Genomic DNA, 88,617 nt, shown 5'->3' with positions numbered 1-88,617 from the left:
ACACCACCCACCCCAACCCGGGGCAACACGGCGACTCCGCGTCGTGGGCACGTATCCCACGTGGATGGAATTGCCAAAGAATTCAACAATGAGCATTTTCGGGCGGCTGTAAATTGCAAATCCACTTCAGAGTTATAAATAGGCGGCGCGCAACAACACACGTCAAGGTGATTTTCCACTCCGACCCGTAACGGAAATCCCCTCTCGGCAGGTTTGACTTTCATGAAGCGAATGATTTCCGCATCTCTGATCGTGCTTGGTGCGCTTACCGCCGTGTCCGCTCCTGCCAGTGCCGTACCGAGTTCGGCTACGACGGTCGTCACCGAGTGGAACTCGTGCGGGTACTACCCCTCCACGAACCTCAAGCTGAGGACCGGTCCGAGCACACGGCAACCGGCGGTCGGTCTGTTGACGCCCAAGGACAGCGTCCACGTCCTCAGGGAACAGGGCGGCCTCTACCAGGTGTCGTTGGACCTGGATTCCGAGACGGGGATCAAGGCCGGGACGACGGGTTGGGTGACCAAGCACCTCACGGCCCACGTCTGCATGCGGCTGAGCTGACTCCCCGGCGCCCGCTCAGGGGTACGCGACCTTGGGGGCACCCGAGGTCGCGGCCCTTGAGTAGCCGTTCGGCTCGCCTACCGGGGGTGTAGCTCATCGGTGGCCTTTTCGGGTCGGGCCCGTGTCGCCATCTGCGGTACCGGGATTGACCCGGGTATGAACACCATCAGGAACGCGGGAGTGACGGCCCTGGCCGTGGTGGCGGCGACGGTGGCGGCACCAGCCACGCCGACCGCTACGGCTGCGCCGGCCTACAAGTGCGCGAGCAGCACACTGGACATTGACGACAGCAGCTATGACGGGCCGTGGCCGGACAACTGGAAGATCACGGTGAAGACGTGCGCGGCCCGGTCCGGGAACACGGTCTACGCCTACGCAGAAGCGCATTGGGACGGCCCCCGCTTCCGAGTGGCGGACGATCCGACGATCTTCGACGGGGCCAAGCTGCGGTTGCAGATCAAGCAGTCCAGGGCGGGCACGGACCCCGTGGTGATCGAGCGCGATTTCACCGCGATCGAGGGCCGGCTGGAGGACAGCACGTCAAGCTCCGATTACAACGGCCGCTACCGGACCGGCACCATCAGCCACCGGGCCAGCCCCGGCGCCCTGGCCGATTCGGTCCTGTTCCTGGACTGGCACGGCGATGGCCGAGGCTACGGACGCCACGACTACAGCGGATCACCCGCCGTTTGACCCGCACGCAGTGCAGGCCTCCGCCGTTTCCCGGTGGCGGCCCGCGCTGCTGGGCTCACTGCTCGCCGGGGGCTCCAGACCGCCGGGCCTTCGCCGCGCCACTCGATCGACAGCCGGGACGTGCACCGGCTGTCAGGCCTCGACCCTCCAGGTGCTGGGCACGAGGCCGGGCAGCCGGTGCGCCACCTGATGCTCGCCCTTCGTGCAGCCCTGGAAAGGGCCCGTAGAGGCGCGGAGTTCGCGGATGCAGGGGTCGTAGTGGTCGCGGTGCCAGGTGCTGGGGCCGGCGTATCCGCAGGTGTCGGGGTCGGTGAGTTCTTGCCAGGCAAGCCAGAGGGCGTGGAGGCGGGCGACGGCGACGGGGTGCTCGGTCCATCGGTGGCACCATCGGGCGTCGGCGGAGGCTTCGTCGAGGTAGCCGGGCACCAGGACGCCTTCGACCCATTCGACCAGGGCCCGGAGCTCTGCCCCGTACTCGGCAGGGTCGAGGAGCAGGATGAACGGCGGGAACTGCCACCCCTCCTCTTCCTCCGCCTCGTCCCGGGGCGCATCCGGGCTCTCGGTTTGCTCGCCGTCGGCGGCCGGCGGCTGGCTGAGCTTGTTGACCTGGTTGGTCAGGGCCCGCAGCTGGGCCTTGAGGTCTTCGACGTCCTCCGACAGGCCGACCGGCGCGTGGGTGGGGCTATCGGGCACGGCGTGCCGCCTTCAAGGTCTCGTGGGCGGCGACCGCGCGCTGGGTGATCGCGGCCTCCTCGGCCTTCTTCTGCGGGCCGATGTGCGCGAGGCTCTCCTCCTCGTACCAGGGGCGAAGCTGGATCTGGGCGATCCTCATGCCGGTGGACAGGAGGAGGCCGGTCCCCTTGGGCATGGCGCGGATGTCAGAGGCTTCCAGGATCTGCTCGCGCTGTTCGCTCCAGGATTGCGAGCCGCCGTCTCGGCTCTTGCTGTAGGAGCCGCGATGGACGGTGTGCTGGCCGATGAGGGTGGCGATGTCGGCGACGAAGCGAGGGTCGTCGACGCCGGCGCCGATGAGCTTCTTCGTGGCGGCGCCCCACATCGAGTCCATGCCGACCTCGCCCCACGCTTTCACGCCCTGCCGGTAGCTCTGCAGGATCACGTACGGGGTGATGCCGCGGGATCCGAGGTGCGAGTAGAGGTCGGGGAGGTCGCCGATCTTGCAGATGTTGGCGGCTTCGTCGAGGACGGCTCGCATGGGCTCGGGGAGTCGGCCGCCGTGGCGTTCACCGGTTTCGGAGGCTGCGGTGAACGTGGCGTCGGCCAGGGCCGCGACGACCGCCGATGCCGGGCCGCCCTTCTTGGAGAGTAGGTAGAGGGTGTCGCGGGTGAGGGAGAACTCCTCCGGGTCGAAGCGCTCGGTGTTCTTGTCGGGCATCACCCAGGCCAGGACCTTCTCGTCGCGCAGCCCGGAGAGCGCGGTGCGGGCGTTCTGGTAGATGCCGGACTGGGTCTCCTCCGCGATGGCGATGCTGCCCTCGACCTGCTCGGCGAGCACGGGCTCGTACCGGTGGAGGATCCGCAGCGGGGCCTTCTCCTGCGGGTCGGCGACCCACTTCATGACGTCCTTGACGCTGGCCCCGTCGTGCCAGGCGGCCCGGAAGAAGCCGACCAACAAGTCGTTGGCGGACTGCGACCAGAACGGATCGGCGGACTCGCTGCTGATCTGGTTGGTGAAGTGGGACGCGAGGCGCTCGGCGCGCTCCAGGGTCTCGCCTTCGGCGAGCATGTCCCACCACATCGACCGCACGGTCTGCGCGACGGCCTGGGTGTCGAACACCCAGCCCTCCCCAACGCGCTGGCGGGCCGTGTAGGTGGCCGCGTAGACGTCGGACTTGTTCGAGGTGAGCAGCAGACTGCCGGGGGCTTCCATCGCGATGGGGATGGCCAGCGCGCTGCTCTTGCCTGCGCGCGGCGCCATGATCGCGATGTAGGTGTCTTCGTCGCTGCCGCGCAGTTCGACGCCGGTGGTCATGTGGTCGCCGAGGAGCACGCCTCGGTCCTTCGCCGGGATCGTCTTGGGCTCGGTGTCCTTGAGGGAGCGGCGGAGCCGGGTCGCGGTGACGGCGGCCCGGTTCGGTGTGAGGTCGCGCATCTGCCAGAGGGTCGCCAGGTGCAGGGAGTTGTAGAACCAGCGCAGCGCGAGGCGGATGCCCCAGATGAGTGCGGCGATCATCGCGAGGTCGAAGAGGAAGGCGCCGATGCCGGAGGCGATCGGCGAGGCGCCCCAGACCGAGGACCAGCTGCGGGCCATGCGCAGCACGGTCAGGGCTGACAGGGGTGCGGTGACGTCTTCGCCGGTGACGAGCGTGCCGAGCGCGGCGCCGGTCCAGGTGGAGGCGGAGAGGACGACGGCGCCGCCCACGGCGATGGAGCCGGCGAGCCAGTTGCGGTCGGAGTCGGTCATCATCGCTGCTCGTCCGCCTTGTGGTCGGTGTGGTAGAGCTGGGCTTCGGTGGCGGTCAGTTCGGAGGCGGCCGCGACACCGGGCCTGCTGCCGATCTTGATCATGAACTTGCCGCGCCCGGGGTGGACGGCGTCGCCGCCGTCGAGTCCGGTCGAGGTCGCCGAGGACCACGAGGCGATCATGATGCGTTCCTGTTCGGTGAGCTGGCGTTTGCCGGTGACCCGTCGCAGCTCTTCCTCGGTCGAGGCGCCGATGATCCAGGTGTCGCACCTGTCCATCAACCCCCTGGCCTTTGCCCTGTCCTCCTCGGTCGGCAGGGCTTCGGTGTCCAGGAGGGAGTGGGTGACGAGGATGGAGATGTCGCCGTCGCCGCGGGAGAGGCGGGTGATGGAGTCCATGGAGTCCACCAGGCCGGGGCCGGACCTGAGGGCCCGCCACATTTCGTCCATGGGCAGGACCAGGCGTCGCTTCATCAGGCCGGTGGAGCGGGCGGCGTCGATGCTGGAGTAGGTGTAGGCCCAGGTCGCGATCATGCCTGCGGACAGGACGTCCTGGCCGCGGGCGCGCAGGGCGGAGATGTCGACGGAGACGGCGGGGGCCGAGATGTCGAGGGGGTGTGTGGTGGGGCCGTCGAAGAGGCCCTTGAGGGGTCCGGACACGAGGTTGTCGAGGCCTGCGATGACGGATCGGGTCAGGTCCGCGTAGGTGCCCGCGTCGGCGGCGGCGAGCCGGTTGCGCAGGGCTTCGGGGGCTTGGCGCAGGACGGTGATCACGTCGGGGACGATCGGGTCCTCGCCGGGGCGGGCGTCGGCGGCGAGCTGGACGGCGCAGGTGAGGGCGGAGCGCTGGATTTCGTCGGGGGTGCGGCCGAGTCCGTGCTTGGTGGCGAGGAGTGCGCCGAGGGTTTCCAGGCGGCGGGAGTTGAGGATGTCGAGGAGGACTTCGCGCTCGCCGACCGGCAGTGCCCACACGCGCTTCTTGAGGGGGCCGCTGTCGAGGGGGTTGAGGCAGCCGGAGCCGTCGCCGATCCGGATGACGCTGCCGCCCAGGCCCTTGATCAGGCCGGTGTACTCGCCCTTGACGTCGCCGGGGACCACGGGCATGAACCCGAACGCGCAGTAGAAGAGGAGCATGCGCTTGACGAGCGCGCTCTTGCCCGCGCCGGGCTGGGACATCACCCATACGCCGCTGTTGGTGGTCAGCTTCCCGACCCAGCCGGCCGGGTCGACGCACACGAGCTCGCCGGTCAGGACGTCGCGGCCGACTACGACGCCGCGGGCTGGGAGGCCCGCGCCGAGGAGGAAGGGGTAGATGCCTCCGGCCTGGCTGGAGGGGCCGGTGTAGACGGTGCCGGTGTCCTCGACGGCGACGCGGCCGCCGAAGCGTCCGCCCCAGCCGGAGCGCGGCGCGTACATGCGGCGCCGGCGCTGGCGCTCCGCCTTCTCCGCCTGGGCTTGTCCTTCTGGGCGTGGGGGTGTGGTGGTGCGGCGGGGGCTCTGGAGCTGGGGTGGTTTGGCCATCAGGTCACCGGACCAGGGGGTTGTAGCCGATGGGCAGTCCGGCCGCGAAGATGGCGGCCTGTGCACCGAAGGCGTCGCGCATCAGCAGGGAACGGGTCGTCTTGACGGCGCGTGCGAGTTCCTGGCGTGCGGCGGGCAAGTCGGCGGCGGTGCGGGCGGTGACGGTGACCATGAGGGTCCAGTCCACGACCTGCTCGCCGCTGGCGGCTTGGGCGGCGGCCTTCTCCGCGCGGGCGTAGTCCGCCTTCTGTGACCATCTGGCGCGTCCCTTGACCTGGGCGGTGGCGTCCGCACGGTTGGCGGCGGCGCTGATCTCCCGCTCCAGGACGGCTTCGCCCTCGGTCGGGTCGAGGACCCGGTAGGCGAGGGTGATGCGGCGGGGGAAGCGTCCCGGGCTCAGGAACGGGAGCAGGACGGAGTACGGGATGGGCCGCTTGGGCATCTCGCGCAGGACCGCCGAGACGGAGATCGCGTCGTCGTGGGCGTACTCCTTCCAGAGGTCGTCTGCTGCCACGGGTCCGCAGTCACCCCAGGACAGTTCGGCGAACTGCTCGTCGCGGGCGTCGAAGACGCTGGGGTCGTAGGCGGAGCGGACGATCCTGCGCAGGTCCACATCCGTGGCGCGGCGCACGATGTCGGTTCCGGTGCCGGAGAGGTCCAGGCCGTCGACCACCCGCAGGGTCTCCGCCACCTGCCCGGCCAGGTCGGCCGGCGGATCCGAGGTCGCCGAGGGGTCCACGATGACGCTCATCCAGGAGACGACCGAGGCCGTGGCCTTGGGGGCGCTGTGAACGAGTTCGTCGACGACCGCCAGGGCGAGCGCGGGTGCGCCCGGGTCGCGGCGGGCTTTGATGTCGTCGCCGAGAGCCTCGCCCGCGCCCGGGGTGATCTGGATCGTGACGGAGGCGCCTTGGATCTGCTCGTCCGTACTCATGGCGTCCAGGAGCGAGGACCAGCTGCGCAGGTTGCCGCGCACCGTATTGGTGGGGGCCATCAGACTGCCGCCGGGGGCCAGGAGGGTGGAGACGGTCATGTAGCCGGTGGCCCGGTCGTGGACGACGCCGACGGGACGGCCGGAGGTCGGATCGTGGGCGGCGATCAGCGTGGTGCGAGCGGCGACCCCGGGCGGGTCCAAGGCGTAGGGGTGGGGCAGCAGGACGCGCCGGTAGTTCGTGGACTCCGCCCGGGTGGCCAACTTCCACGCGACGCGGGCCCGGTAGTAGGAGAGGGCGGGCATGCCGTGGCGGCTGGCGGCCGCAAGGCCGAGTACGGACAGGGTCACCGGCACGGTGACCAGGAGGCTGCCCGGGTGCGTGGTGGCGAGCAGTGCGTCGAAGGCGAGGAAGCCCGCCCCGATCATCGTCGCCGACTTCGACAGGTTCCCGAATCCGAAGGAGCGTCGCTGGCGGAAGCCCTCGACCCTCAGGCCGTCGGGTACCCCGTGTGTGGTCACTTGCTTCCCCCATCTCCCATGGCCCCGGCGGCGCCCTGGATGCCGTCGTTGATGCCGTCGAGGACCTTGAGCCCGAGGGCCGCGCCCCCGGTCGCGACGGCGGCGGTGCCGGTGGCGGCGGCGCCCGTCGCGGTGGTGCCGGTCTCGGCGGCGGTGCCCAGCCCGCTCGCGGCGTCGGGGCCGGCGCCCTGCGCGGGCACGCTCGCCCCGGCCGGGTCTGCGCCGCCCTGGCCCTGCGGGCCCATGGACTGCTCGACGTACTGGGCGTGGCGGACCGGGTCGGAGCCGCCGCCGTCGGGGTCCGGGTCGTCGGGGTCGTCGGGGTCGTCCCCGCCACCACCTCCGCCGCCGCCCCCTCCCCCGCCGCTGCCACTGCCGCCGCCGGACTTGCCGCCCATGGCGGAGCCGGCGAAGTTACCGACCGCGCCCAGCGCTCCGCCGCTGGACATGGCCCCGCCGAACTCTGCGCCGAAGCCGGAGAAGATCTTGGTCAGGGGGCCGGGGGCGAGGATGGCAAGGATCAGGGTGGCCAGGCCCCGCAGCCACTCCACCAGGCTGTGGGCTTTGCCGAATTCCGTGAAGCCGACGCAGATGATGATCGCGACGATGGGCTTGTAGGCGATGACGGTGAGGATCGAGGTGATCAGTTTCGGGGCCCAGCCGCGGGTGGCGTTGCCTCCCATCAGGCCGGCTCCGGCGATCGGCAGGAGCAGGCACTGGATGGGGATCGCGGACTGCCGCAGGAAGATCAGGACGAGCTGGGTGAAGCCGACGACCATGAGGCTGAAGCAGACGCCCGCGACCAGGACCGGGTTGAGGATGGCGGCCGGGATCATCACGGACAGAATCCGGTCATAGGCTCCGGGAGCGCCGAAGGTGCCGTTGACGAGGCCGTTCGTCAGAAGGTCGCCCAGGCGCAGCAGGGCGGCCACGATGGTCAGGCCGACACCCGAGAGCACCGCGTTCTGGGCGTAGCCGGACAGGAGCTGGCCCCAGTATTTGGACTGGCCGGTGACGGCCGCTTTGCCGATCTGCCACATGGCGCCGAAGGCCGCGATGACCCAGCCCAGCCAGATCAGCATGCCCGACAGGCTCGCGTTCCTGTCGAAGAGGCCGGTGTTGGCGAGGTTCAGCGAGGGACCCCTGAGGGCCAGGGTGAGGACCGTGCGCAGCAGCCACTTCACCACGTCGACGCCGGACTTGAGGATGTCGCCGATGGTGGAGTCCCAGACCGCCTGCCAGTACTCCTCGACCTCTTCCTGGACCTTGTCGCCGACGACGTCGCAGCCGTCCCGGCCGGTCGCCAGAGCGGCCCCGGCGCGGGCGAGGGTGGCGAGCATGCTGCCGGTCGTAGCGACCTGGCAGGTCACATCCACGGCCTGGCCGACGGGGCCGTCCTCGTCGGCGGCGGCGGGAGGGGCGAGGCCGATGCCGATGAGGCTGACGAGGATCAGCAGCAGGCCGGCGAGCCGCCTCACGAGGCTTCCCGGATCGCCGTCCACGCGGACTGGTTGAAGGCCGGATCGCCGGGAGCGACGATCTCGGGACGCTTCGCGTCCAGGGCCAGGGCCCTGGTGTAGGCGGCGGTAGAGGACTTCCAGTCGCCCTCCCACCGCACGGCGACCAGGGAGCGCATGTAGGAGCCGGTCTCGGCCTGGGTCTCGCCCGCCTTCATCGTGACGCGGGAGAGCAGCCAGGCACTGGCCTCGTCCGGTGACTGGCTGACGATCTTGAAGCCGATCACGGTGGTGCGCACGTACGCGCCCGGCGGCAGGTCGCTGCCCGCGGGAAGGCCCATGGTCTTGCGCAGTTGCTTGTCCGCGTCCAGGGCGGCGAGTTCGGCGATCTCCCGGTTCGGCGCCGTACGGTCGGCCGCGACCAGGTAGCTGTCGAACAGCTTCAGCTGGGCCTGAACGTTGCCGTGGGCGCCTTCGAGGAAGGTGGAGTTGGACTCCGCCATCATGGCCACCGCGCCATCCGGGGTGTGCGGGAAGCCGGTCTCCATGCCCCGTTCGTCGGTGCGCGCGCCCCGGGGCAGGTTCGCCCAGCGGGCCGGCTCGGTCCAGTCCGGCGGTGGTGCGTAGGACGCCGAGGGCGAGGCTAAAGCGCTCGCGGAGGTGCCGGCCTTGCCGGAGTCGGGGGTGGACTCGTCACCGCTGAGCATGGCATAGCCGGTCAGCACGAGGACGGCGACCGCCGCGACCACGGTCGCGGGCATCACGTAGCGGGTGAGCCGTTCGGTACGGGCCACGGCGTCAGGCGGCGATGCCGTTGATGATCGAGATCAGTGTTCCGGCGAGCATGATCGCGAGGATGCCGCCACCCATCCATTTGAAGGGCTCGCTGCCGCCCCCGTTCCTGCTCTTGTCGGCCGTGGCCAGCTTGTAGACCCCGAACCCGGTCGAGGATCCTCCGGCGAGGACGAGGATGTAGAGCGCGTAGCCGAAGAGTTCGGTGACGATCGGGTCCAGTCCGGGGATCGCCTTCGGCTTCGCCCCGGGCAGCAGGCCGCCATCGGCGAGCGCGGCGGCCAACGTCATCATGTCCATCGTCAGATCCCTTCGATGTGGCGGCGCAGCTTGCGGCCCGCGGCCTGCACGTCCTTGTGCTCCATGGCCTGGGCAGAGGTCTCGACCGTGCGCAGCACGGGCAGGTAGGGGACCGTGGCGGTTCCCGCGATCCGGGCACCGAGCGCCCGGACGCGGTAGGTGACGGCGGCCGGCGGCGGGGCGGGTACGTCGGAGACCAGCACCACCCAGGGCCGCGGCAGGTGCACCGACCAGCCGGTCCGCAGAATGTGCTCGACGCAGAAGGAGCCGTAGACCGTGGTGTCGGCCACGAGCACCGGCGCAACCCCCATGGGCAGCGGCTCCCCGGACTTCAGGAAGCGGGCCCGCTCCTCGTCCCCGTCCGCGAGCATCTGCTGCACGACGCCCATCCCGATCGTCCAGCCGGCGGCGAGCGTCAGCCCGTAGTGCAGGCCGGACTCCTGGGGGCGGTATGTGGCCGGAGGCACGATCTCGGTGGTCATCGCGCAACTTCCCCCCTCTTCCGCACGTTTCAGATATCGCCCTGCGTACTCAACGAGCTACGGACAGTAGCGTTTCTGGATCAGGGGTCGACGCCAGGTCAACGGGCGGAGCCCAGGCCAGGCACGGGGTCCAGGAGTGCGCACCCCTGTGCGATCACTCATCCAGGTGACCAACGGGTCCCCGGAGAAGGGGGAGAGCGATGAAGGTCGTGAGCGGCGTGCTGCTGGCGGCGGTGGCCTTTCCCGTGGCCCTCCTGCTCGTCCTCGCGGGCCTGCTGTCCAGCGCGGGCGCCTCCCCGGGAGTCAGCGGGGGTGCGATGCGCGGTGTACCGCCGGAGTTCGAGCCGTGGATCCGCCGCGCTGTCGCCGAATGCGACCATCCAGAGCTGTCACCTGCGCTGATGGCCTCTCAGCTCTTCCAGGAGTCCGGTTTCAGCACCTCGCGCTCCACCGTGAGTTCGGCCGCCGCTCAGGGCCCGGCCCAGTTCGTGCCCGACACCTGGCGCACCTACGGCCGCGACGTCGACGGGAAGAACGGCGCCGACCCCTTCGACGTCGCGGACGCCGTCATGGCGCAGGGCCGCTACATGTGCTCCCTGCTCGGCGACGCCAAGAAGTCCGGGTACCGCGACGACGTCCGGCGCCTGGCGCTCGCCGGCTACAACGCCGGGTGGGGAACGGTCATCCGCTACCGCGGCGTTCCCCCGATCGGGTTCGCGAACGGCGAGACCTTCAACTACGTGCGGGACATCATGGGCAGGCTCTCCGACTTCGCGGGCCCCGTGGGCCTGAACGTCAAGGGCAGCGGCGCCGGCGCGGACGCACTGCGGCGGGCCGCCGCCCGGATCGGCACCCCGTACTCCTACGGCGGCGGCGGACCCGGCGGCCCCGGCCGCGGCTTCTGCGACGACGGCAACGGATTCCTGCGCGGACGGTGCGCGGCCTTCACCACCACCGGGTTCGACTGCTCCTCGCTCGTGCAGTACGCGTACTGGCCGCACACCCAGCTCCCCCGCACCGCCGCCGAGCAGTACCGGGCCACCTCCCACCGGCCCATCACACGCGGTCAGCTCCGCCCCGGGGACCTGCTGTTCTGGGCACGCCGGAACGGGTTCATCTATCACGTCGGGCTCTACGCGGGCGACGGCCAGGTTCTACACGCGCCGCGCACGGGCCGCAACGTCGAGGTCGCCGCCCTCGATTCCGCGATGCCCGCAGGCGACTACCGCGGCGCGACCCGGGCCTGACCGGCCGAGAAATCTGAACAATTTCCGGGCGACCTGAAATCACCCGGAACAGCCCGATATTCACCGGATTGCTTCATGATCACCCTCTAGGGTTTCTTGGTAGACATGCGACCGCTTAGCTGCGGAATTCCCGCATCCTCTTAGGAGGGGCCGAAATGCCGACTGCCGAGGGAGTAATGTCTTCATCGGGTGGTGCGCACGAAACTCCCCGTCCACCGGATTTGACCGGACCCTTCCAGCTGGAGGTTCCGGAAAACCGGAGCCTCTGGACGAGGAGGTGGTTGTGAACATGCCCGACGAGACGGCGACACCATGCTCGGCATGCTCGGTGGAACGGCGGTGGGTTCGCCGGGTCCGCAAGTGGCTGGGCCCGGTGTCGACTGCCAGCTACTACGCGGTCCGCACGGTCAGGGAGCTTGTCCTTACCTTGTGAGCCGGACCTGCTCCTTGGTACTGAGCAGGTCCGGAACCGCGCGAAGCGCGGCGGGGGCCTTCGGCGTGCTAGCGCCGGGGGCCCCGTCTCACATCGGGGCGGCAAGAATGCCGCGTTGCCAGCATCCCACAGAATCACGTTTGGTGAATCCATAGTCCGGTCTCCCCCCGTTGCCGGTATCCCCGCGCATTTACGGTGGGATCTCGGTGGCGCAGCGGTTTACCAGTTCCCCATGCGCTCTATTTCCGGGATACCGCCACGCAGGCAGAGGGATCGGGGCGCTTTCCTGCCCGTGATGCAGGGTTCACTGGTTCCACGGCCACCGAGCCACGGTGACAGGACCCCGCTCGGCATCACGCCAGATCTGCTGGCCCCCGCGCCTCCATCGGCCCGCGCCGTTGGGCACGACCGCACGAGGGGCGGGCATGATGCCCCGCATGAAGGCAGACGAGATCCTCAAGAAGGCCGAAGAGATCCAGGCCGCCAAGCAGGCCGCCAAGCAGAAGGCGATGGAGCCGCTCGCGCAGCTCCTCGCCGAGCGGATCAGGCTGACGACCGAGCATGCGGCCACCGACGTGCCGTACGGCAAGGCCTTTGCGGCAGCGGAGGCCGCCGGCTGGTCTGCGTCCGAGCTGGCTGAGATCGGCGCCGAAGAGCCCACGCACCGGCCCCGGACCCGTCGGACCCGACTGGCCGCGAAGGCCGCCGCCGCTCCGGCGACGGACCCGGGCGCGGAGATCCCCTCGCAGGCCCCCGTCAACGCCTGAGCCCTGCCATTCACCCGGGTAGGTCATTCGCTCAGTAGGGGTGGTGCCCAGGCCGCCCCACCCTGCACCTACCTGATGTGGCCGCGGTTTCGGTGGGCGGGGTCGGTTCGCTGTCGCCGGTTTCCAGCGCGCGCAGCACTCCGTTCACCGCCCAGACCTCCCAACCCATGTCCTCGGTGTCTTGCAGCTGGTCCGCATGATGGTCGCGGAGGGTCTGCGCGATCTCGCCCAGCTCCTGGACCTGCCGGGGAGAGATCCGTACGACCGAGTCGGAGCCGGGCGCCCGGTCGGGCGTCCAGCCGGAGGTGCGGCTGATGATGGTCTCCAGCACGGCCGACGTGTAGCCGTCCGGGAGCCCTACTTCGATGCCTTCCTCGTCGATCAGCCGCTGGGCGGCCGCCACCGTGATGTAGACGGGTGACAGACGCTTGGCGAACTGCGGGGTGGTGGAGTACCAGGACGCCCCATCGGCACTCCGCCAGAGCCTTCCGGTGCCAGCCACGGCTATTCCCCCGCCTGGAGGGCCGGAGCGGTGACACTCCGGTACAGGACGCGTTCCGCGCGGTCTGCCGCTTCCTCGCACACCGCCATCAGGGCCAGGTGCCGCAGGTGAGCGTGTGCCTCACGGACCGCATCAGCGGCTTCGTTCGCCTTCGCGGGGGATTTCGGCCCCCATGCCTTGTAGGTGCCCAGCGTCGACAGGAGTGTGCGCAGAGCGTCTTCCAGGTCCGCCAGGGAGCGGCCCACGAAGCCGCTGTAGACGATGAAGGTGGAGCGCAGCTCGCGCAGGCTCGTCTGGTAGTCGTCGACGGAGTCGGTGAAGGCGTGGCGGTCACGGCGAAGGCGAACGCCGAGGGCCGCCTCCAAGTCCTCCGGGTTCAGGGCCTTCATCACGCTCGGCAGGTCGGCGCGGCGAACGCGCACGAGTTCGGCGTTGTCTGTCGGGAATTCGCGGTCGCGGGGATCCGCGGGCAGGGCGGCGAAGGCCTGCCCGAGTGCGGCCAGGGTGGCGTCGCCGGGGTTCTCGCGGAGCGCGGCTGCGGCGGCGGCCAGAGCGTCGAGTTCGGTCGTCATGTGTGCTGATCCTTCCGGAGGCGGGGCCATGGTGGTGGCCGATCAGAATTCTTCGACGGGGAACATCGCGGACGGCAGAAACTAGGATCCCGGGGCTGGCCGTGCGCGGCAGGGGTCAGCTCACTTCGCGGCAGCTTCGGGGCGGGGGTGTTCAGCCAGCCGCGATCCGGGCCAGCGTGGTCCGCGCGAGGCCGGTCGCGTCCGAAATCGCAGTCTCCGTGAGGCCGTTCGCGCGGGCTGCTCTCACGAGTGCGTCCCGCTGGTCCGCGCAGGCCCGCCAGCCGCTGAGGATCTCCACAGTGATCCACCTGTCCAGCTGCTCGTCGAGGTAGTCCGCGCGCACCCAAGAGCGGCCGAGGTCGGGACGGGGAGCAGGGGCGGCGGCCAGGGCCACCATCCGGCACTGGGCGGCCTCCCGCTCGTGGCGCTCGGCGATGCTGCGGGCCAGCACCTCGAATCGGGTCCACGTTGCGGACGACAGGGTGCGGACAGGTTCGTCGCTGGCGTGGGCGGCGGCGAGTTCGCCGTCGGTGGCGGCGCGCCTGAGCCAGTCCTGCGCTTCCTCGTCGTACTCGTACTCCGCCACCCGCGCGCCGTAGGTGCGGGCCTGGCCGGCGTGGAACTCGTGGTCGGGGACCGCAGAGAGGATGTTCAGCACGCGGGCCCACGGCGCCACCCGGTCCAGGGCCTGGCGCACCTCACGCTGCCAGCCGGCGCGGTCGGCCGCGATGACCTCGCAGACGGCGAGGGCAGTCTGGCCGCTCTGCAGGGTGACCCGGCCGCCGCGGTGCTCTTCCCGCCCGCCCGGCGCATGTTGGCTGGGCCAGGAGATCCAGCCCCAGGACCCCTCCGCGTGAATGGCCGGACGGCTGCCGCTGCTGTCGCGCTCGAACAGGGGGATGTCGTCGCTCGTCGTCATGCCCACAGCGTAGCGTTCGATCCGGCGACTATGCAGCGAACGCTACAAATTGCCAGGTCGACACGGGCCGCTCCAGATGGGCAACAAAATCGAACACGTGATGGAATGAGGTATCGCCCACATCGAGGAGCAGCGCCATGACCTCACCCGCCCCCGCAGCCAGACCTCAGGTCGCGACCTGGTCTCCCTCCCAGACTGGCCCCTGCACCAAATGTCACCAGCCGTGCGCGCGGTACGGCTCTCCGGGGGCAAGTCCCCTGTGCGTCCCCTGCCGTGCCGCGCGTGCCGAGGCGTTCCGCGTCTGAGCGGTCCGGTTCCTGGCGGCGGCGGACAGTTGCGAATCGACTTGCCTGAAGGACTGCGGTCACCCTGAGGGTGCTGCCCGGGGCGTTATCCGTGAACGCGCACGACGGTGACCACGGCGTGTCTCGTGGTTCCCGCCAGGACTTCGACCACCAGGCCCTCGCTCGCCTTCTGGTAGGGCTCGCCGTCCGGGGTGTGGGCCACGGCGCCCTGGCCGGCGGCCCGCAGGAAGAGGGCCACTTACGCGACGAGGGGTGCCCCGCGGGGCAGCACTGTCACCGGGCGAGCAAGTGCAACGGAAAGCGGGAAGTCCACTCGGTCAGCCTGGTCCTGGCTGCCTTGGTCGGCACCCAGGACTAGGCCGGACGGCTTTTGCCCGAGGAGTCCTCAGCCACAGAAAGCCAGCCCCGACGCTCCCGTATGCGGTACCCGGACAGCAATGTGGGCATCAGCCACCCCCCGGACATCAGCCACGCTAATCGTCTTGCTCGCGCTCCTCAGCCCCCACGACGTTTCACGACAATGAGCGCCTGGGTGTCACCTGGGAGCGCGCTCGCGGGCCGCGGAGCGGCTTGTGAGCGCGCGAGCAGCAAACGCCCGCCGGGGGGCGTGGCCCCGGCCGGCGTGCGGGGCCGGGACCCCGCGAACCTCAGGACCCATGGCGCAGCAGATTGCCGTGTTGCTCAGCCTGACCCCGTAGTTGCAGGCTCGGGGTGGTTCTGGCCGAGGCCATGGGTATTCCCTTCCCCTGGCTTGCCTCGGTGCCTGACGGTCCTGCCCGCAGGACCGATGGTTGGGAAGGGTCCGCTCCTCTTACAGAAGAGAACCAGGCGCGTCGTGGCGCTGACCTGCTGGTTTCTGAGCTGGAGCATTCCACCTGGCGGAATACTCGCCGCGTGGAGCAAGCCTTGAATATTCCGCTAGCGGCATAGGTGCAGCCCGTCAACATCCGCGCCGCCGTGAACGCAAATCTTGCCTGGTTCGCTAAGATTGGAGTACGGAACAAGGTAGAGGAGCAGTACGTGGCCAACCCCGCGCGGCGCCGAAATACTGCGGTGCCGCCTCTCAAACGGTCCCCCCAGGCGATGCCGACGGTCGCACCCGCGCCCGCCGCCCCGCTGACGGTTCCTGACCGGGCGAAGGCCATGGTCGAGACGCTCGATCGGCTCTCACAAGCCGGTGGTGTCGTCAGCTTCGACAGGCCCAAGCGCTCCTATGGCTTCCCTTCCGGCCAGCACATCAACCTGGACCTGGATCTGTGGATGGCCCGCCACCGCTTCAAGCTCTCCCCGGTGGCTGACAGGCTGTTTACGTTTCTCGTCGGCACGCACAACGAGGACGGCCAAGTTGAGGGGACCCAGACACAGCTTGCCGTTGAGCTGGAGTGCTCGCAGGGGTCGGTAAGCAAGGCGATCAAGCAGCTCGACAGCAAGAATCTGGCATGGCGCGTGCCAGCCACGAAGAAGAAGCTCCAGCTCAACCCTCTTGCCAGCTACCGTTTTCGCAGCGACAAGCATCACGGCCTGCTGCACCGCATGAGTGACGAGCTCAAGGACCGGAAGATCGAGATCCCGAAACCGGGAAGGCGGACTTCATGACCAACTACGACACCGAGCACGACCAGCCGGTGCGTGAAAGCGGTTACCGGCACCCTGACTTCTTCGAGCACATGGCGGACGCCGGCCTGACCAAGACCGGCTGGCGAGTGTGGAACATACTGCAGAGCCGCCAGGAATACGGCGGCCAGGTGCGCATCCGGCAACGGGACATTGCCGAGCGGCTCAGGGCCACCGAATCCGCCGTTTCCCGCGCACTGGATGAGCTCAAGGACCGCGGCCTGGTCCACCCCCAGGGGACGAAGCGGGGCGTCATCGTCCTGCACCCGCTGTTCGCGATGTACGAGTCCGCTGCACATATGGCGAACGCCTTCGCCGACCCACAGCTGTACGTCTGGCCCATCCACTTCCCGGACCAGACGATCCGCCGCCGCGCCTCCGACCCGAGGACGGGTACGGACTTCGATCCCGACCCCGGCGGCGGGGAGGAAGCTCCGATGCCGGTAGCAGCACCGAAGCTGAGACTCGCTGGCTGACTGTCCGCGAAAGGCGGGCCCCAGAGTACGGGGCCCGCCTTTCGTTTGCCGAGGCGCTTCTCTCTTACACGCTGGAGTGCGGGCCCCAGCTGGGGCCCGCACTCCAGCACGCGGCCTACTGGGCGCGGCGGTCGCGCTGGTTGGGGACCCCCTTCCGGGTGGTCGGCTCGGAGGCCTTGCGCTGGCCCGGGACGGTGGGGATGGCGCGGTCGTTGTCGCGGGCGTTGTCGTGCGCGTTGCGGTCCATTGAGGGGCCCTTCCGTTGGTTCGACTGACGGGTGCGGAGGCGGGTACCGACCGCCTTCCGACAAGAAAAACATTACGGCAAAAACGGACATTCAGGGAGGATTTCGCACGGCGCGTCGCAATGGGACGACCGGCTCGCCCGGGGCAGGGGAGGACGGACCCAATCGCCGTTGTCGCCCAGCGAGGAGCGGGGCGGCAACGGCGGCAGGCTCAGGCCGAGTCGGCTCCGTAATCGCGGGCGGCCGCGAGTAGGCGCTGAGCGGTGCGCTCTCCGACGCCGTACTGCTCTGCGATCTCGGCGGCCGTGGCCGGCTGAGCGTCTCGCCCGGCAGCGAGGGCGAGTCCGGCGGCGATCTCGGCGACGCGGGGGTCCGGTTGGCGCCGGGGAGCCTTGTCCTTCGAGCCCAGCGGGCGGCCGGCCCCGGTGAGGTGCGGTTGGTGGCGCTGATCGCCCGCGCTAAGCCGGGCTTCAAGGTCCGCCCGGCGGTACCAGGTGCGGCCGTGCCGCTGGACGACGGTCAGGTATCCGCCCGTGCCGTAGTCCCGGACGGTGGAGGCCCTCGTCTCCAGCACGGCCGCGGCCTCCTGGTCGGTGAGGAGGTCGTCCGGGTGCTCCTCCCCCGGCGGCACCGCCGGGGGCCACGAACCTCCGCCGTCCGCACCGGCGGTCACGCCCTGATCCTGCTGCGCGGGGGGCCACGCGGCGCCAGCGAGGTAGGCGCGGACCTGTTCCTCGTCGTAGAGGCGAAGGCGCCCGCCTTCGTTGACCAGCGGCACTTGGGCGCGCAGGGACTCGCCCTCGTTGCGCTGCCAGGTCTTGAGGTTGACCTCCTTCTCGGCGGCGATGTCGGCTTCGGTCAGGGCGGGTCGGCCGCGCGGGATCACGTGGTGCTCCTGTAGTTCGTGCGAGGCCGCGTACGGCCTGTGGAAAGGGGCGCTGTGGATAGACTGCCGGACATGTCGCGCTCCCTTCGTGGAGATGCTGACGGGTGGGGGCCAGTGGGTACCGCCGTCTCCTCACGGAGTCGGACCGCTGGCCCCCGAACGCTTTCCGGACGGACGCCGCGGCGGCCCGGACCCCGCACGAACACGCAGCGGCGCCCCGGGCCTTCTCCCGGGGCGCCGCTGCGTGTCTGTGGCCTGCTCACGCCGCCTTGGCCGCGACGTCCTCCGCCGTGGTGCGCGATGCCCGGATGGCAGCGAAGCGCGCCCCTTCGACCTGGCTGCGGAAGCGGTCCTCCGCCATGTCGGCGATTTGCCAGTCAGTCAGGCGGAATCGGGCGGCAGCCGCCGCGTAGTGGGCCGCGACCGCTCCGGCGACGGTGTCGAGGGCGCGCAGGTCCACGTCCTCCACCAGCGTCGGCTCCGGCACTCCGAAGCTCACGTCCCGCTGTCGCTCCGCCAGGAGCAGCAGCGCCCGCTCCAGGACGTCGGAGGCGTGGTGCCATCCGTCGGCGTAGTGGAGGAGGGCAACGACCGCCTCCACCACGTGGCCTACGAGGAGCAGCGGGCCGCCGACGGCGAGGGGGTTCCCGCCTCGCTCCCACTGAGCGGACGGGTCCGTCTGGCAGGTGAGGCACTCGACCAGGGATCCGGCGTAGTCCGCCGGATCCGCGTCCTCGTCGGGAACGCGGACCTCCCTGCCGTCGCCGTCGCCGACCGCGAGGTCGTGGCCGTCGTGCTCAGCGAGGACGTCCTCAATCCGGCGGCCGTGGCGGACGGCAGCCAGGTGGCCAAGGAGGATCTTCTCGCCGCGCGCGGCGTCGCGGGCCCCCGCGTCAGGGTTCTCGACCACCGCGTGCGCCTCGAAGTCGTGCTCGACGTCCCACTCAGCCCGGTCGCCCAGCGGATTGAGGGCCAGCCTCCACCAGCCCCCCGACTCGCGGGCGAGGGCCGGGTGTCGCGTCTCCTGCCCGACGAGGTTCTCCAGCTCTGCGCCCAGTTCGTCCCAGGGCAGCCAGGGGGTGTTCACCCAGTCCTCCAGGTCAAAGTCGGGCCCGTGCTCCGCGAGGACGTACCCACGTCCGACGCGGCGGACCATGCGGAGATGGCAGGCCTCTCCTGCCTCGTCGATCCGGAAGAGGAGGTGCGTACCCTCAGTCGGGCAATCGCTCCAGATGCTCGCGGCGTGTTCGGCGATGAGGCCGATTGAGGCAGTGACGGGGGTGTCTTCGCCGGTGAAGGCCATGGCGTCTCCTTGATGCTGACGGGTTGTCCTCTGCCGGAGGGGTGGGTACCGACCACCCTCCCGACATGGAAAATATTACGGCAAGGAGAGACAGCAGGGCTATGTCCGACCGTTCAAGTCACCCGGACGGACTACTGGTGCAGACGTCGGCTCGACCAGGCCGCCGGAAGGCCGTCCCCGCCCCGCCACACCAAGTACACGAAGGGGCGCGCTGTCCGCGCGGACACCTCGCCCGCCGTCCCGGCCTGCCCGCACCACACGGCCAGCGTCTCGGCGGTCCGGCCCGTGTCGCCGTCGTCCCCCGCTTCCAGGTGCAGGCACCCGGGCACCCGGGTCGCCTTCGTGAGGGTGCCGCGTACCTCCCAGCCGCCGGCCGCCTGCGGGCCGACCACGAGATCGGCCGCTCCGGCATCCTCCGCGTTCCCGGCCACCAGGCGCAGTTCGTACGGCGCGCCAGTCGGGGCGGCCCCTGCCGGGGAGGCAAGTCCGCACACCGCGAAGAAGGTGACAAGGCCGGCCGCAGCGCGGGCGACGGTGGGGTTCATCAAGGTCTCCTGTCCGGCCGCTCTCAGTCGACGGCCCAGATCTTGATCAACCTGGCCCGCCGACCGGCGGGCACGGCCCCGGCAGGGTGACCGCGTACACCGTCGCGTGACGGCAAAGGGCCCGGCGCGAAGGCCGGGCCCCAAGGGGTGTTCAGAACACCAGGACGTGCGTGATGACGATCTGCGGCGGGTCATCGTCGCGGCTGATGACGTACTCGGCGATCCCGAGTTCGCCCTCAGCTCCGAGTGCGAGGCGGCGCTGTTGCGGGCGCCGCGGTGATGCGGTGCTCCCCGGCACGATGCCGCCCATCTCGCCGATGGTGACCATCGCGGCCACGATCGCGCCGAAGACATCGGGCGGCAGCGACGGGTCCATCATCAGCTGGGAGACGTTCTCGGACAGCACGCAGGGCAGACCTTCGTCGTACGGGTCAGTCAACGGTCAGTCCTGCCGCCCGGCGCCGCGCAAGTAGGTCGTCCAGCGAGACGGTGGGCACCGTGCCGGCCAGCACCGCGTCGGCCCGCGCGTCGGCTTCCGGATCGGTGTCGAGCATCGCCTCGCCCCACCAGCGCAGAAGCACACCCTTGGCCTGCTCCGGGGCGGCCGCCAGGAGTTCGCGGTAGAACTCCATCCGCTGCGCCCCGGACAGGGCGGCCGCGATCCCCTCCGCATTGCGCGGCACACGCTCGGGCTCGTGTTGGTGTATCGGTTGCGCGGTCATCGCCCGCCCCTTTCCGTCTGCCCCGAGTCTGCCTTGTCGGCATGGCTGCGGTCGACCGTCTGCCCGGGAATGCCTGTCTGACGCTCGGTCGCAAAGTACGTGCTGGCGGCGGCGTCGGTGTGCGCGTTGATATCCGCGAGCACTCCGGCGAGCCGGTAGATGGCTCCCTTATCCGGGTCACCCGAGTAGGTCACCTTCAAGACTTCATCGACGGAACGGAGTGCGTGATAGACGCTGAAGTGCCCGGGGCTGCGGGTGCAGCCCTTGAAGGTGCCGCGGTCGAGCTGTCCGAGCGCGCGGCGGACCAGTTCGAGTTTCGCCACGTCCACGGTCGGGCGCTCGGTGGCGCGCTGGGCCTTGATGACGGTGTCCAGGATGCGGCGCATCGCGGGGTAGACAGGGTTCCAGTGGTCGGAGACGCGCTGGGCCAGGTCCTCGCCGATGAACCGCGTACGCACGCTGTCGGTGGTGATCACGGTGATCTCCTTCTTCACAGATGTGGGATCCGCTGGATGGCCCCGGCCGTGGCCACAGCCACGGCCGGGACCGAATTCATCAGCTGGCGTCGGCAGCCCAGCTGTCAATGCGCATGTAGTGCTTCCTCACCGACATGGGCAGAACCCGACCGGACGTCCCCTGCCTGTTTTTGGCGATGATGAGGTCGACCTCGCCCGGCTTCACCGGCTGGTCGTTCTCGTCACGCTCTTCGTGGAGCAGGAGCACGACGTTGGAGTCCTGCTCGATCGCGCTGCTCTCCTTGAAGTCCGAGAGCAGCGGGCGCCGGCCGACGGCGCCGCGGTTGAACTGGGACAGGGCCACGACCGGTGTATCGAACTCCATCGCGATCACCTTCAGGCCCCGGGAAAGCGCGGCGACTTCCTGCGCGCGAACGGAGCTGGGGGTGTCCGGGGTGAGGAGCTGGAGGTAGTCCACGAGGATGAGGGCCGGTCCGTTGCCCTGTGCCCACATGGTGCGGATGCGGGCCCGCAGTCGGGAAAGGGTCAGGCCCGCCGTGTCGTCCAGGACGAAGTTCTTCGCGTTCTCCATGCGGCTTGAGACCTTGGCCAGCTTCTTCCAGTCGCCTTCTTCGAGCTGGCGCTTGTTCAGCCGGTCCATCGGGATCAAGGCCTCGGAGGAGGTGAGCCGGGCCAGGATCTCGTTGCCGCCCATCTCCATGCTCGCCACCAGGACGGGCTTCGCGAGGCGCAGGGCCACGTGAGCACCCCAGTTGAGCATCAGGAGCGTCTTGCCACCGCCGGTGGTGGCGCCGACGGTAATGAGCATCGGGCCGGAGACCGTGACCAGTTCGTCCAGGTCGGGCCACGGGGTCGAGAGCGCCTTCGGGTCGGCTCCGGCTTCGAGCTGGTCGATGAAGCTCTCCCAGCGGTCCGAGACGGAGAGCTTCGCCGCTTCGGGCGCGCCGCTGACCAGGCTCTGGAGCGAGGCCGTGGTCGCTGCGACGGCCTCTCCCGTGGTCACGGTCTCGGAGTAACCCATCTGCATGAGGCGCATGCCCTCGGAGACCAGACGCCTGCTCTCGAACTTCTCCTTGACGATCTCGGCGTAGTGCCACCCGTTGGCGGCCGTGGGCACCGACTGCACGAGGATGTGGAGGTACGGAGCCCCGCCGATCTTGGTGATCTCTCCCCGGCTGGCGAGCTCTCGGCCGAGGACGATCGGGTCGATCGTGATGCCCTTGCCGTAGAGGTCGTAAATGGCTCGGAAGACGGTTTCGTGGGAAGGGCGGAAGAACTCGTGGCCCTTGAGGATCGCGATGACCTCGACGATGGCGGCCTTCGAGACGATCATGGCGCCCAGCACGCACTGCTCGGCCTCCACATCGTGCGGGAGTTCCCGTTCGAGCGGGCTGGCGCTCCGGAAGGTGTCGGGTACGGACGCCTTGTCGTCAGCGGCGACGGCGGGTGAGATCATGGGCGTGCTCTCTTCCTATCTGGGTTGAGCAGCGACGCGGCGGCCGGGTTCTTAGCGGGAATCGGCCGCCGCTCGCGTTTTCGGTGGTCAGCTGGCGACAGAGACCTTGATGCAGGGGCAGCGCTCGCCCACCGTGTCGGTCCAGCCAGACCCGTAGCAGGTCTTGCAGTCCAGGGCGGGAAGGCCAGCGGTGCCCTCGTGCCTCTGACCCGGTACTGCACGCACACGCTTCTTCGTCCGGTGCCGAGGCAGATCCTTGATCCGCGTAGACAGCACCGACGGGTAGCTGCGGATCGGCGGACCGCTCTCGTCCGTCAGCAGCTCGATGAGCTCCTCATCAAGAGCCCACCCCTGAGTCTCGATCGCCTCAGCAAGCAGGGGCGCGAGCTTACGAGCAGTAGGACGACCCGCACTCCACGGCCGAGGTAGGTCCTGCAAGAACTCGTACGCCTCCGCGATCGCCTCACCCGACGGCTTCCCGTCGACGGAGTCGACACCCGCCTCCCCCTCCTGCGCCGCAGGTGCCTGCTGGGGTACCTGGGACACGAGGGGGTAGGGGGAGGGGGTTACCACCCCCTCCGGGGGGTGTGGGGGGTGGCCTGCCCACCCGTTGGAAACCGCAGTGTCGGCCTGACCTGCACTTCCGTTGGAATCCGACCCGGCGGAATCCAACGGAAGCCTGTTCGACCCGTTGGATTCCGCCGGGTCGATCTGACCTGCACATCCGTTGGAAATCGACAGGGGTGTAATCGAACGAACCGATGCATCCGTTGAAAACCCACGAGTCGACCTGACCTGCGGCGATACACCACCGATGGTGCGTGCGTGATCAGGGTTGTTGGCGGGGTTCCGGTAGACCATGAACGCCCAGCGCGGGCGCTTGGTCTTGGGGTCATAGCCCACTTGGTCGTGGCGAACGTGGCCGGCCTTCTTGAGTCGTCCCATGACGCCGCGCAGGCGACTGTCGCCCATCTTCCAACCGGTCGCCTGGAACTCCTTCGACAGCGCGTCCATGCTCGATGGTTGGTTCGGGTCACGGAGCAGCAGGCGGATCAGGACGCCATAGTCTTCCGGCTGCAGACCGGGAGCGTGCGCGAGGCGGTGGGAGACGACGACTTCCTCGGGCGGCTCCCAAGCTGTCTGGACGGTCGTCGCGGCGAACTCGCCGGAGGTCATCCCCTTCATCGCGCCCCTGCCGAGGCAGCGGCGCGGTGGTTCATGCGGTGCAACGTAGGTTCCTTGTCCGCTGTGTGGTGATGACCACCCGCGCGGACTGTCGATTGCTCTACTGCACCCTTGACGGATCTTTGTAGAGTAGACAGCGGCGCGTGGGGCTGCTCGGCTGGAACCGGGCGGCGTGCCTCACAGCTCTTTGTAGGGCCCCACTCGGTGTCTGGCGAGACCGTGGCGAGTGGGAGACGGTGGCCCGGGGCGTTCACGTCCCGGGCTGCTGGCTTTTCAGGCGACGAGAACGCCGTTCCTGACGGGAAGCCCCTTGGCGGAGCGGATCATCTCTACGCGCTCGCGATTCAGCTTCGCCAGGGCCTCAGTCGGGCCCGTGAGCAGGCTGGATGGGGCGATTCGCCAGTGGTCGGCGAGGCGCCCGAGGTCAGCGAGAGTCCAGGCGCTCGTGCCCTTCTGTCGCCTGCTGACCGTGTCCGTTGTTAGCCCTACTGCGGCTCCCAGCTCGGTCCACGTCTCCCCGGTGACGTTGAGGATTGCGGCGACGCTTCCACGGACCAGCCCCTCGACCTGGTGTGCGGAGTTCTTTCGCACTGCCCCTCCTTCCATTCGATCTGCGGTCTGACACGACGTTTCGTCGTGTTGAACTGGAATCTAGCGGATCAAGGAGTATATGGCGCAACACCCTGGTCGGCGTGTCGCGTTCCGACCAGGGCCGATGCTGGTCAGCTTCACCCGTTCGGCTGCTCCAACTCGCTGAGGGCGCCTCGTTGACGGGAGGGAGGCCGTGATCTCAGGGTGATGGGGCGGCCGTTGGGCAGATCGCCGGCAAGCGCCTTCGGGCCCCCGCCGCTTGCCGCGGCGGGGGCCCGTGTCTGCTAGCTCAGTGGTACGTCGTAGCGCAGCGTCCAGCCTGGGGCGAGGGTATGCACGCTGACCTCGACCACGCGCCCGTCCTCGGTGCGGCCGGTGTGAATGATGGTCAGCAGGTCCTGGCCCTCCTCGACCCCGAACGCCTCGGCCTGCGCGGTCGTGGCCGGGCGTAGCGTGACGTCTTCGACGACCTTGGCCTGGGCGAGCCCGGCGTCGGCCATGCGGTTGATGATCCCGCCCTGGCCGGTGTCCTGCTCTGCGACCGCCGGGGCGGCTTCGACCACGAACGCCGGGATGTACGTGTCGCAGAACTGGACCAGGCGGTCGTCGGAGAACATCCGGCGAGCGCGGACGACGACGTCGCCGCCGCCCAGCTCGGCGACGTCGTCCGGGGCCTGGACGCGGCTGACGGTGACCTCGGCGCGAGGGGTCTTGCCGCTGGCGCGGGTCTCGACCTCGAACGCGCCGTGCGCCCCGTCCTGGGCGCGGTTGCGGTAACGGGACCGGGCGTCGCGCAGGATCGTCCCGTCCTCGCTGATGGTGTTGCTGGCCATGCGGTCGCTCTCCTCGGTTGGGTGGGAAGGTCAGCGGTGGGTCCGCCGGCCTATGGTCAGTTGATGTCGGCGTCCAGCGCCCACTTGTAAGTCAGAGACCACAGGTGCGCGGGCTGCACGTGGATGGTGACCTCGACGGCGCGTCCCTCGGCGGTCCGGCCGACGTGGGTCAGCTCGATGACTCGCTGGTCCTCCGTCATGCCGAGGATCTCGGCCTCGTCCGGCTCAGGGACACGCACGATCATGGTCTCGGTGATCTCGGTCTGCTTGAAGCCCATCTCGCCCAGCCGGGAGATCGATCCACCGAGGCCGGTGTCGGATCCTTCGATCGCGGATCCTTCCACGATCTCCAGCGGCAGGTATGACGTCGCGATCTGCACGGGGGCTCGGTCGGCGTACATCTTGCGGGCGCGCATCAGGACCGACACCTCGTCCGCGCTGACACTCAGGATCTCGGCGACGCGCGGAGGCGCGGGAACGTGGTCCGTGGTGGCGTGAGTCTCAGGCTCCATACCCAGGGCGCGGATCTCGGCGTCGAACGCTCCGCGGTTCTGTCCTGACTCGCGACGGGCGCGGGCATAGCGACCGGTCCGATCGGACTGGATGCGGGCCGTTATGCGGCTGACGTAGGTCGCCTTCTTGTGCTTGTAGACCAAGCCTTCGGACTCCAGCAGACGGATTGCCTGGCCGATGGTCGCGCGGTTGAAGCCGAGGACCTCTGCGAGGTCGACATCGGCCGGGAGGCGGCTGCCGGCCGCGTAGTCGCTGCTGCTGATGGAGTCCCTAATCCGGTCGGCAGCTTGCCGGAACGCGGGACGTGTAGATCGGGCCATGCCCGCACTTTAGCCCGACTGCATTGCATCCGCCTAGGCGTGACGGTGCATTCATCGAAGTTGTGTTGCAGTCCTTGACATTGCAATGCAATCTCGGCTGTACTCGGGTGTGCCAACGACGATCTCTCGTAGGGGAGTTGGTCGAACGGCATTCGAATGCCCCTTGCCTGGTTAGTGGCATCGGCCAGCTGACCAGGTCAGATTCAGCCGCTCAACATCAGCACCACCGCAAGACCGCAGCAGTCACCGTTCCTCGGAGCGGCCGGGGTCGATAGCTCGATCAAATCCCCCGGTCAGTGACTCCTGCGGCGCACGACGCAGCGCCGACGCGCTGTCTGTCCGACAGGAATCCGGAGCCTTCCGGCCTGCCGGGCAGAGAGAGCCCGCGACGCTCCTTTCCCCTCCGCACAACGCGAGGAGTCACCGTGTCTGCACCCACTCAGCCGGCTGTTGCCAAAAAGCGCCCCACCCGAACCCGCACCACCCGAGTCAGCGCTCGACCCGCTGTCGCGATCTCCACCCTCAAGCCGCACCACGTCGACCTCAGGCCCGACTTCATCTCCTTGGTCTGCCCCGACTGCGAGCGTTGGTCCGCCGTCACTGGTGCCCAGGGCGCCGCACCGAAGTTGGTCCCCCACCACGCCGCTCGTGCGGGTGCTCCGGGCCAGCACCGCTGCCCGGGGAGCAATCGACTCGTTCTCCTGGACCTCACGATCGCCCAGTGGACGGAGCGCACGACCGACGCGAACACTGACGCCGGGGCGCGCCGCACCACGAAGGTCTTGCGCAAGCCCAAGACGCCGCCTGCGCCGCCGGTAAGCCGCATGGTCCCCGCCCAGCTGAACGCCGAGTCGGCGCGGCAGGCCTATACCGCTCACCGAAGCCGATGCTCGGCCTGCACCGGCCGCGCGCACTGCACGGATGGTGAACGATTGGGCGCCATCTTCGTGCGGTTGACCCGACAGGAGCCGCTCCGCCGTCAGGCCGAGGAGCTGCTCGAAATCCGTGCGGCCGAGGCTGAGAGCCGTCGGATTCGTCAGCTCCCCCGGAAGCGCGCCGCTGAATGGGCGGCGGTCGTTCCGCAGGTTAGGCGGGCTGACGCCCAGCGAGAGCAGCGTCCCGCCGGAGACTCACCGACCGATGGTCCCAGCGTGCAGGTACAGAGGGTTTGCCCGCCGCGCTGACTCGTACCACGCCAACGAACACTCACGGCCGCCGCCGCCCCGGAAACGGAGCGGCGGCGGCCGTGGCTGCTCGAACGCAGCTCGCTCCCTGGCAGGGGAGCGAAGAGGCAGCTCCAAGGAGTAGGGATCCCCGGGGCTGCCACAGCAGGTCACCTTCCTGAGAGGACGACCCACATGCAGATCATGGCACGCGCAACGAACCCGCCCGCGCCCCAGGCCGGGATCTACGACGACATGGAACGCGACGACAACAAGCGCGGCTTCGAGCGGGACGAGACCGACGCCAACAAGGCGCTCGGCCAGCTCCTGCGCCGCATCGCCAACGAGCACGACCACCGGATTCAGCCGGGGCGCCGGGCACGCCGGACCTTGGCCGAGATGGCCCCGGACTACAAGCGCCAGCCGATCCTGCGTCTCCACCCGGTCTCCGGCACGGAGGTGGCCCGATGACCGCCCTCGAACAGGCCAAGGCCGCCGCCAAGGCAGCAGCTGACGCGGCCAACCACGCCGCCGCGGCACGCCGTACAGCCGAAGCCCAGCTCCGCCGGCATGGAGAGGCCAAGGCGGTCGGCTCGCGTGGCTGACGAGCTGTACACGCGGTACATGGCGGCCGCCGCCGAGCAGCGCCATCACGCGAGCACCTGCAAGTCCTGCTCGATGTACGACCGGTGCGCGGACGGGCAGCGCCTCTACGCCGACTTCGCGAAGCACCAGGACGACTACAGCACGCACCTCGCCGCGAAGCGGCGCTGACCGGACCGCTACCAGTCCAGCACCCCCGAGCCCGGTGGGCTCCGGGGTGCTGTGGCTGTGGCCGCCCGGCCCAGGCAGCCGGCACACCGCGCCGGGTGCCTGCTCAACTGATTCGACCAGGAGACCGCGATGACCACGACGAACTACCTCAGCTCCGCCGGGACTGCGACCCGCACCGCTGCCCGGCTCATTGCCCTCGGCGCCTCCGAGGACGTTCACTATCGGGCGTCCCGTCTGGCGGGTCTGCGCCGCCAGGTCGCCGAACTGGCGCCGCGACCGGACAGCACGCCGGAGATCCACGCTGACTTGGCTGCGGCGCACAGCCTGCTCGACGAGGCCGCCGACCTGCTGGACGGGGGAGCGTCCGGCGAGGAGCTCGCCGTGATCGCCCGCCTGCTGGACGCCGCCACCGAGTTGGTGGCCTGCGCCCGGATGCTCTGCAGCGCGGCCTTGAACGAACGCCTCGACCGGCAGGCGGCCGACCGGGGAACGCCCGTCGCTCGCCCGGTCCGCACCCCGGACGAGCTTGCCTCCGAGGAGGCCGAGGAGGTCCGCCAGCTGGTACGCGTCGGTGTCGCCGAGCTGCTCCGGCTGCTGCCGGGGCTGCGCCGCTTCAAGCGCGACCGCGCCAACAGCTGACGGCTTCCCGGCAGCGGGTCGTGGCTCCTTCCCCCCTGCGAGTCAGCCTCCGGGCCCCCGGCATTCGACCTGCCGGGGGCCCGGAGGCCTTGTCACGACCCTACCGACCGACGCCTGATCCGCGGCGCCTCCTTCCTTACGGAGCGCCGGAAAACAGAGAGGACCCCCCCCGTGGCCACCAAGACCTCCACCCGGCGCAAGCGCCCAGCGGCACAGTCCCGCGCCACCGGGCGCGGCAAGGCGTCGGCGCCGGCTCCCATCACTCCGCAGGCCGCCGCCCCGGACGAGACCACCGCCGGGAAGCCGCCGATCGTGCACCCGGAGTTCAACGCGCTGCTGGCCGACGCCGCCGACCGCGCCGCCGACCTCCGGGACCTGGCAGCCGACGATGTCGCGCGGACCCTCGCCGACGGCGAGGCACGTGCAACCGCGCTGCTGGACGGCGCCCGCACCGAGGCGGCCTCGATCGCCGAGGCTGCCACTGCGGAGCAGTCCCGCCTGCTGGCCGTCGCCGCGACGGACGCCGACCAGGTCCGTACGGAGGCCGCCACCGCTGCGGCCGCCGACGCCGACCAGTGCCGGGCCGCCGCCGAAGAGACGACGATGCAACTGCTCGCCGACGCGCGCTGCGAGGCCGACACCGTCACGAAGACGGCGGCAGACGAGGCCGACCAGGTCCTGGCAGACGCCAAGACGGCCGCCGAGCAGCTGCTCGCCGATGCCCGCCGGCAGGCGGATGAGATCGCCGTCACGGCGGCCGGGGCGGCGGAGCAGGTCCGCACCGAGGCAGCGCAGGCCGCCGCGAAGCTCCTCGCCGACGCGGAGAGCGCACGCACCGAGCTGGTGGCCAGCGCGGAGCGAATGGCGCTGGAAACCTGCACCCGTGCCTCCGCCGACGCCGAAGTGCTCCTGGAGCGGGTGCGGGGCGAGGCCGCCCGGCTGCGTGAGAGCGCGGACGCCCAGGCCGCGCAGGTGAAGGCCGGGGCGGAGAAGGCGGCTTCCGAGCTTCGTGAGGACGCCGCCCGCGAGCGGGAGGCGTCCCGTGTGGACGCGGCGCGTACGCGGACGCTGGCCAAGGAGGACATCGGCCGGCTGCGGGCGACGGCGGCCGAGGACGCCGAGCGGCTGACCCGCACCGCCCGCGAGGAGGCCGACCGCATCCTCGCGGGCGCCCGCACCAAGCAGGACGCAGACCTCGCGGAAGCCGAGCAGGCGCTGGCGCAGGCCCGGCTGCGGGAAGCGGACGCGCAGGTCACGCTGAAGGCCGCCGACGACATGGTGGCCGAGGCCGCTGCCCGGATGAAGCGTGCCACCAACCGCACCGAGCAGGCACTGGAGCGCAAGCGGCTCAAGCGCCAGGCCCGTGAGGAGCGCCGGGACGCGGAGGAGGTCCGCAAGGCGAAGGCCCGGGAGCTGCGGGCGGCGGACCGCGCCGGGAAGCCGGCCGTGACCGACCGCGTGAAGCAGTTCGTGAAGGTGAACGCGGAGCGCCTGATGGTGATTGGTCCGATCACCGCTCCGATGGCCGTCGCGTGGACGGGGCAGGCCGGGTTCGCCGAGGACATCCTCGGCTGGGTCGTCCCCTTCACGATCCTGTTCGCCGCCGCGTGGGAGTTGTCGACGGCGTTCGTGGGCTGGATGTACCACCAGGCCCGCCAGGGCGGCGACGCCGGAACCCTTTACCGGGTCTCCACGTGGATCTTCGCTCTGGGCGCTGCGGCCATGAACTTCTGGCACGCCTCTGGTGAGCCGGTGGCCGGCAGCCGGTCCTGGGACGCGGAGGCCCAGAAGTGGACGGAGCAGATGACCTACTGGAACTTCACCCCGAAGGCCGTCGCTTTCGCCGCCATGAGCATCGTGGGGATGGTGCTGTGGGAGCTGTACGCCTCCCTGATCCACCGCCGCAAGCTCCGTGAGGACGGCAGGGTCGCCAAGGCGCGGCCCTCGATCGGAGCGGTCCGATGGGTCCGCTACCCGGTCCACTCCTTCACCGCCTGGTCCCTCGCGATCACCGACCCGCGCCTGACCACGCTGGACCGGGCCTGGACCGCGGCGCGCGCGGACCTCGCGGACCGCAAGGCGGTCCGGACCGGTCTGGCCCTGCACCGGGTCGTCGTCCCCCGCGTCGCGGCTGACGATCACGGACCGGCCGCCATCCCCACCATCCTCACCCTGGCCCGCACGGACCGGCACGGACCGCTTGAAGTCCCCGTTTCGGTCCGCCCGGTCCAGCACGGCGAGTACGCGGTCCGGTCCGGTCCGGCTGAACGGAACGCGGTCCACGGCCCGGTCCGGACCGCAGGAGCCACGGACCGGACCGGCGGACCGGCGCTTGCACTGGAGGACGGTTCCGCCGGTCCGGCCGGTCCGGCCGGACCACAGGGTGCTGACCGGCTGACCGGGTCCGGTCCGGACCGGAGCTCGCGGACCGTGCTCGCTTCCCAGGGCCCGGCGATCGGGCGCGGGGTGACGGTCTGGACCGCCGACGCCGCCCCCGGACCGCAGGATTCGGACCGCACCGGACCGGCCAACCAGGAGGCACTGAACGAGGTCGACGGTCCGGACCTGCGCGAGGGCGTCGGTCCGGACTACACCGTCATCACGCTCACAGCCCTGGAGCGGACCGCGCTGGACCGGCTCCGGACCGGTAACGAGCCGCTGAACCGGAACAACATCGCCAGGGCGGTCCGGACCGAGGGCGGCACCATCGCCACGGACCGCGCCGGACAGATCGCCGTCGCCCTTAAGCAGTACGCGGACCGCTGACCGGTCCGCACACGCGTCGCCCTGCCGCTCATGGTCGCCCCCGGTCCGCGCTCACGCCCTTGAGCGTGAGCGCGGACCGGTGACGGCCACGGCCGACAGGCCGCTCGCCCGCGCCCGCCCCGAGCGGACCGCGGCCGATCACCCTGTGCCGAGCACAACCCCGGCCCCGCGGACATGCCTCGGGGCACGGCCGCATGAACCCCCTCCCCATCGCCCGATGTACGCAAGGAAGGAGCGCAGCATGGCACCCACGGCGCCAACGTCTGAGGGCTTCACCCGCACGACTTCGCCGGCGCCCCCGCTGGCACCCCCCGCGAATATCCCGCCCGCCCTGAAGATCTGGGCGCCCGACCCCCCGACCTGGGGACAGCGCCTGATCCCCCGTGGGATCCGGTCCGCGATGGCTGACCTGGCGCTTTGGCAGGAGCCGCGCCCGTTGCGGCCGTCGTACCACCTCATCCAGGTCATCGAAGTTCTCACCCGCTACGGCTGGTGCCAGAGCTTCGATTTCTCCCCCACCGGCCGCATGTGCGTCAGGGGTGCCCAGACCTTTCTGGAATCCACCGGGCATGTGACCAAAATCGACCGGGAAAAGGCCGTCAATTACCTACAGGACCAGCTGGCGCGCCAGGGAATGAATATTCGGTTCTGGGAATGGAACGACCTTCCCCACAACACCTTCCGGGGTGTGGAGGCCATGATTTCGGCGGCCTCTGACCTGGCGCGCAAGAACGGAGATTGAAATGACACCGGAAGAACAGAAGCTGTTCGAAGGAATTCAGGCCGGAATGGCGGCAGGAATGGCCTTCGGGAGTAGCGAGTCGGATTCCTCTCCGTACGCCGACGAGGGGCCGTACGGAACCCCGGTCGCACAGTACAAGAAGGCCGGTCTGACCCGCCGTGGAAAGGTCGCCATCGCAGTGGTCGGGGTGGCACTCATCGGGGGTGGAACCATTTGGTTCCAGGCCCATTCGGCGGCCGTCGCGAAGGACGAGAAGGAGGCCGCCGCCCTCCAGATCCAGATGAAGAAGCTGGAGCTGGAGGAAATGAGGATCCGGAACGAGCAGGCCAGCACCGACAAGAAGGCCGCCACCGCCTCCGCCGAAAAGATCCAGGCGGCCGTCGACAAGTGCGTGAAGGACTCCTCCGCCCTGACCGGCCAGGGGTACGCAGCGCCCCCGAGGAGCGCCGTCGTGGCGGACTGCAAGCAGCAGTACGAGACCACCGACGGGTTCGGCATGCAGGCCGCGGGCAGCGCCCAGGACGCCGGGAACGCGGGGGGCGGTGGGATCAACTCCCCCGCCCTGCTGGGTCTCGTCGCCGGTGGCGGCCTGGTCATCGCGGTGTTCGCGCGCAAGGGCAAGAAGGCCGACGCATAGTCACGCACGGTGATTAATTACTCCCTCCCTCCTGGCGGAGAGCACCGCAATCAGCCTCCCGAGGTCCGGCTGATCGGCTGCTCTCCGCTGGGAGGTAAGGAGTAAGGAACCACCGACGACACGGAGAGTGAGGAAATCATGGCGACCGATACGGCGCCCCCGGTCCCTGCAGGACCCCTCGATCCGCCCGCTGCGCCGACCGCCAGCACCGCGCCGGCACCTGCCGCGGACACCGGCATCATGGCCGCCCTGATGGCCGCAGTGGAGCCCGCCCGACCGGTCACCGCGACCGGCGCCGGGGCCAGGCCGAACGGTGACGATCCGGCCGCGAAGGCGGACCCCGACGGAGTGGTGGACCGCTCCTCCCCGGGCGTCACCAGCGAGTCGTTCAAGGCCCCGGATGACCTGACCGGGGCCGGATCCGACGCGGCCGGTACCCGGTACAAGGAGGGCGTATTCAAAACGCTGATCCGGGCGGGCGCGACCCGCTGGGCAAAGGGCGGCGGGACAGCGAACAAGCGCCTCGACCTGGAGAAAGCCAGGGCCAGTTCGCACCAGGTGAAAGAGGCCCGGACCACCACGGTCATGAATTCGCCCGGACTTCCCACCCGAAACGGCTCCGGAGGGGCCGGTGGAGGGAGCCGTAATTCCGGTGGAAGTAGTGGTGGAAATTCGGGCCGGAATTCCACTGGGAGCGGCTCCACGGGTACCGGACGCGGCGGAAGAGGCGGCGTCACCGGAGGTGGCGGGGGCGGGTCGTCCGGCGCAAATGGGAGCGGTGGAACCGGCAGTGGGCGCGGCACCAGCGGAAACGGTGGCGGCGGTTCACTGAAGGACACCAGCCCCAAGGGAGCGAAGGACTCCGGGAGTAAGGGGAAGGACGGCTCCTCGGGGAACGTGGGATCCGGCGGAAAGGCTGGCAAGGACGGAAAGGCCGGTGCCTCCGGAAGTGGCGGCGGATCGACGTCGGGCGGCTCGTCCGGCGGTAATTCCGGAACCTCGAAGGACAAGGCCGACACGGGCAGGGGCTCGAAGGTCGACCTGAAGAAGGACGGCGGCGGCCAGGGCTCGGGCGGCTCCTCCGGGAGCGGCGGCGGGTCCGGCTCGCGCGGTGGCTCCGGGAGCAGCGGCGGGTCCGGCGCGCGCGGCTCCTCCGGGAGCGGCGGCGGACCCGGTTCGAGCGGTGGCTCCGGCAAGAACGGCGCGGCCGGCGACAGCTCGAAGGGGCCCGATAACCGGACCCCGCTCCAGCGTTCGCGGGAGGTCGGTCACGGCGACGGCTCCGCGGTCAGCAACGCGGTCGACCACGTGAAGGCGTACGCGCAGGGCACCAAGGACGGCTACCAGGACAAGAAGGAGCAGAACGGCAAGGAGCACGCCCGGCTGGACAAGGCGCGCACCGACCACAAGGCGAAGCAGCAGGACCCGAAGCGGGACGACCCGAAGCAGGGGACGACGGTGACCGGGCCCGAAGGCCGGACGATCGTCATCGCCCCGCCGGACGAAGGAGACGACGGAGTGAGCACGGACGTAAAGCCCCTGCTGGTCAAGCAGATCGACGCGAACACGCTGAGCTTGGGCACGGACGGTGCCCGCTCGATCAGCCGGAAGGAGCTCAGGAACTTCAAGCAGTACGAACGCAAGCTGTCGGCCAAGGAAACCCACCTGATCAAGGTGGCCGACGCTTGCAAGTCGCTTGAGGCCGCGGCGGAGGACGAGGCGAAGGACTGCCAGGAACTGGCCGACCAGGCGAAGGCCGTCAAAGGCGGGGAGAAGCTGGCCGCGAAGCTGAGCAAGCTGGCCGACGCGGCGAAGGCCCAGGCCACGGAGGCCGCCGAGCTCCACAAGCGTGCGAAGCGAGCGGCGGAGATGTGCCGGGTCGTCCTGACCAACATCGGGACCCGGTACGCGCCGCTCTACAAGGCGGTCGTGGACAGCGACGAGACGAAGCCGGCCGAGCTGCGGTTCTACAACGACAAGGGCTCCTACGCGCCCGCCGCGTAGCACCAGGGGAGGCAGAAGATCATGGCGGAACTGACGTACAAGGTCCTGGTCAAGAAGACCGAGGCTAAGGAGAAGGCCCTGGCCCGCAACGCGGAGGGCGTGAAGAGGGCCGCGGACAACATCAAGGAACTGGCCGACGACACCGCCTCCGACGCTGACGCGCTGGGCGCCAAGAGCGTGGACCGCGACTCCCTGGCGGAGTGCCAGGAGCTGGCGAAGGTCATCCGCGGTGTGTCGGATGCCGCGATCGACTACGCGTCGAAGACGTCCGACACCGCGAAGGCCGCGAAGGCGGCAGGCGACCAGGCCCGCACGACCCACGCCGGGTTCCAGGAAGCCTTCGACCGCTCCGACGTGACGGACCTGGACAAGGTCTCGCGCGACTGGTTCGAGCAGGAATAGCAGCACCCAGCACCACCCACCGCCGGCGCGGCCGGCCCCGGGGATCACACCCAGCGGGCCGGCCGCGCCTTTGCGGATCCCCCAGAACCCAGACAGGAGCAGCCCACGATGTCCACCCTCACCACGACCGTGCCGAACGCGAAGCCCGCGGAGCGCGCCGCCGCGGCGCTCCAGATCGCCCTCCCCGTCGGCGTGGGCATCCTGGCGCCCTTCCTGGACCCGAACGCTGCGACCTACGTCGGGATCGGCTTCGTAGCCGGCGCGACGTTCGCCGGCGCCAACTACATGAACCGCCTGGGCCGCTGGGCGAACCAGCTCCCCGGGATCGACATCGCGCGGGCGCACCGCGACACCATGGGGATCTCCACGATCACCACCGGGATGGGCCTGGCCCTGGGCCAGTTGGGCGGAGCCGAGGCGTCCGAAGCGCTGATGGCCGGTGTCTTCGAGCCGACCACCGTTCCCGGGATCCTGTCGCTGGGCTGGTGGGCCGCAGTCGGGTTCACCGGCTGGCGCCTGCGCCGCGTCTTCGGCAGGCAGAAGATCAAGGTGGAGCAGGCGCAGCCGACAGCGCAGGCCGTCCCCGCTAACACCGGCGCCCCCGGCCCGGTGTCCCTGGCCGACAAGATGATCGCGGCCTGGGGGCGCGTGATCAGCGACCCGAAGAGCGGACGCCACCGCAACCAGGTCCTCTCTGACGTCGTGATTTACGCGGACCGCTGGGAGGGACGGATCACCGCGGCTCTGGGCGACTCCGTGAACGTGGCGAAGGAGACCGTCTCCAGCCTCTTCGGCCGGTCGGTCGGCGACATCACCATGAAGTACGGCGCGCACTCCGGGGAAGCGTTCATCACCGTCTGGTACACCCAGCGCGCGGAGCTGGACCCCTCCACCCTCCAGGGCGCCTGGAAGCGAGTCCAGGCCCGGGTCCTGCCCAAGACCCACCTGGAAGAGGTCGGCAAGGACGAGAACACGGGCGGCCAGGTGGCGCGCGTCGTGGCCGACGACGACCTGGACGCACTCCCCCGCGTCGTCAACCTCGGTGAGCTGGCCGGAGCGCTGCGCCGCTCCATCGACCTCGTCTCCTACGAGCCGGGACGACGCGATCCCCGCCGCGCGATCATCCGCGTCATGGACCACAACCCCTTGGAGGCCGGCCATGACTTCCAGGGCCTGGACTCGCTGAAGGCCACCCCGGGCGGCTGGGTCAACATCGGGAAGATCGTGAGCGGGTTCCCCGCGCGGATCCAGCTCTTCGACCCGAAGCTGGGCGCCCTCCACGTCGTGATCGCCGGTACCACCGGCTCCGGAAAGGGAGGCACGGGCCAGATGATCAGCCTGGCCTACCACGCCAACAGGATGGCCCAGATCTACGGCGACCCCAAGGGAGCGTCCAACCCCGCGATCCCCAAGATGGCCTCCTACAGCGGCCTGACGAACATCGGCGCCCTCGGCGCCATGCGGATCTCCTGGTGGGTCCTCCAGCACCGGATCGAAGAGGCCGCCCGCCTGGACCTGAAGAACTTCGAGCCGTCCGCGTTCAGGCCGTACTGCGCCACGATCCTGGACGAGGCCGCCCAGATGCTGGCCCCGGGAGCACCGAACCGCAAGGAAGCCATCAAGATCGTCAAGGACGGTGCCTCCCTGACCCGCTCCCTGGGCATGCCCTGGGTCCTGATCAACCAGACCGTCAACCTCGACCAGCTCGGCGGAGAGCAGGCGATCCGCGCCAACCTCCTGGCCGGCGGCACCTGGATCATCCTGCGCACCGACAGCGACCAGGTGAACCTGGGCGACCTTCCCGACGGCTTCGAGGGCCTGGATCCCTCGCTGATCCCGGCGGTATGGGTGGAGGAGGACGACGCGCTGGTCTACGACCCGACCATGGCCGAGTCGGATCCGCGCCGCACCTTCGGACTCGGGTACGTCGCCGCGCCCGGCGGACGCGCCGGAATGATGCGGATCGACACCCTGGAGGACGCCACCGCGCACATCCGGCCGGAGAACATCATGGCCCCGGTCGACGTGCCCTGGTGGGGCGACCAGGCGCACATGGAGGAGCTGGCCCAGACCCCCATTCCCGGCTTCGAGGAGAAGGACGGCGAAGGCGGCACCGGCACGGCGGGAACCTCGTTCGCCGGCGTTGACCTCCCGAAGGCCAAGGAGCTGACCTCGGAGGAGAAAGTGCTGGCCGCCCTCCGTGACGAGTCCGACCCCATGTACGTCGACATGCTCGACCAGGGCGACGACATCGACCCCGACGACATCGACTACGTGGAACGAGGCCAGCTGCAGACCGCCTCCGGAGTCCCGGAGTCGACCTTCGCGAACGTGCTGAACAAGCTGGAGAAGAAGGGGGAGATCCACCGGATCAAGGAGGGGAAAACCTCGAAGGTCGCCCTGGGCAGCCGACCGGAAGAGGCGCGCGGCGAGGACGCCTGACCGAACGGCGCGCTCCCCGCCGGGAGCGCGCCGTTCCGGTTCCTACGCCCACCGCCCTATCCCGGCGGGCGGGCCCAGCGGCACGCCGGGTCGTGCCGCGCCATGCCCCCCCCCGGATAGGCGCCCGCCCATCGCACGGCGCCCGCCGCGGGCGACGAACCGATCAACTCAACCTACGGAGCCCACATGACCTACTTCGAGGATCTCACCGCGGCGAAGGCCGCCGGCTGCGCCTGGGCCTGCGTCTGCGGCGCCGAGAACCCGCCCACGTACGACGCATGCCACGACTGCCAACGCCCATCGTGGACCTGCGCCGCCTGCGGGCTCGTCAGCCCGGCCGCGCTCCAGGCATGCCGCGAGTGCGGCAACAGCACCGCCGCCGAGTCTCTCGGGGACGAACCCGGCTACGAGATGAGCCACCTCGCGTGGGCCTGGCTCCAGATCGGCCCGCGCCGAGTCGGCGGCCACTACGACCACGGCAGCGAGGACTCCGCCTACGAGGTCACCGCGATCGAGTGCGGACCGCGGGACACCTGGCCCTCTTGGCAGATCACCGCCCGCTACGCCAGGGACGGCCGCACCGCCACGCACTGCACCGGCTGGGACCCCAGCCGAGACCGCGTCATCACCCAGCCGCCCGCCGACATCACCATCGTCTCCATCGGCCACTTCCATGGCATGGAGCGGTCGGAGCACGCCGACATCCTCCAGCGAGCCACCATTGCCGTCGACTTCGGCCACCACTTCCGCGACCCGCACTGTGTCCAGGAGCTGCGCGAACGCTCCGCCACCGACGAAGCCGTCCGCGAGGCCTTCATCAACTCGCCGGGTGTACGTCGAATCCTGGCCGCGACTGCACTCCAGATCAGCGGCTACCTCACCGGGACGAGCACCGCACCCATCACTGTCGTCACGCAGTGCGCCAGCGGACGCCATCAGGCTGCTACCGCGGCCCTCGCGCTGCGAGCCGTCGTCGCCGGCGACGTCGAGCAGGCCGCCGGGTTCGGCCTTGATGGCGCGAGTCGGGCCTTCTCCTTCCGCGGCCTCAACGTCGAACTGATCCACCAGGACATCAACCGCGCCGTTGTCCAGCGCTGACCATGACAGAGGGCTCGGCCCGCACGACGTGTGCGGGCCGAGCCCTCTGTGCGTTTCGGGCCTCAGTCCTCTGGACGGCGAGCGGCGCCGGAGCGCTGGCCGACCTTCATCTTTACCCGGTAAAGATGAAGCCTCGTGGATGCAGGGGTGATTTGCCGCTATTCACACTGATGTCGCAGGAGCTTGCGGGCCAAGTACCTAGTAATGTTCGGTCCTATGGTCATTCCCACCCAAGGAGGCGGGCGAGATAAACTAATCACCTCGCTCACCCCTCAGCTGCGTAGACTCCTGAAGATCCGTGCCTTCGAGCACGGCATGGACATCCAGGACGCCACCGAGCACGCGATTAAGTCCTGGTATCTGGCCTCCGATTCGCCGGAGGTCGACACGACCGGCGCCAAGACCTGGGGAACGTTCCTGTCGGCAGGTGAGCCCGAGGAGTTCAAGGAGACTTGCTCATCGCGAGGCGTCACCTATGTTCAGGGACTCGCCCAGGCGCTGACCCTTTGGTTGGACAACCACCCGTCGCCTTCGGCCCCACTCCACGCCCAGCCGGTAACGCGGGTGATAGTCGCGAACCAGAAGGGCGGGGTCGGTAAGACCTTCATCTCGTCCGGCGTCGCTCAGGCGCTCGCCGAGGACGGAAAGCGTGTCCTGCTGGTCGACTACGACCCCCAAGGTCATCTGACGGCTGAGCTCGGCTTCGAGGACGTGATGTACGAGGACGACGTCGACACACTGCTCATGCACATGGACGGCACGGCCAAGGGCGACATCCACGAGCTCCTCGTTGCTCTGGACCAAGAGCGATTCGGCGGGCGTCTTCACTTGCTGCCCGCCTCGGATGACGCCTTCCTGCGCGATGTCGCCCTCTCGAAGGTGTCCTTCAGCGAAGCCGCCCTGGAACGCGCCCTCGAACCGCTGGAGGCCGAGTACGACATCATCGTCATCGACGGTCCGCCCAGCCTCGGCCTGAACATGGACACCGCCCTCTACTACGTTCGCCGCAGGGACGGGGAGCTTGCCGACCGCTCCGGCGTCATCACGCCTGTCTGGGCGAACAGGGCCTCCCACCGCGCATTCCGCCTCCTCAAGCGGCAGATGGATGACCTCTGCAAGAAGGGCCGCATCCAGATCGACTACCTCGGACTGGTCGTTAACGCGTACGACAGCCGTAGGGGCAAGCTGGTGAAGGAGAACAAGAGGCAGTGGGAGATGAGCTCCTCCCCCTCAGTCCTTGCGGTCATCGGTGATCTTAAGGAAGGCCGAGAAGCATCCGACGGGGAGATCCCCCTCTTCGAGTACGCACCTGACAGCGAGCACGCCCAGGCGATGCGCGACCTGGCAAAGGAACTGGCCGTATGAGCCCCGCATCCCGTATCACCCGCGGATTTAGTGTTGATGACGAAGGACAGGACGCGGAGCCCACGCGTCGCAGCATCCGGACCCGAAGCCAGATCATGGCGGGCGAAGGTAGGCGACCGCCGGCGGCCGTGGCATTGGGGGAACTGGCACACAACCCCTTCAATCCGCGCCACGAGCTCACCGAGATCGACGAGACAGCGACCTCCCTACGTGAACGGGGCCAGCTTCAGCCCGTTGCTGTCGTCCGCAGGGCCGCCTTCCTCGCTGTACACGGAGACCAGGGTGAGGAGATCGGGCAAGCCGAGTACGTCGTCATCGACGGAAACCGGCGCCTCGCTGCTGCCCGTGAGGCAGGACTCGCCGAGCTGCGCATCGACGTCAATGACGCCCTGGCTGCCAGTGCTGCCGACCTTCTGGAAGCAGCCCTGATCGCGAACGTGCATCGCGTCGACGTGCCACCGGTTGAGCAGGCGAAGGCGATTCAAGAATTGGTAGCCGCTCACGGCACCCAGGGGAAGGTCGCGAAGCGACTGGGTAAGACGGAAGGCTGGGTCTCCCAGCGACTGGCACTCCTCAACCTTGCCGACGACCTGCAGGGGAAGGTTGAGTCCGGAGAGCTGAAGGTGCGAGAAGGGCGCCGGATCGGTCGGCTGCCTGCTGCCAAACAGCACGCTGAGGCAGAGCAGGCCATCAATGCTGCCAAGGAGCCCCGTAAACCGCGCGGTCGGGCAGCAGCAGCCGAGGCGACCCCACCGCAGACCCCCGCCGCGCAGACGCCCGTCCCGAGCCAAGACCGGGGAAGTCATGACTCCGGCCCGGCGCAGCCGCAGGATTCGGCGGCCTTGGGTGACGCGACATCGACCGCTGCCGAGGGGAGCCCGCTCCGGGGCGAACCCATCATGGTCGACATCCGGAAGGTTCCCAGAGTGCCGTGGCACGACGGTAACGAGGTTGCTGATCTGGTCTTCGAGAAGATGGACGACGAGAAGCAGCGCCTCGTTCTGTTGGAGCGACTCTTCGAGCGCCTGAACGATGAGCAGCGGAGTTCCGTGCTGGATCGGCTCCTCGCCCTCCCCAGCACGAGCTAGTCGAGCCCGCAGAAGGCCTTGGTCATCTTTACCCGGTAAAGATGACCAAGGCCTTCGTCGTCTCCTTCCGGCTCCACGCGCATCTTTACCGGGTAAAGGGCGGAGTGGCCTGGGGCAGGAGTCACCCACATCGGTGATGGCACTCGGCCTGCTCGGGGAAAACGATCAGTAGGCCGTGTCCTCCGCATTGGTTCTTCCGATGGACATCGATCACGTCCGCCCCGGCGCTCGCGCCGTACGGCGGGGTGCGTTGACCGTGCAGCCGTCGGGGAGGATCTGTGAGCACCGAGGATGTGGAGCGGCCGCTCCGTACGGACGAGGAAGGGATCGGCGATGAAGCAGCTGAGCAGGCACGGGCGGCTGGCGAGGGAGTACTGGGAGACGTACCGGCCCCAGGCCCTGGAGCAGTTGGGGACGCCCGCGGAACAGGAGGCCCACTTCGTGCGCCTGGATCTGCGGGTGGGGGAGAGGATCGGGGAAGTGGCGCAGGACCTGATCTTGCAGGTTCCGATGGGGGAGCGGGCAGCGGTGCGGAACGCGGTGCGGATGCAGGCACAGGAGATCGTGTACGCCGAGGAGCTGTTCCTGCCCAAGGAGCCGGGGACGGAGCACCGCGAGATGTAGTTGGGCCGCCGAGGTTCCGTCCTGCTGGCCAGCAGGACTTGGCGCCATCGCATCTAGGTGAGCGCGCGTACGCGAACATCGAGGCCCTGAAGCTGGTTCAGCAGCTGGAACGCGAGGGGCGTACGGCGACGGGCGAGGAACAGGCAGCCCTGGCCCGCTGGTCCGGCTGGGGGACGCTGAAGCTGATCTTCGCGGCGCGACCGCAGGACCCGGGGCCGGAGACGGACCGGGAGACGCGTCGGGCCGGGGCCCGGTGGCTCGCTCTCGAACCGGTTCGCACCCAGGTCCGCTCGCTGCTGTCCGACACGGAGTGGGCCGATGCCCGCCGCAACGTGCTGAACGCCCACTACACCGACGCCGGCCTGGTCGAGGCGATGTGGCACGGGGTCCGGCAGATGGGCTTCGACGGCGGGCACGTGCTGGAGCCGTCTTCGGGCAGCGGCAACTTCATCGGCTTGGCCCCCCAGGACACGGTCGTGCCGGTCCGGATGACGGGCGTGGAGGTCGAGGGCAACACCGCGGCCCTGTCGAGGCACCTTTACCCGGACGCCGAGGTCGTCACCGCCCCGTTCGAGGACGTCAACCTGCCTGACGGCGCCTTCGACGCCGTGGTCGGCAACATCCCCTACGGCCGCTACAGCAGGTACGACAAGGTCCACAATGCCGATCTGGCGCTTTCGATCCACGACCACTTCGTCCTGAAGTCGCTGGCTGCCACGCGTCCGGGCGGCATCGTCGCCCTGATCACCTCGCGATTCACCATGGACGGGAAGGACACCAGCCCCCGCGAGCGGCTGTACGAACTCGGGGACCTGGTGGGCGCGGTCCGCCTCCCGCTGGGGGCCCACCGTGAGGCGGCCGGCACGGACGTGGTCACCGACGTTCTCTTCCTGCGGCGCCGCATGCCGGGGGAGGAGCGCGGCGCCGACGGATGGCTGGCGACGCGGGAGCTGGTCCTCGACGGCCACGAGGAGCCGGTACGGGTCAACCCGTACTTCCTGGACCACCCGGAGCATGTGGTGGGCGAGCTGCGGGCACGGCTCGGCAAATACGGTCCCGAGCCCACCGTCGCAGGTGAACGCGACGCCGCCGCGGGCCTCGCCACGGCTACCGAGTCGATCGCGGCCCACGCCCGCACCGTGGGCCTGACCGCGACGCCCTCCACCGCCAGGCCGACGGCCGCCGGGGACGGGGTGGTGTCGCTGAAGCAGGCGCTGACCGAGGGCTCGCTCGGGCTGGACGAGCTGGGCAACCCGACGATCGTGGAGGACGGGAGGATCGTCCCCCTCGACGTCCACCCCGAGCAGCACGGCCGCCTAGTCCAGCTCATCAGCCTCAAGGCCCGCGCCCTCGCCCTCTACAAGGCGGAGAGCGCCACTACCGAGCCGGGGGAGACGGCGGAGCTCGCCGAGCTTCGGACCGTACTGCGCGAGGCCTACCGGGCCTACCGCAGGAAGAGCCCGGCGCTGACGAAGCCGGGCCAGTACCGGATCTTCACGCCGAAGCAGGCCAAGGAAGATGCCGCCCTGCTGGGTCTGGCGAAGGTCCCGGACGAGTGGAAGGCCCGCACCGCCTACGGGCTCATCGACGATGACCCCGACGCCGATGTGCTGTTCGGCCTGGAGGAGTGGGACGAGCGCAAAGCCAAGGGCGTCGAGCAGGCGGTCCTGCGGACCAGGGTCCTGGAGCCGAGGGCGCTGCCCACGACGGCGGCCACCCCCGAGGACGCCTTCGCCCTGGCCCTGGAGTGGGACGGCGGCCGGCTCGACATGCTCCGGGTCGCGAGCCTGCTAGGTGTCACCGAGGACGAGGCCGCCGTCCAGATCAGCCACCTCGCGTTTAGGGACCCGGCGCAGGCCGGCTTCTGGGAGCCCCGCCACCGCTACCTGTCCGGGAACGTCCGCGAGAAACTGGAGCAGGCCCGAGAGGCCGCGACGGAGGATCCCTCCTACAGCGGCAACGTCGCGGCGCTGGAGAAGGTCCAGCCCGAGGACCTCACCCCGGCCGAGATCAAGGCGAAGTGCGGCGCCCCGTGGATTCCGGTCCAGGACTACGAGGCCTTCCTGCGCCATCTGGGCTTCGAGCACGCCGAGGTGCGGCACGCGGGCGGTACCACCTGGGAAGTCCGTGGGGCGCACATCGGCGACCTGGCCCGCTCGGAGTGGGGCACCACCGAACGCAGCGCCCAGGACCTGATGCTGGCGATCCTGCGCCAGGCCGACTCCACCATCCAGGTCACCTACAAGGACCAGGACGGCAAGATCCAGGTCCACCAGGTCGCCACGGACGCCGCGCGGGAGAAGGCCCGGCTGATCGTCCAGGCCTTCGACGACTGGATCTGGGCGGACCCGGAGCGGGCCGAGCGTCTGGCGGGCATCTACAACACCACGTTCAACAGCCTGGTCCTTCCGGAGTACGACAAGGCGCCGCTGACGCTGCCGGGCATGAGCACGCTGTGGCAGCGGCGCCTGCGCGAGCACCAGAACGCCGCGGTGCGCCGGATCGTGTCCGAGCCGACCGCGCTCCTGGCCCACGTGGTCGGCGCGGGCAAGACGGCCACGATGGTGGCCGGTGCGATGGAGCTGCGCCGCACGGGGCTGGCGAAGAAGCCGATGATCGTGGTCCCCAACCACATGCTCAAGCAGGTCACCCGGGAGTTCCGCGAGATCTACCCGGACCGCGAGCGGGTCAAGTTGCTGGCGATCAGCGCGAGCGACCTGAACAAGAAGCGGCGGGCCAAGTTCCTCGCACGGATCGCGGGCGGCGACTGGGACGCCGTGATCTTCACGCACGAGGCGTTCAACATCGCCCCGCTGCGCCCGGAGACCATGCAGGCCTACCTCGACCGCGAGATGGCGAGCCTGCGCGCACAGCTCGACGCCGCCGGCGAGGCGGGCATGCAGCCCAAGACGATCCAGGACATCGAGACCAGCCTGGCCAACGCCGAGGCCCGCCTGCAGAAGCAGATCGACGAGTCGTCCGACGGCGTCGGGATGTGCCTGGAGGACACCGGCGTCGACTACGTGATGATCGACGAAGCACACCAGTACAAGAACCTTCGGACGATCTCCGCGATCCCCGGGGCCGGTATCCAGGGCTCCGCCAAGGCGACCAAGCTCCACATGCTCCTGGGCTACCTGCGCGAGCACAACGGCCACAACCGTGTCGCGACCCTCGCCACCGGCACCCCGATCGCCAACAGTGTGACCGAGGCCTACGTCCTCAAGCGCTACCTGGGCCCCGACCTCCTTGCACAGATGGGCCTGGAGAATTTCGACAGCTGGGCCGCGACCTTCGGCGAGGTCGTCTCCTCCCTGGAGCCCGACGCCAAGGGCGACGGTTACAAGTACAAGGCGCGCTTCGCCCGCTTCTTCAACGTGCCCGAGCTGATGAGCGCGTACAGGGCCTTCGCCGACGTGCAGATGGCCGAGGACCTCAACCTCCCGGTTCCCCCGGTCCTGGCCGGCCCCGACGGCCAGCGCGGCGAGGCCGTCCACTTCGCCGTCACCGGCTCACAGCGAAGCTTCATCAAGGCGCTGCCCCGCCAGGACTGGGTGAAGAAGCCCGGCGGTGTCCTCAAGGCCTTGGGGCTCGGTCTGCGGGCCAGCCTCGACATGCGCCTGGTGGGCGGCGAGGAGGACGAAGGCAGCAAGCTGGAGTACGCCGCCGAGCAGATCATGCAGGTCTGGGAGCAGACCAAGGACGTCGTCTACCCCATCTCGAAGACCGACCCCACACCGCAGCCGGTGCCCGGCGGACTCCAGCTCGTCTTCTGTGACGAGGGAACCCCCGGTTCCAGCGCCGAGTACCCCGTCGACCTGTACGACTCCCTGCGCGAGCACCTCATCACCGCGGGCATGCCCCGCGAGGAGATCCGCTTCATCCACGAGGCGTCCACGGACAAGAAGAAGGAGCGCCTCTTCGCGGACTGCCGGGCCGGCCGCGTCTCGGTGCTGATCGGCAGCACCGAGAAAATGGGCACCGGCACCAACATCCAGGACAGGGCGACGGCTCTGCACCACCTGTCCTACCCGTGGCGGCCCGCCGACATGGCCCAACGCGACGGCCGCATCGAGCGGCAGGGCAATCTCAACGACCCGACCGTCCCCGACACCCCCGACCACGTCCGCCTCTTCTACTACGTCACCAGCGGCTCTTTCGACGAGTTCCGTCTCAACGCATTGGCCCGCAAGGCGCGCTTCATCTCCCAGATCCAGCGCCGCGGCTTCAACCTGCGCGAGATCGAGGACATCGGCGAGGAAGCACTCAACCTCGGGATGCTCAGCGCGCTCGCCTCCGGCGACCCCGCGATCCTCCAGCTGGCCGAAGCCACCGCCGAACGCGCCCGCATGCAGGGCCTCGCCCGCGCCTGGGACCGTCAGCAAGACGGCCGCCTCCAGCTTCGCAAGGACCTGGACGACTACCTCCAGCGCGCAGCCCCCTGCTTGGAAGGCATGCGCGCGGCCATGCCCAACCGCCGCCCGACCGGCGGCGACGCCTTCGCCATCACCATCGACGGCCGCACCCTGCGCAGCCGCGACATCGCGGCCGCCACTCTCGGAGCCCGCATGGTCGCCCTCGCCCGCGACCCCAGCCTCAGCCCAGGCGAGCGCGTCCCCGTCGGCACCCTGGGCGGACAGGACTTCCACGGCGAAATCTCCTACGACGCCGGAGGCCGCCGCCAGCTCAAGCTCCGCTTCGCCTGGGGCCACGTCGTTCCCGTCGGCCACCGCGACGACCGCGCGCAGTGGCAGTGCTCAGCCGTCAACGAGTCCAACGGCCGCGGCGCGATCGTCTCCCTGGAGAACTTCCTCACCAAGCTCCCGGACGACGCGGAGAAGCTCGAACGCGAAATCCACAACCAGCAGGGGCACCGGGCGGACGCCGCCGCGAACTTCCGCTCGTACGAGGACAACCCCTACCGGATCGCTGCCCGCTCCAAGGAGACGGAGGAAAAACTCCTCAGCAAGCTCGTCATCGTCAACGAGAAGAAGGCCAACCTGGAGGAGGAGTCCGGACCCACCCCCACAGGGGAGAGTGCCGAGAAGCTCGCCGAGTACCGCGCGGAAGCCGAACGTCTGCGGGCCCTCATCGCCGACGAGCACGCCATCCAGCAGCAGGCCACGGCCTCGACCACCCTGGAACCGTCGACCACCCCCGCACGGAACACCGCCACCCCCGGCGAACTGCCGCTCGGCGACGACACGGACACCCCGGTGACCGAGACCTCGACCGCCACCGCCGGACCTGCGGCGCAGGAACCTGCCACCCCACGGGAGGCAGCTGAGGAGCCGGTGCCCCCCGCGCCGGCCGTGAGCAGCTCGCCCGATGCACCGCAATCCGCTGCGCCGTCCCTAGCCGGCGATCTGCTCTCGGACGGGCAGGCCCTGACCGACCAGGCCGGGCCGGGATCAGAGGTTGCGGTGGATCCTTGGGAGAGCGCCGTACGCGAGCTGACGGCGGGCGGACTCCTGGACGAGCGAGTCATCACCTGGGCGCGGGCCAACGACGTCCGCAACCTCGCGATCCCCCTGCTCAAGTGGGTGGGCAACCACCTCAGCGACCGGTGGGACGACCTGGACACGCACGACTGGCCCGACTGGGTCACCCAGTACTTCCAGGTCTCCCCAGAGACCCGTCGGGCGGTCGTAGCGCGAGTCGCGGAAGCGGTCCACACTGCCGTCCACCAGCCCGAGGCCGAGCCGACACCTACACCCGCCGCCCCGGATGCCTCCGGGCAGGGCCGGGAGATGACCGTCGAGGAGATGGTCCGCCACGACGCCCAGGCGATGGCTGGCCAGCTTGGAGGCCTCGCGCAGGTCTTCACCGACGACGAGGTTCCGCGTCTGCTCAGCGCTCTCTTCTCCGCCTCCCACGATGATGACGAGTTGGCCCTCGCCGCCGCCGGCCGGAAGGAAAAGGAAGGGGCACGCCCCTTCTCCAGCCAGGAGGAGGCCACGTTCGCGCAGAACCATGTTCAGGTCGCCTACCAGCGCTGGGCGGCGACACAAACGGCACTGCCGATGCTGGTAGACGCCGAGGGCGTACTGAGCGACGAAGACCCCGGGGTAACCAACCCCGCCGGCCTCGTCGCCTCATGGCAACACCGCAGCCGGGTTGCGGCTGCGACCGCGGGCCCGACAGGCGGGCGCATGGTTGTCGAGCAGTTCGAGGGCCTGGTGCAGGCCGCCCGCCGCGCCGACGCGTACCTCGCCGAACAAGACGAGTACGTGGGGAAGGGGGATCGCGCGCTGCTACGGCAAGTCGCGGACGTCGCTGACAGGTACGCGCAGCGCCTGGCGGCCACCTTGGACGTCCTCGCGGAGCGCCGGACAGGCGATCGCCAGGCGAGCCAATCCGGCGTACGCATGCGTGAGGTACGTGCTCTGGAGAGTGCCATCGAGTACCTCGTGGACCAGGGCGACCACTTCCGCATGGACCGGCGGAACACCACCGTCACAGATCGCGAAGCCGCTGGGACTGAGCTGCGGGACGATCTCCTTCGGACCATGCGCGGGTTCGCTGAGCTGCCTCCCGAGAGGCAGCACATCGACCCCGACTTCCGTGTCCTGTATGCGCATATCCGAGGCATTCCGCTGTACGTCGGCTGGCACGGGCTCGGCGGGTCCGAGGCACAGGCTGTGCTGGGGTTCGATCAGCTTCCGCTGCTGGACAGGGACAGCGTCACCGCCGCCGAACTGGAGGCGATGACCCCGCAGACGTTGATCGACCGCATTGACGGCAGGCTGGCTCTTGATGCCCTGGGCGTGGTCCGGGACCGTGAACTCGCAACGCTCCGAGACCTTCTTGTCGCCGGGGCACAGGGACAGACCGCCCCCGTGGAAGCGCAAGCCGAACCGGCGCCGGAAGGTGCCGCGGCCCCGGCGTCAGAGGAAGGGGAGTCAGCAGAGGGAATCGCGGCCGCCGCTCCTGTCTACGCAGACGGCCGGGCTGCCACCGATGCCCCGGCCCCGGGCGCCGAAGACGTACCGCCCGCAGCTGTGGACAGCGCGCCGGTCGACGCCGGGGTCGAGGCGGTTCGGCGGGAGTGGCTGCAGTCACAGGACTGGTGGGTCAAAGCCGCTGCCGAAGGACGCAGCGGCCAGCGCCTGCACCTGGCGCAGACGCCCGGCTACGTCATGGTCGAGCGGACCTCGAAGATCGTCGAGGGCTGGGAGGTGGTGCCTGCCAGCGGCCAGCGCCTCAAGATCGGCGCCTATACCGGCATCGCGGAGTGGGAGCCCGGCGAGCGGGAGCACGCCGAAGCATTCGCCGCGAGGCTTGACCAGGCGCTGCGTGGCCCGGTCGGCGCCCCGTTCGACTGGCCTGTGCCGCGGAAGTGGCGCTCGACCGAGGGCTATAAGTTCGACCGGGCACTCGCCGAGGTCCGGGCTGCCTGTGACCGTGAGCGCGGTATCAACAGCAGCCCCGGCATCAACCAGGCCATCGTCCTCGCCGACCGGGACGCCCAGGCGCAGGCCGCAGCCGCCGAGAAGAAGGCCGCTGCCCAGGCGAAGCGTGATGAGGCCAAGGCCGCAAAGAAGGCAGCCGCCCTTGCATCCCGTCCAACCCCCGCCGCGACACCGGACAAGCCCACCGACCCCGAGAACGCGGACCCCACCCTGGTACCGCCGGGCGAAGCAGGGCCCACTACGGACGGCCCCACCACCGGCGCACCACAGCCCGAGCCCGCTCGGGAGGCCGATGACACGGTCGGCGAAGAGAGGGACGAGATCGCCGAACAGGTCGACGCGGGCGACCAACTGGAAGTGATCACCCCCGACGGTCCCGGACGCCTCGCGTCCCTGAACGGCGAAGTGGCCCTCGTCGACACTGAGCAGTTCGGCGCCCGGATCTACAACCGGTCGGAGATCTACCGGCCCGGCCAACCGGACGCCCCACTGGTCAACCCAGCCGAACTGGCCAAGCGCGCGCAGAACGAAGCCGACGCCGTCCAGGCCTCCACCCCCGCGGGCATCGTCATGCGCTACCCGCACTACCGGCGCCTGCGCGATCTGGACGTCGAGGCCGGCCACGGCACCATCGCGGAGAACATGGTCGTGGACTGGGACGGCAACGTCCACGAACAGGGGAACGTGGTCGGCTGGGTACGCGCCCGGATCGGCGACAACGGCAAGCGGTACTGGTGGGGACAGGACGCCGACGGGGGCCCGCCCGACGACATGCCCTTCCACGAGCAGTTGCCCGCGAAGTCCGGACACCCGGCGATCCGCGCCGCCGGCACCGTCCGCACCGACATGAAGCCGCGCTCCATGAGCGGCCACACCCGCCCGATCACGCCGCCGTACGCGGTGCGCGAGATCAAGCTCACGACCGCCCAGGTCGCCCTGCTGCGCACCCTGCCGCTGGCGGGGATCTACCCCGACGGTTCCGAGCTGCCGACGCCACCGTGGGTCGGCGATCACCGCCGGTACGTGATGAGCGTGGCCCAGATGCAGGCACTTCGACTCGCGGCCGAAGCCGCCGCCGACAGCCTCGACACGACCACCACCGTCGGGCGCCGCTCCCGCAAGGTGCTGCTCAACGCCGCCGACAAGCTGCACTTCGAGGAGTACGAGACGGGCCGGCGCGGGGCGAGCATCCCGCCGATCGGGGAAGTGGACCCCTACGCCGGGCCCTACACCCCGCCGCCACCTCGCCCGGACCCCGAGCCCGGCGAGCGGCGCATGCCGAAGCCCGCAAGGGACGACACCGTGCTCGACCAAGAGCAGAGCGCACCCGCGCCCGCACCCGTCGTCCCCTCCGACCAAGCACCTCAGGAGGAGCCGATCACCCTGCCGCAGGAGACCGCCGTGGAGAAGCAGGACCAGGACCAGGCCGAGCTTCCCGATCTGGCGGACGGCGAACGGACTCGGAACGCACCCGCGGGCGCGCCTGCCAAGGCCAGAGACGAGCCCAAGTCGGCGGCATCCACGGCCAGCGCTGCGGGGCCCGGCACCCCGGCGGCCGCAGATTCCACACCTGTCCCCGAGCCTGCCGAGGCATCCGGCAACAACTCCCCAGTAGATACCTTCGGCCCGTTCGGACCGCAGGACCGGGTCTTCCACAACGCCATGCGCTACGTCGTGGAATCCGTCTCGGCGGACGGCACCACCATCCGCACCATCACCGGCCAGGACCTCCCTGCCACCGAGGTCGTGGCCGAGGCCGACATGCCACCGGTCACCACCGAAGACCTCGCTGAAGGATGGTGGAGGTACACCTACGACGGCCGCTCCTACACCGCGACCACCCTGCCCCCCGATCTGGCACGGACACATCCGACGGCCCTGTTGAACACGGTCATCGTCGACGCGGACGGGCAGCTGGTGGGCCGCGCCTTCGGCCGGCCGCACGAGTCGGCCATCATCTGGGCCGATGCGCACCCCGGGGTGCCGCATCCGCACGTCGCCGAGTGGCTCGGCAACACTCCCACCCCCTGGCCGGACCACACGCCCGCCGAGATCGCGCACATCGCCGCAGGCCCTCCACCGGCGGAAGCCGAACTCACCGACGAACCCGTCACCCCGCAGCCCGTCCACGCGGGCGAACCGGGGGAGCAGCCCGCCGAGCGTCCGACAGCCGACACACAGCCCGGGACGCCCCCCGCACCCGATACCCCGGAAGCACCGGCGGCCGAGGCCATGCCCGACGGACCGCCTGACGCTGCCCGGACCGACACCGGCCACGAGCCCGGCCTCGACGACACCGACAGCCGCCCCGACGCGGAGGAGTACGACATGACGGCGATGCCTGAGACCGGACCCGTCGCCCCGGACGTGGAGGATCCGCCGGAGCCAGAGCGATACAGCGAGACCACCACCCTTCCCAGGGATCCGGAGTTCGCACTGCGGCTTCAGGGCTGGGACGGTCAGCCGCCGGAATCCGGCGAGCTGCTCTACCGCGAGACCGTCATCGCCGCCGTGCGACCGAGCCAGGGCGGGGGCTGGTTCGCCCGTCTGTCCGCCGAAGGCTTGCCCGCCGATGTCACCTCTCTGACCGCGACCCCGTTCCGGGCAGCGCACGAAGGGGCCCTCTACTTCTCTGCGCTCACCGCGATCCCATACGGGGAGCCGATCCCCAACGCCCAACCCCTGGGCCGGCTGTCACGCGCCGACGTCGTACGCGCAGCCCTGCGCGACGCCGCCAGCATGAACCGCGACCTGATCACCAACGCAGCGGCCAGGGCCTGGCCCACGACCTATGGCAGCAACCCGCAGCTCCAGCACCTGGTCGAGCGCCTGTTCGAGATGCAGACCGCCCTGATCGACACAGCAGGCGCACACAAGATGGCAGCGGACATGGAAGCCGTGGAACAGGCCGCCCTCGTGCTCCGCGGCACCCTGCCCGAGGACCCGGGAAGTCCGGAACGCCAGCACATGGGCTACCGCATCGCCCACCTCCTCTACGACACCACCCGACTCCAGGACCACCTGCGCGCAGCCCTGGAGGCCACGCGCGCCGAAAGCGACCAGCAGCAGGCCCCAAGCACCGACCGCGACGTAGCCGTCGAGCCGGCCAGCGCGTTCCCCGAGCCCCCGGAATCGCAGCCGGAGCCTGACATGCCGCCGGACCCGGAGACCGAGCTGGAAGCGGACGTGGCCGAGCCCCCACGGGAGCAGTACGTCCGCACGACGGCTCTCGACGAGGACGTGCGGTTCAGCCTGCGCATGTCGGGCGAGGTCGGCCAAGACCCGGACTACGGCGAGGTTCTCGAAGGAGGCGTCGAGTTCGCCATCGTGCGCTACTCGGCCGCCGGAGGCTGGTACGGGCAGATCACGGACCCGGCCGCCGACCTCGACGTCACACCGCCGGTCGCCACCCCCGAGGAGGCAGCGCACCACAGCGCGATCCTCTACTCGATCGGCTACGGCGATGCATACGGGGAAGCACCCGTGCCCGCGCAGGACACCGAGACAGCGACCCGCGCGGACGTCGTACGCTCCGAGATGGCCGAACTGGCGGCTCGGCACCGCGATGCGATCATCAAAGCGGCGGCGTGGGCTTGGCCGACGACGTACGAAGAGGATCGCCACCTTCAGGCCGTCACCGACGCGCTTGCAGGCCTCGCATCCGCGCCCCACGAGGCGCTGTACGTGAACCAGATGGAAGACCGCCTCAACGCGGTTGACGCGGCGGCCATGACCTGGGTTTCCTACCTGCCCGTCACACCTGGACCTGAGCGGCAGAACATGATGTTTCCGCTGGCCCACCTCGCACGCGATGCCCGCCGTCTGGAGGCGCGCCTCCAGGCCACGGCCGCGGCGGTTCGCGAGGAACGGGAAGCTCCCCAGCAGGCCGTCGGTCCGGAGGCCGAGCCTGCGGCGGCCGTCTTGGACGTCCAGACGGAAGAGCCGTCGCGCGCCACCGGCGCAGCCGATCATGCCGTCGTCGATCTGCTGCAGAGCGCCGAGCAAGCCGACGAGAACGCACGCCGGGAGCGGGACGCCGCCGATACGGCCGGGTCCGACGAGCAGCCCACCCCGTCGGCCGCCGCATCCCAGGCCCCGGCGGAACCAGAGCAGGAGCCAGTGGCGGTGGAGACCACGCCGGTGGCCAGCCCCGCCTTCCCGCCAGCAGGTCCGGAGGCAGCTCTTACACAGGCCTCCGCGGCAGAGCCGACGTCTCCCGCCGAGCCGGAGCAAGAACATGCGGCCGCAACGGAGAAGGCCGTCGGCTTCGAACCCACGCCGGCAGCGGCCGCCGGACCCGTGGCCGAGCCGCGGGCTGCGGCCACCGAAGAAGGCCCCGGAGACCGCATGCAGCCTGAGCAGTTCAACGAAATTATCGGCCTGTCGAACGATCCCTCGTACGAGCTTCACCTGGCAGACAGGCCGGACGGGCAGGGCCACGCCTTCGGTGAACTCCGGACAGAACTTGGGGCGGTTGCCGATATCCGCCGGACCGCCGACGGACGCTGGTTCGGACGTCTCAGCGATCTCGACCTCGCTCCGGACGTCACCTCCATCTCCGCCACACCGGAGGAGGCAGCGCACCAAGCGGCGATCCTGCACTCGGCCCTCACCGGCCGTCCCTACGGCGAGCCCCCCGCGGCCGCACAGGACACCCCCACGTCCAGCCGCGCCGAAGCCCTACGCGAAGAGATGCGGGCATCGGCCACCCGCCACCGCGAGAACGTCAACGCGGCCGCCCTCCGGGCGTGGCCCGCCGACTCTGACCACGCGGTCCACCTGGACGAGCTGAACCGCCGGCTGGACGTAATGGGGTCGGCAGTGGAACAAGGGGCCAGTGCGTGGGAGATGACCGAGCAGCTGAGCGAGGCGCAGCAGGCTGTCGCCCAGTGGCTCGAATGGATCGACAACCAGCCCGCCGCCACAGCCCGAGTCCGTCAGCACATCGTCTTCCCGCTGGCCTCCCTCTCCTACGACATCATCCGTCTCGACCAGCGTCTTGCGGCCACGGCCGCCGAAGTGCAGGCGGAACGGGCGGAAGCCGCCGCCCAGCAGCAGGCTGCCTCCGACGGCCCTCCGGTCTCTGCCGCACCCGAACCGGAGCGGGACAGCCCCCTTCATGACGGGCTGATCCCGCCGCAGCCTGCCGCCGTACCGCCGCAGGACCCGGTACCGGCAGATGTCCACCGGCTGACCGCCGCCGAAGCGGATCTGTTCGCGTATCCGGACACCGCTTCTGAGGTCCTGCGTTTGGACGAGAGCCGCCACGCCGAGCCTCCCCAGGAGGAAGTCCCGGAGGGTCCGGCGCCCGCTGAACCCGGGATGACCCAGGCGACGCCGTCCGAGCCGAGCGCGGAGCCGGCGGGCCCCAGCACGGCGAACGAAGTTCCTCCTGCCGGCCCCTCCGACCTGCCTCTGTGGGCGGGGCCGGAGCCGGGGAGCGACAGCACCGCTGGTGCTCCGGACCCCGCAGGTTCCGAGATGCTCGCTACCTCGGGCGCGCTCCAGGAAGCGTGGGAGTCCGCAGTCCTGGCCAACGGCGGTACCGCGCACGACCTGGTGGCCGCGCTTGAGGACGAGCTCGCCGCACTCCAGCGAGCACTCAGTCCGGACGCCGACCCGACGAGCGACGCCCAAGGCGAGGGGATCACCGACGTCCCCGTGCTCAGCCGCCGGGACCACCCGCAGGCATCCGGAGCCGGCCGGGACTCCGAAGGCGTCAACGCCGCCCTTGCTGCTGCCGACCAGCATCAGCACGCCCTCCGGGAGGCCCCCGAGTGGCAGGAGCTACAGACCGTCCGGGGTGCGGCACGGAACCTGTGGGAGGCCATCAAGCGGGAGACCGGCGCCCGATTCGATCAGTTCATGAACGACGGCCGGGTCCAGGCCTGGTGGCAGCAGCTCTCGATCCGGGTCTGCGAGCGGATCGCCGACCTGGCGATGCGCACCGCCGACCGGATCCGCGGTGCTGCTCCGGAACCGGCCGCCGCTATGGACCGGCTGCACGAGGCCGCCGACGATTACAGCCGCCCTGACGTTCCGCCGCGCGGCAGTGACTCCGAACTCCAGAAGCAGATGGGGAAGCTGGAGCAGGGGATGGCGGCCGCACAGGTCAAGGCGGAGGCGGCGCGAGCCCGTTCAACCACGATCCGCAAGCCGAAGGTGCCCCGGCCGGCCGCAGCCGACCAGCCGGGACATTTGCGCCGGGCAGCCGCCGAGCCGAAGCGGGGACCGCGGCAGGGCCGCTGACAGGTCTGGCCCGGCCGCCGTGCTGCGGCCGGGTCCTCGACCGCGGGCTCAGACAGCGGGGGCTCCGCCCCCGCACCCCCGGCCACCCTGCTGAGGGGGGTCGACTACAGCGCGCGCCGAGTGGGGGAGTAGGGGTGGTGCGCGGGGCGGGTCCCTCGCTGGACGCCCCTCCGCACCATGCCCTACGACCGGGCGGGGCCGGCTCCGCAAGCTCCGCCACCCCCACCCGCCCGCAGGGCCACCGAGAGTGCCGCCCAACGAGGGACCCACCCCGCTCGGCCCGGCACATCGGCGAGCCGCCGCCGGGTCTTACCGGCCTCTTCCGGATGCGTGAATCACCCGTTTGAGCTGCGAAACCGCCGCCCCACTGTCTGCTGTTGCTGTAAAGTTGTTCTTGTCGCCAAGGGTGGTCGGTACCCACCCTGGCAGCCCGTCAGAAACTCACCACCACGGAATGAGAGCTGTCATGTCCCTGACCGCAACGGACATCTTCTGCGGCGCCGGAGGAAGTTCCACCGGCCTGGTCGCCGCCGGATACGAGCTCAAGCTCGCCGCCAACCACTCCAAGGTCGCCATCGAGACCCACAGCGCCAACCACCGCGACGCCGACCACATCTGCGCCGACATCAACAACTACGACATGCGCCGCCTGCCCACCACGGACATCCTGTGGGCCTCCCCCATCTGCACGGAGATCAGCCCCGCCGGAGGCACCCGCCGAAGCGTGCAGGACGGGCAGATCGGCATCGGCGACGACGACTACGAGCCCGCTGACCCCGAGGCTTTCACGCGCACTCGCGCGACCGCCTACGACGTCATGCGGGCCGCCGAGGTCCACTACTACAAGGCGATCCTGTGTGAAAACGTGACCGAGTTCGCCACCGACTGGCGCCTCTTCCGCTGGTGGGTCCAGGGCATTGAACTGCTCGGCTACAACTCCCAGATCGTCTCGGTCTCCTCCGCCCACGTCGGCGGCCCCGACAACCTCCACGCCCCGCAGTGGCGCGACCGCATCTACATCGTCTTCACCCGCGTCGGCATCCCGCTTCCGGACCTGCGCCCCCGGCCGCTCGCCTGGTGCGCCGGATGCGGGGAAGACGTCGAAGGTGTCCAGACCTGGCGCAAGGGCCGGACCATCGGAAAGTACGGCCGCCAGTACGACTACCGCTGCCCCAACGCCCGGTGCCGCAACTCGCTCGTCGAGCCCTACACCCGACCGGCCGCCGCAGCGATCGACTGGACCAACCTCGGCACGAGGATCGGCGACCGGACCCGCCCCCTGGCGGTCAAGACGATGGAGCGCATCCACAAGGGCCTCCAGCAGTACCCGCAGCGCGCCAGCCTCCTCACGCTCAACCACTCCGGGCACGACGGCCGCGCGATGCTTCCCGAGCAGGCCCCCCTCCCGTCCCGGACCCGCAAGGTCGGCGAAGGCCTCCTCGTCCCCAGCCGCCACGGCATGCTCGTCCCCGCTGGCGGCAGCTGGAACGACACCACCACCGACATCGCCGAGCCGATGAGGACCCGCACCACCCGCGACTCCGAAGCCCTGGTGACCATGCCCTACGTCGTCACCATGCGCCGCAACGGCCGCGTCGACACCGTGGAACGCCCGCTCGCCACGCTCGCCGCCCGGGGCCGCCACCACGGACTCGTCATCCCCTACCGCAAGGGCACCGCCAAGCCCGTCAGTGAGCCGATGCTCACCCTCGCCACCCGCGACTCCGCCGGAGTCCTCACCCCGGCCGACACGGCCATCGAGCAGGCCCTCAGCGTCGAAGACTGCCACTTCCGGATGCTCCAGCCGCGCGAGCAACTGGCGGCCCAGCGCTTCCCCGGCGACTACATCATGCGCGGCAACAAGACGGAGCAGACCCAGCAGGCGGGCAACGCCGTGAGCTGCAACGTCGCCCAGTGGCTCGGCGCCCAAGTCGCCGCCGTCCTCTGACCTGTCACCTACCGCTGCAAATCAACTTGCGTCGGGTGGGGCGGCCGGTCCGCCCCACCCACCCCCCACACCGCACGGAGGAACACCATGACCATCACCGACACCCAGGTCGCCAGGACCGCCGTACTGGAGCTGGCCCTCAACGCCGCCGGAATCCACTACAACCACCACGAGTACGTCAGCGCGGTAACCGACAGGATCGTCATCGACACCCCCACCGGCAGCCACATCACCGCTATGCGCCAGCACGGCGCTACCCCCACGCCCCAGCAGGGATGGCAGGTCTTCTACCGCCCGACCGGAGAGACCGAATACGAGCCGGTCTACACCGCGCAGGCCGACGCAGACCCGGACACCGACGCCGACGCAGCCGTCACCGCGATCCGGAGCGCCCTCCAGGACGCCTACGCCCGCACAGGGCTGGCGACCGTCCACACCTACATGGATCTCTACGACCACGTCGACAACCCGACGGACGTGGAGCGGGGCGTGGAGTTGGTAGCGGAGTCCGCCAGCGTCCACGGCTACCTGGAGCCCACGCAGACGCAGGCCGCCTTCACCGGAGCCGTCAGCGAGGTCATGCACGCCGCGACCGCCGACCACCACGACGCCATCGACATCCTCCACCGCGCCCTGACCTACGTCCGGACCGCCGTCCGGCCCGGCCCCGTGGACGGGCTGGACGACACGGCATTCGCCGGTGCCATGGCCGACCTGCTCGCCGCCTCCGCACAGCACATCCCGGGCGGGTCCGCACTGGCCACCGCCTGCGCCGCACTCGGCCGGTTCACCGACGAGGCCGAGCCCCGGCCGCTCACCATCCCCCAGCAGCACGGAGACAGCCGCTCCTGACGCCCCTGCCCGGCCGGAGTCCCTTCCGGCCGGGCCCCACCGCAGAGAGGGACTCCATGCACAGCACCGACACCCCGACCCCGCTGTCCGCGTATCTGACAGCCGCCCTCAGCCGCATTGGCATCCTCGCCACCCGCTCATGGGACAGTGGTGGCAGTTTCCTCGAAGCCCAGGTCGGTCCCTGGCTCGTCACCATCAGCGGGACCGGCCACCTCGGCGGCGATGTCACCGTGGACCACCCCGTCGCCGACCACGAGAGCCTGCAACTCACCGCCCGCGACACAGGGACCGGTGAGTACCGGATCCTCTACGACTCCGCCGGAGCCGCCCGGACCTTGCCGCAGGACACGGAGAACCTTCTCGCCGAGCTCCAGCCGGTCATTCAGGGCCGCCGCCTCAGTTCCTGGATCCTCCCGCGCTGCGGCCGGTGCAGCACCGGACTCTTCGCTCGGCGAGACGTAACCGCCCTGCTCTACTGCACCAACCCGGGCTGCGACCACTACATCTACCCCCGCGAACTGGTCGACGCAGACGAATGGGAGCTACGCGACGGCATTCTGGCCGTCCGTGCCGACTGACCCGACTACCGCCCGGCCGGAGCCAGGAACCCGGCCGGGCAACGCCGTGACCCAAAACGAAGGGGCGATGCGACGGCCGCCCGGGGGGCCCGACCCTGGCCGCGCACGCCGGAACCGGCTTGGGCCGCCCAGCGACACCCGGTCCGCCGGCCATCCCCCGTGCGCACCCCGGTGGTCCCCCGCACCGGACCGCACCCAGCGGGGGAGCGCGACGGCAGACCGGGGGCCCGACCCCGGGCGCGCACGCAGCAGCAGGGCCAGGCCACCGGGCGACACCCGGTCGTCTGGCCGTCTCCCGGTGCGCACCACCGCGGTCCCTCCGCTCAAGTCCGTCGTGGCGCCGACGCCCCTACCCCGTACGGCAAGACGAACTGTGCCCATCGGCCCCGAATCATCTGCATCCGCCGGTCCGGCGTACGGCACGTTGGACCCGCACACCGAAGGAGAGCCACGGATGATCCCCCAGGGACGCCGCACCATGACCGAGGACGACATCGCCACCGCGAGCGGCCTGCCCGTGTACACCTGGCGGCGCCGCCACGGCGCCGACTTCCGCGCCCGCGTCCCGGTCCTCAACCCCCGCGAGAGGCTGCGGCTCTACGACGCCGCGCAGGCCACCGCCTACATCAAGGGCGCACCCATCCCTGCGAGCCCGGCCGATAGCGCGCCCCACCCCGACGACCTTCTCAGCGACAAGGAAGCCGGGACGGTTCTCGGTATCGACGCCACTACCGTCCGCGCGTACGCCACCACCGGCTACCTCCCCGCAGGCACCGAGCGCCATGGTCGAACGTGGTGGACCCGCCGCAGCATCACCGCCCGCCGTGACTCTCCGGACCAGCGTCACCACAACCCCGGCCGAAAGCCCGGCGATCTCCGCAACCGGGCACCACGCCACCGGCACGATCCCCGCGTCACGGAGGTCTCCGCTCTTCTCCTCCTGGGACAGGTGACCACCGACGAGATCGCCGAGCACTACCAGGTCGGCCAGCGGACGGCGCAGCGGCTGCTTGCCGCAGCCCGAGCCCAGCCCGAGGACTGACAGGCCCGTCGGGTCAGGTGGCGAATCCGGGCCGTAGGAATTCCCGGGCGCCGCGCAGGGTGGTGCGTAGACCTTGCTGGGTGGCCCGGCTGTCGAGGCGTACGTCGAGGGCGCCCGGGAGTGTGCTTTCGGCCCGGAGGCCGGTGGGGAGCTGGGTGGCGTCGAGCCCGTCCCGCTCGGCGATGAGAACGCCCAGCTCGTGGCGGCTCACGGCGTCGGGGCCGGCGAGGTGGTGGATGCCGGTCGCGTCGGCGGCGGCCAGTTCCAGGAGGGCGGCGGCCAGGTCGGTGACGTGGACGGGGCAGCGGACGTCGTCGGTGAACAGGACACCGTCGCGCAGGCCGGCGGCGAGTTGGTGCACGATCCTCTCGTGCACGGACCGCCCGTGGCCGATGATCAGTGATGTCCGGGCGACCGTGGCCTTCGGGTGCAAGGCGAGGACGCCGGTCTCGGCTGCGGCCTTGGCCGCGCCGTAGGGGGTGACGGGGTCGGGGAGGCTGGACTCGTCGTAGTGCACGTCCGCGCCGGAGAAGATCGCGTCGCTGGATACGTGGACTATGCGGGTGCCGTACTTCGCTGCGGCCATCGCGAGCCGGACGGGGCCTTCCGCCGTGGTCGGCCAGTGCGCCGATCCGCTCGACACGTTGAGAACGACCTCCGGGCGGACCTCGGAAAGGATGGTGTCCAGACTTCCGGAGTCCCGCAGATCCAGGCGGCGCCACGCGGTGGGGGAGGCGGAGCCGGGCTTCGTCGCGTACGTCGCGACGGTCGAATGCCCCGCTGTGCTCGCCTGCCGGATCAGCTCGGTCCCGAGGAAACCGCTGCCGCCAACGATCAGAAATGTCATCGCGCCACCGTAGACCGCTCCCACAATGGTGAAGGCGGTCACCCAGAACTTCGGGTGACCGCCTTCACCGTCAGCGAGCCGGTGGCGGCTGCCAGACGTAGCGGACATCCGGCTCGCGCTCGTCGTTGCGCAAGCCGTCCGTCCGCTCGACCGCGATGAAGCCGTGCCGCTCGTAGAACCGGTGCGCCGCGGTGTTCACCTGGAACGTCCACAGCGTCAGCCCGTCCGGCTGCTGCGCTTTGGCCAAGGACATGAACCGATCGCCGAGTCCCCGCCCGCGCCACGTGGGGTCGAGGTAGAGCTGCTTCAGCTCTTCCCCGTTGAGCACCATGAGCCCCACCACGCTGTTGCCGGTGACCGCGACCCAGGTCTCGTACCGCGGCACGAGGACGCGCGCGAACCAGTCGCGTACCTCGGCTTCTTCGTGCGCGCAGCGCACGGTCGGTAGCGCGGCGGCGAAGGAACGCAGCCAGACATCAGCCGCAGGGCGCGCGTCGGAGTCCTCGGCACGGCGGAGTGCAACGTCGTCACTGGTAATGGCAGGGCACCTCCGGCATTGCGGACTGTGGGGCAGTGGTGCGGTGGATCTCTTCGACGCGGGCTCTACTTCCCGGGGCGTCCCAGCTGGTGAATGGCCCAGCCGGCCGCCCGCCAGGGCTCGGGGTCCAGGGTGGTGCGGCAGTCGACGAGCAGCGGGTCGGCGGCGAGGGCGACGAGGGCGTGGGGGTCGGCCTGTTGGTACTCCGGCCACTCGGTGGCCAGGACGACGAGGTGGGTGCCTTCGACGGATTCGGCGAGGTTGTCGGTGTAGTCCAGTTCGGGGTTGCGGGTCATGGCGGTGGCCATGGCCTGCGGGTCGTGGACGGTGACGTTGCCGCCGGCCTGCTGGAGGGCGTGGGCGAGGGCGAGCGCCGGGCTTTCGCGGACGTCGTTGGTGCCGGGCTTGAACGCGGCCCCCCACACAGTGATGTTGGCGTTCTCGACCGGATGCCCGCACAAGGCCTCGCGGATGAGGTCCATGGCGACGTCGGTGCGGGACTCGTTGATCTCCTCGGCTGCGCGCAGGAGGGTGGCTGCCCGGTCGGCGCCGAGCTGGCGGGCGGAGGCGGTGAAGGCGCGGACGTCCTTGGGCAGGCAGCCGCCGCCGTAGCCGATGCCGGGCCGCATGCCGCCGCTGCCGATCCTCGGGTCGATGCCGAGGATCTCCACGATCTGGGTGACATCGCCGCCTGCGGCCTGGCACATGTCGGCGACGGCGTTGATGTAGCTGATCTTCAAGGCGAGGAAGGTGTTCGCCGCGCCCTTGGCGAGCTCGGCGGTCTGCGGGTCGGTGACGAAGATGGGTACACCGGCGTCGAGGATGGGGGCGTAGACGGCGCGGATCGCCTTCTCCGCTTCCAAGGTGGTGAGGCCGGCGATGAGCCGATCGGGGCGCAGCGTGTCCTCGACAGCGTGTCCCTCGCGGAGGAACTCCGGGTTCCACACCACCTCCACCGCAGTGCCGGCGGGGGCGAGGCGCTGAGCGAGGGCGGTGACCTGGACGGTGGTGCCGACGGTGACCGTGCTCTTCCCGACGATCGTGCATGGCTGGGTCAGGTGCGGGGCGAGCTGGCGGATCGCTCCGAAGACCTGCCCGGTGTCGTAGGAGCGGCCGTCCGCGTCGATCGGGGTGCCGACACCGATGAAGTGCAGCTCGGCGAAGTCGGCCGCCTCGCGGATGTCGGTGGTGAATCGCAGGCGTCCGCTCGTGGTGTGGGCCGCGAGGAGTTCGGGGAGGCCGGTCTCGTAGATGGGGCACTGGCCGGAGTTGAGCCGGTCGACCTTGGCCTGGTCGACGTCCACCCCGATGACCTCATGACCCAGTTCGGCCATCGCGGCCGCGTGCGGGATGCCGAGGTGTCCGCAGCCGATTACTGAAACGCGCATTCCTTGACTCTCATCCTGAAAGGGGCCCGTGCGGGGGCCGGGGAACGAGCCCAGAGGCTAGCGCCGTTCCCCGACCCCTTCTTTCGCGCGCTGGTCACGCGGGGTTCAGCATCCGCTCCAGTCCGCTGATCGCGTCGGCGGCGGTCTGCCGTACGACGACGTCGCCGGTCTGCGGTGCCTCCAGCGGGTAGGCGAACCAGGAACCGTCCGGACGGCGGAATCCCTCCGGGTCGACGAGGAACACCTTCAGGCCGGCCGCGCGGGCCCGCTTGGCCACCCACCGCCGGTCCGCGTGCAGCCCGATCACGACCAAGGCCTTCGCGGCGGGGTGGAGGGTGAGCGTCGGGATCCGCTGGTCGTAGCGGCGCATGAACTGCTCCTCGAACCCGGCGCGGGCGCCGAGCGCGTCGAAGTTGTTCGTGATGAACGGACCGACCAGGTGCCCGGCCTCCTCCATCCTCTTGAGCGCGTGCAGGGCCGGGGTGACCTCCGCGTCGAAGCACGCCCGGTACATCTCCGACAGCTCGCAGACCTTCTCCTCGGTGTCGAGGAACATCTCCGCGAGCAGCGGATCCCTCCCCGGTGCGAGGATGAAGGTGAAGCCCTTGCCGAGCTGCTCGTCCTCGATCTCGTTGACGTGGTACATCTCGTGGAGCCGGTGCAGCGGCGGAACCCCAGCCTCGTAGGACACGCCGCAGCCGACCTCCACCTGGAACGGCAGGAAGTCCGTGAGCTGTGCCAGATCGTCGGCGTAGAGCGGCTGTCCGGGGGTGTCCTTGACCCGGACGCCGTGGGTCAGGACCTCCCAGGGCCGACGCCGGACGGCGCGGGGCGGGAAGCAGTTGACGGAGGTGAAGACGGTGTCGATGACCTCGTAGTCGGCCGGGAGCCGGCGGCCGGCCCGCAGGTCCTCCGGGTGCTGCTCCATGCGGATCAGGTGGACGCGCAGGTCACCCAGCTCGAACCGGCCCGCCCCGACGTGCTTCCAGCCTCCTTCGGACAGCATCGCGTGGTTCTCCTCCCACGACACCTCGATCTCGGCCAGCGGGGCCGCAACCGAGTGGTACAGGTACAGCTGCGTCATAGCGAGGGCCGGCGCCGCCGTGGTGTCGACGATGCCGTACTGGTGCTGGTAGTGGACGATGCGGCGGCGCGCGTCGCCCTCGCCGGTCCAGCCGGAGTTCTCGGCGGTCTCCTCCTGCTGGTTGCGCCGCCAGACGCCCTCCTCCTCGAAGCGGGGCCGGTCGGCGCTCACCCCGTAGAAGTCGTTCCACCTACGGATCTGGGTCTCATCGAGCTGGTCGATGACCGTGACGGGAAACTGCATGACGTGTCCTCGATCTCCGAGTCGAAACGGTCCGCCCCCCATGCGCGGGGTCGGCGGGGCGGGCTAGCTGAAGGCGGCCACCGCGTCGGTGAGCGCGGTGATCAGGAAGTCGACGTCGTCGTCGCTGGCGTTCAGCGGGGGAGCGACGACAAGGCCCTCGCTACGCGGCTCACCGGCGCCGGTGAAGGGGTAGAAGAAGACGCCGCGCCGCTCGCATTCCTCCATCAGCGGCCAGAGCAGGCCCGGGGCGACCTCGACCCCGTACAGGTGGCCGACGCCCCGGACCTCACGCACCGGCGCCTGGTCGGTCAGGGAGCAGAGCGAGGCTCCGAGGCGGTCGCCGCGAGCGGTGAAGGCGGCGAAGTCCATGGCCTCAAGGTCGTCCAGGACTCCGAGGCAGGCCGCCGCCTGAAGGGGGTGGGTGGCCATGGTGCCCATCGCGGGCAGCGGGTCCACGTCCTTGTGCCGCAGCAGTGGCGCGAGCTCCGGTGATACCAGCACCGCGCCGACCCCGGTGTAGCCGGCGCCCAGGCCCTTGGACAGGATGACCAGGTCAGGCTCGCACCCGTCCCAGTAATCACTCGCCAGCGGAGTGCCGGTGCGCCACAGCCCGGTCAGGACCTCGTCGTGGATGACCAGGACATCCCGCTCCCGGCAGATCTCCGACACCCGCCGCAGGTAGCCGTCCGGGGGCACGAAGGCGCCGCCCGTGGTCCCGTTGATCGGCTCGATCAGCACCGCGGCGACGTTCTGCGCGCCCCTGCCGTCGATCGCGAGCGCCACCTCCTCGGCGCACGAGACGTCACACCCGCGACCTTCGTGGGTGTGGCCGTGGGCCGGCGGGTAGGGCGCGGGGAAGGCGGGGCCCAGGCCGTAGCGGTCTTCGGGGCGGGGGTTGCGGATCTGGTTGCCCGCGACCCCGAGGGTGAACACGCTGTTGCCGTGGTAGCTCAGGCTGGACGTCAGGATGTCCCCGCGCGCCTTCTTGTCGCGGACGCGGACGATGTTGCGGGCCAGGCCCACCGCGACCTCGACGCCGAGCGTCCCGCACGTGGTCAGCGCGACGGAGTCCTCCGGCCGGCCCACCGCGCGGCACAGGCGGTCCATCAGTTCCATCTGGATGTGGGGCTGGACGACGGCGGCCCCGCCGAACGAGTAGCGGGAGAACTGCTTCTCGATGCGGGCGAAGACCGCCCGGCTGCCCTGCCCGACGTTCACGCAGAGCAGTCCGCTCGATCCGTCGAAGACCCGGCGGCCGTCGGCGAGGTGAAGCCAGGGCCCGTTCGAGCCCACGGCTTCGAAGTCCGGCATGGGCCTGGACGAGGTCAGCAGACGGTCGCGATGCTGCAAGTACCGATCCACGGAGAAGTCCCTTCTTGGGAGTGCTCACAGGGGTGGGGGAGTGCGCGGTGTTGGTGGACCGCGGCAAGTCCAAGACCACCGCACCCGAACGCGGTACAACAGTCAGTAGCCATAGGGCTGCAAGGAGTTTGCAACTTGTGCAAAGACGGACGGCCGCGTGTGAGCCCCGGCTCCTGAGGGGGCACGCAGCCTCGGCTACACCGGGATGGGGTTATGGGTGCTGTTCGAAAGTCACAGGTGACACCCGGCGAGGTGGTCCGGGCAGCTCGCAGAGTTCAGGGAATGAGCCTGGCCAAGCTCGGGGCGCTGACCGGCTACTCGGCGGCCCAGGTATCCCGTCTGGAGCGCGGTGAGTCCAAGGCGGCCATGACGGATGTCTCCGTGCTGCAGAGGTTCGCCCGCGCGCTCGACATCCCACCGCAGGACCTCGGCCTCGCACCGGCCCCGGACGCAGATCCGGATCCACTCAGTCAGCGAACCGGTCCGTATCCCCGCCTTCCCGCCCCTACTCTGGGAAGCCCAGGGCGCGAGGACGGAGAGGACCCGGTGCGCACGCGAAGGCAACTGCTCGCGAACCTGGCGGTCACCGCGGCGGCCGCCATGGGCGCCCCCCTCGCCGGAGCTGCCCCGGCCAAGACCGAAGAGGCACAGCTCGGAGAAACGCTCACCGCAGGGCTGCGCGACGCGATGCTGGGACTGGACCACACAGCCCCCGACACGCCCCCGGACCTCCTCGCGGCAGAACTGCACCGGGCCACGGCCGACTTCAACAACTGCGCGTACTCCAGCCTCGCCCTACGGCTCCCACGCCTGATCTGTGCCGGACACAGGTCCACCGGGAGCGGCGATACCTTCCCCGTGCTGGCACAGGCCTACCTCCTGGCCACGCGCATCCTCATCAAGCTCGACGAGCCGCAACTCGGCTGGATGGCAGCCGACCGTGCCCGCCAGTTCGCCACCGCCGGCGGGACGCCGCTCGCGGTCGCGGAAGCGGCCCGCCAGCAGGCCGTCCTCGCCCGCAAGGCCGGCTGGCACGACCAGGCCCTGACCCTCGCCCTAAACGCCGCCGACGACCCGGCCCTGCGCGAACTCGGCAACGCCGGGACCGCCCAGCGAGGCCTGCTCGTCCAGTGCGCCGCCTACACCGTCGCCCACCAACGCGACCAAACAGGCATGCGCGAGCTCACCGCTCAGGCCACCGCTATCGCCAAGACCCTCGGCTCTGTCACCCACCTCCGCGACACCAACGGCGGATTCAGCTGGGCCACCGTCCAACTCCACCTCATCTCGGCCGAGAACACCGCCGGAGACCCCTCCGCCGCCATCGCCGCCGCCGACGCCCTCGCACCCCAAGCCCTCCCCACCACGGAACGCCGCGCGCTCTACTTCACCGACCGCGCCAAGGCCTTCGCCCAATGGGGCCGACGCGACGAATGCATCCGCGCCCTCCTCCAAGCCGAGTACTGGGCCCCACAGGAAACCCACGCCCGCCCCGCCGTGAAATCCCTCGTCTCCGGCCTGCTGCTCTCCGGACGCACCACACCCGAACTCCGAGGCATCGCCGCGCGCACCGGAGTGCTGCACGGCTAGCTGAACCCGAACCCGTCCTCGCGCACGTGACCGCCAAGGCGAGGTTCGTCGCCGGGAGTGCAGCCACCATTGCCCTTCCGGCCTGGCGGTGCCGGGGTACGGCCCCCGTCGCGGCCTCTGAATGGCCAGGGCCGCACCCCGTACTACGAACGTACCCGCAGCCCTGCCTGTGGGATTCCGCTCGAAACCCAGGTCGGACCCGCCCTACGAGAGCCGCTTCCCATCCACCAGCTCTCACTCCGGCTGCCGGTGTTTTCGCAGATCAGGGTGAGCCCCACGTCTCATCAGTGTCGTACCCCGACTGGAGTATCCGATTCGCTTTTTCGAACAAGTGCTCGATATCTTGGAAGGGAGAGATTCGGCCAGCGTCGGCTGAAAGGTCGACGATCGGAGGTGGGCCGTGAAGGATGGCGTCCACCTGCACGTCGCGTCCGGCTACTCGGCACGCTACGGCGCCTCGCATCCCGCTGACCTGGTGCGACGGGCCGCTGAGCGGGGCATCGGCACGCTCGCGCTCACCGACCGCGACACGGTCGCTGGCGCCGTCCGGTTCGCGAAAGCGGCCGCGTCGGCCGGGGTCCGCCCCGTCTTCGGGGTTGACGTCGCGGTGGAGCCCATGCCGACGCCGGGTCCTGCCGCCGCCGCTCGAACGCGGACGCCGGCGCGGGGCGGTGCACACGTGGTCGAACCGGTTCTGCGGGTGACGCTGCTGGCGCAGCACGCTGTGGGGTGGGCGCGGCTGTGCCGTCTGGTGTCCGCCGCGCACGCGGGTGCGGCGGGCGGTCCGCCGGTGGTGTCATGGGCGACGCTCGCCGAGTACGCGGGGGACGGCCTGACGGTGCTGCTCGGGCCGATGTCGGAGCCGGTGCGTGCGCTCACGGATGGGCGGCCGGACCGGGCCGAGCGGCTGATCGCGCCCTGGCGCGAGGTCGTCGGGGAGAACCTGAGGCTGGAGTGCGTGTGGTGGGGGCTGCCCGGTGCGGGAGCCGGCTCGCTGCGGCTGGCCGCGCGCACCCTTGGTCTGGCCGACCAGCTCGGCGTTCGCGCGGTGCTGACCAACGCCGTCCGCTACGCCGACCCGGCCCAGCACAAGATCGCCGATGTGCTGGACTCGGCCCGGCTGCTGCGTCCCATCGACCGGCGGCGCTTGGACTGCGGGGAGCGCTGGCTGAAGGATCCGGCCGCGATGCGGGCGGTCGCGGAGCGGATCGTGGAGGCCAGTGGCGGCGGGCAGGGCCGGGCGGCCGCGCTGCTTGCGGAGACCGCCCTGACCGGCGAGGCCTGCGTCATCGACCCTGTCGTAGACCTCGGGCTCGGACGGCCGCACTTCCCCGAACCTCCGGTGGTCGGGGCCGGCCCGGCCGCCGGGGACGCGATGCGGCTGCTGCGACAGCGGTGTGAGGCCGGGATGAGCGCCCGGGGCCTGGACCGCGACGAGCGGGCCCTCGCGCAGCTGGAGTACGAACTTGGCGTTCTCGGACGCATGGGTTACGAGGGGTACGTGCTGGCGGTCGCGCAGGTCGTCGCCGACGTCCGCGCGATGGGCATCCGTGTCGCCGCCCGGGGCTCCGGCGCCGGGTCCATGGTCAACCACGCGCTGTTCATCGCCACGGCGAACCCGTTGGAACACCGGCTGCTGTTCGAACGGTTCCTGTCCGAGCGGCGGACCTCGCTGCCCGACATCGACCTCGACGTGGAGTCGGCCCGCCGACTGGAGGTGTACGACCGGATCTTCGAGAGGTTCGGACCGGAGCGGGTCGCGGTCACCGGCATGCCCGAGACCTACCGCGGCCGCCAGGCCCTGCGCGATACCGGGCTCGCTCTCGGCATCCGTCCCCAGACCGTGGACCGGATCGCCAAGAGCTTCCCCCACATCCGGGCCTGCGACATCCGCAGCGCACTCGCCGAACTTCCCGAACTCAAGGTGCTTGCCGCTGAGGCGGCCGAGTTCGGCCCGCTGTGGGAGCTCGCCGAAGGCCTGGACGCTCTGCCGCGTGGCTATGCGATGCACCCGTGCGGCGTGATCATCTCCAACAACACGCTGCTGGACCGGCTGCCGGTGCAGCCGACCCCTGGCGGCTATCCCATGGTTCAGGCGGACAAAGTCGACGTCGAGGACCTCGGCCTGGTCAAGCTGGACGTCCTGGGCGTGCGGATGCAGTCGGCGATGGCGCACGCCGTCGGGGAGATCCGCCGTACCACCGGCCGTCAGCTTGACCTCGACAGCCCCGACCACGTCGACCTCGGTGACGAGGCGACCTTCGAGCTGATCCGCAGCGGCAACGTGCTGGGCTGCTTCCAAATTGAGTCAAGTGGGCAGCAGGACTTGATCTCACGTCTCCAGCCCCGTCACATGCAGGACGTCATCGCCGACATCTCGCTTTTCCGGCCGGGACCGGTGGCCGGGGGAATGCCAGCACGGTTCATCGCCGCACGTCACGGCATCGAGCAGCCCCACTACCCGCACCCAGACCTGGTTCCGATCATGGACGACACGTACGGGGTCGTCATCTGGCACGAGCAGATCATGCAGATCCTCTCCACGATGACGGGCTGCGACCTCGCCGCCGGCGACGTCGCCCGCCGAGCCCTCGCCGACCCCGCACGTCTCCCCAGAGTCGAGGCGTGGTTCCGCGAGGCCTCCGGCGCACACGGGTACAGCACCTCGGTGGTCGACGAGGTCTGGAACGTCGTCAAGGAGTTCGGGGCCTACGGATTCTGCAGAAGCCATGCGGTGGCGTTCGCGGTCCCGGCGGTGCAGTCGGCCTGGCTCAAGACGCACCACCCGGCCGCCTTCTACGCCGGTGTCTTCGAGCACGACCCGGGCATGTGGCCGATGCGCGTCCTGGCCTCAGACGCACGCCGCAACGGCGTGCCCGTGCTCCCCGTCGACGTGAACGCCTCCCGGCCCGAGCACAGCGTCGAGCGCACCAACACAGGCTGGGGGGTGAGGCTCGCGCTGGCCACGGTGCGCGGGATCAGCGAGACCGAGACCGCCCGAATCGCGGCCGGCCAGCCCTACACCAGCCTCCAGGACCTGTGGCAGCGCGCCCGCCCCAGCCTGCCCTTGGCCCAACGCCTCATCCAGATCGGCGCTCTCGGCCCGCTCCAAGGGGAAGCGAGCCGCCGCGATCTCCTGCTGCAGGCAACCGAGCTGCACCGCCACTTCCGCCAGCCCACTACCGACGGCCAGCTCCCGCTCGGCGAGGAACTCGTCACGGCGGGTGCGAGCGGGCTGCCCGAGATGACCCGCCGCGAGGCCCTGTCCGCCGAACTCGACGTGCTGTCCATCGACGTCACCCACCACCTCATGGACCACCACCACCGGCTCCTGCGCGAGCTCGGCGCCACCGACGCCAAACACCTCCAAGCCCTCCACGCCGGGCAGCGCGTCCTGGTCGCGGGCGTCCGCGCATCCACCCAGACCCCGCCCATCCCCAGCGGGAAGCGCGTCATCTTCGTCACCCTCGAAGACGGATCAGGCCTCGTCGACCTGGCGTTCTTCGAGGACTCCCACGACGCCTGTGCCCACACGATCTTCCAGTCCGGGCTGCTCCTGGTCCGCGGCACCGTCGAGCGCCGCGGCAGCAGGCGCACCGTCGTCGGCGCGATGGCCTGGAACCTGGAAGACGTCGCGCTCGCCCGCCGCGACCACGGTCCGCAGGCAGCCCTCGACCTCCTCGGCCACACCACACCCGCACCCACCCCAGCCCAGAACACCGGCCCGCGCCACGGCCGCACCCTGCCCGACGGCACTGCGGGGGCTCGCCTTCACGCCTTCGCTGATCTCCAGACCGCCGGGACCAGGTCGGCAGATCTGCGGCGTCTAGGGCACCGCAGTCCCGGGTCGGCGGGGTGATCGCGATGACCACCACAGACCGGAGCATCCTCCACATCCACCTGCACGGCCTTACCCCCGCCGACACCGACCGCTACGAGCAGGTCCTCGCACTGCTGCGGGACATCACCCCAGCCGTCCAGGCCCTGCCGCCCGATGCCGTCGTCATCGACATCACCGGCGCCCGCCGCTATTTCGACCAGAGCACCGAAGGCCTCGCCCACCTCGTACGCCTACGCATCACTGCCCACACGGGACTCCACACCACGATCGGAGCGGGCCCCAACCGCGCCCTGGCCGCGATGGCCGCCGCCGTCACCCCGCCCGGTGAACTGCGCACGATCCCCGACGATCCCGCCGCGATCCGTGCCTTCCTGCGGCCCCGCCCGGTAGGCCTGCTCCTCGGGGTCGGGCCGGCCACCGCCAAAACCCTGGCCCTCCACGGCCTGCACACCATCGGCAACCTCGCCGACGTTCCCCTGCTCACCCTCCAACGCCTTCTCGGTATCGCCCTTGGACGAGCCCTCCACGAAGCCGCCCACGGCCACGACCCTCGGCCCGTCCGCGCCGAACCGATCGCCCAGTCCATCAGCGCCGAGCACCGCTTCACCGCCGACGAACTCGACCCTGTCGAGCACCACCGCGCCCTCCTCACGCTGACCGGGCACCTCGGCGCCATCCTGCGCGCTGACCGCAAGGCTGCGTCAGCCGTGGCCCTGACCGTGCGCTACGCGGACGGCTCCACCACCACCCGCAGCCGCACCCTCCCCGAAGCCACCGCCCACACCTTCCTCCTCACCCGCACTGCCTACGACCTGTACGCCACGCTCTCCCTGCAACGCGCGCGCGTACGAGCGATCTCCCTGCGAGCCCAGGGCCTGCGTGCGGCCGACGAGGCGCCGCGCCAGCTCACCTTCGACCCCGACGTCGACAAGTTGCTGGCCATCGAGGCCGTCGCGGACCGGGCCCGAAACCGCTACGGGGATGGCGCAATCAAGCCCGCTAGCCTGGCGCACGCAGCGCGCTGAACCTCTTGGTCACCTGTATGTGCCGTGGCAGAGCTGGGTGATGGCCGGACTCGTGACCCCGTGCGAGGAGCGGCACAGTTCGGCCATGGAGACACGCCCCGGAGCCGGGACCGCAGCCGGGCGGGAGCGCTGAGGAACCGTGGGCTTCGACGTCCGCACCTTGCGCGGCTTCGCCTTCACTTTGGTCTTCACCTTGGCTTTCGAGGCCGGGCGCTGCGGGCTGGACTGCTTCGCTTTCACCGGCTTCCGTACCGTCCGCGCTCCCGTGCCCGATCCGTCGGTCTTCGTCGTGCGGGGCTGTTCCCGGCGAGGCGGTACGGCCGACGGGCTCTCCTCGGGCGCGATCACCACGGCAGGAGCGGGCGGCCGACTGCCGGGCAACGGCGTCAGCGGCAGCGCCCCACCGGTCTCCCGCTGGGAAGCGGGGGCCGGGACCGAGACGTTCGGGCGGTCCTGCGGGGGCTTGTTGTCGACGGGGGCGACGGAGACGCATCCCGCCGTGGCCAGGAGGACAGCGAGGAGCAGGGGAAGGGTCCGGCGGTTCACATGATCACTGTCGCGTACACCGGACACGGCACCGCCGAAGCCACGCCCGGGCCTGCGGCCCGCGACGGACGCGAACAGCGGCACATCGTCGCCATGACGGAAGACCGCCTGCCCGCTCAGGCGGTGGCCCGGGTGGGCAGGGCGCCGGGGTGAGCCACATCGGGCAGTCGCAGTGGATTCGCTGCCGGGGTCGTGGGCTGGTGCCTACGATCGGGAGTATGGCTTTAGAGCGGGAAGTTCGGTTCCGGTCCCTGGACGGTACGGCGCTTACGGGAACGGTGAGGGCGCCGCAGGGAAGGGCGACGGCTGGGGTGGCGGTGCTGGTGCACGGCGCGGGCGTGACCCGGGAGGAGGGCGGCTTCTTCACCCGGCTGGCCGAAGGGTTGGCGGCGGCCGGGCTGGTGTCGCTGCGGTTCGATCTGCGGGCGCACGGGGCGAGTGGCGGCAGGCCGGCGGACATCACGATGGCGGGTGTGGCCAACGACATCAGGGCGGCCGCTGATCAGTTGCGTGAGCAGTCAGGCCTAGACCGCCCCTTGCACGTGATCGCGGCGTCGTTCTCCGGCGGTGCCGCAGCCCTGCACGCCGGATCGCGCCCGCGGGAAGTCGATCGGCTGGTGCTGCTGAACCCACGTCTGGACTACCGGGACCGATACGTCAATAGCCGCCCGTACTTCGACGGCGACTACATCTCCACCACCGCAGCCCGGGACCTGGATGAGCGCGGCTTTACGGAGAAGTCGCCGTTCGAGCTGGGACGCGCCCTGCACAACGAGGTGTTCTTCCTGGACCCCGAGGTCTACCTCCGCGCGGTGCACGCGCCGGTGCTGCTGGTGCACGGTACGAAGGACACCTTTGTGCCGGTGGAGTCCTCCCGCCGCTACCTGCCACTCTTCGCCGGCCCGGCGGAGTTGGTGGAGCTGGACGGCGCACAGCACGGGTTCGCCGTCCATGAGGATCCCGGCTATGCCGATCCGCAGACGCAAGCGTGGCAGGCGCAGGTCATTGACCGGGTGGCGGGCTTCTTGACCGTTTAGGCGGTCAGGGTGGTGAGTGCCTGGCGTAGTTCGCGTACGGCGGGCCGCCGGGCGTGGGGGCGGAGCTGGGCGGCGGTGCGGCGCAGTTCCCCCAGCGCCTGACCGAACCCCGGGGTGGCGGCGAGGCGGAGTGCGGTCAGGCCGGTGGTGGCGGCCTGGTCGGGTTCGCCTGCGGCGGCCAGCGCGCCGGACAGGTGCGCGGTGAAGAAGGCGCGGTCTCTGGGGGCGAACGCCCCGCGGGCGAGGTGTTGCTGGAGGACGTCGACAGCTTGGGCGGGCTGGCCGGCTTCGCGGTGGCTGATGGCGCTCTGGGCCATCAGCCGGTCGAGGGTGTAGCCGGCGCACAGGGGCCCGGTGCAGGAGGCGGGTTCGGCGGCGCCGGCCTGGTCGAGGGCGTGGTGGGCGGCGTCCAGGGTGCGGTTGACGGTGTCTGCGGGGGCGCCGGTCAGGGCGAGGGCGCGGGCTTCTTGCTGGAGGGCTTCGGCCCGGGCCCGGGGCGGCAGGGTCCAGGGCCCGCGGGCCGCGGCCTGGGCGAGGTCGAGCATCCGTGCCGGATCATGCCGGTCGGTGGCCTGGGCTTTGCGCAGCAGGACGTAGGCGTGCATCGGGCCGTCGCCCGTCAGGGTGGCCCATTCCGCTGCTCGGTCGTGGAAGAAGACCGTGAGATGTGCGGGGGAGCCGGCGTCGCGGTGGAGCCACGCGGTGAACTCCGCCGCCCGCGCACCGACTCCGAGGAGTTCGCGTCGTACGGGTGTGGTGGCGTCGCGGGCGAGGGTGTCGATGACGGTCAGGAGTTCCATCGCGGCCGGCAATACGTGGCGGGGGCCGGTGCTGCTGTCGGTGCGGGCGATGTCGTCGAGAGCCGTGCGTAGATGACCGGCGAGGCTGTGGTCGCCGAAGCGGCGGGCGTTGGCGACTGCGGTCGCCAGCCGGTCCGGGCCGCCGCCGAGCGTGAGCGCGGGCGCCGCGCCGAGCACTCCCCGTAAGAGCAGTCGCCGGTGCACCCCGTCCTCCTCGGGCCTGGTCGTGGTGTCGTCACTGCCGTTCCGGGGCGGGGTGAAGCCGAGTTCTTCGAGGGGCAGGGCGAACATGGACTGCAGGATCCGTCGGGCCTGGCGGTTGGGCCATCCGGGCTTCGAGGACTCCCACCGGCGCACCTGCCGCACATCGACGCCGGCCTCCTCGCCGAGCTGGGCGGCGTGAGCGGTGTACGCGGTGGCGACGTCGCTCTGGCTGTGCCAGCCCCGCTCCAGACGCGCGGCACGGAAAGCGGGATTCCCCGGGCTCTGGGACATCGCGACCCCCATGACGGCTTGCGGACGAAACAGCTCCCGAGCGGAACCAGTAACCCACGACGGTACTCCCGCAAGATGTCCTCGGATGTGTCCTCGTTGCATCCCGCACCTCCCTCTACGGTCCGAGTCAAGGGTTCTGACTGGAGACCAGCAGGGCCGGCCAGGCCCGGGACCAAGGGAGGGAACGTGACCGTACTCGTGCAGGCCCATCCGTTTCAGGTAGTGAGCGAAGTGGACGCAGACCCTGGACTGCCGCTCGACACCGTGGTGATCAGTGAGAGCGTCTCGCTCATCCTCGAACCGCGCGAGGCCCTGCCGTCCACTGCCCTGCGTGCTTTGTGGATGAGCTGGCTCAGCGGCCATTTCGCCCTTCTCCTGCCCGCCCTCACCACATCCTCCAATCCTTCGCCCGAGACCAGGGATGACCAGCTGATCGCGGAGGCCATCGACTTCGTACGCGGAGTACTGGAGCGCGGTCTGCCCGAGGAAGCCGAAGCCGCATACGTACAGCTCCAAGAACTCGCCCGCACCTGCCGCTTCCTCCTCGGGCTCGCCAGCGACCTCTTCCAGGACGACCGGTGAGCCGGCCTCCCGTCTGGCAGCCCACCGTTGCCCAGAGCCGGGCGAGGCAAGCACGACACCGAGCCCGCGCTGGCACGGCGGGTGCGAACACGCTGGTCCGGGAAGACACCGATCACCGGCTGCTGGGACGGGAGGTCGTCCACCCCGCCACGGGCCGCACCGGCACCGTCGCGACCGTACTCGTACGCACAGCGAAGGCGACGGGCCGCATCACAAGCCGGACAGCCCACATGCGGCCTTTGGACGGGTCCGGCCGCGAGTGGACGGCAGACCCCCGCGAGCTGAAGCTCCTGCGCCACCTCGCGCCGGACATGCCCGCAGGCACCCGGTGAACGGTGCCCTGCCTGTGGCTCGACGCCGGTGCCGAGGAGCGGCCCGCCGTCCGCTGAAGCGGCGGGCCGGCTGTGCCGATCCTCAGCGTCCGCTGAGCGTCAGGACGCCGAGGACCCACCGGTGAACGGCATGCGGTAGCGGCTGCCACCGCGGCCGCGATGGCGTCCGCTGCTTGGAAGTGGGCGTAACCGAGCGGCTGCTGAATCGTTTATCCATATCGTCGCGTCAGATGCACACCGCTCCCCCCTTGCGGTACCGCGGCTGACAGCCCCGGGACACCCCCCTGTCCCGGGGCTTGCCATGTTCTGACAGCCACGTGCGGCAAGGCCCAGCGCTCGTTCGAAGCACCGCGAGCCCGGCAGGATCTATACGCCGGGTCGGGTCCCCATCGGTGCTCATGCGCGAGGTAGGGAACACAGCGAGCGAAGGGCGTTGGGTGAAGGCGGACCGGGCGCGGCGCCACCGGCCGCTCAGGACTGCTGCGGCTCTGCCGGGCCGGTGCCCCCACCCCTTCGGGAGCACCGGCCCGGCTCACCCGAACTTCCGCCCCGCGCCCCGCTCGCCCGACGGTCACCACGTCTATCCCTTCCGGGCGGAACCGTGCCGGGCCTTGCCCACGCGCACCCCGAGGCAGGCAACCGGCCCGCGCGATGAAGCTCAGGCTGCCCGCGGACACCACGTCAACCTGCAACTGTCCGCAAGGGTGATGCCGTCGAGAGCCGCTGCAGGGTGCCCGGCCGTTCTGCTTCACTTCGCCCATGAACGACACCTGCGAGGCCCTCGACCGCGCCGTCACCGCGCTCGCCACGGGCTCGGACCAGACGCAGAGGCAGTCCGTCCAAGCCCTGGTGTCGATCGCCCTCAACGAACCAGTCCACCGCCAGCAGGCGCTCACCGCCCTCGAAGACTTCACCACGAGCAATCCCGGCGCGCGCTCCGACGCCGTGGTCTCGGCGCGCACCGCCCTCTGCGGCTTCGACCCCCAGCGTGCCGCCCGCGCACTCAGGGCCCTCGAAGGCTCGGCAGTCGCATTCCTGGCCACCTCGGTCGTGGCCGGCTCCGTCTTCGGCGGCAGCGGCGTGACCCGGGTCCTGATCACCGTGGCCGTCTGGGTCGTGCTCCTGACCGCAGCCGCGGCCTTCCATCACCTGTGGCAGCCCTACCTGGGGGCGTGGGTGCTCCTGCCCAAGAAAGTGCGCTGGCTCCGCGCCCTGCTCGTTCTGCTGCTCGTCACCTTCCTCACCAGCGGGTTCCGGGCCGCGCCGGACTCCCTTGGCAGTGCCCTCCTGTGCACCGTGGGTGCAGGCATGGCGGGGTGGCTGCTCTGGTCGAGGAAGCCGTCCTGACTGTCCGACGCTCTGCCGGGATGCGCGCGTGTGGCGGCCGGCCTCCCACAGCGGCGTGCCCGGACAGTCGTGCGCGGAGTTAGTCCAGGCATGAAGATCCAGTTCCTCACGATGGCCGCTCTCGCCGCGGCCGTACTGCCCATCACCCTGGCCGGACCCGCTGGCGCCACCGCGCCCGACATCAAGGTCAAGACCGGCCAGGGCCTCAACGCCTGCCCCGCCGAAACCCTCTGTGTGTACGAAGGCGAGCACTACAACGCCGCCAAGCCCGGACGTATCTGGCTGCTCGCCCGCAACGCCCGCGCCGCCGAGCAGCCGGACTGGAACCTCAAGGGCCACAAGGCCGAGAAGCTGGGCCGCTCCGCCTACAACCACCAGCGGGAGTGGATGGCCACACTGCGCCAGGGCCACACGCTCGCCGAGTCCAGCGAGGTAGTGATGATGCCCCGGGGCGCGAAGCTCCCCAGCCTCAACAACGTGGACGGCGCGCACGGCGGCCGCAAGGTGACGCAGAAGAGGGCCGGCGGCTCCGGCGGAAGGGTTCACTACGAGTTCAGGGACGCGACCGTCAACCTGAACGGTCGCGTCGGCTCAGTCGAGATGGTCCCCTCGGTCACGACGTCGGGCGCGGCTCGCTGACAGGCCGAGCCCGTGAAGTAGGGGTTCAGCCCGACGTGGTCGGCCGGTCGTCGTAGTTGAAGGCGGCATCGGACGCAGGTGAGTACCCCGGATCCCAGCCCGGGGTACTCACCTGTTCGGTGCCTCCATCGTCGTAGCCGCCTTCTTCGGGACTCCAGTGAACGTTCGCGTAGACGAGAACCTCTACGTCCGGCTCGCCGGGGGTGCGCCGGAGCCGGCAGGGGCCGGTCGACAGGAAGAGGTCCGAGATACGGCGAGAGGCTTCAAGCGCCGCCTTCTCAGGGCCCCGGATCTCGATCGTGATCACGCTCTCGTCATCCATGCTCCAGGAACCCGCCAACGACGGAGCCGGTTCCGCCCGGCCGCGAGGTCCACCCCATCGAGTGCCACCGCGAGCGGAGCTTGCCGCCGGATACCGTGACCTCCTACGAACACAACGGGGGGCGGCACAGTGGGCATCGTCGGGGACAGTCTGGACCGCGCCGCCGCGACCAAAGGCACCCGGCCGATCCCCAAGTCCGCCGGCGCCCAGATCCGCTACCTCGTCAAGCAACACAAGGGCTCCACCAAAGCCGTCGCCACCCTCCTGGCCATCTCCCAACGCACCGTCGAGCGGTACGTCAAGGACCAGATCAAAACCCCGCGCCCCGAACTCGCCGAACGCCTCACCGCCGAGGTGACCCGCCGCTGGCAGCCCCTGGTCAAGAAGCGCGCCCGCCAGCAGGCCGCGAAGCACACCGGCCTGGTCATCGAGACCCGGGCCCGCTTCGGGTTCACCGCCGCGCCCGGCACGACCGACGACGGACGGATGCGGCGCATCACGCAGCACGTTCCGCCCGAGTACGCGGGCCGCCTGTTCACCGCGCAGGAGGCCGGAGCGACGGAGGTCGAACTCCAGCGGATCGCTGCCGAAGCCCTCCAGGAGGCCTACTTCAAGGACAGCGGCCGCCGTGCCGACGAGCTGCTCGTCGAGTTCACCGACATCGACTACCTGGACTTTGGCTACTGACGGACTAGCAGTGGTTGTCCCCTGTAGTCACGTTTAGGTATAGCCATGTGCTGATCGTCAGCGTCGTGAAATGATCTCGGGGTCGGTCGGGCGAAGAGGGTGGGCGATGGCAGACACCGGTGAGCAGTATGAAGCGTCAGCCTCGGCGCTCGGATACCTCTTCCAGTTCGCGAAAGCTCTGCACATCTGCATCGAGCAGTGGATGAGCGGTGACATGGCCTGGAATGTTGCGGTCGAAGCGGCCGACGACATCGAGATCCACCAGGGTGCAGGTGATCGGCGCCTGATTCAGCTCAAGCAACGGGCTGCGGGTGTTCGGATGACCGATCTGTCCGAGGACCTCTGGAAGACGCTCCGGATCTGGGCGGAAGCCGCCAAGGCCGACCGGATCGTGCTCGCCGAGACCAGGCTGTTCCTGCTGACCACGGCCGAGATCCCGGAGGGCAGCGCGGCGTTCTACCTGCCACCCCGAGGTAGCCAACACCGCGATGAAGAACGCGCCCTGAATCTGCTCCGCGAAGCCCGCAAGACCTCGAAGGCAACGAAGGGCCCTCTACCGAAGTGCTTCGAGGCCTTCGACAACCTGGACCAAGGCGACAGGCCGCTGCAAAGCTCCTTGATGTCCCGCATCGAGATCCTCAGTGGCACCCCCGACATCAACGAGGTGCGTAGCGCGCTGCAGGGCCTTGCCGCCTTTGCCGCCGGGCACGAGGCGGCGCAGGCCTTCCTCTCCCGGCTGGAGGGCTGGTTCTACAACCGGGTGATCGAGCAGATGCAGACGCCGGGAGGGAGGCCGGTCACCGGCAGCGAGTTCGATGAGATGCTCTCCGACCTGCAGCGCCAGTTCCGCTACGACAACCTTCCGATCGACGCCGACATCTCTGACATGGCCTTCGACCCTTCCCAGAAAGCCGACCAGCAGTTCGTTCGCCAGCTGGGCCTTATCGGTGTCGGCACCGAGCGGATCGAACTCGCAGTGCGGGACTACGTCCGGGCCTTCACTCAACGATCCCGCTGGTCGGGCGAGAATCTGCTGCGGGCCGGCGAACTCGGCAAGTACGAGCGCAAACTCGTTGAGGAGTGGCGTTCCCGCTTTGTCGAGATGGCGGAAGAACTCGGCCCCGAGGTCACGGAAGAAGAGAAGAAGAAGGAAGCCAGGCGCATCTACCGCTGGGTAGACCTTGAGGCTCGCTTCCCCATCCGCTCAGGGTGCGACGAGAGCTTCGTGACCAAGGGCTCCTACCACATGCTCGCCGATGAGCTCAAAGTCGGATGGCACCCGGACTACTCCGCACGCCTCATAGCGCTCCTTGAGCCGGCCCGGACCCGCTGATGGAACTGAGCCGTGAGGAACGTGCCCTCTACAACCCCGCCTTCACCGCACTGCTCTGCATCCGCGCCGTGCAAGGCCACGAGAAGGCGTACAAGACTCCCTGTCCACTCCCCGTAGCCGTCACCGCCAGCATCATGGCCCTGCAGCCCGCAGTCAGGCACGCCCTGCCGGCAACAACGGGCACCGGTCTGATGGGATGGCTCGAAGCCAACCAGCACGTGCGCGTCGAGATGTCCCGCAACGCCACGGCACTCGCCGCTGTGGTCCGGCCGGGACTCCTGTTCGCTCTGCAGTCCCGTGCCGTGTACTGCACCACCACAGGGCTCTTCCTCAAGCCGCGCGCCGTGCCACAGGCCATCGGCGACGGCACGCGGGAGACCCGCGCCATCCAGCAGGCAGCCGTCTTGCTCGGGCGCTGGCTGCCCAGCACCGGCAGCCTCGGTACAGTCCTGACCCTCCTGGGAGTCCAGCCGTGACCTTTCAGATCCGCTCGGTCACCATCTATGGCAAGCAGCCCGGCCAGGTGCACACGGTGCCCTTCAAAACCGGCGGTCTCAACATCGTCACCGGCGACTCCCGCCGCGGCAAAAGCGCCCTGCTGACGATCATCGACTACTGCCTTGCCAGCTCCGAGTACCCCGTAAAATCCGGCGTGGTCCGCGACTACGTCGGCACCTTCGCGATAACCCTGGTCAAGCCCGGCCAGCAACTCTTCGTCGCCCGCCGCGCCCCCGAGGGCAAGAAGGGCGTCAGCACCGTCCTGTGTGTCCTCTCGCAGGCACCCGGCTCGCCACCTCCGCCCCTGGACGACCTGCGCTTCGTCACACCAAGGGACGTCGCCAAGGACCTTCTGAGCGACTTCTGCGGTATCGACCGCAACATCCGTGTTCCCGCCGTCGGTCGCGCAACGACCATCGCACCGTCCGTCCGCCACGCGCTGTTCTTCTGCTTCCAGGCCCAGAACGAGGTCGCCAACGAAGACGTCCTCTTCCATTCCCAGGGCAAGGAATGGCTGCCGAACACCATCCGCGGCGTCATCCCCTACTTCCTCGGCGCGATCGACCGCGAGCAAGCACTCCTCCGCAGCCGACTGCGCCTCGCACGCAAAGACCTTTCCACCCACGAAGCGAAACTGGTCGCCGCGAACGCATTTGCCCCGGCTGCCGGCCAGGCCCAGGCACTGGTCATCGAAGCCGTCGAAGCAGGCCTCCTTCCCACTGATGCCAACCGCGAGACGAGCGCCGAAGAAGCCCCGCGACTCCTGCGGCAGGCGCTCCTCCACAGAGGCCCCCAGGCCGGCCCCGAGCCGACAGACGACCCCATCAGTGAACTGCGCACCCGCCGCAGCGAGCTGAGGAGCCTCGCGAACAGAACACGGGCGCGGATCGCCGACCTCAAAACAGCCCTGGCGGAGAACGGTGAATTCACCGAACAAGCAAACGAGCAGCGCGCTCGTCTGGCCACCCTTGGCCTGCTCAAGAGCGGCCTTCTGGATAGCCCGTACGGCGCCCACTGCCCCGTATGTGCCGGTCCGGTCACGCACCCTTCAGTCACTGCAGCGGCACTGACGACGGAGCTTGAGCACCTCCAAAGCGACCTTCACGCCATTGGCAGGAACACTCCAGCCATAGAGGAAATGGTCAGCGACGAAGAGGACCGGCTACAAGAAATCCGCTCGGAACTGGCCCGCAATCAGGAACAGATCAACGAAGTGACAGCAGCCTTCCGGGCCCTGGACGGGGAACCCGACGACATACGCCGGACCGCCCTCGTGCAGGGCCGCATCAGTCTCTACCTGGACACCGCAGCACAGCTCGCCATCGGCCCTCGGGTAGAAGACCGAACCGAAGAGCTGCGGACCCGGATCGCGGAGCTGGAGACGCTCCTCAGCGAAGATTCCCAGGGCGATCGCCTGACCAGCTTCCTTTCACTGATCAACCAGGAGATCAGGTCCAAGGCGCAGGAACTCGCACTGGAACACTCCAGTGCCATGCTCCGCCTCGACGTGAACCGCCTCACCGTGGTGGCCGACACCCCCGATGGGCCGATTCCGCTGAAGAACATGGGCAGCGGGGACAACCACCTCGGGTATCACGTGGCTACGCTCCTCAGCCTCCACGAGTGGTTCGCTGAGAACGACAACCCGGTGCCGGGCGTGCTCATTCTTGACCAGCCCTCGCAGGTGTACTTCCCGCCCGACCACGTTGGCGAAGTGGTACTGGAGAGCGACGACCGGATCCTTCTGCTGAACATCTTCAAGGCCATCCACAGGACGATCCGCAGGCTTGGCGGAAAGCTACAGGTCATCGTCATGGAGCACGCCGACTTGGAGGACCCCGCCTTCAGCAACCACGTCGAGCACCGGTGGCGCCGACGTGACGGACAGGCACTCGTTCCCGCCGAATGGATCGGATCCTGAGAATCTCTGGACTCAGAACAGACCCCGAATACGCCTGCGGCGCCAATTAGGTCCTCGGCTCCGGACCGGGAGCGGAGGCCTGCTGGGAGCTTTCCCGCCGTGGCTGGGGAGGGGTGGCCGCCAGCCTCCGTCGGGCCAGGGCTGCGCGGCGCTCCGCGAGGCCGGGGCGGAGCTGAGGCTCGTGGAGGACGAGGAGTTCGAGCCCGGCGCGGTCGCACAGTTCGCGTGCCTCGTTCTGGAGGTCTTCGTCGATGATGTCGGTGGCGGCCATGAGGTGGATGTCAGCGCCGAGTCGTTTGCTGAGCGCGACGTCGCGGGCGACCTGCTCGTTCTTGGTGAACTCTTCTGCCTTGATCTTCACCTCACCGGCCAGGACCCTGCCCTCGTGGATACCGAACACGTCGACCTCGTTCTTCCCGTCGTCGAAGAACACATCGACGCCGGGCAGGAGGTAGGTGGAAGGGTCAAGGTCCCTAAGGGTGGCGAGGACCAGCAGATGTGGGAGCACACCATTGTCGACGGCCCGGTCGATGAACCCGTTGAGGCGGTAGACGATCTCGACAGCCTTCCCGTTCTCCCGCTGGTAAAGATCCGGCGCGGAACACGCAGGGCAGACGGCGGCTCCGCTGGTCGCCTGCAGAGAAATGAAGCTGTCTACGCGGCACTGCTTGCAATCCAGCTCCAGTCCGCGCTCCGCCCATCCCTGCGCGCACGCGGCTTCCAGCGCAGGAGTGACATCGGAAGCGTTCCAGTTGTGCAGAGTGTTGATCGCTGAGCGGAACTTCCGGTCCTGGCGACCTCCCCACTCACGCGCCACCTCCTTGGCGTCTTCAATCGGCAGCCAGTCGGGGTAAAGGCGATGGAGCTCTCTGAGGAAGTGCTCGGTTCGCTCTGTCTTCAGCGCAGTCAGCGATTCGGTGACGAGGACGTCGCGCAGAACGCTGAGGTCGGACTGCTCGCTGATGGTCATGCCGATCGTGCCGGGGACCGAAGGCGTGAAGCTGCGGGTGGTCTCGGCCAGCAGCCGGGGGACAACCTCATAAGGCCTCGGGACGGACAGGGTCAGGCGTGGGTGGTCCAGCCAGGGAAGCCGCACCGGGATCTGCAGCTGATCACCGTGCCAGGTTGCCGCCTCCGCCGACGGATACGTGCCCTTCTCGGTGATCATCCGAGCCACGACGCCTTTGCGGGGGAGCTTGTCGAAGGGCTCGCCCCGCAGCCGCAGGAGGGCTGCTGCGGGGAAGCGCGGGACGACGGGCAGCACTACATCCAGGCGGCTCGGGCCGGCGAATTGATGAAAGGTGTTCCTCTTCATCTGTCCCCAGCTGCGCCGAAACAACTCAGGCTCGAAGCTGTTGTCGACCGTGTACGTCTGCGGCTCACCCGTCCCCGGACGAAGGCCGCTCGGATGCGCTCCAACGACATCGCCTTCGGCTACAAGTCCGGCCCTGCGGGCGGCATCGTGGAGTGCGGCTTCTGGAAGGCTCCGGCTGAGCAGGACTACCCTCTGCTGTGCCCGGCTTGCCGAGTAGGCCTGAGCGATCTGTAGGTCGTTGGCGAAGTTGAGCCAGTTCGCCGGCGCCTCTGCGGGGAACAGCAGGATTGGCATGTCGGTGTGAGCATGCGACCGCATAGCGCGGGCGTTCCAGAACCACAGGCAGTCCGCCAGCGAATCAGGTTCAGCAATGACCACGACGATCGGGTTCGCACCTCGCAGGCCATCGTGTGAACTCCGGTGCTCATGGAATCCCTCCATGCCCCTCTGCAACACGGTGGCAGACGAACCCTGCGCCGTGCCGAGCTGTGCGAGCTGCATGGGCAAAATCGGTGCGCAACCGTCGAAGTCCGCCGGAGTTTCGTAGATGCCGGCCACAGCGGCGGCCCACAAGGGATGGGACGGGTCTGCACGAAAAGACGGGTCTGCCGAACCCCTGAGTAGGCTCGCGGACACATCTTCCGGACGGCTGGTGAACTGCCAGATGCCCCTGGAATGCATCTCCCCGATGGGCACTATGGGCAGGCTCCAGGAGGTTGCGAGGTCCGACGCCACGGCCGCGTCTGCATCGACGTTCACTACGGCCTGGACATCCGCGATCCGAACCAGCATCGCCACATGCTGCCCGCCCGCAGTCGCGGTCGCTTCAATGATGGGTTCGGTCATCCCACCCCATCGATGACTGGCCGATCGCACAGCGGCACGGAAGCCGTCGGAGCTTCCCTCCGCGATCAGGTACGCGACCCGTGCGGGCAGTACCGCAACCTCGATGAGGCGATGACCGAGGTACTCCTGATGTCCCATTTGGCCACCCAACCAGATGACACCTCGGCACGTGGCCGGTTTGCGTAGCTGGGGTCCAACCTGTGGGTGGTCGTCGCTTCGTGTTGCCCCGGGTTGGGGTGGGTGGTGTTGGGGGGTTGGGGTTTTGGGGGTGGTGTTGGGGGGTGGGGTGTTGCGTGGTGGTGGGTTGGGGTGGGGGGTGTGGGGGTCGCTGGTGTGGGTGGTGTCGGGGCGTGGTCGACGGTTTTCCGGGTGGTCGGGTGCGGCTGGCTGGGAGGATTTTTCATGCAATAGAAAAGGGGAGCCAGTTAGTGCGTAATGGAACATTACGCACTAACGATCTTGATTCTGTTCCGGTGAGGAACACGGATTCCGGCTTCCTTGGGATGTACGGGAGCGAGGGCTTGTGGTGGCAGATGAGGGTCCGGTCCGGCGCCGTGAACGTCAGGCGGGTCAGGTACGCGGGCATCGGCTGAACGTCGCGTTTTCCGAGGCGGAGATCGAGGTTGTGCGGCAGGCGGCTGCGGGGGAGTCGATGGCGCCGACCGCGTGGGCGGGGCACGCGGTGATGGCCGTCGCACAGGAGCTTCTGGTGCCGGTGTCGGCGGAGCGGGCGGACGTCTTGCGCGAGCTGGTGCGGGCGCGTGCGGGGCTGCGGGAGATCGCGGTCCGCCTCGACCGGCATGCTGCGGCCGGCGTCGCCGATGGCAGCGTCGAGGAGGTTTTCGCGCGGGTGCGGGCGGCGGTGGTGCGGGTGGATGAGGCGACGCTTCAGGTGATGCGGGAGCGCCGTTCCCGGTGATGCCGAAGAAGCCGGACATGGGCGATGACACCTACGAGCTGCTCGACTACCTCTTCGGCCCGGGGAAGCAGGATGAGCACACCGACCCGCATTTGGTGACCGCCTTCGACCCCCATCTCCCGTGCCCGGTCCGGCAGCCGGCGGCGACGTCGCTCCAGGATCTCGCCGACCTCCTGGACGCCCCCGTGGAGGCGCTGCGCGGAGTGCGCCCGGTCAAGCACGTATGGCACGTCTCGGTCCGCAACCACGACGACGACCGGGTCCTGTCCGACGTGGAGTGGGGGGAGGTGGCGGCCGCGATGGTGGACGCCGCGGGCATCGCCCCGTACGGCGACGAACAGGCCTGCCGGTGGATCGCCGTGCGCCACGCCCCCGACCACATCCACCTCCTGGCAACCCTCGCCCGCGTCGACGGACGCCAGCCCCGCCTGCGCGGCGACATCATCGCGATGCACGCCGCCGCCCGCGCCTTCGAGGCCCGCTGGAACCTCACCCCGATGTCCCCCGGCGACCGGACCGCGCGCCGCGCACCGGCCACGGGAGAGAAGGCGAAGGCGGACCGCCGGGGCCTGGTGGAGACCGCCCGGGAGTCCCTGCAGCGCACGGTCCGTCAGGCCGCCGCCCTCGCCGTGGGGGACACCGATTTCCTGGAGCGACTGCGCGACGGAGGGCTGCGTGTGCGCGAGCGCCGCGACGACGAAGGCGTCCTCGTCGGGTACGCGGTCGCGCTGCCCGGGGACCGGGCCGACGGCGGAAGCCGGCCCGTCTGGTTCTCCGGCAGCTCGCTCGCCTACGACCTGTCCCTGCCGCGGGTCCGCGAACGCTTCGACATCCCGGTGGGCGCGCAGGAGTGGGCGCGGGCGGAGGCCCGTATCCGGGAGGCGGCCGGTCTGCTGGGGCGGGCCGGGCAGGCGGAGGGCGCGGGGGATGTGGCCGCGCTGGGCGACCTCCTGGTCGCCGCCGCCGTCCACGCCCCCGCTCTGGTCCGGGCACGGTTGCAGGCGGCGGCGGAGGCCTTCGAGCAGGCCGGCCGCGCACCGGGCGAGCGCTCCCTGACGGGGCAGGCACGGGCGGGATGGCGGGCCTCCGCGCGCGCGTTGGAACGCGCCCCGCGCACCGCACGCGGCGGCGGCGCCGCCGTGGTCCTGACGCTGCTCCTGGCCCTGGTGGAGGCGGTGGAGGCCGCCCGGCTGTGGCACGAGGCGAAGGAGTACCGGGCGCAGGCGAAGGCGGCGGCCGCCGCCGGGCTGCTGCTCCGCGAAGCCGCGACGGCGGCGGGCGCCCCCGCCGCCCGTACGGGACGTACAGCGCCTTCGCGTACACGTACCTCGGGCCGTGGCCCAGCACCGTCGCCGCGCGTTAGCCCGGTAGCACCGCGCACGCCGCCCGGTCCGGAGCGGCCGGGCCCGTCCCGGTCCCGCTGACCGCGCAATCCGTCGAACTCCGAGGAGCCTCCTGCTGATGGCCACCCCCGCCCCCATGCCCGTCGGCGAGCCGTTCTCCGAAGCGCTCGCCGAGGCCGCGCAGTCCGCCGCCCTCGCGATGCGCCTGTTCTTCACCGTCGCCGACGCGGTCCGCCGCGCCGCCCAGAAGGCCCGCCAGGGCAAGGAGGACGAACTCGGCGAGGACACGGCGAAGCTCGCCCCGGGCTGGGCCGAGGCACAGCTGCGCCCGGTTCTGGACGCGGGCGTGCTCGGCGACCTGATGAAGGGGGAGGACTGGCCGCAGATGGCCCGCCAGCTTGTCCTGCTCCAGCAGGCCGGCGTCGACATGAGCGTCTTCCTGCCCCAGCTCGGCACGGTCGCCTCCACCGTCCAGCGGGCCGTCGAGGCGAACTCGGCGACCATCAAGGCCGCGGGCACCGACCGGTGGGCCGACCAGCTCCGCGCGACGATGCCCGAAGGGATCGTCCGCGACGCGATCCTCGCCTCCCCGGCCTGGCCCGACATCGCCGCCGCCATGGACCACCTCCACGGCCAGGGCGTGGACGTGACCCGCCTGCTCGCCGACGCACACGCCGCGGGCGTCGGCGTCGACCAGGCGGTGGCCGCCGTCCTCGCCGCCGCACCAGCGCGCGCCGCCGCACCCGCACCCGCACCCGCTGCTGCGCCCGCGCCCACCGCTGCCACGGCACCGGGGCCGGGTGAGGTCCCGGCCGCGCGCACGGCCGAAGCCCACGATCCGTGGGCGCCGCCGCCCGCTTCGGCGAAAGCACCCGCGCCCACACCCGGGCCCGCCCCGACGCCCGCGCCTGCCCCTGCGGCCCCTGCGGCCCCTGCTCCGGCCCCGGAGGCGGTGGTGGTGTCCGAAGACGCGCGCCGCTACTGGGGCCCGCTGACCGAGGGCCTTGTCCTGCCCGCCAACCTCGACCTCGACCTCGGCGTACGGGACAAGGCCCTGGACCAGCTCGGTGTCCGCCCGGCCGTGCACGCCCGGATCGTCTCCACGGTCAAGGACGTCCTGGGCGAACGCGACGGTGGTCTCCTGGTGGGTGCCCGCCCGTGGCCGCTGCTGGCCGCCCGCATGCAGCAGATCGGCGAGGCCCACGGCCCGGCAGCGGTCGCCGACCATCTGGCACGCCTCACCGGCGACGAGTCCTGGCGTACGGGTCCGCCCGGTGAGTACGCCCGCCGCATGGTCCTGTCCACCCACCAGGCCCTCACCACGCCCCTCGACACACCGCTGGTGGCCACACCCCCGGTCTCGGCGGCCGCCGCGCGTTCCCGCTCCACCACCCCGGCCGCCGCCCCTGGCACGGCGGGCGCGGCGCCGGATGGGCCTGCCATGCCCGCGTACCGGCAGGCCGTTTCGCGCGTCAAGGGGACAGGCCGTACGCGGTGATGGCGGGGGTTCCCCTCGAACGTGGATGGCGGGGTGTCCGGGCGCGCTTTCGGAGGAAGCGCAGCAGCATGCGGTCCGGGTGGCGGGGCGGGTCCGGCAGGTGACCGGGTTTTCGTCGACGAAAACGATCGGAGAGGCGCCGTTCCTCAGCGGGCGTGGAGGGTGTGGTGCAGGGCGGTGCGCAGGATGTGTCCGGTGGTGGTGATGTGGGCTGTGATCCGGGTGCGTTCGGTGAGGGCTTCGGGTGGTGCGGCGGATCCGGTGGGCCACACGTCCTTCCAGTTCTCCAGGGCTTGGACGTGCGGTTGGTTGGTCCAATAGACCCCGCGCTGGAGGGGCGTCCAGAGGGCCTCTGAGAGGCTTACGACGAGCCGGGCGGTGAGCCCGGTACCCGAGTGGGGTCCGGCGCCCCCTAGGGTCTGTCCGGCCCGCTGGGCGCCATCGGGGATCGGGTCCCACTTCCGTAGCAGGCCGCGGTGTTCGAGTTCGGTGCGGAGCGCGGGAGCGAGCGCGTGGAGCCGGCTGACGCGGTGCCGGCCGCTCTCGCGGAGCCGGTCGCGCTCGGCGCGGATCCGCACGCGGGCCGCACGGAGTTCGGGCCCGCGCAGCGCGAGGAGGTTCGCGTCCTGTTCGGCGCTGGCCTGCCAGCGGGTCTCGGCGGTCTGCTGCTTCTGGACCAGGGCGTCGAGCCGGTCAAGGTCAGCGGGGGAGACCGCTACGACCATGAGGTGTGCCATGAGCCCATCCTCCCCTGGGAGATGGGGCCCGGAACCGGTCCACCCCCTCGCCCTCTTCGCACAGCCGGTCCTCTGTATCTATATAGA

The 88,617-nt window shown here is 69.9% G+C and carries 74 protein-coding genes; 40 read left to right on the top strand and 34 right to left on the bottom strand.

The features are described 5' to 3' along the window. The first annotated feature begins 273 nt into the window (after window positions 1-273). Window positions 274-561: an SH3 domain-containing protein gene (locus AC6CKD_RS33365; protein WP_498332553.1), complete on the top strand. Its 288-nt coding sequence runs from the start codon at window positions 274-276 to the stop codon at window positions 559-561. A gap of 180 nt (window positions 562-741) precedes the next feature. Next, the gene (locus AC6CKD_RS33360) at window positions 742-1,254 is read left to right on the top strand and encodes a hypothetical protein (protein ID WP_498332552.1); all 513 of its coding nucleotides are present in this window, start codon (window positions 742-744) and stop codon (window positions 1,252-1,254) included. A gap of 132 nt (window positions 1,255-1,386) precedes the next feature. On the opposite strand, the gene AC6CKD_RS33355 is transcribed toward AC6CKD_RS33360, so the two are convergent. The 8 genes from AC6CKD_RS33355 to AC6CKD_RS33320 are packed head-to-tail and all read right to left on the bottom strand — an operon-like array spanning window position 1,387 to window position 9,680. Further along, window positions 1,387-1,947 (bottom strand): DUF4913 domain-containing protein, encoded by a 561-nt coding sequence (locus tag AC6CKD_RS33355; protein ID WP_498332551.1) that lies wholly within the window; start codon window positions 1,945-1,947, stop codon window positions 1,387-1,389. Next, window positions 1,937-3,679: a type IV secretory system conjugative DNA transfer family protein gene (locus AC6CKD_RS33350; protein ID WP_498332550.1), complete on the bottom strand. Its 1,743-nt coding sequence runs from the start codon at window positions 3,677-3,679 to the stop codon at window positions 1,937-1,939. Before AC6CKD_RS33350 ends, AC6CKD_RS33355 begins: the two co-directional genes overlap by 11 nt. Further along, the gene (locus AC6CKD_RS33345) at window positions 3,676-5,196 is read right to left on the bottom strand and encodes a putative type IV secretion/conjugal transfer ATPase (protein WP_498332549.1); all 1,521 of its coding nucleotides are present in this window, start codon (window positions 5,194-5,196) and stop codon (window positions 3,676-3,678) included. The genes AC6CKD_RS33350 and AC6CKD_RS33345 overlap by 4 nt, the downstream gene beginning before the upstream one ends. A gap of 4 nt (window positions 5,197-5,200) precedes the next feature. After that, window positions 5,201-6,649, bottom strand: coding sequence for an SCO6880 family protein (locus tag AC6CKD_RS33340; RefSeq protein WP_498332548.1), 1,449 nt, complete (start codon window positions 6,647-6,649; stop codon window positions 5,201-5,203). Further along, the gene (locus AC6CKD_RS33335) at window positions 6,646-8,127 is read right to left on the bottom strand and encodes a hypothetical protein (RefSeq protein WP_498332547.1); all 1,482 of its coding nucleotides are present in this window, start codon (window positions 8,125-8,127) and stop codon (window positions 6,646-6,648) included. The genes AC6CKD_RS33340 and AC6CKD_RS33335 overlap by 4 nt, the downstream gene beginning before the upstream one ends. Next, the gene (locus tag AC6CKD_RS33330; protein WP_498332546.1) at window positions 8,124-8,900 is read right to left on the bottom strand and encodes a DUF8175 domain-containg protein; all 777 of its coding nucleotides are present in this window, start codon (window positions 8,898-8,900) and stop codon (window positions 8,124-8,126) included. The genes AC6CKD_RS33335 and AC6CKD_RS33330 overlap by 4 nt, the downstream gene beginning before the upstream one ends. 4 nt (window positions 8,901-8,904) lie before the next feature. Beyond that, the gene (locus AC6CKD_RS33325; protein ID WP_498332545.1) at window positions 8,905-9,198 is read right to left on the bottom strand and encodes a hypothetical protein; all 294 of its coding nucleotides are present in this window, start codon (window positions 9,196-9,198) and stop codon (window positions 8,905-8,907) included. A 2-nt stretch (window positions 9,199-9,200) separates the two neighbouring features. Next, window positions 9,201-9,680, bottom strand: a complete 480-nt coding sequence (locus AC6CKD_RS33320; protein ID WP_498332544.1) for a hypothetical protein — start codon at window positions 9,678-9,680, stop codon at window positions 9,201-9,203. 200 nt (window positions 9,681-9,880) lie between these two features. Here AC6CKD_RS33320 and AC6CKD_RS33315 point away from each other — a divergent pair, with 200 nt between their 5' ends. Together AC6CKD_RS33315 and AC6CKD_RS33310 are read left to right on the top strand one after the other, a co-directional pair. Further along, window positions 9,881-10,927, top strand: a complete 1,047-nt coding sequence (locus AC6CKD_RS33315; protein ID WP_498332543.1) for a C40 family peptidase — start codon at window positions 9,881-9,883, stop codon at window positions 10,925-10,927. Between the two features lie 870 nt (window positions 10,928-11,797). Beyond that, entirely contained in the window at window positions 11,798-12,127 is a 330-nt protein-coding gene (locus AC6CKD_RS33310; RefSeq protein ID WP_498332542.1) for a hypothetical protein, read from the top strand. 31 nt (window positions 12,128-12,158) lie between these two features. On the opposite strand, the gene AC6CKD_RS33305 is transcribed toward AC6CKD_RS33310, so the two are convergent. The 4 genes from AC6CKD_RS33305 to AC6CKD_RS33290 all read right to left on the bottom strand — a co-directional run bounded on the left by AC6CKD_RS33305 (window position 12,159) and on the right by AC6CKD_RS33290 (window position 14,663). After that, window positions 12,159-12,629: a hypothetical protein gene (locus tag AC6CKD_RS33305; protein WP_498332541.1), complete on the bottom strand. Its 471-nt coding sequence runs from the start codon at window positions 12,627-12,629 to the stop codon at window positions 12,159-12,161. Between the two features lie 2 nt (window positions 12,630-12,631). Next, on the bottom strand, window positions 12,632-13,201 hold the full coding sequence (locus AC6CKD_RS33300; protein WP_498332540.1) for a hypothetical protein: 570 nt from the start codon (window positions 13,199-13,201) through the stop codon (window positions 12,632-12,634). Window positions 13,202-13,352: 151 nt separating this feature from the next. Continuing rightward, a complete protein-coding gene (locus AC6CKD_RS33295) occupies window positions 13,353-14,120 on the bottom strand; it encodes a hypothetical protein (RefSeq protein WP_498332539.1) in 768 nt (255 codons plus the stop codon). Between the two features lie 390 nt (window positions 14,121-14,510). After that, window positions 14,511-14,663, bottom strand: coding sequence for a hypothetical protein (locus AC6CKD_RS33290; protein ID WP_498332538.1), 153 nt, complete (start codon window positions 14,661-14,663; stop codon window positions 14,511-14,513). A gap of 782 nt (window positions 14,664-15,445) precedes the next feature. Between AC6CKD_RS33290 and AC6CKD_RS33285 the strand changes: the two genes are divergently transcribed. Both AC6CKD_RS33285 and AC6CKD_RS33280 read left to right on the top strand, forming a co-directional pair. Continuing rightward, window positions 15,446-16,021, top strand: a complete 576-nt coding sequence (locus AC6CKD_RS33285; RefSeq protein WP_498332537.1) for a hypothetical protein — start codon at window positions 15,446-15,448, stop codon at window positions 16,019-16,021. Then, window positions 16,018-16,515, top strand: a complete 498-nt coding sequence (locus AC6CKD_RS33280) for a helix-turn-helix domain-containing protein (protein WP_453902364.1) — start codon at window positions 16,018-16,020, stop codon at window positions 16,513-16,515. The genes AC6CKD_RS33285 and AC6CKD_RS33280 overlap by 4 nt, the downstream gene beginning before the upstream one ends. Before the next feature lie 115 nt (window positions 16,516-16,630). On the opposite strand, the gene AC6CKD_RS33275 is transcribed toward AC6CKD_RS33280, so the two are convergent. The 12 genes from AC6CKD_RS33275 to AC6CKD_RS33220 all read right to left on the bottom strand — a co-directional run bounded on the left by AC6CKD_RS33275 (window position 16,631) and on the right by AC6CKD_RS33220 (window position 25,590). Continuing rightward, window positions 16,631-16,762, bottom strand: a complete 132-nt coding sequence (locus tag AC6CKD_RS33275) for a hypothetical protein (RefSeq protein WP_498332536.1) — start codon at window positions 16,760-16,762, stop codon at window positions 16,631-16,633. A 209-nt stretch (window positions 16,763-16,971) separates the two neighbouring features. Beyond that, window positions 16,972-17,646: a hypothetical protein gene (locus AC6CKD_RS33270; protein ID WP_498332535.1), complete on the bottom strand. Its 675-nt coding sequence runs from the start codon at window positions 17,644-17,646 to the stop codon at window positions 16,972-16,974. Between the two features lie 259 nt (window positions 17,647-17,905). Beyond that, a complete protein-coding gene (locus AC6CKD_RS33265) occupies window positions 17,906-18,949 on the bottom strand; it encodes a hypothetical protein (protein ID WP_498332534.1) in 1,044 nt (347 codons plus the stop codon). A gap of 131 nt (window positions 18,950-19,080) precedes the next feature. Further along, a complete protein-coding gene (locus AC6CKD_RS33260) occupies window positions 19,081-19,494 on the bottom strand; it encodes a hypothetical protein (RefSeq protein ID WP_498332533.1) in 414 nt (137 codons plus the stop codon). 151 nt (window positions 19,495-19,645) lie between these two features. Then, window positions 19,646-19,933: a hypothetical protein gene (locus AC6CKD_RS33255; protein WP_498332532.1), complete on the bottom strand. Its 288-nt coding sequence runs from the start codon at window positions 19,931-19,933 to the stop codon at window positions 19,646-19,648. Further along, the gene (locus tag AC6CKD_RS33250; RefSeq protein WP_498332531.1) at window positions 19,926-20,177 is read right to left on the bottom strand and encodes a hypothetical protein; all 252 of its coding nucleotides are present in this window, start codon (window positions 20,175-20,177) and stop codon (window positions 19,926-19,928) included. Before AC6CKD_RS33250 ends, AC6CKD_RS33255 begins: the two co-directional genes overlap by 8 nt. Window positions 20,178-20,212: 35 nt before the next feature. Next, on the bottom strand, window positions 20,213-20,692 hold the full coding sequence (locus AC6CKD_RS33245; protein WP_498332530.1) for a hypothetical protein: 480 nt from the start codon (window positions 20,690-20,692) through the stop codon (window positions 20,213-20,215). Between the two features lie 79 nt (window positions 20,693-20,771). Continuing rightward, complete coding sequence (locus AC6CKD_RS33240) at window positions 20,772-22,148, bottom strand: replicative DNA helicase (protein WP_498332529.1); 1,377 nt, start codon at window positions 22,146-22,148, stop codon at window positions 20,772-20,774. Window positions 22,149-22,235: 87 nt separating this feature from the next. Beyond that, the gene (locus tag AC6CKD_RS33235) at window positions 22,236-23,324 is read right to left on the bottom strand and encodes a hypothetical protein (protein ID WP_498332528.1); all 1,089 of its coding nucleotides are present in this window, start codon (window positions 23,322-23,324) and stop codon (window positions 22,236-22,238) included. Window positions 23,325-23,606: 282 nt separating this feature from the next. Continuing rightward, window positions 23,607-23,924, bottom strand: coding sequence for a helix-turn-helix domain-containing protein (locus tag AC6CKD_RS33230; RefSeq protein WP_498332527.1), 318 nt, complete (start codon window positions 23,922-23,924; stop codon window positions 23,607-23,609). Window positions 23,925-24,208: 284 nt separating this feature from the next. Continuing rightward, the gene (locus AC6CKD_RS33225) at window positions 24,209-24,757 is read right to left on the bottom strand and encodes a UTRA domain-containing protein (RefSeq protein WP_498332526.1); all 549 of its coding nucleotides are present in this window, start codon (window positions 24,755-24,757) and stop codon (window positions 24,209-24,211) included. Window positions 24,758-24,813: 56 nt separating this feature from the next. After that, on the bottom strand, window positions 24,814-25,590 hold the full coding sequence (locus AC6CKD_RS33220; protein WP_498332525.1) for a GntR family transcriptional regulator: 777 nt from the start codon (window positions 25,588-25,590) through the stop codon (window positions 24,814-24,816). Between the two features lie 1,367 nt (window positions 25,591-26,957). Between AC6CKD_RS33220 and AC6CKD_RS33215 the strand changes: the two genes are divergently transcribed. From AC6CKD_RS33215 to AC6CKD_RS33125, 19 genes are all read left to right on the top strand, one after another. Further along, window positions 26,958-27,224, top strand: coding sequence for a hypothetical protein (locus AC6CKD_RS33215; RefSeq protein WP_498332524.1), 267 nt, complete (start codon window positions 26,958-26,960; stop codon window positions 27,222-27,224). Beyond that, entirely contained in the window at window positions 27,221-27,358 is a 138-nt protein-coding gene (locus AC6CKD_RS33210) for a hypothetical protein (protein ID WP_498332523.1), read from the top strand. The genes AC6CKD_RS33215 and AC6CKD_RS33210 overlap by 4 nt, the downstream gene beginning before the upstream one ends. After that, a complete protein-coding gene (locus AC6CKD_RS33205; RefSeq protein ID WP_498332522.1) occupies window positions 27,351-27,527 on the top strand; it encodes a hypothetical protein in 177 nt (58 codons plus the stop codon). The genes AC6CKD_RS33210 and AC6CKD_RS33205 overlap by 8 nt, the downstream gene beginning before the upstream one ends. Window positions 27,528-27,656: 129 nt before the next feature. Further along, a complete protein-coding gene (locus AC6CKD_RS33200) occupies window positions 27,657-28,166 on the top strand; it encodes a hypothetical protein (RefSeq protein WP_498332521.1) in 510 nt (169 codons plus the stop codon). 171 nt (window positions 28,167-28,337) lie between these two features. Next, the gene (locus tag AC6CKD_RS33195; RefSeq protein ID WP_498332520.1) at window positions 28,338-30,932 is read left to right on the top strand and encodes a hypothetical protein; all 2,595 of its coding nucleotides are present in this window, start codon (window positions 28,338-28,340) and stop codon (window positions 30,930-30,932) included. Window positions 30,933-31,173: 241 nt separating this feature from the next. Further along, window positions 31,174-31,674, top strand: a complete 501-nt coding sequence (locus tag AC6CKD_RS33190) for a DUF6197 family protein (RefSeq protein WP_498332519.1) — start codon at window positions 31,174-31,176, stop codon at window positions 31,672-31,674. 1 nt (window position 31,675) lies between these two features. Beyond that, a complete protein-coding gene (locus tag AC6CKD_RS33185; protein ID WP_498332518.1) occupies window positions 31,676-32,311 on the top strand; it encodes a hypothetical protein in 636 nt (211 codons plus the stop codon). An 897-nt stretch (window positions 32,312-33,208) separates the two neighbouring features. Next, a complete protein-coding gene (locus AC6CKD_RS33180; RefSeq protein ID WP_498332517.1) occupies window positions 33,209-34,315 on the top strand; it encodes a hypothetical protein in 1,107 nt (368 codons plus the stop codon). Window positions 34,316-34,336: 21 nt separating this feature from the next. After that, entirely contained in the window at window positions 34,337-34,717 is a 381-nt protein-coding gene (locus AC6CKD_RS33175; protein WP_498332516.1) for a hypothetical protein, read from the top strand. A gap of 108 nt (window positions 34,718-34,825) precedes the next feature. Next, window positions 34,826-37,159 (top strand): hypothetical protein, encoded by a 2,334-nt coding sequence (locus AC6CKD_RS33170; protein WP_498332515.1) that lies wholly within the window; start codon window positions 34,826-34,828, stop codon window positions 37,157-37,159. Window positions 37,160-37,345: 186 nt separating this feature from the next. Next, on the top strand, window positions 37,346-38,257 hold the full coding sequence (locus tag AC6CKD_RS33165) for a RapZ C-terminal domain-containing protein (RefSeq protein WP_498332514.1): 912 nt from the start codon (window positions 37,346-37,348) through the stop codon (window positions 38,255-38,257). A gap of 315 nt (window positions 38,258-38,572) precedes the next feature. Further along, complete coding sequence (locus AC6CKD_RS33160) at window positions 38,573-39,622, top strand: ParA family protein (RefSeq protein WP_498332513.1); 1,050 nt, start codon at window positions 38,573-38,575, stop codon at window positions 39,620-39,622. After that, window positions 39,619-40,710 (top strand): ParB/RepB/Spo0J family partition protein, encoded by a 1,092-nt coding sequence (locus tag AC6CKD_RS33155; RefSeq protein WP_498332512.1) that lies wholly within the window; start codon window positions 39,619-39,621, stop codon window positions 40,708-40,710. Before AC6CKD_RS33160 ends, AC6CKD_RS33155 begins: the two co-directional genes overlap by 4 nt. A 333-nt stretch (window positions 40,711-41,043) precedes the next feature. Continuing rightward, a complete protein-coding gene (locus tag AC6CKD_RS33150) occupies window positions 41,044-41,334 on the top strand; it encodes a hypothetical protein (protein WP_498332511.1) in 291 nt (96 codons plus the stop codon). Window positions 41,335-41,372: 38 nt separating this feature from the next. Then, the gene (locus AC6CKD_RS33145; RefSeq protein ID WP_498332510.1) at window positions 41,373-54,995 is read left to right on the top strand and encodes a helicase-like domain-containing protein; all 13,623 of its coding nucleotides are present in this window, start codon (window positions 41,373-41,375) and stop codon (window positions 54,993-54,995) included. A gap of 466 nt (window positions 54,996-55,461) precedes the next feature. Next, window positions 55,462-56,943: a DNA cytosine methyltransferase gene (locus AC6CKD_RS33140; RefSeq protein WP_498332509.1), complete on the top strand. Its 1,482-nt coding sequence runs from the start codon at window positions 55,462-55,464 to the stop codon at window positions 56,941-56,943. A gap of 87 nt (window positions 56,944-57,030) precedes the next feature. Continuing rightward, the gene (locus tag AC6CKD_RS33135) at window positions 57,031-57,795 is read left to right on the top strand and encodes a hypothetical protein (RefSeq protein WP_498332508.1); all 765 of its coding nucleotides are present in this window, start codon (window positions 57,031-57,033) and stop codon (window positions 57,793-57,795) included. A 56-nt stretch (window positions 57,796-57,851) separates the two neighbouring features. Next, on the top strand, window positions 57,852-58,373 hold the full coding sequence (locus tag AC6CKD_RS33130) for a hypothetical protein (protein WP_498332507.1): 522 nt from the start codon (window positions 57,852-57,854) through the stop codon (window positions 58,371-58,373). A gap of 454 nt (window positions 58,374-58,827) precedes the next feature. Continuing rightward, complete coding sequence (locus tag AC6CKD_RS33125; RefSeq protein ID WP_498332506.1) at window positions 58,828-59,415, top strand: DNA-binding protein; 588 nt, start codon at window positions 58,828-58,830, stop codon at window positions 59,413-59,415. 13 nt (window positions 59,416-59,428) lie between these two features. Here the strand turns inward: AC6CKD_RS33125 and AC6CKD_RS33120 are convergent, their stop codons facing one another. The 5 genes from AC6CKD_RS33120 to AC6CKD_RS33100 all read right to left on the bottom strand — a co-directional run bounded on the left by AC6CKD_RS33120 (window position 59,429) and on the right by AC6CKD_RS33100 (window position 64,865). Continuing rightward, window positions 59,429-60,262, bottom strand: a complete 834-nt coding sequence (locus tag AC6CKD_RS33120) for an SDR family oxidoreductase (RefSeq protein ID WP_498332505.1) — start codon at window positions 60,260-60,262, stop codon at window positions 59,429-59,431. 70 nt (window positions 60,263-60,332) lie between these two features. Then, on the bottom strand, window positions 60,333-60,800 hold the full coding sequence (locus AC6CKD_RS33115; protein ID WP_498332554.1) for a GNAT family N-acetyltransferase: 468 nt from the start codon (window positions 60,798-60,800) through the stop codon (window positions 60,333-60,335). Window positions 60,801-60,865: 65 nt separating this feature from the next. Continuing rightward, window positions 60,866-62,188 carry a UDP-glucose dehydrogenase family protein gene (locus tag AC6CKD_RS33110; RefSeq protein WP_498332504.1) on the bottom strand — a complete coding sequence of 441 codons (1,323 nt, stop codon included), beginning with the start codon at window positions 62,186-62,188 and terminating at the stop codon, window positions 60,866-60,868. Between the two features lie 94 nt (window positions 62,189-62,282). Continuing rightward, complete coding sequence (locus AC6CKD_RS33105) at window positions 62,283-63,515, bottom strand: hypothetical protein (protein ID WP_498332503.1); 1,233 nt, start codon at window positions 63,513-63,515, stop codon at window positions 62,283-62,285. A gap of 63 nt (window positions 63,516-63,578) precedes the next feature. Beyond that, on the bottom strand, window positions 63,579-64,865 hold the full coding sequence (locus AC6CKD_RS33100) for an aminotransferase class III-fold pyridoxal phosphate-dependent enzyme (protein WP_498332502.1): 1,287 nt from the start codon (window positions 64,863-64,865) through the stop codon (window positions 63,579-63,581). Window positions 64,866-65,090: 225 nt separating this feature from the next. Between AC6CKD_RS33100 and AC6CKD_RS33095 the strand changes: the two genes are divergently transcribed. The 3 genes from AC6CKD_RS33095 to AC6CKD_RS33085 all read left to right on the top strand — a co-directional run bounded on the left by AC6CKD_RS33095 (window position 65,091) and on the right by AC6CKD_RS33085 (window position 71,333). After that, a complete protein-coding gene (locus tag AC6CKD_RS33095; protein ID WP_498332501.1) occupies window positions 65,091-66,467 on the top strand; it encodes a helix-turn-helix domain-containing protein in 1,377 nt (458 codons plus the stop codon). A gap of 400 nt (window positions 66,468-66,867) precedes the next feature. Next, window positions 66,868-70,326, top strand: a complete 3,459-nt coding sequence (locus AC6CKD_RS33090; RefSeq protein WP_498332500.1) for a DNA polymerase III subunit alpha — start codon at window positions 66,868-66,870, stop codon at window positions 70,324-70,326. A gap of 5 nt (window positions 70,327-70,331) precedes the next feature. Beyond that, window positions 70,332-71,333, top strand: a complete 1,002-nt coding sequence (locus AC6CKD_RS33085) for a DNA polymerase Y family protein (protein WP_498332499.1) — start codon at window positions 70,332-70,334, stop codon at window positions 71,331-71,333. A 9-nt stretch (window positions 71,334-71,342) separates the two neighbouring features. Here the strand turns inward: AC6CKD_RS33085 and AC6CKD_RS33080 are convergent, their stop codons facing one another. After that, window positions 71,343-71,879, bottom strand: a complete 537-nt coding sequence (locus AC6CKD_RS33080) for a hypothetical protein (RefSeq protein ID WP_498332498.1) — start codon at window positions 71,877-71,879, stop codon at window positions 71,343-71,345. Here AC6CKD_RS33080 and AC6CKD_RS33075 point away from each other — a divergent pair, their 5' ends adjacent. Both AC6CKD_RS33075 and AC6CKD_RS33070 read left to right on the top strand, forming a co-directional pair. After that, the gene (locus AC6CKD_RS33075) at window positions 71,880-72,032 is read left to right on the top strand and encodes a hypothetical protein (protein ID WP_498332497.1); all 153 of its coding nucleotides are present in this window, start codon (window positions 71,880-71,882) and stop codon (window positions 72,030-72,032) included. A gap of 158 nt (window positions 72,033-72,190) precedes the next feature. Continuing rightward, window positions 72,191-72,916 carry an alpha/beta hydrolase gene (locus AC6CKD_RS33070; protein ID WP_498332496.1) on the top strand — a complete coding sequence of 242 codons (726 nt, stop codon included), beginning with the start codon at window positions 72,191-72,193 and terminating at the stop codon, window positions 72,914-72,916. On the opposite strand, the gene AC6CKD_RS33065 is transcribed toward AC6CKD_RS33070, so the two are convergent. Then, the gene (locus AC6CKD_RS33065) at window positions 72,913-74,211 is read right to left on the bottom strand and encodes an NsdA family TPR-like regulatory protein (RefSeq protein WP_498332495.1); all 1,299 of its coding nucleotides are present in this window, start codon (window positions 74,209-74,211) and stop codon (window positions 72,913-72,915) included. The two genes, AC6CKD_RS33070 and AC6CKD_RS33065, sit on opposite strands and share 4 nt — an antisense overlap. A 231-nt stretch (window positions 74,212-74,442) precedes the next feature. On the opposite strand from AC6CKD_RS33065, the gene AC6CKD_RS33060 reads away from it, so the two are divergent. The 3 genes from AC6CKD_RS33060 to AC6CKD_RS33050 all read left to right on the top strand — a co-directional run bounded on the left by AC6CKD_RS33060 (window position 74,443) and on the right by AC6CKD_RS33050 (window position 77,111). Next, complete coding sequence (locus AC6CKD_RS33060) at window positions 74,443-74,793, top strand: DUF6415 family natural product biosynthesis protein (protein WP_498332494.1); 351 nt, start codon at window positions 74,443-74,445, stop codon at window positions 74,791-74,793. Between the two features lie 1,091 nt (window positions 74,794-75,884). Next, window positions 75,885-76,472: a hypothetical protein gene (locus AC6CKD_RS33055; protein WP_498332493.1), complete on the top strand. Its 588-nt coding sequence runs from the start codon at window positions 75,885-75,887 to the stop codon at window positions 76,470-76,472. Between the two features lie 90 nt (window positions 76,473-76,562). Next, on the top strand, window positions 76,563-77,111 hold the full coding sequence (locus AC6CKD_RS33050; protein WP_498332492.1) for a hypothetical protein: 549 nt from the start codon (window positions 76,563-76,565) through the stop codon (window positions 77,109-77,111). A gap of 25 nt (window positions 77,112-77,136) precedes the next feature. On the opposite strand, the gene AC6CKD_RS33045 is transcribed toward AC6CKD_RS33050, so the two are convergent. Beyond that, window positions 77,137-77,418 (bottom strand): hypothetical protein, encoded by a 282-nt coding sequence (locus AC6CKD_RS33045; RefSeq protein ID WP_498332491.1) that lies wholly within the window; start codon window positions 77,416-77,418, stop codon window positions 77,137-77,139. 144 nt (window positions 77,419-77,562) lie between these two features. Here AC6CKD_RS33045 and tpg point away from each other — a divergent pair, with 144 nt between their 5' ends. The 4 genes from tpg (at window position 77,563) to AC6CKD_RS33025 (ending at window position 81,872) form a co-directional block, all read left to right on the top strand. Continuing rightward, entirely contained in the window at window positions 77,563-78,120 is a 558-nt protein-coding gene (gene tpg / locus AC6CKD_RS33040; RefSeq protein ID WP_498332490.1) for a telomere-protecting terminal protein Tpg, read from the top strand. A 106-nt stretch (window positions 78,121-78,226) separates the two neighbouring features. Then, window positions 78,227-79,453 carry an ABC-three component system protein gene (locus tag AC6CKD_RS33035; protein WP_498332489.1) on the top strand — a complete coding sequence of 409 codons (1,227 nt, stop codon included), beginning with the start codon at window positions 78,227-78,229 and terminating at the stop codon, window positions 79,451-79,453. Then, window positions 79,453-79,929, top strand: coding sequence for a three component ABC system middle component (locus AC6CKD_RS33030; protein WP_498332488.1), 477 nt, complete (start codon window positions 79,453-79,455; stop codon window positions 79,927-79,929). Before AC6CKD_RS33035 ends, AC6CKD_RS33030 begins: the two co-directional genes overlap by 1 nt. Next, window positions 79,926-81,872 (top strand): DUF3732 domain-containing protein, encoded by a 1,947-nt coding sequence (locus tag AC6CKD_RS33025; protein ID WP_498332487.1) that lies wholly within the window; start codon window positions 79,926-79,928, stop codon window positions 81,870-81,872. The genes AC6CKD_RS33030 and AC6CKD_RS33025 overlap by 4 nt, the downstream gene beginning before the upstream one ends. 46 nt (window positions 81,873-81,918) lie before the next feature. On the opposite strand, the gene AC6CKD_RS33020 is transcribed toward AC6CKD_RS33025, so the two are convergent. Next, window positions 81,919-84,171 carry a hypothetical protein gene (locus AC6CKD_RS33020; RefSeq protein ID WP_498332486.1) on the bottom strand — a complete coding sequence of 751 codons (2,253 nt, stop codon included), beginning with the start codon at window positions 84,169-84,171 and terminating at the stop codon, window positions 81,919-81,921. A gap of 385 nt (window positions 84,172-84,556) precedes the next feature. Here AC6CKD_RS33020 and AC6CKD_RS33015 point away from each other — a divergent pair, with 385 nt between their 5' ends. The 3 genes from AC6CKD_RS33015 to AC6CKD_RS33005 are packed head-to-tail and all read left to right on the top strand — an operon-like array spanning window position 84,557 to window position 87,793. After that, the gene (locus AC6CKD_RS33015) at window positions 84,557-84,952 is read left to right on the top strand and encodes a hypothetical protein (RefSeq protein ID WP_498332485.1); all 396 of its coding nucleotides are present in this window, start codon (window positions 84,557-84,559) and stop codon (window positions 84,950-84,952) included. Between the two features lie 17 nt (window positions 84,953-84,969). Continuing rightward, complete coding sequence (locus tag AC6CKD_RS33010; protein ID WP_498332484.1) at window positions 84,970-86,376, top strand: mobilization protein; 1,407 nt, start codon at window positions 84,970-84,972, stop codon at window positions 86,374-86,376. 37 nt (window positions 86,377-86,413) lie between these two features. Next, on the top strand, window positions 86,414-87,793 hold the full coding sequence (locus AC6CKD_RS33005; protein WP_498332483.1) for a hypothetical protein: 1,380 nt from the start codon (window positions 86,414-86,416) through the stop codon (window positions 87,791-87,793). A gap of 146 nt (window positions 87,794-87,939) precedes the next feature. Here the strand turns inward: AC6CKD_RS33005 and AC6CKD_RS33000 are convergent, their stop codons facing one another. After that, complete coding sequence (locus AC6CKD_RS33000; RefSeq protein WP_498332482.1) at window positions 87,940-88,530, bottom strand: hypothetical protein; 591 nt, start codon at window positions 88,528-88,530, stop codon at window positions 87,940-87,942. Window positions 88,531-88,617 lie beyond the last annotated feature (87 nt).

The organism is Streptomyces sp. GQ60 (assembly GCF_059758875.1).
The sequence above is the reverse complement of the archived record's forward strand: the minus strand, read 5'-3'. Positions and strand labels throughout refer to the sequence as shown.

Coding starts and splice junctions, on each gene's coding strand:
- AC6CKD_RS33085 (WP_498332499.1), top strand. CDS start 70,332: ATGACCACCACAGACCGGAGCATCCTCCACATCCACCTGCACGGCCTT.
- AC6CKD_RS33215 (WP_498332524.1), top strand. CDS start 26,958: ATGGCACGCGCAACGAACCCGCCCGCGCCCCAGGCCGGGATCTACGAC.
- AC6CKD_RS33350 (WP_498332550.1), bottom strand. CDS start 3,679: ATGATGACCGACTCCGACCGCAACTGGCTCGCCGGCTCCATCGCCGTG.
- AC6CKD_RS33310 (WP_498332542.1), top strand. CDS start 11,798: ATGAAGGCAGACGAGATCCTCAAGAAGGCCGAAGAGATCCAGGCCGCC.
- AC6CKD_RS33320 (WP_498332544.1), bottom strand. CDS start 9,680: ATGACCACCGAGATCGTGCCTCCGGCCACATACCGCCCCCAGGAGTCC.
- AC6CKD_RS33170 (WP_498332515.1), top strand. CDS start 34,826: ATGTCCACCCTCACCACGACCGTGCCGAACGCGAAGCCCGCGGAGCGC.
- AC6CKD_RS33185 (WP_498332518.1), top strand. CDS start 31,676: ATGACACCGGAAGAACAGAAGCTGTTCGAAGGAATTCAGGCCGGAATG.
- AC6CKD_RS33315 (WP_498332543.1), top strand. CDS start 9,881: ATGAAGGTCGTGAGCGGCGTGCTGCTGGCGGCGGTGGCCTTTCCCGTG.
- AC6CKD_RS33150 (WP_498332511.1), top strand. CDS start 41,044: ATGAAGCAGCTGAGCAGGCACGGGCGGCTGGCGAGGGAGTACTGGGAG.
- AC6CKD_RS33300 (WP_498332540.1), bottom strand. CDS start 13,201: ATGACGACCGAACTCGACGCTCTGGCCGCCGCCGCAGCCGCGCTCCGC.
- AC6CKD_RS33200 (WP_498332521.1), top strand. CDS start 27,657: ATGACCACGACGAACTACCTCAGCTCCGCCGGGACTGCGACCCGCACC.
- AC6CKD_RS33020 (WP_498332486.1), bottom strand. CDS start 84,171: ATGGGACATCAGGAGTACCTCGGTCATCGCCTCATCGAGGTTGCGGTA.
- AC6CKD_RS33110 (WP_498332504.1), bottom strand. CDS start 62,188: ATGCGCGTTTCAGTAATCGGCTGCGGACACCTCGGCATCCCGCACGCG.
- AC6CKD_RS33135 (WP_498332508.1), top strand. CDS start 57,031: ATGACCATCACCGACACCCAGGTCGCCAGGACCGCCGTACTGGAGCTG.
- AC6CKD_RS33050 (WP_498332492.1), top strand. CDS start 76,563: ATGAAGATCCAGTTCCTCACGATGGCCGCTCTCGCCGCGGCCGTACTG.
- AC6CKD_RS33165 (WP_498332514.1), top strand. CDS start 37,346: ATGACCTACTTCGAGGATCTCACCGCGGCGAAGGCCGCCGGCTGCGCC.
- AC6CKD_RS33130 (WP_498332507.1), top strand. CDS start 57,852: ATGCACAGCACCGACACCCCGACCCCGCTGTCCGCGTATCTGACAGCC.
- AC6CKD_RS33220 (WP_498332525.1), bottom strand. CDS start 25,590: ATGGCCCGATCTACACGTCCCGCGTTCCGGCAAGCTGCCGACCGGATT.
- AC6CKD_RS33295 (WP_498332539.1), bottom strand. CDS start 14,120: ATGACGACGAGCGACGACATCCCCCTGTTCGAGCGCGACAGCAGCGGC.
- AC6CKD_RS33035 (WP_498332489.1), top strand. CDS start 78,227: ATGGCAGACACCGGTGAGCAGTATGAAGCGTCAGCCTCGGCGCTCGGA.
- AC6CKD_RS33000 (WP_498332482.1), bottom strand. CDS start 88,530: ATGGCACACCTCATGGTCGTAGCGGTCTCCCCCGCTGACCTTGACCGG.
- AC6CKD_RS33225 (WP_498332526.1), bottom strand. CDS start 24,757: ATGGCCAGCAACACCATCAGCGAGGACGGGACGATCCTGCGCGACGCC.
- AC6CKD_RS33160 (WP_498332513.1), top strand. CDS start 38,573: ATGGACATCCAGGACGCCACCGAGCACGCGATTAAGTCCTGGTATCTG.
- AC6CKD_RS33120 (WP_498332505.1), bottom strand. CDS start 60,262: ATGACATTTCTGATCGTTGGCGGCAGCGGTTTCCTCGGGACCGAGCTG.
- AC6CKD_RS33175 (WP_498332516.1), top strand. CDS start 34,337: ATGGCGGAACTGACGTACAAGGTCCTGGTCAAGAAGACCGAGGCTAAG.
- AC6CKD_RS33010 (WP_498332484.1), top strand. CDS start 84,970: ATGGGCGATGACACCTACGAGCTGCTCGACTACCTCTTCGGCCCGGGG.
- AC6CKD_RS33265 (WP_498332534.1), bottom strand. CDS start 18,949: ATGGCCTTCACCGGCGAAGACACCCCCGTCACTGCCTCAATCGGCCTC.
- AC6CKD_RS33125 (WP_498332506.1), top strand. CDS start 58,828: ATGATCCCCCAGGGACGCCGCACCATGACCGAGGACGACATCGCCACC.
- AC6CKD_RS33345 (WP_498332549.1), bottom strand. CDS start 5,196: ATGGCCAAACCACCCCAGCTCCAGAGCCCCCGCCGCACCACCACACCC.
- AC6CKD_RS33140 (WP_498332509.1), top strand. CDS start 55,462: ATGTCCCTGACCGCAACGGACATCTTCTGCGGCGCCGGAGGAAGTTCC.
- AC6CKD_RS33075 (WP_498332497.1), top strand. CDS start 71,880: ATGATCACTGTCGCGTACACCGGACACGGCACCGCCGAAGCCACGCCC.
- AC6CKD_RS33030 (WP_498332488.1), top strand. CDS start 79,453: ATGGAACTGAGCCGTGAGGAACGTGCCCTCTACAACCCCGCCTTCACC.
- AC6CKD_RS33055 (WP_498332493.1), top strand. CDS start 75,885: ATGAACGACACCTGCGAGGCCCTCGACCGCGCCGTCACCGCGCTCGCC.
- AC6CKD_RS33155 (WP_498332512.1), top strand. CDS start 39,619: ATGAGCCCCGCATCCCGTATCACCCGCGGATTTAGTGTTGATGACGAA.
- AC6CKD_RS33280 (WP_453902364.1), top strand. CDS start 16,018: ATGACCAACTACGACACCGAGCACGACCAGCCGGTGCGTGAAAGCGGT.
- AC6CKD_RS33235 (WP_498332528.1), bottom strand. CDS start 23,324: ATGACCTCCGGCGAGTTCGCCGCGACGACCGTCCAGACAGCTTGGGAG.
- AC6CKD_RS33325 (WP_498332545.1), bottom strand. CDS start 9,198: ATGGACATGATGACGTTGGCCGCCGCGCTCGCCGATGGCGGCCTGCTG.
- AC6CKD_RS33210 (WP_498332523.1), top strand. CDS start 27,221: ATGACCGCCCTCGAACAGGCCAAGGCCGCCGCCAAGGCAGCAGCTGAC.
- AC6CKD_RS33095 (WP_498332501.1), top strand. CDS start 65,091: ATGGGTGCTGTTCGAAAGTCACAGGTGACACCCGGCGAGGTGGTCCGG.
- AC6CKD_RS33240 (WP_498332529.1), bottom strand. CDS start 22,148: ATGATCTCACCCGCCGTCGCCGCTGACGACAAGGCGTCCGTACCCGAC.
- AC6CKD_RS33105 (WP_498332503.1), bottom strand. CDS start 63,515: ATGCAGTTTCCCGTCACGGTCATCGACCAGCTCGATGAGACCCAGATC.
- AC6CKD_RS33275 (WP_498332536.1), bottom strand. CDS start 16,762: ATGGACCGCAACGCGCACGACAACGCCCGCGACAACGACCGCGCCATC.
- AC6CKD_RS33005 (WP_498332483.1), top strand. CDS start 86,414: ATGGCCACCCCCGCCCCCATGCCCGTCGGCGAGCCGTTCTCCGAAGCG.
- AC6CKD_RS33260 (WP_498332533.1), bottom strand. CDS start 19,494: ATGAACCCCACCGTCGCCCGCGCTGCGGCCGGCCTTGTCACCTTCTTC.
- AC6CKD_RS33190 (WP_498332519.1), top strand. CDS start 31,174: ATGGCACCCACGGCGCCAACGTCTGAGGGCTTCACCCGCACGACTTCG.
- AC6CKD_RS33065 (WP_498332495.1), bottom strand. CDS start 74,211: ATGTCCCAGAGCCCGGGGAATCCCGCTTTCCGTGCCGCGCGTCTGGAG.